The organism is Vibrio sp. RE86 (genome assembly GCF_013114545.1).
GTDB lineage: Bacteria > Pseudomonadota > Gammaproteobacteria > Enterobacterales > Vibrionaceae > Vibrio.
On record NZ_VTXI01000015.1, the window covers coordinates 1 to 112244 of the forward strand.

Below are 112244 nucleotides of genomic sequence, written 5' to 3' on the forward strand. Positions count from 1 at the left end.
AGAATGAAAACCTAAAGAGTGGCGCGCTCTGGAGGATTCGAACCTCCGACCGCCTGGTTCGTAGCCAGGTACTCTATCCAGCTGAGCTAAGAGCGCACGGGTTTTCGATATCGCTTTTGCAATATCAGGTCTGTGACCTAAAGAGTGGCGCGTCCTGGAGGATTCGAACCTCCGACCGCCTGGTTCGTAGCCAGGTACTCTATCCAGCTGAGCTAAGGACGCATGGTAACTTCTTTACGAAGCTGTGAAGTATATCACAATCAGTTTCTTAGGAAACAAAAAAACGGCCATTGGCCGCAGCAATTAATGGCGGAGAAGGAGGGATTCGAACCCTCGATGCAGCTACAAACCACATACTCCCTTAGCAGGGGAGCGCCTTCGGCCACTCGGCCACCTCTCCGTATTAATTGTCTATTCTTGCCATCTTAAAAGAGAGAAAGAATATGGCGCGTCCTGGAGGATTCGAACCTCCGACCGCCTGGTTCGTAGCCAGGTACTCTATCCAGCTGAGCTAAGGACGCGCATTTTGTTTGAGTGCTACTTCAAACTGAAGCAAGAATGGCGGTGAGGGAGGGATTCGAACCCTCGATGCGGCTACAAACCACATACTCCCTTAGCAGGGGAGCGCCTTCGGCCTCTCGGCCACCTCACCGTCTTGCGGAGGCACATATTACGATTTACCAAAAATATGTCAAACATTTTCTTGGCAAAAATAGCAAAAACCTGTCTAACCGTTGGGTATTTAATCAAAGCGATGCTAATTCGCTCTTTTTGCTATAAATATGCCTCGTTTACTACCAAAAAAGGCTGACAAAATTTGCCAGCCTTCTTCGTGTAATTAGTAGTTGCCTGATGCAACGTTACCATTACCTTTTTCTGCCTGAATGCGCATGTAAATTTCTTCACGGTGAACAGACACTTCTTTCGGAGCGTTAACGCCGATACGTACTTGGTTACCTTTAACACCCAGTACAGTTACAGTTACTTCATCACCGATCATTAGAGTTTCGCCAACGCGGCGAGTTAAAATTAGCATTCTGTGCTCCTTGAGTAATCTCTGATTTGTCTTGCTACGAGGCTATTATCCAACAAAAGTTATATTTTCGTAAACTCTATTGTGGCTCGAATCTAGCCTAAAAAGGCATGTTTTTGCTGGTAATCGACTGCCTCTGCAGAAGTTATGTAAGCATCATGCAGTATGTTCGCCGCTTTGTCGACACATTCTGGTAACAGAACCAACATGAGAGACTGAGGATTAACCGCATAATGTTTGACTTGAATACCTTGCTCACTGAGCAGCGCATTTGACCTTTCAACCAGTCCTTCGACTTGTAGGCCTACAGCGGTCAATAAACTTACCACCTCACTATTACGGATTTTGTCTTTGAAAACCAGTTCCAGTTTTGCATAAGCATCGCCTTTTATCACGACACCTACCCATTCTGCTTGTTCGATCACACTCCAGATCTCCAACCCAAGCATTTGGCACTGTTTTGTCAGTGAATCAATTGAGGCATGGTCAACATGAACAATACGCATATCACGCTGAATCGCTACGCCACACACTGAACTTTGGCACTCCTGCCCTTTCACCAGACTTCCGCTATTGATATCGAAAGTTGAGAGTACTCGCAGTGGAACATTGTGTTTCCACGCGTATTGCACTGATGGTAAATGAAGTACCTTAGCGCCTTTGCTAGCCATCTCTTCCATCGAAGGAAAATCAATCACATCTAACTTCTGAGCTGTTGGCACCACTCGTGGATCACAAGTATAAATACCATCAACATCGGTAAAGATTTGACACTCGTCGGCATCAAGTGCGCCCGCCAAGGTCACCGCTGTAGTATCTGAACCACCACGGCCTAAAGTAGTAATATCCCCATTCTCATTGATGCCCTGAAAGCCTGCGACAATCACTATCTGATCTTGCGCTAACAGCAGTTCAATCATCGATGTATCAATGTGTTGAATCGTCGCGTCATTGTGCTGATTGTCAGTCACAATATTCGCTTGTGTTCCTGTTAATGAACGCGCGGAGTAACCCATTGTGCTTAGCGTCATTGCTAATAGGGCCATCGATACTTGCTCACCAGCAGAAAGCAAAACATCAAGTTCTCGGGCATTTGGAACAGCATCGACTTGCTTTGCGAGTTCCATTAAACGATTGGTCTCTCCTGACATTGCAGAAACCACCACCACGACTTGATTACCATCATTTTTCGCCTTAATGATGTGTTTGGCTACGGTTTGAATTCTTTCAATCGAACCTACTGAAGTTCCGCCAAACTTTTGCACGATAAGGGGCTTTTTCACCAGTCTTCACCTTCCCGAGATCGTTGTCTCATTCGAACCACATGCAATATCAATCATATTACCTGCAGTAGTAATAACAAAAACCAAGTCGCCTAATTGACCACTGCGTTGTGCGCCAATTAAACCACTTGGTTAGGACAAAAAAATTACGCTCAATCAAACAAATGATTGAGCGTAATCGTTTAGAAATTACAATTTATAGACGTTCTTCTAGCCAAGGCTGAACTGTCTGCATTGCTGCCGGTAGTGCTGAAACATCAGTACCACCTGCTTGAGCCATATCAGGGCGACCGCCACCTTTACCGCCAACTTGCTCAGCAACCATCTTAACGAGGTCACCTGCTTTCACTTTGCCGATAAGATCTTTAGTAACACCAGCGATTAAGCCGATCTTGTCACCGTTGACATTCGCGATCATAACCACGCCGCTACCCATCTGGTTCTTAGCGTTATCAACCATTGTACGAAGGTTCTTAGGATCCGCCCCCTCCATACCTGCGATAAGCACTTTAACGCCATTGATCTCTTGAGCTTTGCCCATGATGTTTGCGCTTTCTGCAGCAGCCATCTTGTCTTTTAGCTTCTGGATTTCTTTCTCTAGAGCTTTCGCTTTAGATGCTGATTCCGCAAGCTTCTCTTCAGCTTTAGCTTGTTGCTCTTCAATAGCATCAAGAGCGGCTTCACCAGTTACAGCTTCGATACGACGAATACCTGCTGCGATACCACCTTCCGAAGTAATCTTGAACAGGCCAATATCACCCGTGTTTGAAGCGTGAATACCACCACAAAGCTCTGTAGAAAACTCGCCCATCGACAGAACGCGAACTTCGTCATCGTACTTTTCACCGAACAGTGCCATTGCACCTTTCTGCTTAGCCGATTCGATGTCCATGACGTTCGTTTCGATCACATGGTTGCGACGAACCTGAGCATTCACTAGGCGCTCAACTTCTTTTAGTTGCGCTGGTGTTACTGCTTCAAGGTTTGAGAAATCAAAACGTAAGTTGTCAGGCTTAACTAAAGAGCCTTTCTGAGTTACGTGCTCACCCAGTACTTGACGTAGTGCTGCGTGTAGCAAGTGTGTAGCAGAGTGATTTAGTGAAATAGCCGCACGACGCTCAGCATCTACGACAGCTTCAACCTGATCACCTTTCGCTAGTACGCCTTCAGCAAGAACACCGTGGTGCGCAATTGCATTGCCTAGCTTTTGCGTATCTTCTACTTTGAATAGACCAGAATCCGTTTTCAGTACACCTGCGTCGCCACATTGACCACCTGATTCTGCGTAGAAAGGCGTTTCACCTAAAATGATGATCGCTTTGTCACCTGCTGATAGCGACTCTGAAGCTTCACCATCAACGAAGATTTCAGCAACATTGCTCTTACCTTCAGTGCCTGTGTAGCCACAGAACTCAGAATCAACATCTGACTTGATCGTTGCGTTGTAATCAGTACCAAACTGACCCGCTTCACGAGCACGTTGACGCTGCTCTTCCATCGCTTTCTCAAAACCAGCTTCGTCGATTGTGAAATCACGCTCACGAGCAACGTCGTTAGTTAAATCAGCAGGGAAGCCGTAAGTATCGTACAGTTTAAATACTGTTTCACCGTCTAGCTCTTTGCCTTCAAGTGCATCTAGCGCTTCATTAAGAATAACCATGCCGCGCTCTAGTGTGCGACCAAAGTTTTCTTCCTCGATACGAAGTACTTTTTCAACAAGCTCTTGCTGTTTCTTCAACTCATCAGCAGCACTACCCATCACTTCAGCAAGTACACCAACCAGCTTGTGGAAGAATACGCCTTTCGCACCTAGCTTATTACCGTGACGAACTGCACGACGAATAATACGACGTAGAACGTAGCCACGACCTTCGTTTGAAGGCATAACGCCATCAGCAATTAGGAATGAACAAGAACGGATGTGGTCAGCAATAACGCGTAGAGATTGGTTTGATAGATCGTCATGACCCACAACCTCTGCTGTTGCTTTGATTAGCTTTTGGAATACATCGATTTCGTAGTTTGAGTGAACGCCCTGCATGATTGCAGAGATACGTTCGATACCCATACCTGTATCAACAGCAGGTTTAGGTAGTGGTTCCATCGTGCCATCGGCATGACGATTGAACTGCATGAATACGTTGTTCCAGATCTCGATGAAACGGTCCCCATCTTCTTCAGGTGTACCAGGACGACCGCCCCAGATGTGCTCACCGTGATCGTAGAAAATTTCAGTACATGGACCACAAGGACCAGTGTCACCCATTGTCCAGAAGTTGTCAGATTCGAACTTCTTACCGCCTTCTTTGTCGCCAATGCGAACGATCTTATCGGCAGGTACACCTACTTTCTTGTTCCAGATGTCAAATGCTTCGTCATCTGTCTCGTAAACTGTTACCAGTAGTTTTTCTTCTGGTAGACCAAGAGTCTTAGTCAGGAACTCCCAAGCAAACGCAATCGCGTCTTCTTTGAAGTAATCACCAAAGCTGAAGTTACCTAGCATTTCGAAGAAAGTGTGGTGACGGGCTGTGAAACCTACGTTCTCTAGGTCGTTATGTTTACCACCCGCACGTACACAACGCTGAGCCGTAGTTGCTCGAGTGTAGGCACGTTTTTCGGCGCCTAAGAAGCAATCTTTGAATTGGTTCATACCTGCGTTTGTGAATAGCAGGGTTGGATCGTTATGTGGAACCAACGATGAACTGTCTACGATTTGGTGTCCTTTGCTTTCAAAGAACTTAAGGAACGCGTTACGAACCTCATCAGTGCTCATGTACATGCAGCTCTTCCTGAAAATAGTCGAGTTAGAATTTTGCGCTATTGTAGATCATGGTTAACGCTACGACTAGTTTTCTCGTAGAAAAGAGCAGATTGATGTGTCAATTCATCGCAAATCATTAAATTCGCGACTCATCTTATTAAGAGTCCTCGTCATCCGAGTTTAATGCATAGCTAATTTGATCAAAGCTATAGCCGCGATACTGCAAAAATCGCACTTGTTTTGCGTACTCTTTTTGGTCTTTTGCCTTTATTCCTTTGAATTTCTTCTCTGCGGTACTTTTTGCTAACTCAAACCAATCTTGTGGCTCTTCTGCCAACGCTTTTTCAATCACTGATTCACTCACTCGTTTCTGATTGAGTTCCTGTCGGATCCGTCTTTCACCATGGCCCTTATAAACGTGCTGACGAACCTGACTTTTGGCATAACGCAGATCGTCTAGGTAGTTATGATCAAGACAAAAGTTAACCGCTTTCTGGATATCTTCGTCTTCATAACCTTTGAGGCTTAGCTTCTGGTAAAGCTCATACTCACCGTGATCTCGTCGGCTAAGCAGTTGAATCGCAGCTTCTACGGATGAAAGGGTTGGCGCTTTTCGTTGATACATAAATAAAGAATAGTGGTCTGATGGAGTCCACTCTAGAGTGGATTAAGTGAGGCATTGGATAGACAAAAGCCCCGCTTGAGCGAGGCTTTAGAACAAAAGGAAGGAGGTTTAGAACTCTTCTTCTTGTGGCATTTCACCAGTTTCTGGGGCTTCAGGCTGAGCCGGTGTTAGCAGCATTTCACGCAGTTTAGCGTCAATCTCTTTAGCCGCTTCTGTGTTCTCACGTAGGAACTTACCTGCGTTAGCTTTACCTTGACCGATCTTGTCACCGTTGTAGCTGTACCATGCGCCTGCTTTCTCAATCAGCTTGTGCTTAACGCCTAGGTCAATCAGTTCACCTTCACGGTTGAAACCTTGGCCGTAAAGAATTTGTGTTTCAGCTTGCTTAAATGGCGCTGCAATCTTGTTCTTAACAACTTTGATGCGAGTTTCGTTACCCACAACTTCGTCGCCTTCTTTGATAGAACCAGTACGACGAATGTCTAGACGAACAGATGCGTAGAACTTAAGTGCGTTACCACCTGTTGTTGTCTCTGGGTTACCGAACATAACACCAATCTTCATACGAATTTGGTTAATGAAGATACACATACAGTTAGACTGTTTTAGGTTACCTGTCAGCTTACGCATCGCTTGAGAAAGCATACGAGCTTGAAGACCCATGTGGCTGTCACCCATTTCGCCTTCAATTTCAGCTTTTGGTGTTAGTGCAGCAACCGAGTCAACAACCAATACGTCGATAGCGCCTGAACGTGCTAGTGCATCACAGATTTCTAGCGCTTGCTCACCAGTATCAGGCTGAGAAACAAGTAGCGCGTCGATATCAACACCTAGCTTCTGTGCATAGATTGGGTCTAGTGCGTGTTCCGCATCAACGAAAGCACAAGTTTTACCGACTTTTTGCGCTGCAGCGATAAGCTCAAGAGTTAGTGTTGTTTTACCTGATGATTCTGGACCGTAGATTTCTACGATACGACCCATCGGCAGGCCACCAGCACCCAATGCGATGTCTAGAGAAAGTGAACCAGTTGAAATCGTTTCTACGTCCATTGCGCGGTTATCGCCAAGGCGCATGATAGAGCCTTTACCGAATTGCTTTTCAATCTGACCTAGCGCAGCGGCGAGCGCTTTCTGTTTGTTCTCGTCCATTACTTTCTCCAAATGACTCATCTTATGCTGATGAATAACAATCTAAATTCTTCCGTTCAGCGTTTACAACTGAACAATCAATGAAAGTCATTATACTGTTGATTCATACAGTGTCCATACCTGTGTGGATTTTTTTTACTATTTCACACTATCAATATGATTTATAAGGATTTAAAAATAAAATCTTATATTTTACGTTCGACCAGACAGTTCTTCATACAGTACTTTCAATGCGCGTTCAATCGCTTGCCTGCGTACCTCTGCTCTATCCCCTTCAAAACAGTCGGTTTCAGTTTTTAGCCAGCCTTGCTCATCCGCCCAGCCAAAGCAGACGGTTCCAACGGGTTTCTCTTCTGTACCACCTCCTGGGCCCGCAATGCCACTGATTGAGACTCCAATGTTGGCGTTTGAATTACGCAATGCTCCTAACACCATCTCTTCTACCGTCGCTTCACTCACCGCACCATTTTCGTCAAGCGTTTTAGCTTTAACACCAAGCATCTCCATTTTTGCTTCATTACTGTAGGTAACAAACGCACGATCAAACCATGCCGAGCTACCCGCAATATCAGTAATCGCGGTTGAAACGCCGCCACCTGTACACGACTCAGCAGTCGTCAGAACTAATTTATTCTTTATTAATGCTTCACCCAACTTTAGGGACAATAATTGTTGTGATTCCATGTCTAAAAACCTCATTGTGACTTTTCGGCCAAAGGTGATTCACGTATCCTAAGCCGCAATAGAAATTAACGAAAGCAATTAGACCGATGCCAGCCGTGAAAGCCGATCAAAAACACACGCCAATGATGCAACAGTACCTCAAGCTCAAAGCTGAGAATCCAGATATCCTGCTGTTCTATCGCATGGGCGATTTTTATGAGCTTTTCTATGATGATGCTAAACGCGCATCGCAGCTTCTGGATATTTCCTTAACCAAACGTGGCTCATCGGGCGGTGAACCTATTCCTATGGCTGGTGTGCCGTACCATGCCGTTGAAGGTTACTTAGCGAAGCTGGTTCAACTGGGTGAGTCTGTAGCGATTTGTGAACAGATAGGCGATCCAGCAACGAGTAAAGGCCCTGTTGAGCGTGCGGTAGTCCGTATTGTCACACCGGGTACCGTCACCGATGAAGCACTGCTGTCAGAGCGTTTAGATAACCTGATCGGCGCCATTTACTACGACAACGGCAAGTTTGGTTACGCAACACTGGATGTGACATCTGGTCGTTTCCAATTAATGGAGCCAGAGACCGAAGAGGCAATGGCAGCTGAGCTGCAACGCACTTCTCCTCGCGAGCTACTCTTCCCTGAAGATTTTGAACCCGTACATTTGATGTCTTCACGCAATGGTAATCGTCGTCGCCCGGTATGGGAGTTTGAAATCGATACCGCCAAGCAGCAGCTAAACCAGCAGTTTGGCACTCGCGACTTGGTTGGTTTTGGCGTTGAACATGCCAAACACGGTCTATGCGCTGCGGGTTGTTTGATTCAATATGTCAAAGATACTCAGCGCACTGCCCTACCTCATATTCGTTCATTGACGTTTGATCGCCAAGATCATTCCGTCATTCTTGATGCAGCGACTCGTCGCAACTTAGAAATTACCCAGAACCTCGCTGGCGGGACAGACAATACCTTAGCGGAAGTAATGGATCACACGGCAACCGCGATGGGCAGCCGAATGCTGAAACGTTGGTTGCATCAGCCTATGCGTGATATCGATACGCTAAACCACCGCCTAGATGCGATCAGCGAACTCAAAGATGAAGCACTGTTTGGTGACTTACACCCTGTATTAAAACAGATTGGTGATATTGAACGTATTCTTGCTCGTCTTGCTCTGCGTAGTGCACGCCCACGTGATATGGCTCGTCTACGTTATGCGATGCAGCAACTGCCAGAACTTTCAGATTTAATGGGGTCACTGAATCACCCGTACCTTACTAAATTAGCTCAATACGCAGCTCCAATGGATGAAGTATGTGAGCTTTTAGAGCGGGCTATCAAAGAGAATCCACCTGTGGTCATTCGTGATGGTGGTGTCATTGCTGAAGGTTACAACGAAGAGCTGGATGAATGGCGTAAGCTCGCAGACGGTGCAACAGAATATCTTGAGAAGATGGAACAAGAAGAGCGTGAACGTCACGGCATTGATACGCTCAAAGTTGGTTATAACAATGTTCACGGGTTCTTCATTCAAGTTAGCCGTGGTCAAAGCCACTTAGTGCCACCTCATTATGTACGCCGTCAAACGTTGAAAAACGCAGAGCGTTACATCATTCCTGAACTGAAAGAGCATGAAGACAAAGTACTCAACTCGAAGTCAAAAGCTCTGGCGCTTGAAAAACAGCTTTGGGAAGAACTCTTCGATTTACTTCTACCTCATTTAGAGCAGCTGCAAAACTTAGCATCAGCGGTATCTCAAATCGATGTACTGCAAAACTTAGCTGAGCGAGCAGACAGCCTAGATTACTGCCGCCCAACACTCAGTAAAGAAGTAGGTATTCACATCCAATCAGGCCGACACCCTGTAGTCGAGCAAGTGATGGATGAACCGTTTATTGCCAATCCGATCGATTTAAATCCGCAGCGTAAGATGTTGATAATCACGGGTCCAAACATGGGTGGTAAATCGACCTACATGCGTCAAACCGCACTGATTGCATTAATGGCTCATATTGGCTCTTACGTACCGGCTGAATCGGCACAAATTGGCTCGGTAGATCGTATCTTCACTCGTATTGGTGCATCGGATGACTTAGCTTCAGGTCGTTCAACGTTTATGGTCGAAATGACAGAAACGGCTAACATTCTCCACAACGCGACTGAAAACAGCTTAGTGTTGATGGATGAAATTGGTCGCGGAACCAGTACCTATGATGGCCTATCTCTGGCTTGGGCAAGTGCTGAGTGGCTAGCGAAAGAGTTGGGGTCGATGACTCTGTTTGCGACTCACTACTTTGAGCTCACTGAGTTGCCAAACCAAATCCCACACCTTGCGAACGTGCACCTAGACGCCGTTGAGCATGGCGACAGCATCGCCTTTATGCACGCGGTACAAGAGGGCGCTGCGAGTAAATCTTACGGTCTTGCCGTAGCAGGTTTAGCAGGTGTACCTAAGAGTGTAATAAAGAACGCACGTGCTAAGCTGACTCAGCTTGAACAGCTAGGTAATAGCGAAGCATCTTCGACACCAAGTAGTGCTGTCGACATCGCCAATCAACTTAGCCTAATTCCTGAGCCAAGCGAAGTAGAAGAAGCGTTATCTAATATCGACCCAGATGACCTTACTCCTCGTCAGGCACTTGAAGAGCTTTATCGCTTGAAGAAGCTTCTTTAATTAATACCGTCCACAATAAAAAACGGCAGCCAATTGATGGGCTGCCGTTTTTATTTGTACTTTTTGTTGTTAGAGCTTTCTTCTCAGGAGCATTAAAGCAATCGTGAGGAAAACCAAACTCGGCATTACAGCACCAAAGACAGGCGGAATGTTGTATACCAAACTCAATGGACCAAAGAACTCACTAGAAATATAGAAGGTAAACCCTGCCACAACGCCTGACAAAATACGTGCGCCCATGGTTACGCTACGCAGTGGGCCAAAGATAAAGGAGAGAGCCATCAACATCATTACCGCGATTGAAAACGGCTGAGTCACTTTTCGCCAGAAAGCTAATTCATAGCGAGATGGGTCTTGCTCTGAGGCTTTAAGGTAAGTCACGTAATCATACAATCCACCCAACGACAGCTCTTCAGGTTTCACAGTAACTACCGCTAACTTATCCGGTGCCAGTGACGTCGTCCAACTGTATTCAGGTAACGTCTCTTTAGAGATTTCGATTTCATCAACCATCTCTGTCACTTGAACGTCTTTCATCATCCAAGTGTTGTCAGCAACGAACTCTACTTTCTTAGCATGTACCACCGACTCTAGACGTTTGTTGTCGTCGAAACGCCACATGTTCATGCCATAAATCGTTTCGTCTTCGACCTTACCGATAAAAATAAAGTCATTGGCATCACGAGCCCAAACCCCGGTTCGTACTGACATAATCGCGCCATTTGAGGTTGAAAACGCACGTAGATCACGCGCCGCTTTCTGTGCTTGTGGTGCGCCCCATTGACCAAGCAGTGTCACCATGATCATCAGTGGTACTGCTGTTTTCAGAACCGACAAGCCGATATCGAGTTTTGAGAAACCCGCCGCCTGCATAACCACTAACTCAGAGCTTGACGCCAACATACCAAGGCCGATCAGTGCACCAAGAAGCGCCGCCATTGGGAAAAACATCTCAATATCGCGAGGAATACTGAGTAGCACGTAGAATAGAGCTTGCAGTAAATCGTAGGTGCCTTGTCCAACTTTACGTAGCTGCTCCACGTACTTGATGATCGCAGACAGACCGACAAACGTTGCTAGCACCAGCGATGTTGTGGCAATGATAGTCTTGCCGATATAAAGATCGAGAATTTTAAACACGACTTACGCTGCCTTCTTATTCTGTTTTTTCTGTCTGATTTTGTCTTTAAAGCGGCGAACAGGAATACTGTCCATCGAGTTGATACCAATCGCAGTCAGTAACAATGCTGCATTGAGTGGCCACATACCGACAATCGTTGGAATCGAGCCATCTTCTAGCGCTGATTTGGTCGCACTAATAGAGAGGAAGTACGCTAAGTAGATCAAAATAGCAGGCCCCATTTTGGCAAAGCGTCCTTGTCGAGGATTCACTGCCGACAGCGGTACAACCAACATGGTTAACAATGGAATACAGACAACCAGTGAAATACGCCACTGCAATTCTGCTTTAGCACGAGGATCTGGATTCACCATCAACTCTGCTGTACTTAATGCTTCCCAGTCACGACCTTTGCGTTTCACATCTCGCTGGCCAATTAAACCTTCATACTGGTCAAACTCGGTCACCATGTAGTCAACTCGCGTAGGAACCCCTTCGTATCGAGTACCATCGTACATGCGAATTACTTGGCGACCGTCACTCAAGTCTTTTACTTCACCTGACTGAGAAAACGACACACTTGGCAAAATAGAATCACGTGGGCGCATTTGAGCAACGAATACATGTTTGAGTTGCTTGCCGTCGATGTCATCAATAAACACCACGGAAGATCCGTCAGGTGTTCCTTGGAAATGCCCTTTTTTCAGCAGGTCGACACTGTTCTCGGCCTCGACTTCTTCTTGTAGTTGCACCAACTTCTCTTGGCTGTAAGGCGCGAAGTAGAAAGAGTTAAAAGCGGCAATCAAACCAGTAATAACCGCTAAGTATAAAGCGGCACGAATCAGAAACTTATTACCGATACCTGTGGCATTCATTACGGTAATTTCACTTTCCGCGTACAGACGGCCAAAAGTCAGCAAAATACCCAAGAAAAGACTGAGCGGCAGCATCAATAATCCCATTGATGGCATGCTGAGCGCTACATAATGCATGACCAAACTTGCGGGGATATCACCGTCGGATGCATCAGCTAATACTTTGATCAATTTTTGGCTGAGAAACACTAAAAAAAGGATAAAAAATATCGCTAATTGGCTTTTGAGTGTCTCGCGGATCAAATATCTAACAATAATCACGCTGAAATTACCTATACAAAACTTGTTTTTTTAATTGAATCACTATAATTTCCCGTTGAACCTTTTATTTTTAAATTTTTTGGCTAACTGTTAATGCGCTTATTTAAGGATAGTTCCGACTAAGGAATCAACAAGTAAGACGCCATTATCTAACATTTAGTTCTATTTGTCTTCAGGATGTAGGAGTACGCATGGAGTTCAGTGTAAAAAGTGGCAGCCCAGAGAAACAGCGCAGCGCATGTATCGTTGTAGGCGTGTTCGAGCCACGTCGCCTTTCTCCAGTTGCTGAGCAGCTAGATAAAATCAGCGACGGCTATATTAGCTCATTGCTTCGCCGCGGTGATCTAGAAGGAAAACCGGGGCAGATGCTACTGCTTCATCAAGTACCAGGTGTGCTATCAGAGCGCGTTTTACTAGTAGGTTGTGGTAAAGAACGTGAACTTGGCGAACGCCAGTACAAAGAAATTATTCAAAAGACGATCAACACGCTTAACGAAACAGGTTCTATGGAAGCAGTATGTTTCCTAACTGAACTTCACGTTAAAGGCCGTGACACATACTGGAAAGTACGTCAGGCGGTAGAAGCGACAAAAGATGGTCTTTACACATTCGATCAGTTCAAGAGCGTTAAGCCAGAAACTCGTCGTCCACTTCGCAAACTGGTTTTCAACGTACCAACTCGTCGTGAACTGAACCTTGGCGAAAAAGCGATTGCACACGGTCTTGCTATCTCTTCAGGTGTAAGAGCTTCTAAAGATCTTGGCAACATGCCACCAAACATCGCAAACCCTGCTTACCTAGCTTCTCAAGCTCGTCGCCTAGCTGACGATTACGAGACAGTAACGACGAAAATCATCGGTGAGCAAGAGATGGAAAAACTGGGTATGACGTCATACCTAGCTGTTGGTCGTGGTTCTAAGAACGAATCTATGATGTCTATCATGGAGTACAAGGGCAACCCAGATCCAGATGCGAAACCAATTGTACTGGTTGGTAAAGGCCTAACGTTCGATTCAGGCGGTATTTCACTTAAACCAGGCGAAGGCATGGATGAGATGAAGTACGACATGTGTGGTGCAGCATCTGTATTCGGTACAATGAAAGCGCTAGCTAAACTGAACCTGCCAATCAACGTTGTTGCGGTTCTTGCGGGTTGTGAAAACATGCCAGGTAGCAACGCTTACCGTCCAGGTGACATCCTAACAACTATGTCAGGTCAAACGGTTGAAGTGCTGAACACGGATGCAGAAGGTCGTCTGGTTCTTTGTGACGCACTGACTTACGTTGAGCGTTTCGAACCTGAGTGTGTGATTGACGTTGCAACGCTAACAGGTGCTTGTGTTATTGCACTAGGCCACCATATCAGCGGTGTTATCTCAAACCACAACCCACTGTCTCATGAGCTAGTGAATGCATCTGAGCAAGCAAGTGACCGTGCATGGCGTCTACCTATGGCAGACGAGTACCACGAGCAGCTGAAGAGCCCATTTGCCGATATGGCAAACATCGGTGGTCGCCCAGGCGGCACAATCACTGCAGGGTGTTTCCTATCGAAATTTGCTAAGAAATACCACTGGGCACACGTCGACATCGCAGGTACTGCGTGGAAGTCAGGTGCAGCAAAAGGCTCAACAGGCCGTCCAGTCTCAATGCTTGTCCAATTCTTGCTTAACCGCAGTGGCCAAGACGCAGAGGAATAATCCTCACATTGTTTAAAAGGGCCGCAAGGCCCTTTTTTGTATCTCTTGATAAAGTAGGCTGAGGCAAGCATGGCAAACGCAACGTTTTACATCATCACCCCTGACTCACCTCAAGCGAAAGCTGAGGGGTTTGGTGAGTATGTGCTATTTCTTGCCAAACACTTCGCCAAACAGAACGCTAAAGTTTACCTCAACTGCCACGACAAAGCGCATGCCGAACAGATCGCTGAGTTATTTTGGCAAGTCGATGCCAAGGAATTTATCGCCCATAATCTTGTTGGAGAAGGGCCGAAATATGCAACCAACATTGAGATTGGTTACCAAGGAGTAAGACCTTCTTGGAACCGGCAGCTTGTAATAAATTTGGCGGAAAATGAGACAACCTTTGCGAACAAGTTTGCTGAGGTGGTAGACTTCGTCCCTTGCGAAGAAAAAGCCAAGCAACTGGCGCGAGAAAGATATAAAATCTACCGCCAAGCGGGCTATCAGCTACAAACGATTGAGATCGCACACAGCTAGCAGCAACAAAATATGCAACCGGTCAATCTTTATAGTTAAGCTCTCCACTTAGAGAGTTCACTTATAATGATTGACTACGATTACCATCAACGTATCCAGTAAATGAGTACTATGGAAAAGACATACAACCCAACTTCAATCGAACAAGCTTTATATCAAGCTTGGGAAGAGAAAGGCTACTTCAAGCCACACGGTGACACGACGAAAGAAGCTTACAGCATCATGATCCCGCCACCGAACGTCACTGGTAGCCTACACATGGGCCACGCGTTCCAAGATACGATCATGGATACTCTAATCCGTGCTGAACGTATGAAAGGTAAGAATACCCTTTGGCAGGTAGGTACAGACCACGCTGGTATCGCAACTCAGATGGTTGTAGAGCGCAAGATCGCTGCAGAAGAAGGCAAAACTAAACACGATTACGGTCGTGATGCTTTCATCGACAAAATCTGGGAATGGAAAAACGAATCTGGCGGCACTATCACTAAGCAGCTTCGTCGCCTAGGCGCATCTGTAGACTGGGACCGTGAGCGTTTCACTATGGATGATGGCCTATCTAACGCTGTTCAAGAAGTGTTTGTTCGTCTATACGAAGAAGACCTAATCTACCGTGGTAAGCGTCTAGTAAACTGGGATCCAAAACTACACACTGCAATTTCTGATCTTGAAGTTGAAAACAAAGACAAAAAAGGCCACATGTGGCACTTCCGCTACCCGCTAGCAAATGGCGTGAAAACGGCTGAAGGTAAAGACTACATTGTTGTTGCGACGACTCGTCCAGAGACAATGCTTGGTGATACTGGTGTTGCTGTAAACCCAGAAGATCCTCGTTACAAAGATCTTATCGGTAAAGAGATCCTACTTCCTATCGTTAACCGTCTGATCCCTATCGTAGGTGATGAGCACGCAGATATGGAAAAAGGCACAGGTTGTGTGAAAATCACTCCTGCACACGATTTCAATGACTACGAAGTTGGTAAACGTAACAACCTACCAATGATCAACATCCTAACTTTCAACGCAGACATCCGTGATGCGGCTGAAATCTTCACTACTAACGGTGAAGCGAGCGATGTTTACTCAACTGAACTACCTGCTAAGTACCACGGCATGGAGCGTTTTGCTGCACGTAAAGCGATCGTTGCTGAGTTTGAAGAACTAGGTCTTCTTGATGAAATCAAAGATCACGACCTAACAGTTCCTTACGGCGACCGTGGTGGCGTGGTTATCGAACCAATGCTAACTGACCAATGGTACGTGCGCGCTGCACCTCTTGCTGAGCCTGCAGTTAAAGCAGTTGAAGATGGTGAAATCCAATTCGTTCCTAAACAGTACGAAAACATGTACTTCTCTTGGATGCGTGACATTCAAGACTGGTGTATCTCTCGTCAGCTTTGGTGGGGTCACCGTATCCCTGCATGGTATGACAACGATGGCAATGTATACGTAGGCCGTACTGAAGAAGAAGTACGTGCAAACAACAACCTTGCACCAGTCGTGGTTCTTCGCCAAGACGACGACGTACTTGATACATGGTTCTCTTCTGCGCTATGGACTTTCGGTACTCAAGGCTGGCCTGAGCAAACTGAAGACCTGAAGACATTCCACCCTTCAGACGTTCTAGTAACAGGCTTCGACATCATCTTCTTCTGGGTTGCACGTATGATCATGATGACCATGCACTTCAACAAAGATGAAAACGGTAAGTCGCAAGTACCATTCAAGACAGTTTACGTAACGGGTCTAATCCGTGACGAAAACGGTGACAAGATGTCGAAGTCTAAAGGTAACGTACTTGACCCTATCGACATGATCGATGGTATCGACCTTGAGTCTCTAGTAGAGAAGCGTTGTGGCAACATGATGCAGCCTCAGCTAGCGAAGAAGATCGAGAAGAACACGCGTAAGACTTTCGAAAACGGTATCGAACCATACGGTACTGACGCACTGCGTTTCACTCTTGCTGCTATGGCTTCTACTGGCCGTGACATCAACTGGGATATGAAGCGTCTTGAAGGTTACCGTAACTTCTGTAACAAGCTATGGAACGCGAGCCGTTACGTACTGATGAATACAGAAGAGCACGACTGTGGCATGTCACTATCTGCTGAAGACCGTGCAAACATGGAATTCTCTCTAGCGGATAAGTGGATTGAATCTCAGTTTGAACTAGCTGCGAAAGAGTTTAACGCTCACCTAGACAACTTCCGTCTAGACATGGCAGCAAACACGCTTTACGAATTCATCTGGAACCAATTCTGTGACTGGTACCTAGAGCTAACTAAACCGGTTCTTTGGAAAGGTACAGAAGCTCAGCAGCAAGCAACTCGCTACATGCTGATCACTGTTCTAGAGAAGACGCTACGTCTTGCTCACCCAGTGCTTCCTTACATCACTGAATCTATCTGGCAGAGCGTTAAGCCACTAGTAGACGGTGTTGAAGGTGAAACTATCATGCTTCAAGCGCTTCCTCAGTTTAACGAAGAGAACTTCGACGCTGAGATCGTAGAAGACATCGAATGGGTTAAGACTTTCATCACGGCTATCCGTAACCTACGTGCGGAATACGACATTGCACCTAGCAAAGGTCTAGAAGTGATGATCAAAGTTGCTAATGAGAAAGACGCAGCGCGTATCGAAGCGAACAAGGTCGTTCTGAACTCTCTTGCTAAGCTAGATAGCCTAACTGTTCTTGCAGACGACGCTGAAACTCCAGCATGTGCGACTAAGCTAGTGGGTCAATCTGAGCTGATGATCCCAATGGCCGGTCTTATCGATAAAGATGCAGAACTTGCTCGTCTTGATAAAGAAGTGCAGAAAACGCACGGCGAAATCAAACGCATCGAAGGCAAGCTAGGTAACGAAGGTTTCGTTGCTAAAGCACCTGAAGCGGTTATCGCTAAAGAGCGTGAGAAGCTAGTAGGCTACCAAGAGACACTAGCGAAGCTTGAAGAACAGAAAGCAACAATTGCTGCGCTATAATCTCTAGTAGCATGTGCTAAAAATTAAAAAGGCTTGCCATTCACCGGCAAGCCTTTTTTATAGATTAAATTATGATCTAATTCTGTCTCTCAAGAGTACCATTTTCAGAGTCATAGTTGAGTACAGGGCTGTTTAAACCTTGTCTTGATGCCACATAATAAAAATCGCACTGCCCCCAACCGCTACCGTAAGCCACGACAACGTCAAAACTCTCTGCTGCCTCTATTAAGTTGGCATCAGATATCGTAATAGATGAAGTATTATATGATGGAGAGTTACTCAAAACTCCCTCCCAAATCTGCAAACAATCAGCAAAGTCACTCGTCCGCCCATCAGGAGTACCACTGGAAGCAGGGTAACAAGTACCAATCGCTGCAGCAGTCACACCCTCAATCTGAACTAATAAGTGATCACTCGCTTGGCCACCGGTGATAACACTATCACCGCCATTCATCACACAAGAAGCCTCAAACAGAGATAAACCAGACCGAAAAGCAGAAAAAATTCCATTAGCTGCCGATTCATGGGCATCTTGAGACATGTTTAAGAAACGTGGGGCCGCTACTACAGCTAAAGTGCCAAGAATCACTATAACCACGACCAGTTCAATTAATGTGAATCCTTTCTCTCTCATCTTCACCACATTCCTTATCAATACAAAAGCCAGTATAAATAAGACATTCAATATGTAAAGTTTATGTACTTAGCATGTAAAACAAACAATTAGTAAAAATCAACTCTCGCTGATGCTCTTACCTCTGTATGCTTTTTAATTGTACTCAGCTGTGACTTTCTTCTAACTTTATAAGAGAAACTGTAAACAGGAATGCCTATGCCCTCTTACTTACCTTTACTAGGATCGCTTACGATTCTGACTTCTACCCTAGCCTTTGCTGAGGAAGATCTAAAAGTCGTTAAGATCTCTGCTGGCAACTGGCCTCCTTTTATCGGGGAGCAGCTAGAGGAGTTTGGTCATGTAGGGCAAATCGTTCAACAAGTCTTTGCTAGCCAAGGATATAAGGTGGAGTTTCACTTTTACCCTTGGAAGCGAGCTTACAAGAAAGCCAGTGATGGTCATTATGTCGCGACTGCGGTGTGGATGTACGACGAAGAGCGTGAAGAGCACTTCATGTTTAGCGATCCTGTTGCCCAAGAGCAATTTGTCTTCTTTCATCTAAAAGAGACCGAGTTCAGTTGGTCTAACTTAAGTGACATTAAGGGTAAGCTACTAGGCGGTGGATTAGGTTATAGCTATGGTGAATCACTCGACGCTTTAATTGAGAGCGAACAGGTTTCGATTAATCGAGTTGAAGACCCTGAAAAAGCGTTTCAGCTTTTGAAATATCGCCGTGTTGAACTCGTACCTGAAGAAAAGCACATTGGCTTATTCTCATTGAGTAAGCTGCCGGTAGAGACTCAAGCTTTGATCACCTATCACCCTGAACCGTTTCTTTCCAACGACAGCTTTTTAATGTTCTCGAAGGCTCACCCTGACGCCAAAGCACTGCTAGAAATCTTCAATCAAGGTCTCAAACAGATAAAACTAGCTCAAAGCCAAAACGACTAAATCACGCGATTTTGATCTCGACCTTCAACAAATACCGTGATGTTATCCATCAAGATATTCGCTAAGCTTTGAATCGAGGAGTCACTTCCCCAAGCCACATGGGGCGTGAGTAATAAGTTCGGCAGATCCATGTTCGCAATAAGCACATTGCTTTCATCAGCGGGCTCCTCAGTAAACACATCGACTCCAGCTCCACTAATGACGCCTCCTTTCAGCGCATCCACCAGCGCATTTTCGTCAATCAAACCACCTCGCCCTGTATTGATAACAATGCTGCTTGGCTTCATTGCCGCAAGCTCATCGCGGCTAATCAAGTGATGAGTATTTGAATTGAGTGGGCAGTGCAAGGTTAAAACGTCTGAAACCGCTAACACGTGTTCAAAGGGAACATAACCATCTCGACACTCTTCAGCGCCTTTACGCTCAGCGAACAAGACATTCATACCCAGGGCTTTGGCTAACGTGGCTGTTGCTTGGCCTAATGCTCCGCTGCCAATCACGCCCAAAGTTGATCCGGCGGTATCACTTATTGGATGAGTGAAGAAACAGAACTGTTTGTTGCGTTGCCACTCTCCTGCAGCAATATCATTGTGGTAACCCTTGAGGTTGCGTTTTAAGGCAAACATCATCGCCACAACATGCTCTGGTACAGACTGTGTCGCGTAGCCTCGAACATTTGCAACGGCAATCCCTCGTTCACGGCATGACTCAATATCAATGTTATTAAAGCCTGTCGCAGCGACGGCAATCATTCTAAGTTGTGGTAGTTGAGCTAGAACTGCTCGATCAAGCACGACTTTATTGGTGATCACAATTTGCGCGTCTTGCAGGCGATCAATCACTTGATCGGGGGAGGTAAAGTCGTATTCGATCCATTGATGATCGAAGGGAAGATGGGGCAATTCAATGTGTGTTGGGATCGTAGCACGATCGAGGAAAACAACGGTTGGCAGCGACATAAGAACTCCTTGTGCTGCCAGCGTTTATCCATCGTGTCCTACGGGGTGGGCAGCGTTTTGTAATCCGGTAATTCTCGCACAGGATTGAAATAGTTAAAGATCATCGCTTCCGCTTCAAGATAGAAGTCACATGGAACGAACTGACTTTGTAGCTCTTCACTCGCTGGGTGGTAAAAACTCAACTCTGCCGCATGCAGTTCAAGGCGATCCGAATATTCGAAAGCATCCCCTTCTGAATAGAATTCATCACCAACAATTGGGTGTCCTAATGCCTGCATGTGAACACGCAACTGATGTGATCGACCCGTGATAGGTAACAATCGAACAATCGTCGTCTTTTCTTCACGTTTTGCCACTTGATAAAGCGTTTGAGACGGCTTGCCATCTTGGTAACACACTTTCTGCTTTGGACGATTAGGCCAATCACCAATCAAAGGCAAGTCCACCTCTCCTTCATCTTCCTCGACGACACCCCATACGCGAGCATAGTAGATCTTATGAGTAAGACGATATTGGAATTGCTTTTTAAGCGAACGTTCTGCCTGCTTATGTTTGGCAAACAGCATCAAGCCAGATGTGTCCATATCTAAACGGTGCACAACTTGAATATCAGGAAAGGTTTCAACTAGGCGAGAGCACAAACTGTCATAGTGCTCCGCTAAACGGCCTGGTACAGACAGCAACCCAGATGGCTTATTTGCAATCAAGATATCCGCATCTTCAAACACGACATCAACCCAAGGTTCTGTCGGCGGGTTATATTCCAGCATTGCCATAAGAAGCTCTCTACCATAAAAACGAAAACGTCATTCCTGATAGCGACGAAGGAGTATGGTCAGGAATCTCTAACAATTAGAGAGATTCCTGGCGTCTCGTTCCTCGATTCAGGAATGACGTGAATAACGAAAATTAGTTGTGAGAAACCACAATCATACGTAACGAATCGAGCTGATACTGAGCTTGGCTGATGTAGCCATTGAGCTCTTTAATCTGCGCATCAATTGCTTCTATCTCTTCATCACGAATGTTTGGGTTCACCGCTTTCAAAGCTTGTAAGCGCTCTAACTCTGAGTTCAAACTCGCTTGCATCCCTTGCTGTGCTTGATTGCGGATAGCTTCCACTTTCTCAACAATCAGCTTCTCACCGGCTTCAATCATTTGATGAACTTGAGCTTGAACCGATGCCACCAGCTTAGTCGCAATATGACGACCCACTGGGCTCAATTGACGGTTGAAGCTTTCAAACTCAACTTGAGCAGAGAGGTCATTGCCTTTGCCATCTAACATCATACGAATAGGTGTTGTTGGCAGGAAGCGGCTAATACCACTGCGTTTCGGAGCTTGCGCATCTACTTTGTAAACAAGCTCAAGTAGCATAGTGCCAACTGGCAGAGCTTTGTTTTTCAACAGTGAAACAGCGGTTGTACCAACACCTTCGCTCATCAGAAGATCGATACCACCTTGAATCATTGGGTGCTCCCAACTGATAAAGTTCATATCTTCACGCGAGAGTGCCGTTTCACGATCAAAAGTAATCGTCGCACCTTCATACGGTAGACCTGGGTAGCTTGGTACCAGCATGTGCTCAGATGGCGTTACGACTAGGGCATTTTCGCCTTTGTCATCTTGGTCAAGGCCGATAGTATCAAACAGGCTTAGTGCAAACGTCACTAGGTTAGTGTCACCATCGGTTGACGCGATCTTGTCAACAATCGCTTGCGCTTTCTCGCCGCCGTTTGAGTGCATCTCTAGTAGACGGTCACGGCCTTGCTCTAGCTGCGCTTTTAGCTCTTTGTTCATCGCTGCTGATTCAGCAATCACATCATCAAGATCAGTGGTATCACCTGACGCTAACATCTCAATCAAACGGTCTGCGTATTTGTCGTAAACCATACGACCCGTCGGACAAGTCTCAGCAAATGAGTTAAGACCTTCATCGAACCAACGTGCAAGAATCGCTTGAGAGGTACCTTGTAGGTAAGGCACATGAATATCGATATCTCGGTTCTGACCAATACGATCCAGACGACCAATACGCTGCTCGAGCAAATCAGGGTTGAACGGCAGGTCGAACATCACCAATTGGTTAGCGAATTGGAAGTTACGCCCTTCAGAGCCAATCTCACTACAGATAAGAACCTGTGCACCGCCCTCTTCTTGTGCAAAGTAAGCCGCAGCTTTATCGCGCTCAAGAATCGACATGCCTTCATGAAATACCGTTGCGCGAATACCTTCACGCTCACGCAGTGCTTGTTCTAATTGAAGTGCGGTACTCGCACGTGAAGCAATCACTAGAATCTTATCACTGCGCTTATCTGTGATCTTCTCTAGTAGCCAGTTCACACGGCTATCAAATTGCCACCAGCTTGAGTCTTCGCCTTCAAACTCTTGGAAGATCTCTTCTGGATAGAGGTTTTTCACCGCGCGAGCTTCTGCACTCATTTTGCCGCCAATCATGCCTGCAACACGCATTGAGGTGGTGTACTGCTGTGGAATTGGCATTGGCAGTAGATGAACATTACGCTCAGGGAAGCCTTTGATTGCCGCACGAGTATTACGGAAGAGAACGCGGCCAGTACCGTGACGATCCATTAGATTGTCGATAAGTTCTTGGCGAGCTGCCGCTTTCGCTTCTTCATCACTGTCGCTTTCGATAATACGGAACAGCGGTTCAACATCTTGCTCAGACAGAAGCTCAGTAATTTGGTTTTTCGCTTCATTTTCTAGCTTTTGACCAGAGAACAGCGCACTGACTGAGTCAGCAACTGGGGCATACTGCTCTTCTTCTTTGACGAACTCTTCATAGTCGAAGAAACGGTCAGAGTCTAACAAGCGAAGACGGGCAAAGTGGCTCTCTCGACCCAACTGTTCTGGCGTTGCCGTTAACAACAATACGCCTGGTGTTTTTTCTGCAAGGCCTTCTACCACTTGGTATTCACGGCTTGGTTTCTCTGGGCTCCACTCTAGGTGGTGCGCTTCATCGACGACCAGTAGATCCCACTCACCTTCCAATGCTTGCTCAAAGCGTTTACGGCTCTTGCGTAGGAAGTCCAGCGAACACAACACGTATTGCTGAGTATCGAATGGGTTATCAGAATCGGCGAATGCTTCGATACAACGCTCTTCATCAAAAATAGAGAAATGCAGGTTGAAGCGGCGCATCATCTCAACCAACCACTGATGCTGCAGTGTTTCTGGTACCACAATTAGGATACGTTCAGCACGACCAGCCAAGACTTGTTGGTGAATGATCATACCCGCCTCGATGGTTTTACCTAGACCTACTTCATCAGCTAGTAAAACACGAGGCGCATGACGGCGACCAACTTCGTGTGCAATGTATAACTGATGAGGAATCAAACCTGCGCGCATGCCACAAAGGCCACGCATTGGGCTCTTATGCTGCTCATATTGGTTCATTAATGCACGGTAACGAAGCACAAAGTTATCCATACGATCGATTTGACCCGCGTACAGTTTATCTTGTGGCTTATTGAAACGGATTTGGTTGCTCAGCATGATTTCACGCAGAACAACACCTTCTTCGCCGCTATCTTCGCGTGTACCTACATAACTAAATAGGCCTTGGTCTTCGACCACTTGCTCAACTTTTAGAGACCACCCTTCTTGGCTGTCAATCACGTCACCAGCATTAAAGGTTACTCGGGTTACAGGCGCATCATTTCGAGCGTATACTCGGTTTTCTTCAGAAGCTGCAAACATTAGTGTCACAGTACGAGCATCCAATGCTACAACGGTTCCTAAACCTAGATCGCTTTCCGTATCGCTGATCCAGCGCTGGCCCAAAGCAAATGTCATGAATCGACTACCTCATCTATTTAATTCGAAAATGGGTCTATAAATCTTAGCTGTTCTTACGCAACTTGAAAGGCAACTGACGAGGAAAAAGTGTGTCAGCTACTGCGCAGAAAAAGGTCGCTAATCTTACTCGAAGCTGTGACATTGGTCACGTACAAAGGCCTCAAAAAACAACAATTTTTTATTCAAGCTGAGGATGACATCAAGTTGTAAGAAATCAGTGGCACTTCTATCTAAGAGTGTTGAAAAACCGACTTATACTTATTGATGAAAACGCATCCAAATTCAGTCAACTTTATGACAGGAACGAAAGATGCATGAGTAAGAAGACAATCAACACGGGTTTGCAGTATTTGTAGAAGACTCTGATTGCCAAGCTACAAATCTGTAAGCAACCGAAGGTAGACCACTTCATGTGGAATGCATGAGGGGTAAGCAAGCCGCAACTCGGCAAGGAGACGCTTATGGGTGATACAGACCGGAAACTATTTGTCCTCGATACCAACATTCTTCTTCACGAACCACTCGCCATCTATTCCTTTAAAGAGCATGACGTTGTTATTCCAATGACTGTGCTCGAAGAGCTAGACCGAATCAAAGACAGCAAACGCGACGTAGCTCGCGATGCACGTGTTGCGATTCGAGCGCTAGAAGCAATGTTCAAAGACGCCACGCCTGACGAAATTTCTGAAGGTATTCCAATTAACAAAGATTTCGACTCAACAGGCAATATCTCGATTTTGGCTGATTTTGAGTTGCAAGAAACGGTCAAAGCGTTTGCCGATAAAGCGGGCGACAACCGAATCTTAAATGGTGTGCTCTACTTACAGAATAAACGCGCTCCACGCGAAGTCATTCTGGTCACCAAAGACATCAACATGCGCTTGCGAGCAAAAGGCGCAGGTGTTCGCTTTGTTGAAGACTACCGAACTGACCAATTGATTGATGACGTTCAATACCTAACAAAAGGCTTTCAGGAAATTGAAGGAGAGTTTTGGAATAATGTAGACAATGTTGAAACGAAGAACCATCTGGGCCGAACGTATCACACCTTAGATAGAGAGCCGTTTGAACCCACCTACATTAACCAGTACATGATTGACCAGGAGAGCGACTTTGCAGGGCGAGTGGAAGACATTACTCCAGACACCATTACCCTCCAAGACCTGAGTCGTGAACGTATGATGCACCGCCGCGTGTGGGACATCACGCCCAAAAACATTTACCAAGGAATGGCGCTTGATGCCCTACTTGATCCTAATATTGACCTAGTCATCTTAACGGGAGCAGCAGGTAGTGGTAAGACCCTACTTGCAATGGCCTCTGCCCTAGAGCAAACCATAGAAAAAGGCATCTTTGATAAGATCATTGTTACCCGCAACACGCCTGATATAGGTGAGGCGATCGGTTTCTTACCCGGCAGTGAAGAGGAAAAGATGATGCCTTGGCTTGCTGCGGTCACCGACACCCTAGAGGCGCTGCACAAGAATGATCACTGCACAGAAGGCTCACTCAAATACATTTGTGACAAAGCGAACATCCAGTTTAAATCGATCAACTTCATGCGAGGTCGTTCAATCCAAAATGCCTTTGTGTTGTTGGATGAGTGTCAGAACTTAACGGCATCACAAATCAAAACCATCATCACCCGTTGTGGTGAAGGCACCAAAATTGTCTGCTCTGGTAACTTAGCGCAGATAGACTCTCACTATCTAACCCCAGTCACCTCCGGTCTGACTTATATGGTGGAACGCTTTAAAAACTTCGAAGGTAGTGCCAATATCCACTTAAACGGTGTGGTACGTAGCCGACTTGCTGAATTTGCTGAAGAAAACCTCTAATTTAGAATTAATAATCACCAATGCCGAGATAAAATTCATATCCCGGCATTTATTTAAAATAACTATTCACAAATAACCTTCAAATATGTTTAACTATCTCCATAATATGAATGGACATTCAAGGACTGGAGCATGGCCTTTAATCTGCGTAACCGAAACTTCCTCAAGCTACTCGATTTCACTCCGAAAGAGATTCAATTTTTGCTCGATCTTTCTGCTGATCTGAAAAAAGCCAAATACTCTGGTACAGAACAGAAAAAGCTAGTGGGTAAAAACATCGCTCTAATCTTTGAAAAGGCTTCGACGCGAACACGATGTGCTTTTGAAGTGGCGGCTTTTGACCAAGGTGCTCAAGTCTCATATATCGGTCCATCAGGCTCTCAAATTGGTCACAAAGAGTCGATGAAAGATACCGCTCGCGTACTCGGTAGAATGTACGATGGCATTGAATACCGTGGCTTTGGTCAAGAGATTGTCGAAGAGCTAGGTGCACATGCGGGCGTGCCGGTTTGGAACGGTCTGACCGACGAATTTCACCCAACTCAGATCCTAGCGGACTTCTTAACCATGCTAGAGCACGGGCGTGGTAAACAGCTGCATGAGATCAAGTTCGCTTATCTCGGTGATGCGCGCAACAACATGGGTAATTCGCTGTTGGTCGGTGCCGCTAAGATGGGTATGGATGTTCGCCTTGTCGCGCCAAAAGCGTACTGGCCGGAAGAAGAGCTCGTCACTGAATGTCAGGCTATCGCTGAGCAGACTGGCGCAAAGATCACCCTAACTGAGAACGTCGAAGAAGGCGTCAAGGGTTGTGATTACCTTTACACTGACGTGTGGGTGTCAATGGGTGAGTCCGCACAAGCGTGGGATGAGCGTGTCGCTATGATGACGCCTTATCAAGTCAATATGGACACAATTAAGAAAACAGGCAACCCACTAGTGAAGTTTATGCACTGCCTACCTGCTTTCCATAATGACGAGACCACCGTTGGCAAAGAAGTCGCTGAAAAATATGGCATGAACGGGTTAGAAGTCACCGAAGAGGTGTTCGAGTCAGAGCACTCCATTGTATTTGATGAAGCAGAAAACCGCATGCACACAATCAAAGCCGTGATGGTCGCCACACTTGGTAGCTGAGAACAGTCAATATTCGACACAAAAAGCGTCGATGTAATCGCTTGCGTTAACAAATCTTCAGCGTATAATGCTCGGCAATTTGTCTGGAGGTAGTAAAACAATGCCACGTAATTCGTGCTCAACAAAGCGTATTACACTGGGTAAGCCAAAGTGCTTATCGGCGTTAGTTTTTTCTGTTTCCATCGATTTCTAAAGCCTCCCGTTATGGGGGGCTTTTTTATTGCCTAAATTTTAGTACTCAGATGGGAAGATGATTATGACCAACACGCTTTATAACAAGCACATTATCTCGATTCCTGAGCTTTCTCGTGAAGAGCTCGAATTGATTGTCAAAACAGCGGGTGAGTTAAAAGCCGATCAAAAACCTGAGTTAATCAAAAACAAAGTGATTGCGAGCTGTTTCTTTGAGCCTTCAACCCGTACTCGCCTTTCATTTGAAACGGCGATTCAACGCATCGGCGGCAGCGTGATTGGTTTTGATAACGGTGGCAATACATCACTCGCTAAGAAAGGCGAAACCTTGGCTGACTCAGTTCAAGTTATTTCTTCTTATGTCGATGCGTTTGTTATGCGTCACCCACAGGAAGGGGCAGCACGCCTTGCGTCTGAGTTTTCAAATGGTGTTCCCGTCATTAATGCAGGCGACGGTGCCAACCAACACCCGACACAGACGTTGCTCGATCTGTTCTCTATCGCTGAAACACAGGGCCGTCTAGACGACTTGAATGTTGCTTTCGTTGGTGACCTTAAATATGGTCGTACTGTCCACTCTCTGACACAAGCGCTAGCTAAGTTTAACAACGTGCGTTTCTTCTTTATCGCACCTGAAGCCCTTGCGATGCCAGATTACATCTGTGAAGAGCTAGATGAAGCGGGTATTGAATACAGCCTGCACACCGACATGGAAAGTGTTGTTCCTGAACTGGACGTCCTTTACATGACTCGCGTACAAAAAGAGCGTTTTGATGAATCTGAATACGCACACATCAAGTCAGCTTACATCCTGACAGCAGCACTACTTGAGGGTGCACGTGAAAACCTGAAAGTGCTTCACCCACTGCCACGTGTTGATGAAATCACGGTTGATGTAGATAAAACACCGCACGCTTACTACTTCCAGCAAGCTGAAAATGGGGTTTACGCCCGTGAAGCGCTACTGGCGCTTGTTCTAAACGAAACACTGTAATCGAGGGAGAAATAAAGATGTCTAAAGAAACTCAATTGCAGGTAGAAGCAATTAAAAACGGTACGGTAATCGACCATATCCCTGCTCAAATAGGTATTAAAGTCCTCAAGCTATTCTCGATGGACAAATCGAACCAGCGTGTCACGGTCGGTTTAAACTTGCCATCTTCAGCACTGGGTCATAAAGATCTGCTCAAGATTGAGAACGTATTCGTTACAGAAGAACAGGCAAGCAAACTCGCTCTGTACGCACCTCACGCAACCGTGAATCAAATCGAAAATTACGAAGTCGTGAAAAAGCTGCCACTTGAACTGCCTGAGCAAGTAAACAATGTGTTTGAATGTCCAAATACTAATTGTATTACTCACGACGAACCTGTTGAAAGTAGCTTCAGCGTTTTGGAAAAGAAAGAAGACATTCGCCTTAAGTGTAAGTACTGCGAAAAAGTATTCTCACGTGAAATTGTCACTGAGCGTTAGTCGCTAACCGTGCTATCTTGATGAGATAAAAGCGTGATCCCTACTCCAACCGAGTGGGGATTTTTTCTTTACGCAGTCTATAAATCACGGCACACTGAAGCCTCTTATTTCCCCCTAAAACAGATGGAACATAATAATGACTAAAGTACTTCATACAGAATCAGCACCAGCAGCTATCGGCCCTTACGTTCAAGGTGTAGACCTAGGTAACATGGTACTGACTTCTGGCCAAATCCCAGTAAATCCAGCAACTGGTGAAGTATCTGCAGATATCGCAGAGCAGGCTCGTCAATCACTAGACAACGTTAAAGCGGTTGTAGAAGCGTCTGGCCTATCTGTTACTGATATCGTAAAAATGACTGTATTCGTAAAAGACCTAAACGACTTCGGCACTGTAAACGAAGTTTATGGCAAGTTCTTCGACGAGCACAATGTAGCAAACTACCCAGCACGTTCATGTGTTGAAGTTGCTCGCCTACCAAAAGATGTAGGTATCGAAATCGAAGCAATCGCGGTTCGTAAATAAGCGCGATTAAAGCAGAATGAAAAAAGCGAGCCGATGAGCTCGCTTTTTTGTTTGTTGGCGCACTGAATTAATAGTACTTGTCGCAACCAGTGTGCAATTGTGGGTTATCAATCAAGTCATCCACTTCAACAGCCATTTGCTGATGCGAATCGGAATGTTCAACGAGTAGTGAGCGTGTTTGCGCGTCAACCACTAGGACTTTCCCAACCCCTTGTTGGCACTCTACCAACATCCCTTTTTTGATCTCACTAATGTCCATCATTCTCTCCTTATGTAGTAAAGAAGAGTACGGAAGAGGTGAATAACAAGATCAAAAAAGCCGACAATCATGCCGGCTTTCAAAATAGTTTAGGGCGAACTTACTTAACGAAGTCTACACCTGTTTGAATGTCACCATTCAATGTTTCTAGCATACCGTCTAGTGCTGATTTTTCGAAATCACTTAGAGGGCCGTAGCTAAGCACTTCTTCCACACCATCTTTACCTAGTTTCACAGGCTGTGCAAAGAATGGGGCGTGCTCGCCATCACCTTCAACGTAAGCGTATTCAATCACTTCTTCACCTTGCGCCGCTTTCACAAGCGCTAGGCCAAAGCGACATGCTGCTTGACCCATAGATAGAGTCGCAGAGCCGCCACCCGCTTTTGCTTCAACAACTTCCGTACCCGCGTTCTGGATACGTTTAGTCAGTGCCGCAACTTCTTGATCCGTAAACTCAACACCTTCAACCTGTGAAAGTAGAGGAAGAATCGTCACACCAGAGTGGCCGCCGATGACAGGAACACGTACTTCGCCTGGATCTTTATCTTTAAGATCAGCAACAAACGTTTCAGAACGAATCACATCCAGTGTCGTAACACCAAATAGACGACGCTTATCGTAGACGCCGGCCTGCTTTAGTACTTCTGCTGCGATTGGCACCGTTGTGTTCACTGGGTTGGTAATGATACCCACAAGAGCTTTTGGACATACATCAGCAATACGCTGAGCAAGAGACTTCACAATGCCCGCATTCACATTGAACAGGTCTGCACGATCCATACCTGGTTTACGAGCAACACCTGCTGAAATTAGTACAACATCTGCACCTTCTAACGCTGGTGATGGGTCTTCACCTGCGTAACCTTTGATCGATACTGGCGTTGGGATATGGCTTAGATCAGCGGCAACACCTGGAGTAACAGGGGCAATATCATAAAGCGCAAGATCTGAACCTGCAGGAAGGCGGTTTTTAAGTAGTAGAGCTAGGGCTTGACCGATGCCACCAGCGGCACCAATAACGGCTACTTTCATCGTAGTTCTCCTTGAGATGACTCTCTTATATGTTTTGTAGGTTGAATGTGTTTCAGTGATTTCAAACTATAGTAATCACAAGCTGATTACAAACAGTTAACGTCAGCTTTGCGACCTTGCGCAATGCATCGAAAAGAGTGCGTCACGCCTTTTGGCAATTAGCTTGTTGATCTCTTTCTATCGGGGAGAATTATACGCCTTTATGTCAATAAATCGTGCCAGTTTACAGTGATTTGTTAGACAGAATTGATGTTTATCATTGGCAGTATTTGCATATCTATGCGAGAATATTCACTTGCTTTTTATAAATAACAATAGAAAGAGAACCATGCGCCATTCAGAAAAACAAGATAACCTCGTCCGCGCTTTTAAAGCCCTGCTAAAAGAAGAGCGTTTTGGCTCCCAAGGCGATATTGTCGAAGCGCTGAAAAACGAAGGGTTTGAGAACATCAACCAGTCGAAAGTGTCTCGCATGCTGACCAAGTTCGGAGCTGTTCGTACACGTAATGCTAAAATGGAGATGGTTTACTGTCTTCCTGCAGAGCTTGGTGTTCCGACTGTTTCAAGCTCTTTACGTGAACTTGTGCTTGATATCGACCACAATAATGCACTGGTTGTGATTCACACAGGCCCTGGTGCTGCACAGTTAATTGCTCGTCTACTGGATTCCCTCGGTAAAGCTGAAGGCATTTTAGGTGTTGTCGCTGGAGACGATACTATTTTTATTACTCCGACCCTGTCTATCACAACCGAGCAGCTGTTTAACTCAGTTTGTGACCTGTTTGAGTACACGGGTTAACCAGTTAAATTCATTATTTGAATGAATATCACACTACAGTCACGCCTATATCCATGGCGTGATTGAGATCACATCTTAAAAAAATCATACATTTTGACTAGACATATCGTAAATGACTGATTTTTATACTCTTAAATTATAAACCCTCCTTATTAAGAATTATCGTACTTAGCGATTTTCACTATATCCCTTAACATTCATGTAATTATGTGCCGATTTTTTGCTATTATTCAGCCACTTTTTCAACATACGGATTGAAAAAGATGCCGTTTCCATCAATAGGAAACGCCCTTAGCAACTACAATTGCAAAGGGGTAATAATGAATAAAGGAAGGGAAATTCATGGCATTAAACAAACTTGTTAAGGTTGGCGCAATTGCTGCTGCAGTTATGGGCGCAGGCGCTGTTAACGCTCAAGAGTTCATCACAATCGGTACTGGTTCTGTAACGGGTGTTTACTACCCAACTGGCGGTGCGATCTGTAAGCTTGTTAACAAAGGCCGTAAAGACCACAACATCCGTTGTTCTGTAGAATCGACAGGTGGTTCGATTTACAACGTGAACACTATCCGTGCAGGCGAACTAGACTTCGGTATCGTTCAGTCTGACTGGCAGTACCACGGTTACAACGGTACAAGTAAGTTTGCTGAGCAAGGCCCGTACAAAGAGCTACGTGCAGTATTCTCTCTACACACAGAACCGTTCAACATCATCGCTCGTAGCGATGCTGGTATCGAAGACGTTTCTGACCTTAAAGGCAAACGCGTAAACATTGGTAACCCAGGTTCTGGTGACCGTGCAACAATGGGTGTTGTGATGGAAGCTATGGGCTGGACTAACGATGACTTCAAACTTGCTTCAGAGCTAAAAGGTTCTGAGCGTTCACAAGCACTTTGTGACAACAAGATTGACGCATTTGTTTACGTGGTTGGTCACCCGAACGGATCTATCAAAGAAGCAACAACATCATGTGATGCGAAGCTAGTTTCTGCAACTGGTGCGAAAATCGATGAAATCGTTGCGAACAACCCTTACTACGCATTCAGCTCAGTTCCAGCAGGTATGTACCGTGGCACTGACAAAGACGTAAACAGCTTCGGTGTTGCTGCAACTATGGTAACAACGACTAACGTTTCTGATGACGTTGCGTACAATGTAGCGAAATCTGTATTCGAAAACTTCGATACATTTAAGCGTCTACACCCAGCATTCGCGAACCTGAAGAAAGAAGACATGGTTCAAGCGGGTCTGTCTATCCCTCTACACCCAGGTGCAGAGAAATACTACAAAGAAATTGGTCTACTTAAGTAATCCAAATCTTTGACAACTAAGGGGGCGTATCGCCTCCTTAGTTTATGTCTTTGTGGTCAATGAAATGACTACACTCTATTTTGAGTTTCACATTCTTGAAACTCTTTCTCGTTTTATACCTAAGAAACCCACACAACTGAGCAATATTTCATCTTTTCACTACACTAAAAGATGCTAAATAAAGGTTCTCATAATCATAAATATACGGACCATTTATAATAAGGATAAAGTACATGTCGAAGACAAACACTCCGTCTCAAGATGTGCAAGAAATGGTAGCTCAATCCGACACTGGTGCACGTGCTCCTTCAGGACTACCAGGTCGCATTTTGTGGTTTGTGCCGCTATGTTGGTCTCTATTCCAACTTTGGTACGCCTCCCCTCTACCATTCATTTTTGATTTTGCCGTACTTAACGATACTGAAGCGCGTTCAATCCATTTGATGTTTGCGGTGTTCCTAGCATTTACTGCTTACCCAGCACTAAAAAACTCACCTAGGGACCGAATTCCACCAGTCGATTGGTTACTTGCGCTTGCGGGTAGTTTTTCTGCTGCTTATATCTATATTTTCTATACCGAACTCGCGAACCGTTCAGGCGCACCAACAACGTTTGATATCGTTGTTGCTGTTACGGGCATGGTTCTACTTTTAGAAGCCACTCGCCGTGCTCTTGGTCCTCCGCTAATGGTGGTTGCAGCTGTATTCTTGCTGTACACCTTTGGTGGCCCTCACATGCCTGATGTTATTGCTCACAAAGGGGCAAGCTTAAACAAAGCGATGTCTCACCTATGGCTAACCACCGAAGGTGTCTTTGGTGTTGCACTTGGCGTATCAACCTCTTTTGTTTTCTTGTTTGTACTATTTGGTGCCATGCTGGAACGTGCGGGCGCGGGCGCATACTTCATCAAGGTTGCATTCTCTCTACTTGGCCATATGAAAGGTGGTCCTGCAAAAGCTGCAGTTGTTGCATCAGGTCTATCTGGCCTAGTTTCAGGCTCATCGATTGCTAACGTCGTAACTACAGGTACATTCACGATTCCATTGATGAAACGTGTTGGTTTCCCTGGGACAAAAGCGGGTGCCGTTGAAGTTGCAGCTTCAACCAACGGTCAGCTTACTCCACCAATCATGGGTGCAGCGGCGTTCTTGATGGTTGAATATGTAGGTATCTCTTATGTAGAAGTTATCAAAGCGGCGATTCTTCCTGCTCTGATTTCATACATAGCTCTTATCTACATCGTTCACCTTGAAGCTTGTAAAGCGGGTATGACAGGTCTTCCTCGTCGTCATAACCCTACGCTACTCGCTAGCCTGCTGTCATTTACTGGCACGATTCTAGGTCTGTGTGTCATTAGTGGCGCAGTTTACTACGGTGTAGGCTGGACTAAAGATGTCTTCGGCGATGCGGCAACACCGATTGTTACAGTTGCTCTACTACTTTCTTATGTTGGGCTCGTTAAGATTTCATCTAACTACGCGAAAGAAGGTGCTATCGAGATTGATGCTGAGCTGACAGAAGTGCCTGATCCAGGTCCAACAATTAAATCAGGTCTGCACTTCTTGCTACCAATCGTTGTTTTGGTTTGGTGTTTAACGGTTGAACGCTTCTCACCTGGTCTATCTGCTTTCTGGGCAACAGTCTTTATGATCTTCATCCTACTGACTCAACGTCCATTAATCGCAATGATGTCTAAAGAGGGATCGGTAGCCGAGCAAACTAAAGAAGGTTTTGTTGATCTAGCTGAAAGTTTAGTTTCAGGCGCTCGTAATATGATTGGTATCGGTGTTGCAACGGCAGCAGCAGGTACGGTCGTAGGTGTGGTGACACTGACGGGTATTGGTCTTGTAATGACTGACTTCGTCGAGTTTATCTCGGGCGGTAACATCATCCTAATGCTGTTGTTTACTGCAGTCATCAGCTTGATTCTAGGTATGGGTCTACCAACAACCGCAAACTACATCGTTGTATCAACCCTGATGGCGCCTGTTATCGTGACACTTGGTGCACAAAGTGGCTTGATCATTCCACTGATTGCGGTTCACCTATTCGTGTTCTACTTCGGTATTTTGGCGGATGATACACCACCTGTAGGTCTTGCAGCCTTTGCAGCGGCAGCAATCGCGAAATCAGATCCGATACGAACAGGTATACAAGGTTTTACCTACGATATTCGAACTGCCATTTTGCCATTTATGTTTATCTTCAATACTCAGCTACTGTTGATGGGCATTGATAGTATTTGGCATTTGTTGATGACCATTATCTCCTCGGTTATTGCCATGTTGATATTCTCCGCGGCAACCCAAGGATGGTGGTTTACCAAGAACAAGTGGTGGGAAACAGTCGCACTGTTGGTTCTAACGTTTACTTTCTTCCGTCCAGGTTTCTGGTGGGATCAAGTTTACCCAGCGAAAGTACTACACCCTGGTACTGAGATTGTTCAGATCACTGAAAACTTGAAAGTTGGTGAGGAAATTGAACTTCTCGTTGCTGGTGAGAACCTTGAAGGTGACTACATCTCGAAAACAGTTCGCCTACCATTCGAGGATCGTGCGACAACAGCAGAAGAGCGTATTAGCTCTATGGGCCTAATGCTCAACGATGCCAACGGTCGTATGCTAGTCGATATGGTTGAATTTGGCAGCCCTGCTGAAGCGGCTGGTGTCGATTTTGATTGGGAAATCCGTTCTGTGGTTGTTGATGCAGACCGACCAATGAAAGAGTGGGTATTCGTCCCTGCTCTTATCCTTCTGATTGGTCTGGCGATGAACCAGAGACGACGAGCTCGAAAGGAACAACTGAGCGCGTAACTTAATCAGCCCCATGCGCAGTGTGGGGCTACAATTAAGCTAAGGATGCATTAACTCGACCTGTTATTTGAGGTCACTAAAAGAGAACTCTCAATGTATAAGCAAATTCTTGTTCCTGTAGATTTAAACGACAAAGGCTTCTCAGACAAAGCAGTAGAGCTCGCCGTTTGGCATGCGAAACACTCTAATGCCGAAGTACATCTATTGAATGTATTACCAGGTATTCATATGTCGATGGTCGCGAGCTACTTTCCAAAAGATGCTGCATTGAAAATGAAAGCCGATGTTGAAAATCAACTAAAAGAGTTCGCCGTTAATCACATCGATGATGATGTCGTGTACCGAGTGCACGTGGGTGAAGGTAAGCCTTACTCAACGATTTTAGATTACGCTGAAAGACTGGGCGCTGACCTTATCGTCATGCCAAGTCATAAGCGCTCAAAGATGGATAAAGTCGTTTTAGGTTCTGTCGCAAGCAAAGTGGTACAGAACTCACCAATCAATGTTTTGGTGGTTAAACCTCAGGGTTAAGACTTTGCCACAACTCTTTAAAAGGCGCTCCTTAGCGCCTTTTTTATTGTCTAAGTTCGGTTGATAGGTAATAGCTATCAATATAATCGTTTCAATCCAATTCATTTAATAAGAATAATTCTCAATAATAACCCTATCGAACATACACAACGATTAGGTTATTCCCATGAAAAAGACTCTCACCTTTGCAGCGATTCATTTCACCATTGCGTTTAGCGTTGCTTACTTGCTAACAGGTGACATTCTTATCGGCAGCCTAGTCGCAATGGTTGAGCCGACGGTTAACTCGGTCGCTTTCTACTTTCATGAAAGAGCTTGGCAACAAAGCCGGTTACTACAACGATTGGCGACTTCAGCCAGAGTAAAAACGATCAGCTTTGCAATCGTACACTTTAGCGTAGCCTTTGGTGTGGTGTATTTGATGACAGGTGATGCGTTTATTGGGGGTGTAATGGCAACCATTGAACCAACAATCAATACGGTTGCCTACTACTTCCATGAAAAGGTGTGGCTAAGAAAACAAGAAACCACACCACACTGGCACTGTGTACATGCTTAAATTGGGTAGTGAGAAACGCACATATCTTTATTCAAGCCAACGTGAAAGCGTTGGCTTTGTCCGTCAAGCGTCACTTCCAGTAGGTAAAGATCTTGCGGATTAGGAGAGACTTTATCAGCATAGATTGGGGCTTCAATCTGGAACAAAGCACTCGCATGATCACTTCTGACATCAATCGGTAAATGGTAAGTCATACCATTGAACTTCACCGATGCAGAGATAAGGCCTGGCGAGTAAGTTTTGTAATGGAGATCAACTAAAAACTCACACCCACCACCATGGTGCCAAATTTGCTCAGTTGTAATGTGTTCGAGCCGCACATTGCGAATAAACTGTAGATACGGCACTTTCCATATACCAACTCGAGTATCAATCTTTTGATAAGCCTGTTCGCCTAGAGGGCACAGTTCCACTTGATCCTCTTCGAAAAGCAGAGCTTCCTCTTCCTCTAAGAACAGAATTTCAAAACGGTTACGACCTAACTGCAAGTATGGTCGAATGTCTTTTTTATACTCAGCCTGAGAACCGTCACAGTCGAATACAGCAACACCATTGAGTCGAACTTCTGCATGGTAATCAATACCCGCAATCACTAAGTCAACCGATGGGAACGCCATCATAGACTCATCTACTTCAATGTCGTGCATCAGATGCCACTCTTGTGAAGCAATCTCAGTTTCAGTCAGACTCGTTGGTAGGACAGCACTTAAAGGCGCAGGAAAAGTAATATCATCTTGGGGGATAGATAAATCAGTCAGAGGAGAAACCTGCCAAAGGCCTGCAAGTGAAAGTTCCATATCGTTGTTTAGTCCTAGGGTCTGTTGTGGCACGATTATACTGCTAACTATGCAATAAAAGAACTATGCCAAATGAGACGGATAAAAAAATACCAGCCGGTGTTGGCTGGTATCTAAGAAATTTTAACAAGAGCAGATTACTCTTCGTCATCCTCTTCTTCTGGGTATAGCGCATCTTCGCCTTCGTAGTACGTGCCCCAGCCGTCATAGATGATGTCGTATTTTTCAGCAAGCTGAATCAGCTTCTCAACCTGCTCATCAATCGCTTCTGGATTTAGCGCAGATTCCATTGTCGCATCACAACAAAGCAGTTTGTTGCCATCTTCGTCTTCGGTTTCTTCCGCTTCTAGGACTTCGAAGCCCATTTTGAATGCTTCAACAACCGCTTTCTCTAGCGTATTGAAGTCTTCAGCAAAAAGGTGGTGCTCGATCTCGTATAAAGCGTCTGGATCACTGCCATCTTCTAGTAAGGCTTGGATAATATCGCGAGTCTCTTCCTTTTGAATCTCAATTAATTCTTCAACAGATAGATATTCATCTTCGTGAGACATAAGTCGTGCTCCAGATAGTGACAAAAAAGATCATAATTAACAGCGACGAAATATCGCATGGATCCAGTTAAATTACTACCCAGAATGTCCTTAGATCGAGATCTTTATTGCCACAAACGGACACGATCAAACAAGATCGAACTCACAAGATGAGAAAATTAACATTTTATTAGCAATAGACGAATTCAGAATCTTCTCTCATTCAGTCGAATCCATTCTCAGACCTATTTTTATGCGTTTTTATCTGAACGTGCTGCATATCGAATGAGTAGGGCAAAATGAATAAATACATGCTCTTTACCAATTAAAATCCCCATTTTTGAATAGCTATGCTTAACCTATCCTTGTTTGCTCACTAGTTAAATCAGTTGGATTCGCATAGCAACTCACCCAAGGTCATCTTTGCAACAATAATGGAATTCTATAAATCAATTGGCTAGAGTTTATTTTTAGAATAAATAACCAGACAAGCAACTAAAACTAGCTCATTTATCCACCAACTGAGCTTGCATCTTTATAACAATCTTGTCATAAATACGCTCTGGAATTGATTGTAAGGATACAAAATGAGTAAGTTGTACGTAGGCTCAGAAGTTGGTCAGCTAAGACGTGTGCTATTAAACCGCCCAGAGCGAGCACTCACCCACCTAACACCATCAAACTGCCATGAACTGTTATTTGATGACGTGCTGGCTGTAGAGGCAGCAGGTGAAGAACATGATAAGTTTGCTCAAACACTGACTGATCAAGGTGTTGAAGTTTTACTGTTACACGACTTACTGGTTGAAACTTTGGCGGTTGCTGAAGCAAAAACGTGGCTACTCAATACACAAATCTCAGATTTTCGCTACGGCCCTACCTTCGCAAGAGATTTAAGACACTACCTGTCGGATATGGACAACGAACACCTAGCGACAGTGCTACTGGGTGGTTTGGCTTATTCTGAGCTGCCAATTAAATCTTCGTCTATGCTTCCAAGCATGCATCGCCCACTCGACTTTGTCATCGAGCCACTGCCTAATCATTTGTTTACTCGCGATACCTCTTGCTGGGTCTACGGTGGTGTGTCACTCAATCCAATGATGAAACCTGCACGTCAGCGTGAAACAAACCATCTACGAGCGATCTACCGTTGGCACCCAGTGTTTGCGGGTCAAGACTTCATCAAGTACTTTGGCGATGAAGACCTACACTATGACAATGCAAATATTGAAGGTGGTGATGTACTGGTCATCGGTAACGGCGCCGTACTTGTCGGTATGTCTGAGCGTACAACAGCTCAAGGTGTTGAGAACCTAGCCGCCAAATTGTTTAAGCATGGCCAAGCAACGGAAGTCATCGCCATTGAGCTACCAAAGCATCGCTCATGCATGCATTTAGATACCGTTATGACGCACATGGATATTGATACTTTCTCGGTGTATCCAGAGATTATGCGCAAAGACCTCAATACTTGGCGCTTATCAGCGAAAGACGATGGCGAGATGAAAGTAGAGAAGGTGCCAAGTTTCATCCATGCTATCGAGCAAGCACTTGGTCTTGATTACTTGAAGATCATCACTACCGGTGGCGATAGCTACGAAGCGGAACGTGAACAGTGGAATGACGCCAACAATGTGCTGACGGTGAAGCCAGGTGTCGTCATTGGCTATGAGCGTAACGTCTACACCAATGAGAAGTATGACAAAGCGGGAATTACGGTTCTGCCTATCCCAGGCAATGAATTAGGCCGTGGTCGTGGTGGCGCTCGTTGTATGAGTTGTCCTATCGAACGTGATGGAATCTAACCCCTCACTGAACGAATCGCAGAAAGAGCAAAAGGGTTGATGTTTTTACGCATCAACCCTTTTTAGTTTTTATTCTGTACCACCTACGGTGATTGAATCGAGTTTGAGTGTAGGCTGACCCACGCCAACAGGAACACTTTGACCTGCTTTGCCACACACTCCAACACCACGGTCGATGCTAAGATCATTACCCACCATAGAGACTTGCTGCATCGCTTCAATACCTGAACCAATTAGCGTTGCACCTTTCACTGGTCGAGTAATTTTGCCATTCTCAATCAAGTAAGCTTCTGATGCTGAGAAAACGAACTTACCAGAAGTAATATCAACCTGACCACCGCCAAAGTTTGGTGCGTACAAACCTTTCTCTACCGTAGAGATAATCTCTTCTGGAGTGTGCTGGCCAGGCAGCATGTAAGTATTTGTCATACGTGGCATAGGCAGATGCGCATAAGACTCACGACGACCGTTACCCGTCGGATTGACACCCATTAGGCGCGCGTTCAGCTTGTCTTGCATGTAGCCTTTTAACACACCATTTTCGATCAATGTGTTGTATTGACCGTTCACACCTTCGTCGTCCACATTCAGGGAACCACGAAGATCTTTCAATGTGCCATCATCCACGATCGTACACAGATCAGAAGTCACCTTCTCGCCGATCTTGCCGCTAAATACCGATGACTCTTTACGGTTAAAGTCGCCTTCGAGGCCATGACCAACCGCTTCATGTAGAAGGACACCAGGCCAACCAGAACCAAGAACGACTGGCATCATACCGGCTGGTGCTGCGTCTGCCTCTAGGTTAATCAAAGCCATACGAATCGCTTCATCGGCATAGTGGTACGCGACTTTTGCGCCTTCACTATCAGTGAGGAAGAAATCGTAGCCAAATCGGCCACCGCCACCAGAACTGCCTCGTTCACGTCGCTCACCTTTTTCAGCTAGAACACTGATTGATAGACGTACAAGTGGGCGCACATCACCCGCATAAGTCCCATCAGTAGCTGCCACCAGCATTTGCTCGTGAACACCACTTAAACTGATGGATACCTCTTTAATCAAAGGCTCTTTAGTACGAATGTAAGCATCAAGTTCTTTTAAAAGCTGCGTTTTTTGCTCTTTTGCCCAGCTTTCTAAAGGGTTTACCGCTGAGTAGAAGGCTTGATTGTCACTGCGTTTAAAAGCCTGAACTTGAGCATTTTGACCTTGTTGTGCAATACCGCGAGCAGCAATCGCACTTTGCTTTAGGCCTTCTAATTGAATCTGGTCAGAATAGGCAAAGCCCGTTTTCTCACCCGTAACAGCACGGACACCGACACCACGATCAATGTTGAATGAGCCGTCTTTAATAATGCTGTCTTCTAAAACAAGTGACTCATGCCAGCTAGACTGAAAATAGATATCAGCATAATCAATTTGGCGTGTTGCAATACTTGCGAGCGTATCAGCAATATCCTGCTCGGTCAGTCCCGCAGGCTGTAGCAACGCATCTTCAACGTGGTTTATGGTCATACTTGGCTCTTAATTTTGTAACTGATTATTGAATCGAGCATGCTGGCCGACTGGCATCGCCGCTCTCAATTCTTCTACTTGGCTTAGGTCAATTTCGACCAATAAATTGCTTGGTTCATCGGCCAAACTTGCGACGACTTCCCCCCATGGGGAGATCACCATTGAATGACCCCAAGTCTCTCGCCCGCATGGGTGCACACCGGTTTGATTAACGGCAATCACCCATGACTGTGTTTCTATCGCTCTGGCTCGCAGCAATGCTTCCCAATGCGCTCGACCTGTGACTGCGGTAAACGCAGCAGGGACAATGATCATATTGGCACCAAGACGTGCCAGCTCACTATACAAAGTCGGAAAGCGCACATCATAGCAGATACTCAGACCGAGATGCGCGAATGGCGTTGGATATGTGACAATTTGAGAGCCTGGCGTAAAGGTCTCAGACTCTCGATAACGCTTGTGCCCATCGGCTACATCGACATCAAACATGTGTAATTTGTCATAGTGAGTGACGAGCTCACCCTCAGGCGAATAAAGCAAAGAGGTGGTTGTCACCACATTCCCGCGCCGAATGGGCATACTGCCAATCAGCAGCCAAACAGAAAACTCCTTTGCGATCTGAGCAAGTTCATTTTGAAAAGCACCATCGCCGATAGGCTCTGCATGTTGGTGGTAATCCTTTCTACTGCCGAACACTAGGCTATTTTCAGGAGTCACTATAAAGTTTGCTCCTTCATTCGCTAAACTGGCGATCTGCTCACGAATATAGGTTAAGTTGTGCTGAGGTTCCGGCCCCGATGTCATTTGAATTAACGCTACTCGTTCCATGAGCACTATTCCTTACTTGATTGCGTCGCGCAGTTTATCTGGCAATTTAAACTCACCTCGGCTCCGTGATAGCTCTTTAACTATAGGTGCATCCAGTGGGCCTTTCACTTCATAGTTAACTTGAGTGAAGACCTCTACCACTGGCGAAATCACCGTAGTTATGGCAAGAACATACAAGGCCGTCTGTGGGGTTACCGCAAATGCAGTCAGCACGGGAATACCCGAGGTTATATCTGGTGTGAAGTTAACTTCAGCATCGACGGTTCGTGTGTTGAGGTTCGCAAGGCCTTTGATACTCATCTCCCCTGCCACCGCATCCATTTTGATATCGTTGGTCAGGAAAATACCATTACGAATCGATCCATTTCCGGTGATCGAGTTAAAGGCCATTCCTTTATCGAACACATCGGTAAAGTCGAGCTGCATCTTACGAATAATTGAGTCTAGACTGAAAATACCAAGTAAACGGGCTGCGCCACTGACGTCAGAAATCACCCCTTTTCCCAGTTTAGTTTTAACTTCACCTTGTAAGCTAGAAACTTGACCTGACCATGGTGAACCATCCCACTCAACATCAGCGGAAAGATCAAACGGTGCGCGCTGAATCCCGGAAGAAATACCAAAACGCTCCATCACATCACTGTTGTTTTCACCCGACATGGTGACTTTAAAGCGAGTATGACTATCCGTTTCATTCAATAGCCACCAGCCACCGAAGTCGAACTTATTGCTACCGCTTTCAAATGTCAGCTTCTTCCATTCAAGTTTCTCGCCCTGTCGTTGCAAATCAAGATGGGTTTTCCCCACCTTGTAGCCTTGCAACCAAAAGTCATCAATGGTCAGCGTAATGTTAGGGACCATCTGGTGGAACGAACGTTCGAACTCACTAATGGTCGGCTTCTCATCACGCTCTAGCTGGAACATTTTTTTATCTTTGTACTCAGAGTCTAAAGCCGGAATGTAAACGTGAAGCCTCTCCAACGAGACCGATAAATCATACGGTTCGATGTAACTGGCTTCGCCTTTTGCTTCCTGACTGTCTAGATTCATGTACCAGCCAAGCCCTTTGCGTTTCGCAGTGAAATCGACGTCATTCCATTCAATGCCCGCCACAGTCAATGCTTTTGCATCTAAATCTACGCGATTAGGCAATGGAATCTCTGGCGTATTCATTTGAGCCAATACCGCCGACGATACTTTGTTGTCCATTTCTGCGGTGAACAGCTCAATCCACTGATCTAGATTAAAACTATCTAAACGAACCCTTGCCTGATGACCCGCGACGGGGCTGATCTTAAAACTGCCTTTACCCAGAACCAAATTGCTCGCCGTCAACAACGGTACTTCAGGACGAATATCAATCTCTGTTTGATACTTGAAGTTAGGCAGTTGTAGCCTAGCGGTGATGCTCTCTTGATTACCTGATGCTTGCAGGTGCGCTTTGCCTTTTTCACCGCTTGCTTTGTTAAGTGGTGCTGGATAGTGACTACTTACTAATCTCAGATCAGCAAGCGTATCTATCTGATACGTAAAACCGACATCGTTGAGTTGAATATCAACATCCATTTGCCATGGAGCATGGCCACTAACCGGTGCCAACCATTTCTCGCCGAGGTAAGGTGCTAATGGTTTGGTGTCCCAGTCGCCAAGAACGTTAATAGCCACATTGTAGCCCTGACCTGCATTCTCACCATTAAAGTCGATAGAGACAGGTTGAGTCAGAAGATCAGCGGATAACCCAGCCGCACTCACAACATCATTATCAAATTCAATACGACCAGATACCGTTTCGAGCGTCATCGGGGGCGCTTCAATGGTCACGTGGTTTTTGCTCAAATCCGCATACCCCCACGCGCGAGCCTCTCGCTCAGAATCAAACGGGATATTGAGCTGAAAACTCGACTCTACTTGGCCGTCGACCTGTATGGCTGTTAGCGCAGCGCCAACAGAATCAACCAAAGGTGAGGCCGTCATATAATCACGGACCGCGTTTCCTTGAGCTGTTGCTTGAGCTTCAATCTCGATATGACCACCAGGTGCAAGGCTTGGAATTCGACCGATGATACGCTTTGCCGTCACATCCATTAATGTTGCACTGTGGGAGTCCAAATACATCGCATCATTTTGGAACAAGAGATCGAGCTGCAAATCGGTAATTGGTGGCCAAGCGGTATCAAAACTAAACTTTGCTTGTTTAAGTCCGACCCAAGCTTGGAACATGCCATCGTTATTCTGGTACGGGAAGTCGCCTAATTCGCCATACCAAAGCAGTTTAGCGGTATTGACCTTACCACCTTGAATCGCGGTACTTAGATAATCGGTAAGATCCTGCCCTAACGCTAGCGTTGGCAAATAACGCCATGTTTCCCCGGCATTATAAAGGTCCGCTTCCGCATAAAAGGAGAGGAATGGGCTACGATCGTTGGGGAAATCTAAACGGAATGCGCCAAGCACTTGCAGGTCGGGGGTTGCAGCCGTTACTTTGTCCGCCCACAGGCTCCAGCCATGCTCACCATTTTGCCAAACGATATCCACTTGGCCTTGCCTAATGTTCAGCGGAGCTTGGAAAACATCTCCATACGGCAGGACATCATCGATCAGCGACACGCTCGCTTTGGCTTGTGCGATATCTCCAGATACCGTTGCTGAAAGTTGATGCACACCTGGCAACAGTTCCCACTGCGACATCGAACCTTGAGACAGCTCAGCAGAGTACTTCAGCGTGTCAATGCCACTGCCCATCGACACGCGTACATCTTCCACCAATCCACCAAGGGCAAAGGTGTTGAGCAGTTCACTGGTCGTTTTGGAATCTGGCGCCAATTTAACAAGAGGAGTAATGGCTGCGATATCAAGCTGTGACACATTTAAGCGCCACTGTTCCGGTTGCCATTCAAACGCAATATCGAGCTCTGGCCATTCATTTTCGTCGGTGTGTAATCGAAGTGAGTGAGCATTTACTTGCCAACCTTTATCTTGAGGCTCGAGCTCCAAAACACCTGATTCGATCCACAATTCGTGGCGGTCTCCTTCCTTCCAACTCAGCTCTGACGATTCAAGTTCTAAGTAAGCATTCACTGGCTGACTCTTCTCAAGCGTCAGCCAACTACTAAAGCTGACTTGCCCTTTTTCGATGCCCGTTTCCGTTTTGAGGTATTTGGTTAACCACGGCGTCACCAGTACATTTTGCACCGAAACATAGAACTCTCCGGAAACATCCAGCAAGGAACCATGATCGACAAAATTGGCTTTCACTTTTGCTGAATTCAGCTGCGCATTCGCAAGACTCACTTCGCCATCGGCTAAGTGTTGATTGCCATTGTTATGCCAACTAAGTTTGGATATCTCTAAGTCACGTTCTGTTCCATCAATGCCTAAGAATTGAATATGGGAATCGCTTAACGAGAAACCATCCAATTGGCGCAGCAACAACTTATCTAGCTGCTGCATCACTCCTCTCTGCTCACCTTTAGGTTGCAGCTCCGGCTTTTCTTGCTCATTGGTCGCCCATTGAACAGAGGTAATGTCGAGGTTGAGTTGATAGATGTTTAGATCAGCAACGACAGCTTCTCGCTGAAGTATCGATTGAATTAAATCTATCTCAACTTCGACCGTTTCGGCTGAGAAATGGATTCCGCTGCTTTCAGGCGTGTTTGCTTTCACCCCTTGAAGTGAAATTGAAGGATGGGTATTACGCCAAAAGCCATGAATCGAAGAGATTTCAAATTCCAGTCCCGAGCCTTGATTGACCCAGGATTGAATCTGCGGTTGGAAATGATTGAGCTTTGGTAAGGCTATACGAAGGCCCGTTACTGCAATTGCGAGCACAACTAAAACAGTAACGGTTAACCAAAGCAAAAAACGAGTTAGACGAGTTGCAGTCGAGTTCACAAATACCCTTACATCATCACTACGTCAAACTGCTCTTGAATGTACAGCGGCTCTGCCTGAATCTTCACTTGCTTGCCTATAAAGACTTCAAGTTCCGCGAGAGCATGGGATTCATCTCCCTGCAACGTTTCAGCTACCGCAGGCGAGGCATAAACAACGAATTTATCCGCATCGTAAGCACGGTTCACTCGAGTGATTTCACGCAGAATCTCATAACAAACTGATTCTACCGTCTTCACGCTGCCACGACCTTCACACGTTGGACACGTCGAACATAAAATATGCTCGATACTTTCACGCGTTCGTTTACGTGTCATCTCCACCAGACCTAACTGAGTAAAGCCATTAATATTGGTCTTAACTCGGTCTTTATCGAGCGCAATTTCTAACGAATTCAGTACTCTGCTGCGGTGTTCATCCGCCGCCATATCAATGAAATCGATAATGATGATGCCGCCAAGGTTACGTAAACGCAGTTGACGAGCGATCGCTTGGGTCGCTTCAATATTGGTGTTGAAGATAGTCTCTTCAAGGTTACGTCGCCCGACAAAAGCTCCCGTATTGATATCAACGGTGGTCATTGCTTCTGTTTGATCGATAATCAGGTAACCACCCGATTTGAGTTCAACTTTACGATCCAGAGAACGTTGAATTTCGTTCTCAGTGTCGTACATATCAAAGATCGGCTTTTCACCTTCATACAGCTCAAGCTTTTCTGTCAGTTCAGGCACATATTCAGAAGTAAACTCTTTTAAATTCTCGAACTCTTGTCTGGAATCGACGAGGATTTTATTCAGTTCAGTACCGACAAAATCACGTAGAATACGTTGTGATAACCCCAGTTCACCATAAAGCGTTGAACGCGTTTTGTATTTACTGCGGCGTTCATTCACCTTTGACCAAAGACGCTTTAGAAATGCGGCATCTTGAGAGAGTTCTTTGTCATCCGCACCTTCAGCGGCCGTACGAATAATAAAGCCGCCATCTTCATCGCAATAGTGACCAACAACTTTCTTCAGACGATGACGTTCTGACTCACTTTCGATACGTTGAGACACACCGACATGGCTTGCGCCTGGCATAAAGACAAGGTAGCGAGAAGGAAGGGTAATATCTGTGGTTAGGCGAGCTCCTTTTGTTCCCAAAGGATCTTTAACTACTTGAACAACAATATCTTGCCCTTGACGAACAAGCTCTGAAATATCACGAACTTGAAACTGTTGCTTTTCATTCTCAGCAACGCATTCAGTATGCGGAACAATATCAGACGCGTGTAGAAACGCGGCTTTTTCTAAACCGATGTCCACAAAAGCAGCCTGCATCCCCGGAAGTACACGGCTTACTTTACCTTTATATATGTTCCCTACGATTCCGCGTTTCGCTTCACGTTCAACATGGATCTCTTGTAGGCTTCCACCCTCTATCATGGCCACGCGAGTTTCACTCGGGGTCACATTGATCAGCAACTCTGCACTCATGAGCGCACCTCAAAATATAAAATTATAAAAATTTGCGCAAAAGCTGGTCAGTTTCAAACAGTGGTAGACCAACGACAGCATGATAACTGCCTTCAATACGTGTCACAAAGCGACCGCCTACCCCTTGAATTCCATAACTGCCAGCTTTATCGCATGGTTCACCCGTTTGCCAATATCGTTCTATTTCTTGCTCTGACAGGGTTTTAAACCATACGTCTGTCGATACAACGACAGTTTCTTGAATCTCGTTGGTGGCAACAGTCACTGCTGTCATCACCTGATGCTTTCTATTTGATAGCATCAATAACATCTGTTTAGCATGCGCTAAATCGTCAGGTTTCTCCAATACTTGTTCATCACACACAACAATAGTATCGGAACCAATGACCACTGATTCTGGTGCTTGGACGACTGCAGCCATCGCTTTATCTTTAGAAAGACGTGACACATAGTCTAATGCACCTTCATCCACCTGGCGGCACTCTTCAACATCCGTTTTTACAACATTAAATGTGTAGCCAAGTTGAGAGAGTAACTCTTTACGTCTAGGCGAACCTGAAGCCAAAATCAGCGGTTTATTCATTGTTTATCTTACATGCCAATGGCGTCTGACACGACGCATTAATAGGAACATCCATGGCCATAAGATGCAGTTAATCAAACCACTCCAAACGGTCACAACATTAAAGCTAACATCCTGAATAAGGTATTCACCAAAGAAGATCAGGACATCCAAAGCAATAGACATCAAACCGATAAGAATCGCTTGCTGCCACAAAGCCATGTTACGAATAACCAGAAAGTTCAACGCGACGAGATAGATAACAACCGACATCATCATGCCGCGAATACCAAGGGTTGAGCCCAGTAGCAGATCCCATAATAGGCCGAGTATTAATGCCGTCCCCACGTTTACGCGATGTGGGAGTGCTAACACCCAGTAGCAGGTAACTAACAAAAGCCAAGATGGGCGAAGTAAGTCTAAAACACCCGGCCAAGGAATCGTTTGTAAGGTCAAAGCAATTAAGAATGAGCCCGCAATGACAAACTTACCTTTTAGTACACTATTTGCCATTTTCTACGACTCCTCCTGACTCTCAGGTAGTGCTTGTTGAATTTTATCTTGACGAGAATCATTCGGCCAGATCAGCAATAAGTAACGTAAGCGTTCAAAATCAACCACAGGTTCAGCTTCAATTTGAGCAAACTCTCGCGCCGTATCTCGAACAACTTCAGAGACATGCGCCACAGGGAAACCTTCTGGATAAACACCGCCTAAACCAGACGTAACAAGTAAGTCGCCTTCAATGATATCTAAGCTGATTGGGATGTGATCGAGGTTAATACTATCCGACTGCCCTGTTCCAGACGCAATCACACGAATATCATTACGAATCACCTGCACTGGAATCGCACTCAAGCTATCAGTAAGCAGTAATACTCGGCTGTTATGCGCCGAGACAAAAGTAACCTGGCCAACAATGCCTTTCTCATTCGCAACTGGCTGACCAACATAGACACCGTCGATCTGACCTTTATCAATCACCACTTGGTGACGATACGGCGAGGTGTCCACAGCCATTACTTCAGTGACAACTTTACGCTCATCACGAATAAATGAGGAACCAAGAAGCTTGCGCAAGCGTTGGTTCTCTTCGCGATATTGATCAAGCAATAGCAGGTCATTTTTCAGGCGCAGGACTTCACGCTTAAGTGTGCGGGAACTTTCCATATAGTCTTGGCGCATGTTGAAGCGCTCATAAGCGCCATCAAACATCACTCGAGGAACATCAGCAAGATACTGAATTGGCGCAACCATACTATTGAGAAGGTAACGTACCTGAGCAAATGCGCCTAAACGACTATCAGCCAGCATGAGGCTGGCTGATAGAATAACGGCAAAAAACAGACGTAGCTGAAGTGAAGGTCCCCGGCCAAAAATAGGCTTCATGAAATATGAGATCCTTTTATCTTGCCAGCTCTAGTACACACTAGAGCGACGTAGATTATTCTTCGCTAAATAGATCGCCACCATGCATGTCGATCATTTCTAGAGCTTTACCACCACCACGAGCAACACACGTTAGTGGATCTTCAGCAATCACTACAGGGATGCCAGTCTCTTCTGTTAGAAGACGATCAAGATCTTTTAGTAGCGCACCACCACCTGTTAGAACCATACCGTTCTCAGAAATGTCTGATGCAAGCTCTGGTGGACACTGTTCTAGTGCAACCATAACTGCTGATACGATACCAGTTAGTGGCTCTTGCAATGCTTCTAGGATCTCGTTTGAGTTCAGGCAGAAACTACGAGGCACACCTTCAGCTAGGTTACGACCACGAACTTCGATCTCTTCAACTTCATCGCCTGGGTAAGCTGAACCGATCTCATGTTTGATCTTCTCTGCTGTAGCTTCACCAATCAAGCTGCCGTAGTTACGACGTACATAGTTAATGATCGCTTCATCAAAACGGTCACCACCAATACGTACAGATGAAGAGTAAACCACACCGTTTAGTGAGATTACCGCGACTTCTGTTGTACCGCCGCCGATATCAACCACCATCGAACCTGTTGGTTCAGAAACACGTAGGCCAGCACCGATCGCTGCCGCCATTGGTTCATCAATCAGGTAAACCTCTCGAGCACCTGCACCTAACGCAGATTCACGAATAGCACGACGTTCAACTTGTGTAGAGCCACAAGGCACACACACAAGCACACGTGGGCTAGGTTTTAGCACGCTGTTGTCATGCACTTGCTTAATGAAGTGCTGAAGCATTTTTTCTGTCACGTAAAAGTCAGCGATAACGCCATCTTTCATAGGACGGATTGCAGAGATATTGCCAGGTGTACGACCTAGCATCTGTTTTGCAGCATGACCGACTGCAGCAACGCTTTTCCCTGCTCGATTGCGGTCTTGGCGAATTGCGACTACTGAAGGCTCGTCAAGAACGATACCCTGTCCTTTAACGTAGATAAGTGTGTTGGCAGTACCTAAATCGATAGATAGGTCATTTGAAAATATGCCACGCAGTTTTTTGAACATATTTCTTCGCTCGTCCTGAAAGAATTTGAAGATAGAAATTGTACTAAATGTACCAATGCCTTGCCGCTACAGCAAGGCATTGAAGTACAAACATGGACTGAAACCCGCAATTTCTAACAGATTCCTTACTTAGGCGAAGAATTTACCATTTTTTATTGCCCGATTAATCCTGCTTCACCGCGGAAGATCACTCGATCATTGCCTCGGTAGATGCCAAACGTCGCAACGGTACTCGGATCTTGTTCGGTCGTTGTAGAATGATCCCAGTGGTAACGTAACCATGGGTACTCATTACTCGTTCCATCTAACTCAAGCCATATTTGAACCTGCTGACGAACATCTGAAGTATGCTCAACGGTGATTGAGTTTGACTCCCCGTTAGTGACAACACCGCCCCCCCCTAAACTGAGATTCTCGGCCGTTGCACCCGTTTCAACCCAGACAACATTGTTGTCGGATTCATTGCTTTCACCCGCAATAGAGTTCATACCAGAATCGGGGGTATTTACAATAAATCGTTCGCCATCCCAAAACTCCACTCTTAATGGGATATTCAATATCGCATTAGTCGTTGTTCCAGCGCTATCTAGTGCGACCCGGCCAAAGCGAATAGCAGGTTGCGATAATTCAGGGTTTCGATAATCAATAACGTCAGGGCCGATACCGATTATTGATATATTTGATTGCAGCGATCCAGCACCATCATTAAATGGACCATCTTCATAACCTTCCCTAATAGGAGCCACTTTTTCCCAACAAATTTCATTGCTGCATACATTCGTGCTCTGAGTCCATGCGAAATTCCCTATACTTCGTCCCGTAGTATTACTCCATCCCCCTCCTTCGGTAAGAGATGACGGGGCATGAAAACGACCTCCATAGTCAACCCCACCGGGCAAAGGTATTTCTTGGACAGTAAACGATGCTGTATGCATGTAGTTTGGGTTACCATAATTTTCTACAGGTTCTGTATTATGATTTAATGCTTCAACATCAAATGAAAGGCTATTGAAAGGCTGATTCATATAGATGAAAGGTTGATTATTAGGTATTCCCCAGGTGTTGTTCACTAGCTCAAAAAACTCAGGATAAAAGCGACCTATAAGTTGAGTATCTGTCACTTCAAGTTGCTCACCTAAATAGTTCACAGGAGTAGTAAACTCCAATGTCCCAACCTCATTCCAACTGTAGGTAGCTGTTAATGTACTTGCCCCTGGAGAAAAATTAGCAGGCTCCAATAAACTCGACAAATTACCCTCGCTACCACCGTTAGGATAATCCAAACGTTTCATCACCACTAAAGGGCCACTATCTTCAGCATAATTTGTTGCAATAGGGTAACCACATTCATCGTCTGTTGTAGCAAACACCAAAGGCCTATAGGTGACATCAAAATCTTTTGCGGATGGAAGAAAGCTCGAGGCTGGATTCGTGAACGACTCACCATCTTCTCCGGTTATGTCACAAATCGCGATTTTCCAAGGTAAGGCTTCAATAATAAACTGCCCTTGGAGTGCGCCTTGCTCTATTGGGCAGTTACCATTGATATTACTACAATCAAAGTTAGGGTCAGGGTCTTTAATATCCACCGCAAGGCGACCAGAGTTATCGAAACCTACTTCCACCTTTTGCACACTACCATTAGAAAAACTCATATCGGTGACGGTTAAACTTCCATGACCACCAACAGGAGGTGTACTGATCGTTGCATTCGTACCCGCCACATCTGAGTCATAGTTCACAGACACGCTCTGACCGTCGTCGCATGCTAAGACCCTAATATCAATAATGGATGTCCTGCCAGCAGTAAGAGGCAATATATTTTGGCCACTTTCTCCCCAAGACTTATTGCTATCTTTAATATCAAACTTATAAGGCACAAAAGACAATGTATCTGTATCAGTCACAGTTGTGCCGTCAACCGTCGCAGTTACAGAGACATCACCAAACTCACCATCAGTACGACTAACATCAAACTCAAAGCGTTTTTCAGTACTATTAAAAGTACCCATACTAAACTGAACTCCATTGGCATTAAGTGTTACCGTTTCCCCATCAACATCATCCATTGGTAGGCCGTCTTGGTCGTAAGGTGTGACATACAGTTGCGTATTATTATCGCAAGTTAGATGGTAGTTGTTGGGTTCGATTTCTATTGTGACAATCGAAGGAGTTGGAGTTGGACTGAAACACTGGCTTTGGCCAACAATGCTTGATTGAGCATTTTTCATTTCAAGCTTGTTAGTTGTTACTGCTCCATGGAGAATCAACTTGTTTTCAGCTTTAATTTCATCAGCTAAAATTCGCCCGTAAAAATCACTGTTCATCTGTTTAAAAGAGACTTTAGCTTTGGGTCCATAGATAGTGAAATCATCTGCGTTTTGCGTACTGATCAGGTCAACAGGATTTTCGAATTTAAGCTCTTTCTTTATCTTCCATACGATATTTTCTCCTAATTCAATCTCGGTGGATGAATTTGTTTTAAATTCATCAAAAGTATAGATACCTGATTGATCAAATATGGAGCGAACATTTGAGTTGGTTTCATATTTCTTGATCGTCAGTCCATATTCTCCAGATTTAGGCTCAAAGAATACATACATCTTTTTCGATTGAGATTGCCCTTGAACCTTCAGCTCCTCGAGGCGTGACTTTATAGTGACAAATATGTGGCCAGTATCGTCGTCAACTTCTGAACGGCATAAGGGTTCAGAGTCATCACTAGGGCACTTACTCGCATAGTTCCAGTGTCCTAAGTCTAACTTGTCGCCCTTATTAAATTGAGGTGATATATTCTCTGGAGTATCAATTCTTCGATTACTTGACTTACAACGGCCGTGCTCACAAGTAAAATCATTACCCGAGTCACTATCGTCACCATTATGTTCAATACTCTTAAAGCCAATTGACAGCTTGTCTTGTCGCTCCGTCGTATCTAGATAATCTGTGACATATTGATCTGACCAACCACCGATAAAGTAAGAGTATGGCGTGCTCGAAGGATAACTCTCAAATTTGAGTTCACTGCCATTCTTCCATGACTGGGCTGGCTGAGGAAAAATATCACAGTAGTCGGGAATTACCGTCTCTGAAGGCAACTCAAATGCGAAAAACGCCGTCCTCTCTGTTGCTTCATGCTCGCGGTCTAAGTTTTGCGGCTCTTCTATCGTGAAAGTAAATTCACCCATATTTCTTTCACATAGTCGAGTCCAACCTCCATCTGGGTCTCCCCCAGGGCCACCATTCCGTCGATTGTCATCAAAGTCATTTCGTTCCTGCATGCGGTGTATCACACCATAATCAGACGTTCCAAGCCCCGTTAATACCGTATTGTTTTCACAAGCATCGATTAAGTGATCTAATGTATTGGTACCAGTATTTTGATCATACGCAGTCGTGGCATTATCAAAATTAAAGGCTAGCCCTTCCCCCGTTGTCCCAGAAAATGGTACGACGGCAAGGTAGCCAATTTCCATACTCCCAGGCGGAGCGCCAAGGTCTTCACCCCGTTCTATTGCGGTCCAAAACTCATCTCTTTGACGGTCAAACCACAATGCAGCAGAGGCCCATGTATCATGACTATTAGGTTGTACTTCTGTAAAAACAATAGGCCGAGCAGAAAAGCGTCTAGGGTACTCGACGTTAAACCAATTATTTTTGGTGCGTCTCTGTCGAGTTCGTCCTTCACGATAAAAGTCTGTTGTCACTCTATCAACATAGATTCTCTGAGTAGGTTGATCTGGATCCATAGTTACCCAACCAGGCTCGGCCACTAAATAATAGATATCTTGCATCGCATGGCTGTTATCAAAACCATCCAGAACCATACGCTGCTGAAATTGAGCTTCAGTCTGCGTCACATTAGTTAGGTTAAGTATGGAAGGGTAATCGCCCATCATATTATTGGCGGTATTCCCTGATGCTAAAGAGGCCTGCAAGACATCGTAATCAATCGTCGACATCAAAAATACGACAGGCTCAACACGATAGTGGTTATTAAATGTGATGGTACAAACGTCTGACTTACAGTCGTCACTATCTACTCGACCAAATTCAAAGCGAGCATCATCGTAGGTGGTAGCATTTGCCACCAAACCAAACAAAGCTAAGAACAGTGTTAACACCAATTTCATATTAATCCCTCAGCCATACTTGTTGGCTGCGCTGAACTTCATTAATACCCGTTCCGCAACTCACTGTTGATTCCAAAATATAGAAGGTTCGAGAATCAAGGTCTCCACGGTCAGTACACTCTAATGCCATTAGTTGGCAGTTAGCTGTCGCACTTTCGATAATCTGATCTTCAATAAACGTTCGTATGTCCCCGTTCAAATTTAATCGGGTTCCAGTACAAATAGCATCGACATTGTCGGTAGTTGGCGTCGGGTACATTACCGTCAACACATATTCATTTGCCGAATGACTCAACAACCAAGCCTGAGTGCCGAGGATTCCTCGATTTGTCGAGTCTCGGCTAGACCAGCTGGTCAAGTTTAAACTCGTCGCTAAATACCCAAGTACCAAAATTACAAAGAGAACGATGAGTAACATGCTGCCATATTGTTTTGACTTACGGGACATTAATCACCTGTATATCTTGATGATAGGTGGAAGACTCACCATTGTTCTCGAATGTAACATTGACATCAACCACCCCATTGTTCTGAACAGTCATTGGTGTATAAGTTAAGGTATTTCCCGTATTAGAGAGCCTATCCGTTACCGTTACGTCATTACGTGTAATCCGCTGACCATTAATACAATATGTCGATAGTTCACCATCAAAAATGAAATGTCGCTGACTGACCGAGTTACCAACAAGTTGTTGTGCGCCACTGACAAAGCTGTAGACATTATCGCCCACTAAAGTGGCGTCGCTGAGCAGAAAGCTGTTTTCCAAATCATCCAAATCGGTCGTCATCCGCGTTGGGTTTATGACTAAACGTGCAGTGGCTGCAGCACCGCTGACAGAATTTGTATTACTGACGATAAAATTAAGGTCCGCGCCTGAAACAGCATAGAAACCTGAGTCTAGAATTGGATAGAATGAGATACAGTTATTGCCATCGTCGTCAAACATATTCGGCACTGCATGACGGATTTCTCGTGACATTTTTTCGAGCACAAAAGATGCTTCGGTTTGCAGTCGATATCGCTCTACAGACCCAAAATAGCCAGTCACCCCAAGATTGGTAAAGCTCGCAACACCTAGCAGTAAAATACCGGTAATCACGATCGCTAGCACCATTTCAATTAAAGTAAACCCTCTCTCCGTCATTCGTACTCTCCTTTAAACGCTGTAAAGGTCACAGGAGTCTGACTACTAGCAGTAATGTTTAACGTGATTTGCTCCAAGTTATTAGCACCGCTCACTGCTTGAACATCAATCGCTAGTTGATAATTGTTATAGCTCGAGTCGAGATTATTAATAATGTTGTCCGCAGCGCTCACTAGCGTCATCAGATCAGTATCAACAGAGAGCATTTCAGTCATCACACTCTGCCCTAATGCAGATGTGCGCGTAAGGTAATGATAGTCGCCCGAATCGGCTAATTGAGGGGCAAGTAAGGAGGTAAAGGTCACCATCGCAACGCCTAAAATAATCGTTACGATCACGGACTCAAGTAAAGTAAATCCCATCATACGTTTCATCACGTACACCCCGCATCGTCTGGAAATACAAAACCTTCGGTATTGATGCACACCCAGACACTGCTCATGTTGTCTGAGGTTGATATCTGAATCGCGACATTGCCGTTAGCCAAAGAAGCACTGGTAGGGTTGCCGAGTAAATTAAATTCAGCTTGAAGATTGTTCGCTACAATTCTGAACTGGTAGTTGTCTGACAATATCACATCACTTCGTTGCTGCGCTTGGTTTAAGGGCAAATCACACGCTTGAACGGAACCTAAACAATTTGTCTGTGTTCCTGTGATGGTGTCAGTTCCTAAAATAAAATTTTGATTCGTATTGATGCCATTAAACTGCATACGATTGACTTGCACTAAGCGAACCACCGAGATGGTCTGATCTTGCAATGCATAGAGCTCGTAATCTTGACGACCAGAAAAGCGCGTAGCAGCAGTCACACTGACGATGGCAAGAAGCACAATAATGACCACCAACTCAGTTAGTGTGAAGCCTTGTTGAGATTGAGTAGGCTTGACTTCCATGGCATACCTAAGTGATTAATTTTGCTACTTAACCAGTATAAAAGAGAATAAACAAGAAAGGGAAGGTTTTGCGGGTCTTTAAGAAGGATTTAGAAATTGGTTTTCAATAGATAAAGAAAAGGCCAGCGAATGCTGGCCTTTAAAATAGCTTAACCTAAACTTAGTTACAGTTTGTAGCTACCACTGCTGCTGCCGCAGGAGTAGTTGTGTTTGGTGACTCAGTGTACGTAACATAACAACCCGTTGCTGCAATTTCTGCCGCTGTCAATGTTCCGTTTTCAAATGTAGCGAATAGTTGGCGTGAACCAGCCGTTGCACCTGAAACAGATGAACTCCAGTCAGCTTCTAGACCTATTACAGCATCAACAATACCATCAGTAGATGCTGTAGGGTAACCGTGAATTGTCATAATACCTTCAGAAGTACTTACCGCAGCAGTACTAGTTTCAATACCTTCAATTGCTGACTTACCGTAAACAATACCTGCTGCACCATCAATCGCGCCTTTTAGACCTTGCAATGAAGCCTGACGAGCATCGCCTTGCAGGTTCAAGAAACGAGGTGCTGCAGTGACTGCAAGAATACCTAGAATAACAATTACCACCACTAGTTCAATTAGGGTGAAACCGCCTTGTCTTTTCATAGTTTAACTCTCTCTATGTTTTAAATGCAGGATTACTGCAACGTTACGGTCACACGACCAGTTTCAATTTCATAAACAAACTGATGATTGCTGTTACCTTCTTGTTGCACATAAGTACAGGTTGAAGCGCCATTATCAGCTTGCGCAGAATACTTAATATTAGAATCCGAATCCGCTTCAGCTACCGTGCCTACTCGCGGCGGGTTCTGCAGCAAGTTTTCCATCAAGTCGATACACGCATCGTCATTTAGACTTGTTGGAAAGCTGCTATTATCGGTATTAATCCCGTATGGATAACCATCGCGGAAATCACCACCAGTTTGGTCCGAGCTTGTCAGCCAAAAATCGACACCGTCGTAATTAACGGTGTTACGCACTGTGGTGTTAATCGTAACAGATGGTCTAGCTTCTGCTTCCCACTGAGCACGTGCGGAAAGCACGCCTGTCGCATAACCACCCGCTACGCCTTCGATGCTGGCTTTTTTAGCTTCATCGGTTACATCCAGAAAACGAGGTAGCGCTGCGACAGCCAAAAGGCCGACGACGACGATTACGACAACTAGCTCTACTAAGGAAAAACCAGACTGTTTGTTAAACATAATAATCACTACTCACTTTTTAGTACACCATATTATACGGATATTAAATAATTGTGCTACCGCATGCATCGTCAAATTTTCAATTCGCCAAAAAACCGACTTTTGTAGAAAAAACGCGTTGAGTCAAAGATATAGATATAAATCGATTTTCACCGTACAAATAACGACATTGATAATCTGACACTGACATTTCACGATGAACATCTATAGGGATTTGTCCCAGTATTCGTTGTTCAGGGTATAAAGCATTAAGCCAATAACGGCAATCTACTTCGTTATCCTCATTGATAGGCTCCAGCCAACCTTGCTTAGAAAAATGCCGTACTTTTCCACCTAATTCGATTTGCGCTTTTTGTTCAGAGAGCAACCATTGCTGCTTGTAATAGCTTGCTCTCTCAACCATGCGTTTACTGGCTACCAAAAAAGCCGTGTCATTGGCTTCATGCTCAACATTTTGCCATGCAAGCATAAAGCTCATCAGTAATACCACAACCACTAATAGCCATATGACTAACCGAGATCGTTCTAAGTTAGTCAGCACACTAGCCTTTGATGGCATCGAGCATTCCCCACATTGGTAAGAAAATACCCAGCGCGAGAATTAATACCATACCCGCAACAATCACCAGCAAGATAGGCTCAATTCGTGCCGTCAAAGTTTTTAAATCATAGTCCACTTCGCGATCGTAAAAATCTGACACTTCTAAAAGTAACTCATCAATCCGACCAGTCTCTTCGCCAACGGTAATCATCTGAATAACCAGCGAGGTGAATACGCCACTATTGATGGCGGTGGAAGAGATAGTTCCCCCAGCCTCAATCGATGATTTCATCTCTAACAATCGATTTTCTAAAAACTTGTTCCCTAGTGCTTCAGCGGAGAGAGCTAAAGATTGGTTTAGTGGAACACCAGCTTTTAGCATAAGTGCAAACGTACGCGAAAAACGCGACAGCTGAGCTCGATTGACTAACTCTCCAACAACAGGCATCCGTAAACGAAACTTGTCCCACTTTTCGCGCCCATCAGCAGTATTAATCCAAGCCTTAAATGCAAACCCAGCACCAACCATTGCGGCTGCCATAGCAAGCCAGTAGTTAACAAAGAATTCGGACGTTGCCATCAGAATTCGTGTTGGTAAAGGAAGGTCGACCCCAAAACGGGCAAACATACTCGAAAATTGAGGGATCACTTTAACGTTCAGAACAAACATCGCAACCAAAATAAAACTGATCACGAACGTGGGGTATCGCATCGCCGTTTTGATCCGTTTGCGTGTTTCAACCTCTTGCTCATAGTAGTTGGCTAATTGCATCAGGGCTTCATCTAAGCGACCTGTATTTTCACCAACATGAATCATCGACACAAAAAGCGAGCTAAACACCTTAGGGTACATCTGCATAGAGGAAGACAGGCTTCGGCCATTAGTTAACTCTTGAGTCACATCCTCAAGCGCCTCTTGTAGCTGCTTATTAGCACTGTTTTGACTCAGTCCTTTCATCGAGCGAAGTAGCGGTACACCAGCTTTAGTTAAGCTGTATAACTGACGACAAAAAATCACCAATACTTCCAACGGAACTGATGGTGAAAAGAGCGTTTTTAGATCCAGATCTAATGCACTTTTCCCACCACCCGCCTTGATGCTAACCGGAATGATGCCTTTGTTCATGAGCTGCTCAATCACCGCATCTTCACTAGGTGCATCTATCTGCCCAGAGACAGATGAACCATCAGATTGTCGACCTTGATAACGAAAACTTGGCATAATCAGACCTAAATGTAGATAGGTTGCTCAAGGCCAGATGAGTCACCCTCACCTAAGCTCATGACTTCACTGAAACTCACAATTCCCTGTAAAGCAAGTTCCATCGCAGACGCGAGAAGTGGCTTATAGTTATCCGATTGACGAGCAACACGTGAAAAGCCAACCGCATCATTAGCACGCAACATGTCCATCATATCTTGCTCTAGTTCGAGCAATTCAAAAACACCCACTCGTCCACGGTAGCCTGTCAGATTACAGTTTTGGCAACCGCGCCCCTTAACGAACTGACTGCCTGCTTGATTCGGAAATCGCTGTGCTAACCACTGTTTACGTGCGTCATCCAGTTCTTCTTCAACCTTACAGTCAGGGCAGACCTTACGAACAAGACGCTGAGCAACAACCGCTCGGACAGCACTTGCCACTAAGTACCCTGGTGCGCCCATATCCATCATCCGCAGTGCGCTATCAACCGCGTCATTGGTGTGAAGCGTACTTAATACAAGGTGACCCGTAAGGGCTGCTCGCAGACCAATTTCTACAGTTTCTTGGTCACGCATCTCACCAACAAGAATGATATCGGGATCCTGACGTAAGAAAGTTCGTAGTACTGTTGAGAAATCAAGGTCAATCTTAGGGTTCACTTGCACCTGACTGATCCTCGGTAAGCGATACTCGACCGGATCTTCCGCGGTGATGATCTTTTTACCTGGCTCATTAAGTTCACTGAGTGCACCATACAAGGTCGTCGTTTTACCTGAACCTGTCGGCCCAGTAACCAAGATCATCCCATGTGGTCGACGCAGTTGACGGCGAAGACGTTCAAGAAGGTGGCTCGGAATACCCGATTCGTCTAGCTTTCTTACGCCAGAAGACTGGTTAAGCAGACGCATTACGACAGCCTCACCATGCTGGACTGGTAACGTCGACATACGAATATCAACAGACTGACCTTTCGCACGAATGTTGAAACGGCCATCTTGAGGTAAACGTTTCTCAGAAATATCTAAGTTTGCCATCAGCTTTAAGCGCAACACGAGAGCAGAAGCGATATTCACCTCGTTCAGCAGGGTCTCGTGAAGTACCCCATCAATACGTTGACGCAGTCGCAATACATTCGCATCTGGTTCGATGTGAATATCCGACGCTCCAACTTGGATCGCATCTTCAAACAGTGAGTTGATCAGTTTTACAACCGTCACCTCTTCACTGTCATCTCCTTCAATACTGAAATCGAAGGCCTCTGTCACTTGGTGCTCAGCTTGCAACTGCTCAGCAAACGAAGCGATCTCTTTAGTACGGCGGTAATAACGGTCGAAACCTTCCACCAATTGTTTTTCTGGTGCGATAACAAATTCAATGCCGTACTGACCAAGTTGAGCCAATAACGCTTCTTGAGCAAACAAGTCTGCTGGGTCGCTCATAGCAACACGTAAGGTGTCCATCTGACGACCAATCACCAAAGCACGCAAGCGACGAGCATGCACTTCAGGTAGCAACTGAACTGCATCTACATCGACATCTGCGCGACTTAAATCAATCAGTGGGATATCAAGTTGCTGAGACAAGAACGTCAGCATCTGGTGTTCACTTAGAAAGCCAAGATCGATCAACGCAGCGCCAAGTTTTAAACCTGTCGTTTTTTGTGAATTAAGAGCTTGCTCAACTTGCTGCTCAGTAATGATGCCTTCTTCAACTAACAAGTCACCAAGACGTTTTCTTAGCTTAATTTTCACTTGACTGTTCCTCTAAACTGCTGATAAGGGCTAATCGATCGCGAATAAACTGTTGAGATTGGCTTGATAAGCCTAACTTAGTGATCGCTTGTTGGTATGAGTTTTTTGCCGCACTTAAATCAAAAGCACGCTCTTGTTGAATAGCTAAGCCAAGCCACCAACGGCCACTCTCTGGTTCTTGCTCCACCAGAGCAGAGTAGCTTTGCAGAGCAAGATCGTCTTGTTTTGCTTTTTGCGCTAATGCAGCGCGCAGAGATAAATACTCTATCGATGCTGATTCGGGCATCGCACTCAGTACCGTTAGCGCCACTTCATTCTGCTTCTCTTTCATCAGCATTTTAGCGAGAGATACACGCAGTTCTGAATCATTTGAATTCAGCACAATCCCTTTTTGCAATGTATCTGCCGCTTTACGCACCTCACCTTTACCATAGTAAAGTGCAGATAATCTTTTTCGCACGTCGGTATTTGAAGGAGTGTAGCGCAGCGCTTCATTATAGCTGCTAAGTGCATCAGCCAGATTGTTACTATCGAGTGCTTTTCTAGCACGCTCTTGTGCTTTAAGTGATAACTGCTCAGGCGTAAGCTCCACTTGCTCAATAACGACCTCACCTTGTTTTGCTGCTACCTCTGGTGACTTAGGTGATGCTTTATGTGGTGTCTCAACTTTTGCCACAAGGACCGGCTTAGAAATATTAGGCGTAGATTGGACAACAGCAGGTTTTACCGCTTTCGCAGGTTCAATCGTTTGAGATACTTTTCGCAGAGTATTTGCTTGAAAGACTTGAGGCTCACTCGACAGGGTTTTACTTGTTGGAGACGTAACATCCACTTCATCGATAGCACTAATCTCAGGCGCTATTGGAGCCACAACGAGTGATGTTTCCGTCTGCGGCGCTTGTTGTGAAATCGCCCAACCGCCTACTGCAAGGCTTAATCCAAAGCTACCGACAACCCAAGGCAGAATCGCCCTCTGCTTTAACGGTTTTACGTCTGCTTTTACGAGCTCTTGCGCATTCATTGATTTGTCTTTCGCAAGTTGGGAAAGCGCACTGTTAATCGCACTCATTGCTTAACTCCACCCCCACAATTGCGGGCTCTTAAATTTGGGTTTACAGCTATCGTATGTGTCGTGAATGGCATCGAACAAGTGTGCGTTGGCCACTTTATTCACCTTCTGGCTGCACGCTAACACCAAGGCTTTGTGACAGATTTGGTTGATAAGCCTAGGATAACCTTTACTCGCTCGCCATATCGCTTTTTTCTGATGAAGCGAGAATAGACCTGCAAGAGAACCTGACCTTTCCAATCGATTATCGATGTAGGCAACCGCTTCATCTAACCTTAGCCCTCTCAGCTTCGCACTGAAGGTAATCCGTTGTCGAAACTGACGTAAATGGTGTTGTGCCAACCGTTCATCCAATTCTGGTTGTCCAAATAGCACTATTTGTAACAGCTTGGATTGCTCTGTCTCTAGATTACCGAACAGTCTGAGTACTTCTAATGCATCATCACTTAACGCTTGTGCTTCATCAACCAAAACAACGACTTGTTTACCTTGCTTAGTCAAATCAATGAGTTGCTGCTGTATATCGTCGACAAGCGAAGTCGGATCAATCGTTTCAATTCCAAGCTCTTTAGCAACGGCTACTCGTAACTGGTCACCATCTAATGCCGGGTTGGGCAGAAAAACCAATTGGATATGCGGCTTAAACAGCGTCACCATCACGCGACAAATCATGGTTTTCCCTGTGCCTACTTCACCCGTCACTTTGATCAAGCCTTCTCCCATTTCAAGGGCAGAGTTCACCGTTTGAATCGCTTCATAGTGAGGCGCTAACCCCAAAAACATGTCAGTGTTTGGGGTCAAATGAAATGGCAGCGCCTCTAATCCGAAGTGATCGAGATACATAACCGTTATTGCTCTTCTGGGAACCACTCTTGGAGGAGGTCACGTGAACGTTCTAACTCTTTTTGCCAAGTATTCACACCAACAACAGAAGGCTTAAGCAGAATAACTAGTTCTGTTTTTTGAGTCAGTTGCGTCGTATTTCGGAACAAATGTCCTAACGCAGGTACATCGCCTAAAAATGGAACTTTCGAGATCTGATCAATTGTATTGGATTTCATCAATCCACCAATCACAACCACATCACCATCTTGTGCGCGGATCACTGAATCCGACTCACGAATAGAACTGCGCGCTAAAGGCAGAGTAATGCTAGTCGCACCAAAACCGATCTCTTTAACTTGCTCATCGACATCAATGACGGCAGGGTGAACATGGAGTAATACATTACCTTGATCGTCAATCTGCGGTGTCACATCTAGAGAGATACCCGAGAAGAATGGCGTAAGTTCAACTTCAGGTGAAGGCTCAGAGTTGTCTCCGCTGCCAACCACACTGGATAGATCTGTAACGTAATATTCGTCCGTACCGACCTTAATCACCGCTTTTTGGTTGTTTGATGCCGTGACTCTTGGGCTAGACAGAACGTTTAGATCACCTTGAGTCGCCATAAAGCTCAATACTGCTTCAAAACTTCCATCAGAAATTGTCACGTTGGTTTGTCCACCAAGTAAATTCCCGATTTGATCTAGTCCCGGTAGACCTGTCGCCGCAGAGCCCAGTCTCTCGATCACAACATCGCCATTGCCAAAAGACATATTTGACCAGTTGATGCCCTGTTGGTAGCCATCACTCAGTGTCACTTCCAATATCTTTGCTTCTAAGATGACCTGACGATGCATACGTTCTTGAGAAGTGCCTAAGAAGTCACGTACTTCTCGTATTTCATCAGGGAACGCTCGAACCGTGATAACACCAGCTTGTGCGGTAGCAACAACACTTTGACCGTTACCAGAACCAATTAACTGAGAAATAGCGGTTTCCAGCTGCGGCCAAAAATCACTTTCACTTGTCGTTTCAATTTCAGTACCACCTTTGGCTGTACTGCTAGAGCTCGATGAAGAACTTGATGAAGATGAATCAGATGACGAGCTTGATGACCCGCTGTCTGTGTTTGTAATTGTCCCAGTTGAAATAGAAGTTAGAGAGCGCCCAACACGCTTAAATTGGAGGTAATCAACAGGGATCGTCACTGTACGAAGACCAGCAGGGTAAACCTGAATCACATTGCCTGTTTTGGTGATGTCATAGCCGTACATATCTTGTACAACCGATAGCACTTCATCTAGCGATACGTCCGTTAGGTTAACAGTAATCTCACCACCGACATTAGGATGAATCGCCGCGCTAAATTCTGTTCCCTTGACCAAGCTAGCAAAGAAAGCCTTAGCATCAACCTTGTTGGCTTTAATCCTGAATCGTTTGATGGTTTGGTTCGACGATAAATCTGTCCCATCAAGTTCTGGCATCAGATCCGCTTCAACAGACGCAGGCAATGTTTCTAAACTACGGCTATTGCTCTCATTAATCGCTTGATTAAGTGCACTTTTCGCTTCAACAGGATCTCTATGCCCCATTGAACAGCCTGCTAATAATGATGTAATCGTGATTGCTATTGCGAGTTTACGCATATGATTCCACTGACCTTAATTCTTTATATCCAGAGAGAAGAGCTCTAATTTCCACTGTTTGCCACCTCTTGTTAAGGTGACAACTTCTGGCTCAATTCTACTTACTCGATAACCGCTGACACTTTCGCCTGCGACAACAACTTTTCCACTCAAAATGGCGCGACACTGATTAGCATCAACGCAGACGATACTTTGTAAACTAGGAACAGAATATCTCACCACTTTAGGTGCAGTCTGACTCTGTTTTGGCTTTTGCCAACCTAACGGTGCAGTAGGATCTTGAGAAGCCCATGCACTGACAGATAAACAAGCCAAAAGCGTAACTAATCCAAATTTAGCCACCAATAAACTCCCGTCTTGTACCTAATGTATACACTTCCAATACCAAACGCGCTTTAGGGTGCTCTTCTACTGCGTATTGAAAATTTCGCCAGTAGTATTTCACAGGCAAACTTTCTAGTGTTTCTAAATACTTAACGATATCAAAGTAGTTTCCAGTTACTTCGAGTCGAACTGGATGTACGTAATAGCTAGAGAGAGACTTATTATCTTTATCACCCACAATTGGCTCTGCAGGTTTCGATACAAGTGACACTAAATGAAGCCCTCTCGAGCCTGCTAATACTTCTTCAAGCAATTGTGCCATCTGACTAGGTGCAATTAAGTTTTCGACAATTTCAGCCAATTGTTGAGAAAGATCCTGACTTTCCGTCATTAACCGCTTGTACTCTAAATTCAGCTCCTGATCAGGATCTTTCTTAAGCTTAGCGGTCATTACCAGAATGTCGGACTCTAGACGCTGTGCACCTAACTTGGTATTCGTAATTTGACTTGAAAGTGATTGAGTACTTTTCATGGCAGGTTCAACGGCTAAAGTAAACAGACCAAGTATTACCAACACGAACCCACAAAGCGTAATCATCCACTTTTCACGAGCGCTCATTTGAGTGAATTTATCGCTCCACTGCTGCCAATGGTTTTGCATCATTCTCCCTCTCGTTTTGTTTTGAGTTCGAACGTAATAACATCGTCATCGTTACGGCCGATTTGTAGCGTTTCAAAACTGCGCCCTACAAGGTTAATTTCGTTCTTAAACTGATTTACCCAATTTGGAATTGACTTAGCTTCCCTTGCCAATCCCTTGAGGTCAAGGGTCGTTGCATTGATTGAAATTGCGCTCAGTGATATGTCATTACGCCCTAGTTCAGCAAGCGAACGCATGATGCCTGAATAACCCATTTGCTGAGAGTCATCGAATTCACCAACTGCATTGAGTGAATTTTTCTTGGCTTCTATCTCAAGTTTAAGCCTTGCGACAGCAGCAACTTTCGCTGGGGTTTGCTTATGCTTACCTAGCCTCTCTGATAGGCTTGCGACTTGCTGCTTAAACTCCGCTTCTTGCGCTTTAAGCAACTGAAGCTGCTGTTCCAATTGGTTTTGCTGATAATGAAAATAGCCAGCGCTCACCAATAATAGCGCCGTCACTGCGCCCCACCCTGCCACGACATTTTTTAGAACAAAATAATCAGCTTTAGGCTTAAGGTCTGCAGGAAAAAGGTTAATTTGAGGATTGTCTAATTCCCCAACACTCCTTGCCAGTACCGCACCAGACTCTTCACTACTTTGAGATAATGCAGCGACTTTAACACTGAGTCTTTCACCCAATGCTTGGACAATTTCTTGCTGCTCTTCTTCATCACAACAGATCTGCATTTGATGAAGTGACGCCCCGCGTAACTGAGAAGATAAATAGTCAATAGAACGCTGCAGCTCTAAGGCAATACCGTCCAGTTGAAGAACACTACTTGCAACCCCAGTCAATGGTGGAGTCACGCCACGAATCATACGTTGGAAAGCACACTGTTTTTGAACAAAAGCACAAATTCTAAATTGGCCCTGCTTACTGCGCTGCAATAATAAAAAGCTCTCAGCTTCAGCACTTTGTCCCCAAACCTCATCCTCAACGAGTACTCGACCCAACTCCACATTGATCTTATTCAATGCGTCATACAGTCCAGTTATCAATGCGCGCGAAACCACATAAACCTGACGCTTACTGCCCATTGGTAATGGTGAGGAGTCGGCAATGATGTCTGTCACTCGTTCGCTAATTATGTCTTTGATGAGGAATGGCAATGCGCTAGCAAGTTCTTCATCAGGGATATTCGGCTGTTCTATTTGATAGGTCTGATAAAGGTTTGAAGGTAAAACCACATCCAACTTAATATCAGCAACACTATTGTCACGTAGCGCCTTGATGAGTACCTCTTGCCAGGCCACATTTTCAAACTGAATTTTTTGCGGCAGCTCAATACCCGGCAACGATGAAAAAAACAACGCAGTCGGCTGCACAACCACACATACCTGCGTGGCCGTCTGCTTACTGTGTTTAAATTTACCGATCAGTGATTGAATATTCATGTCATTCTTTTAATTTTTGCGCCATCGATTTCTACGACCAACCTGAACTTTATTAGGTATTTTTACCTCAACGTTCGCCTTAATCGTCTCTGGCGTTGGTATCAACTGCTTTTCTGCTTCTAGGTAACGGCCTTGAACGCCGTGCACCCCTAATTCAATGCTAGTTTTGTATTCTTGCTTTGTTCCAACGCCCACAGCAATAACTTGTGTGTCAGTGTCAGCACATGCGCCAATTAAACTCCGAACAAATAGTTGGTTTTCATGACGCTGCTCGATTTTTTTCACTAAGCTGCGATGAAGCTTTAAATAGTGAATGGGTAGCTCTTTCAAATAGTGGGTACTTACAATAGAGCGTCCAGCTTGACCCACTGCGACTTGTCCACCTAAGCCAACAATCATTTTGATCACTGGCCGCATGTAATCTAGGTGTTTTACGACTCTTGCCTCCGAAAACTCGAAAATTAACCGAGCACGTAACTCTGAAGGCAACTGAAGCAGTTCATCCCTAAACCATTTGAAATATTCTCGATCTGCAAAAGGTATCACATGCAGATTAATAGAGTAACTCTTTGAGCTATCAAGATCTTTTAAATAACGACCAATCGCCGTAATTGAGGATTTATCAAGCACCGATTCATAACCAACCGACTCAATGGCCGAATGAAAACGAGAGGCTTTTATGACCCCTTTTTCCGGATCATTAATTCGAGCAAATAGTTCATAATGATCAAACTGCTTACTATGTTGCTTGTCTAGTAGATAGCAAGACTGAGAGAAGATGTAGAGTTGGTCCGGCTTTAAAGCCATATCAAACAATGTACGCCAACGAACACTGCCTCTCTCATCGTCATTAGTATGATGCTTTTGAAAACGGCTCCAAGTATTATTTCGCTGTAGTTGCGCGCTTTTCAGGGCAGTTTCAGCTTCATCGATAATACGAGTAGCACTCTCACCCTCGTGATACATACTGACACCAATATGTACCCAATCATCATAAGAGAGAGGCTGAGGTGGTGATAATTTAGTGAGCTGTTTCAAACACTGATTAGCAATGTTTGAAATCTCTTTGCTTGATAAATGCGGTGCAAAGATCGCAAAGTCAGAACTATAGTAACGCGACAAAATAACATCAGGGTAACGTTGAATAACGTTGGTCAATCCTTCACCAACTTCAATCAAAAACTCATTCGCGACTTGCTTGCCTTGCTCTTCTTCTACATGATCCCAGTCATCGATGCGCAATAGCATCACCCCGCCACGAGAACCATGTTCTGATAAAGCCGATTCGAGCTTACTATCAAACAAAACACGATTAGCGGTTCCGGTCAGTTTGTCCATGAATGTCTGGGTTCGAATGAAGGTATCAAAACGACTGCGCTCTTGACGAGCGTCTTGCAACTCTTCAATTAAGCGATCAAGCGCTTCACTGGCCGTATAAGGCCATTCTCGAAGATCGCCTTTGGCATGCTCTTCAACTCGACCAGCCAAAATCATTCGTCCACGCTCTTCAAGCAGTTCAGAACCATAGAGTTGCTCTTTTAGCCACTTAAGCCCTTGCATTAAACAAAAGACAATTAACCCTACCGCTAGAGTAATCGACCACAGTGCCTGCATCGAGTAGCCATAACCAATGTATGGGGGGACGGCTTTGAAGCGAATACGATACCCATCGTTGCGTTCAAGGGTGTATTCAGCATCATGTAAAAGAGCTTCATCTATTTTGGACGAAGTATCTTTAAAACGATAAATCACCCCATAAGACGATAATAATTCCATCTCCACAATGTTAGATGCTTGCAACATTTTAGGCATCCAGCGCTGAAGAGAATAAGCAGCGTCAGGATCTTCCATCTCTCTATCCACGACATCGACAATGCCTTTTAGAGAGTGGTCTAAGTACTCTTGTCCTAAACGTTTGAACGATAATGTGCCTCCTAAGAACAAGATAAACATAGCGCTAATGACGATGACAGTCACAAACGCTACTAATCGAGTACTTAGTTTTAAGGTAGGGGTATACCTCATCAGTGAAAAATCCTTTTTCAATAAAAGACATCATTCTTATCGGGATGGTAACCCATATATAATGAGTTTACTATCGTTTAACAATGGACTTACGTAAGAAGTACATTGCTTCACTTCATAATATAAAAAAGCCGCGACATGCGCGGCTTTTTTCCAATAACAGACACTTAGAATGGGATGTCGTCATCAAAATCCATCGGTGGCTCATTGTATTGAGGCTGAGCTTGCTGAGGTTGAGACTGAGGCTTCTGCTGCGCTGGTTGATGTTGCATCGGCTGTTGAGGCTGACCCCAACCACCTTGCTGAGGCTGAGATTGACCCATACCTTGTGCTGGAGCACCACCTTGGGCACGGCCACCTAGCATTTGCATAACACCGTTAAAGCCTTGAACAACCACTTCTGTTGTGTAGCGATCTTGACCGTTTTGGTCTTGCCATTTACGAGTTTGTAGTTGGCCTTCAACATACACTTGAGAACCTTTACGTAGGTACTCACCCGCAACTTCTGCAAGCTTGCCAAACAGAGCAACACGGTGCCACTCAGTTTTTTCACGCTGCTCACCCGTTGCTTTATCACGCCATGATTCAGACGTTGCGATAGTGATATTTGCCACAGCACCGCCATTTGGCATGTAACGTATCTCAGGGTCAGAACCCAGATTTCCGACTAAAATAACTTTGTTAACTCCACGGCTAGCCATGTTTCACTCCGTCCAAAATTGATGTTGATGTAGAAATAGCGCGCTAGGATAACACGCTTTGCGCTTGGTACAAATGTCTCTACCAACAATGTCCTTTCATCACAACTTTCAATATTATACAAAATGTAATTTTGGAGACTACTCAACTGATAACCAATCTGAGTAATAGGTTAATTACCGTTTGCTATGAAATAAAACGCAAACACCACACCTAGATTCGCACTTAAAACCCTTATGCTTCATTGTGCATAAACACAACAAAACGTCAGATAGCAAAAGGAATTGAAAATGGCTAAAAACAGTTATAGCAGAACCATTTACTTTTTATGTGAAGATGTCAGCGCAGACTATCCAACTATCAACCAACTTGAGCAACAGATAGGCCAACCTATCCCACGCATTATTCCTCAAGACTTACTGCTCGCACTGCAGCAGCATAAACATCGTATTTTAATGATAGACCATCAAGATTATCTCAACATTAAAAGCCAAATTCGTGAATTGCCGCTGGCTGATAAGTCGTTTGAAACTATCATTTTCAATCTCTCTCACCGCTTAACAACCGATGAAGTCCTCTCCTTTGGTCACTTAAAGGGGCTGTTTTATCAAGAAGAGACCATCGATGTGATAGCCAAAGGGTGCGAAGCGATCATCAATGGAGAAAACTGGTTACCAAGAAAAGTGGTTGCTCAGCTGCTATTCCACTATCGAAACATGGTTGAAACTCAAACGACACCCGCGACTGTCGACCTCACCACTCGTGAGATTCAGATCTTGCGTTTTTTAATGACAGGGGCATCCAACATACAAATAGCAGATGATATGTTTATCAGTGAGTTTACGGTCAAGTCCCATTTGCAGAAGATATTCAAAAAGCTATGTGTAAAGAACCGCGTGCAAGCCGCCGCATGGGCCAAGCAACACATGCAGCCATTGTCTTAATTGTTTAACACACCTTAACTTTTTAAACGGAATATTGGCGTATTCATTATCTATTCACACAAACCATGATATTGTTGCGCCAATTCTATGAGAAATAAAAATTTAAAGGGTTTAACTATGATCAAGAAGTGTCTGTTCCCTGCCGCTGGCTACGGTACACGTTTTCTACCTGCAACTAAATCGATGCCAAAAGAGATGATGCCAGTGGTAAACAAACCACTGATCGAATATGGCGTTGAAGAAGCGATCCATGCAGGTATGACCGGTATGTGTATTGTGACTGGCCGTGGCAAACACTCAATCATGGACCACTTTGATAAAAACTACGAACTAGAACATCAAATCAGCGGAACCAATAAAGAAGATCTGTTGGTTGATATCCGTGACATCATTGACTCAGCAAACTTTACCTATATCCGCCAACGTGAAATGAAAGGTTTAGGTCATGCCATTCTAACCGGTAAAGAGCTGATCGGTGACGAACCTTTCGCTGTTGTGCTTGCCGACGACCTTTGTGTCAATGAGCAAGAAGGCGTTCTCGAACAGATGGTGGCGCTATTTAAGCAATTCCGCTGTTCAATTGTTGCGGTACAAGAAGTACCCGAAGATGAAACACACAAATACGGCGTTATCTCAGGAGAGATGATCAAAGACGATATTTTCCGTGTTGATGATATGGTAGAGAAACCAGAACCGGGCACAGCGCCAAGCAACCTTGCAATCATCGGTCGCTACATTCTGACTCCAGACATTTTCGAGTTAATCGAAAATACCGAACCTGGTAAAGGTGGTGAAATCCAGATTACCGATGCGCTACTAAAACAAGCCAAAGCGGGCTGTGTATTAGCTTATAAATTTAAAGGTCAACGTTTTGACTGCGGTAGCGTTGAAGGCTATATCGAAGCAACTAACTACTGCTTTGAGAACCTCTACTTAAAAGACACTAAGAAATCTGAACTGGGTAAACAAAAAACAACCAAAGAGAACGCATAACGCGAACTGATTTAACCGTATATCCCCAAGGCGACTTATTCTAGTCGCCTTTTTTGTTACTGTTTTTTTATCCAGTATTTATTTGCACATTTCTCACACTATGTAATACTTAGCCAACTTATTTTTGCATAGAGTGATAAGAATGGATCAGATCGAAGTTCGTGGTGCTCGCACCCATAACCTGAAGAATATCAACCTAACCATCCCTAGGGATAAGCTGATTGTAATCACTGGTTTATCGGGTTCAGGTAAATCTTCTCTCGCCTTTGATACACTCTACGCGGAAGGCCAGCGTCGATATGTAGAATCGCTGTCTGCCTACGCACGCCAATTCTTATCCTTAATGGAAAAGCCAGATGTCGACCATATTGAAGGCCTCTCTCCTGCTATCTCTATCGAGCAAAAATCGACCTCTCATAACCCACGTTCAACTGTCGGTACCATCACTGAAGTCTACGATTACTTACGACTGCTGTATGCGCGTGTCGGTGAGCCTCGTTGTCCAGATCATCATGTCCCATTAGCTGCTCAGACTATATCTCAGATGGTCGACAAGGTACTTGAACTTCCCGAAGGCTCAAAAATGATGCTGTTGGCACCTATTGTAAAAGAACGCAAAGGTGAACATGTTAAAACACTTGAGAATCTTGCAGCACAAGGGTTTATTCGCGCACGAATCGATGGCGAAACCTGTGATCTTTCCGATCCACCGACGTTAGAGCTTCACAAAAAGCACACTATTGAGGTCGTCGTTGATCGCTTTAAAGTACGCAGCGATCTTCAACAACGTTTAGCCGAATCCTTTGAAACGGTGCTTGAACTCTCCGGTGGTATTGCCGTAGTCGCTCCAATGAATGGAGATGGTGAAGAGATCATTTTCTCAGCTAACTTTGCTTGCCCTCAATGTGGATACAGCATGCAGGAGTTGGAACCTCGTCTATTTTCATTCAACAATCCAGCAGGAGCTTGCCACACTTGTGATGGGCTAGGCGTTCAACAATATTTTGATCCAGATAGAGTCATCGTTGATGATTCATTAAGCCTAGCGGAAGGGGCAATTCGAGGATGGGATCAAAAGAACTACTACTACTTTCAGATGCTTTCTTCACTGGCCGAGCATTATGGTTTTGATCTACATGCGCCATTTAACTCGTTACCTAAGAAAACGCGCGATATCATTCTAACCGGTTCAGGTCGCACAGAAGTCGAGTTTAAATACATCAATGACCGCGGTGATATCCGTGTTAAGCGCCACCCATTTGAAGGAATACTTAACACCCTTGAACGTCGCTACCGCGATACCGAATCTAACTCCGTTCGTGAAGATCTCGCCAAGTATATATCGACCAAGACCTGTTCGAGCTGTGATGGTAGCCGCTTACGCTTGGAGGCCAGAAATGTATTTATTGGCGATACCACGCTGCCCGAAATTGTTGAGCTTAGCATCGCCGATGCACTGAGCTTCTTCGAGTCACTGAACCTTGAAGGGCAACGCGGGCAGATTGCTGAGAAGGTGATGAAGGAGATCAACGACCGATTACAGTTCCTCGTCAACGTTGGTCTCAACTACTTAAATCTTTCACGCAGTGCTGAAACACTGTCAGGTGGTGAAGCGCAGCGTATTCGCCTAGCTAGTCAAATCGGAGCAGGCTTAGTGGGTGTAATGTACGTCCTTGATGAACCTTCCATTGGTTTGCACCAGCGAGACAACGAACGCCTGTTAAAAACACTGACTCACCTGCGAGATCTAGGCAATACAGTACTGGTTGTAGAACATGATGAAGATGCGATTCGCATAGCTGACCATGTGATTGATATCGGCCCTGGCGCTGGCGTGCATGGCGGTAATGTTGTCGCAGAAGGGACAATGGAAGAGATCGTCGCCAATCCAAACTCTCTGACTGGTCAGTACCTCAGCGGTAAAAAAGAAATCGCGATACCAGAGAATCGTACACCAATCGACAAGAAAAAGGTCGTTGAGCTTATTGGGGCTACCGGCAACAACTTGAAAGATGTGTCATTGAAAATTCCAGTCGGCTTATTTAGCTGTATTACTGGTGTGTCGGGTTCAGGTAAATCAACACTAATCAATGATACGTTCTTCAAAATTGCTCACACGCAACTCAACGGCGCCACAACCGCAACCCCTGCACCCTATAAAAAAATCAACGGTCTAGAGCACTTTGATAAAGTCATTGATATCGACCAGAGCCCTATTGGTCGTACTCCACGCTCAAACCCTGCTACTTACACAGGAATATTCACGCCAATTCGTGAACTGTTTGCAGGCACACAAGAGTCTCGCTCTCGAGGTTACAAACCAGGGCGCTTTAGCTTCAACGTACGCGGTGGACGCTGTGAAGCGTGTCAGGGAGATGGTGTTATCAAAGTAGAGATGCACTTCCTGCCAGACGTCTATGTTCCTTGTGATGTGTGTAAAGGTAAACGCTACAACCGTGAAACGTTAGAAGTTCATTACAAAGGGAAAACCATTGATGAAGTGCTCGAGTTAACCGTAGAAGATGCTCGCGAGTTCTTTGACCCAGTACCTGTTATTGCGCGTAAACTTCAGACGTTGATGGATGTGGGTCTCTCTTATATCCGACTTGGTCAAGCAGCAACAACGCTTTCCGGCGGCGAGGCTCAACGCGTGAAACTTGCTCGTGAACTGTCAAAACGTGATACAGGGAAAACGCTCTATATTCTCGATGAGCCCACAACCGGTCTTCACTTCCATGATATTCAACAACTGTTAACCGTGCTTCATCGCCTACGCGACCATGGTAATACTGTTGTTGTGATAGAGCACAACCTAGATGTCATTAAGACGGCCGACTGGATTGTCGATTTAGGGCCAGAAGGAGGACAAGGTGGCGGTGAAATTATTGCAACAGGTACACCTGAAGATGTGGCTCTAGTCGAAGGCTCACATACTGCTCGGTTCCTCAAGCCTATGTTAAAATAGCAATTAATTGTAAGATAAACAGACCAGAGAAGCGTATCTCTGGTCTGTTTTTTTAAGGGTGTTGTATTTATGGCGACTACGCATGTAACAGGGACAGAGCTTGAGACTAAGGCGCCGAAGCTTCCTTTGATCAAACCTTTCTTGGCTTCTATTGGAGTAGTCTACCTACTCGCAATGCACTTTTTTATGCCTAATCCAGGTGGATCTGGGCTTGCGCTTGCATTCAACCCAGCCACATGGCTCGGAGTTGCATTTGCATTAGCCATTGGCCTTTATCAAGTCGGCACCAATGGTACTTTTAAATACAACAAGCTGACGATCGGCTTGTTCCTTTGCTGCGTCATGCTCACTCTTCCAGCGCTGTACACCAATTCAAACCTATCACTTTCTATTGGTCGCTTAGTCGGTTTATGGGTTGGCTTGTTACTCTTTGTCACCCTTCAACAATTTCGTTTCAGCAATAAACAGAAGCAACGCTTGCTTTGGTTTATCACCATAGCAGTCTTCATAGAGGCCCTGTTTGGATGGATTCAGTTTTTTCTACTCGAACCAGGAAACCTCTTCGGCTACAACACCGTAAAAAATCGCCCTTACGGCATATTTCAGCAGCCCAATGTCATGGCAAGTTTCCTAGCAACCGGACTGGCTTTATCGGGTTACCTGCTTACCCGCCACCCGTGTAAGTACGGGAGAAAAGTGAGTGAGGTAGCACTACTCTATTTGATGCCAATTGCGACCATTCCTCTGCTGATATTTTTAGCATCTCGAACTGGCTGGCTTGCGGCTCTCCTCTCGATAGCCTTTTTATTACCTTACCTCTATAGATTCGCAACAAGAAAACGATTTTTGGGTTGGTCACTCGCCATTATTGCCGGCCTTGGAGTCGGGGTTGCCCATAATATGCTTGCAGAAGAAGGGTCACTGGCTGCAAAGAGGGCTCACATTGAGAGCCCAAGGCAGTACACCTTCCCTCAAGCGCTCGATATGCTGATCGAAAAGCCATTTACTGGTTACGGTTATGGTCGCTTTGAACCTGAATATATTGTCTACACTGCGCGTCAGCATCAGCTCAACCCTAACTACAAACCTGGGTTAGCCTCAATGGATCACCCTCATAATGAGTTACTGTATTGGGGGGTAGAAGGTGGGCTATTGCCGATTATGGGGATTTTACTCGCGGCTATTTTGGTTCTATCACGGATAGCACAAGGCACTAAAGGCAGTCGTCTGGCGCTTTTCGCTCTATTTGTTCCAATAGTCCTACACAGTCAGCTTGAGTACCCATTTTATCACTCAGCCATTCACTGGATTACCTTTGTCATTCTGCTCTATTGGGTTGATCAGAGAACAGCCTCGTACCGACAAAACTCCTTAAGCTTTGTGTCTCAGACCATACTTAGGGTATTGAGTTTAGTCGTGCCCATCATCACCAGTTTCTATATGCTGAGTACACTGCATACCAACTATGTACTGACCAACTTTGAGCGATCCCACCCTAAAAATCCTGAGATCCTCGAGCTAGTTTCTAACCCTGTGGTTTGGAAAGACCGTTACGATTGGGACATTTTCAGTACCTACCTCAATATTGGTCTATATCAACAAGATCCTAAGTTTATTCAACCTTATATCGATTGGTCATTAGAGATCATTGAAAATAAACCGCGTCCTGCGTTTTACAACAATCTTATTCTTGCTTACCAAGGGTTGGGGGACAGCGTTAAAGCAGAGCAGATTCGGCGCGAAGCTCAATTCCTATTCCCTAACCGCGACTTCTCAGATGTTCAATATATTCCACCGAACATCGATGCCCTCAAAGCAGACGCAGAGCAGCAAGAGTAACGAAACGAATAAAGGCGACCAAATGGCCGCCTTTATTTGTTTCCCACTCTACTGTGCGAGCGACTCTTCTAATGCTCGCAAGCATAAAGCGACATTTTCTGCTCGCGCACCATACCCCATCAAGCCGATACGCCATGCTTTGCCAGCCAAAGCACCCAAACCAGCGCCAATCTCAAGGTTATAGGTGTTGAGTAGATGCGTGCGTACTTTCGCATCATCGATACCTTCAGGAATATAAATTGCGTTAAGCTGAGGAAGACGTAAGCCTTCTTCTACGACAAACTCGAAACCGAGCTTTTCAAGCCCTTGCTTTAGTTTTTCATGCATATCACGATGACGTTGCCAGGCGTTCTCTAGACCCTCATTTTTCAAAATTAGCAGCGATTCATGCAGCGCGTATAGACTGTTTACTGGAGCAGTGTGGTGGTAACTACGCTTACCTTCACCACTCCAATAACCAAGCACTAAACTTTGGTCTAAAAACCAACTTTGGACAGGAGTGGTACGTGACTGGATTTTTTCAATGGCGACGGGTGAAAGTGTGACAGGCGATAAACCCGGTACACACGAAAGGCACTTTTGGCTGCCGGAGTAAACGGCATCCAGCTGCCATTCATCGACTTTAAGAGGCACGCCACCTAACGACGTTACGGCATCAACAATGGTCAAGACACTATGTTGCTTCGCCAGTTTACCGAGCGCTTGCGCATCACTGCATGCGCCCGTTGAAGTTTCAGCATGAACAAACGCTAGGATCTTCGCGTCAGGATGTGCGATTAACGCTTGCTCGACTTTATCGACCGAGACAGGTGTTCCCCACTCGTCATCGACGATGATGGCCTCCCCACCGGCACGAATAACGTTTTCACGCATACGATCGCCGAACACCCCATTGCGACAAACAATGACTTTATCGCCTTGCTCAATCAGGTTAACAAAACAAGTTTCCATACCCGCGCTACCAGGTGCAGATACGGCGATCGTAAACTCATTCTCGGTTTGAAACGCATACTTCAATAGCGATTTAAGCTCATCCATCATACCGACAAACAATGGGTCTAAATGTCCAACCGTTGGTCGACTCAAAGCCTGTAATACTTGAGGTGAAATATCTGAAGGCCCCGGTCCCATCAGGATACGGTGCGGGGGGATAAAACTTTGAATCGTCATTGGCAGCTCCTTGATCTTCTATTTATCGTTATTGCTCTTGTTTCTACTCCACATTAATTCAAATTTAGAGCCGCAGCAATTAGGCCAAAGTATCGAGGTCAAACCAGTGTCACAAGTTTGTTAATTTATAAATGACATAAAGTTACAAATTATCGTTGACATAGTTCACATAAAAACGTTCAATGCTGATTGTGTGGTGAATATTTATCCCATACAGCAAATTATTTTGCAGAAGAGGAGCACTGCCCAGGTAGATATGTTGTGGAGCCGCAATTCCGATACAACCTATTGAGGGGGAGTAGTGCCGAGGTAGATAAAAGTTGCAGGCTTGCATCTATCGGTTGCTAGGGTTGAATCCCTACGACTGTCATCAGCTCAGACTGATGATGAGCTTCTGAGGTATACATTTCAAAAAGAACACCTCTCTTTCGCTCAACTCTCTTCATCAAAGCAAAAACATTGGATGTTGGTATAGCTACCAAAATTTTATTTTAGGAAGTCGTGGGAGATACGCTGTGAGCAGTTTTAATGTAGCTAAATTTGGTGGAACTAGTGTTGCTAACTTTGAAGCAATGAGCCGCTGTGCTGCAATTATTGAAAATAATCCAAACACTAAGCTTGTCGTCAGTAGCGCATGCTCAGGTGTTACCAATCTTTTGGTCGAGCTAGCCAATGGTGTCCAAGATCAAACGCGCCGTAGTGAGGTGTTAACCAAACTCGCTGAAATTCACCAAGCTGTTTTAAATCAACTTGAAGACGCTTCTCAAGCGGCAAGTGACGTGTCAGCAATTCTAGATACAGTGACGAGCCTTGCCGAAGCCGCATCGATTCAATCAAGCCACAAGCTTACTGACCACCTAGTCGCGTGCGGTGAATTGATGTCAACTCACCTACTAACCCAGCTAATGAAAGAGCGCGGTATCAATGCAGTTCGCTTTGATATTCGTGATGTTCTGCGTACTGACAGTAATTTTGGCAAAGCTGAACCTGAGTTGGAACGTATCAGCCAGCTAGCACAAGAATCTCTTATTCCACTTTGCCAAGATTTCGTGGTTGTGACTCAAGGCTTTATTGGTTCCGATGAAGAAGGCAATACCACGACACTGGGTCGCGGTGGCAGTGATTACAGTGCTGCACTTATTGCAGAGGCCGTGGAAGCTTCTGGTCTAGAAATTTGGACAGACGTTCCGGGCATCTACACGACAGATCCACGTATCGCGCCAAAAGCGTCACCTATTGCTGAAATCAGCTTTAGTGAAGCATCTGAAATGGCAAACTTTGGTGCAAAGATCCTCCACCCATCAACCTTAGTGCCTGCACTGCGTCATGATATTCCAGTCTTTGTTGGGTCATCAAAAGAGCCAGAAAAAGGCGGCACTTGGATTCGTCATCAAGTAGAAAGCTCGCCACTATTTCGCGCGTTGGCTCTACGCTGCAACCAAACCATGGTCACACTACGCAGTGCGAAAATGTTCCACGCTTACGGCTTTTTAGCCAAGGTGTTTGAAATCCTTGCTAAACATAAAATCTCTGTCGATTTGATTACCACATCAGAGATCAGTGTGTCGTTAACCCTCGACCAAACAGACACATCGGGCGGCGCACCACAACTGCCAGAAGCGGCTCGATTAGAGCTTGAAGAGCTGTGTACGGTTGAAGTTGAACACAACCTTTGTTTAGTTGCCCTAATCGGTAACAACATGAGTGAGAGCAAAGGCTATGCTAAACAAGTCTTTGGCACACTAGAAGACTTCAACTTGCGTATGATCTGCTATGGAGCAAGCCCACACAACTTGTGTTTCCTTGTTCACGAATCGGTGTCCAAGCAAGCGATTCAAAAGCTGCACACCGAACTTTTCGAAGGCTAAAAACAAGAAAGGTTGATGCAAAAACATCAACCTTTTCTTTTTGTCACTCCCGAAATGGAGTGACCGATATTGAATACAAGAAAGCGACTACTCGCCCGCGACCTTCATCGACTCAAGTAAGATTGAACCAGTCTGAATTTGAGAGCGTGTCTCGACATCACTGCCAACCGCAACAATCTGGTTGAACATCTCTTTCAAGTTGCCTGCAATGGTAATTTCAGACACAGGGTATTGGATTTCACCATTTTCAACCCAGAAGCCCGCTGCGCCGCGTGAATAGTCACCCGTCACGATATTAACGCCCTGACCCATGGTCTCCGTGACAAGCAGACCTGTGCCTAGCTCTTTCAGCATCTGCTCAAAGTTTTGTCCCGTCGAGTTCACAAACCAGTTGTGGATACCACCAGCGTGTCCAGTTGGCGTCATATTCATCTTACGTGCGGCATAACTAGTCAATAAATAAGTGGCGAGTTTACCATCGGTAATAATTTCGCGATCTTGTGTGAAAACACCTTCACTATCAAATGGGCTCGACGCGAGTCCACGCTGCACATGCGGGCGCTCTGACACATTAAACCATTCAGGAAGAACCTGTTTACCTAGATGATCCAATAAGAATGACGACTTACGGTATAAGTTACCGCCACTGATGGCCATCACTAAGTGGCCAAGAAGCCCTGTTGCTACATCTGCAGCAAACATCACTGGGTACTGACCCGTTGTTAGTTTTTGCGCATCTAAACGACTGATGGTCTTTTCTGCCGCTTGTTGGCCGACACTTTCTGGAGTCCAAAGCTCATCTTTATGGCGTGCAACGGTGTAGCTGTAGTCACGCTCCATCTCACCGTTATTACCTTGACCGATCACACAGCAACTAGTGCTGTGACGACTTGATGCATAGCTAGCCAGAAGACCATGACTGTTACCATACACTTTTAGGCCATAGTGGCTGTCGTAACTCGCGCCATCGCTTTGCTTGATCTTATCACTGTAAGAGAGCGCTTGTTGCTCTGCAGCAATCGCGATTTGAGCGGCGTAATCAGGATCTGGCGTATCAGGGTGGAAGAGATCAAGGTCTGGAATGTCTTGTACCATCAGCTCTTTCGGAGCAGGACCTGCAAAAGGATCTTCTGAAGTGTATTGAGCGATATCGAGCGCAGCAAGTACCGTCTGTTGAATCGCTTTTTCGCTCAAGTCTGAGGTTGAAGCACTGCCTTTGCGCTGATTGCGATAGACTGTGATACCTAAAGCACCGTCACTGTTAAACTCAACATTTTCAACTTCGCACATACGAGTGGAGACACTCAAGCCTGTACTCTTGCTGATGGCAACTTCAGCCGCATCGGATTTCTCGGCGGCCATCTCTAGCGCCTTCGCAACTGCCGCTTCTAACTCAACGCGCTGTTGAGCAACTTGCTGTTTTACGTCCATATCTACTTCAATTTTTAAGATCAATTGCCTTTAGAATAACAAGAATTTCGCTTTCTCCCCACGATTCTTGTTAAAATAGAGAAATAGATTGTTCAAATGAAGGCAGAGAGATGGCACGTAAGAATCAAAAGGCGCCATGGGAAGAGGAAGAAGAGATCATTTGGGTTAGTAAAACCGAATTGAAACGTGACATGGAAGAGTTACAGAAGTTAGGTGAAGAGCTCGCATCGCTGAAGCCTTCTGTGCTTGAAAAGTTTCCACTGAGCGAAGACTTAGCGGAAGCGATCAAAGACGCTCAGCGCTTCAAAAACGAAGCTCGTCGTCGTCAGCTTCAGTACATTGGTAAGTTGATGCGTTTTGAAGAGACTGAACCACTGCAAGCTGCACTGGACAAAGTACGTAACAAGCACTCACAAGCAACGGCTGAACTGCACAAGCTTGAGCAATTGCGTGACCGTGTTGTAGAAGAAGGTGATAGTGCGATTGGCGATGTGATGGACCTTTATCCTGCAGCTGATCGTCAACGTCTGCGCCAACTTGCGCGTCAGGCCGCTAAAGAGAAGAAAGCCGGTAAGCCAGCGAAAGCGTACCGTGAAATCTTCCAAGTGCTTAAAGCATTGCACGAAGATGAAGCTTAATCTTGTAAGCATTTTAGTTTGAAATAGTAAGAGGGCTGACGCCAAACGTTAGCCCTCTTTATTTTCAATCAATTCTAGCGTCATCCTCAAGAGCGAAGAATAAGTGAGTTGGGGATCTATTCTAGCAAGTCGATTTCTTGATGAGGTTCCCTACTCCTTCCTTCGTCAGTCTAGGGAATGACTAAACTCATAGCGCGTCCTTTACGCTGGTCATTCACCCGCTCTGACGAATTCACTCAACGTAGGGTTCGAGTGAGCAGAAGAGAGCTGATTAATACCACCTGCCACTTCGACATGACCATTAGCGACAAAAATAAAATCCGAACTGATCGCTTTGGCATCATTAATGTGGTGCGTCACCATCAGCACCGTAATATTGCGCTCTTTAGCTAACTTATAAACCAAAGTTAGCATCTCTTCTCGCAAGATCGGATCAAGCGCTGAAAATGGCTCATCCAACAACCACATTGCATGAGGCTGAACGAAACAGCGCGCCAAAGCCACGCGTTGACGCTGACCTCCAGAAAGCTGCTCAGGTAAACGATCCAAATACTCCGCAACACCGACTTGTTTAGCGGCCAATTCAACTTGCTGCTGTTGTTCATGTGTCAACTTTAAGCCTGGGTGTAACCCTAAACCAATATTTTGTCTGACCGTAAGGTGTGCAAACAGATTATGCTCTTGAAATAGCATGGCGAACGGACGTTGGTGAGGTTCTTTGCCGACAATGTTATTGCCATTCACTTCAATGCGCCCTTTTTCTGGCTCAATGAACCCCGCAACCAAAGCCAGTAGAGTCGACTTACCCGCTCCACTTGGTCCCATTAGCGCCACAATTGCCCCCTGCTCGACCTTAACATCAAAATGAAACAGTTCGTTATGGTAGTAATAATCAACGTTATGTAGAGCTAGCATGACTCACCTTAGTGTTTACTTTAAATAGGGTCTCAATCAGCGTGAAACAGCCGACACTGAGCAGCAACAAAGTCACTGATACCACTGCGGCGGCTTCCATTTGATAACTGCCTAACAACTGAAATAGATACAACGGCAACGTTCTAAATTCTTGACTACCAAAGAGCGCAACGGCACTAAGATCGCCAATGGAAAACATAAAACTGATCGCAAACGCATGAGCCAGTGGCTTCTTGAGCGCTTTCCATTCAACCACTCTAAAGCGTTGCCACCCTCTCATGCCAAGGCTGGCACACACGTATTGATATTGCTGCTCAATATGCAGCATAGGTTGAGATAGCGTCTTAATCACGTACGGAAGCCCCATTAAGGCATTCACCGCCACAACCACGACAAACGCCAGACTGAACACATCCGTGAAAGAGCGCAGTAACAAGAACAGGCCTGTCGATATCACTAGCCCAGGCGTCACCAAGATAATCGTACCGATCAACTCAATGTGGTCTGCACGTTTTGAGTGTCGGTTCAAACGTAAGCGACGGCTGGTCAGCAAGATGGCAATGCCTGCAATTAAGGCAATCAAACTCGCGAGCGTAGCGACTTTTATCGATGCCCAAAACGCTAACCAAAAACGGCTATCGGACAGCACCTCGAAAACTTGGCTGTTCAAGCCGCTCAAAATCACCATCAGCAAAGGCGGGAGTACCAACAGCATCGCGCCAATAATCCACGCCCAGTCCCAGCTTTTCGACCAGAGATTGTCGTTAGATAAATAGATCTGTCCTGACTGAGAACCCGCACTGACCGACATAGGTTTAGCTAAACGCTGAATCGTTAGCGCCATCACGCCACAGAGTGTCATTTGCCAGATTGCCAGTAATGCCCCTGCTTGAAGATCAAAATCAAACTTAATGGCTTGATAGATAGCCAGTTCAATCGTGGTTGATTTTGGCCCACCACCTAATGCCATTACGGTCGCGAAGCTGGTGAAACAGAGCATAAACACCAAACCACTGACATGGGGTAATTGCTGCCTGAGCCTAGGCCATTCAATCCAACGAAATTTATCCCAGTGTCCCATACCCAAATGCGCACAAAGCTTATGTTGTTCGGCAGGAATAGAGTCTAATGCTTGCAGTAGCAATCGCGTCGCATAAGGCAGATTGAAAAAGACATGAGCAAGCAAAATGCCATTTAAGCCATAGATTGAGAACGGTAGTTTACTGTCTAGCGCCTTGAACAATTGGGCCACTAAACCACTGTTTCCGTAAATGGCCAGTAAGCCAAATACGCCAACCAACACTGGCAGTACTAAGGTGGTGGCAAACAACTTTAGTAGCAGAGACTTACCGATAAAATTCCGGCGTGACAACGCATGTGCGACAGGTACAGCTAAACCCACACTCAATAAAGTAGAGAGAAAGGATTGGTAGAAACTGAACTTAGTGACGTGACGATAGTAGGGGTCATGCCAGACTTGGCTAATATCAAGACTAGGCGCATTCACTAAGAGTGCACCTAATGCTGAGATCACAAAGGTCGCGATCAATGCCGCGACCCAAAGACCTATAAGAGGTGTTTTACGCAAAAGAGAGCCTTAGAAGGTTAGAGCGCTTTGCCATTCACGGATCCAAGACTTGCGATTTTCTGCCACTTCATCAGCACTAAAGCTTAATGCTTGACTTGGTACTGTCAGAGTTTCAAACCCTTTCGGCAACTCTACATTTGTCACTGGGTACATCCAGTTGCCAGTCGGCATCGCAGATTGGAATTCATTGCTTAAAATAAAGCTCATAAATTCATCCGCTAGCTTCTCGTTGCTCGAACCCTTCACTTTCGCTGCCACTTCAACTTGTGTGTAGTGACCTTCAGCAAAATCAGCGGCAGCATACTTAGCATCACCTTCGGCAATCAAGTGATACGCTGGAGAGGTCGTGTAAGAGAGAACCAGATCCGATTCCCCTTCAAGGAACATTGAGTAAGCCTCAGACCAACCTTTAGTTACCGTAACGGTTTTCTTAGACAGCTGCTGCCATGCTTGCGTAGACTCATCGCCATAGACCGACTTCATCCATAACATTAAGCCTTGACCTGGTGTTGATGTGCGAGGGTCTTGGTAGATCACTTTCAGATCATCACGCGACTCAACCAGCTCTTTAAGGCTCTTTGGTGGGTTTGTCAGTGTCTCTGTATTGTAAACAAAGGCAAAGTAACCAAAGTCGTAAGGAACGAATGTCTTATCATTCCAGCCACTTGGCAAAGTCACACTGCTGGTATCTACGTTATGCTCAGCCAGTAAGCCTGTTTTCTTAGCTTCTGCCATTAGGTTGTTATCTAAACCTAATACGATGTCCGCTTTGCTGTTGTCGCCTTCTAGACGTAAGCGGTTAAGGATCGAGACACCATCATCCAATGCCACGAAGTTAACATCACAACCACACTGGGCTTCAAATGCTTTCTCTACTTTCGGGCCTGGGCCCCAGTCAGCAGCAAATGAATCGTAGGTGTAAACGGTTAGAGTGTTGTCTGCAGCCATGGCAGAAAAAGAGGTTAGAGTAGCAACTGCTAGAGTGCTGATTTTAAGTGTGCTTAGAGTGGATTTCACTGCTCGCTCTCTCCTTGTGTGAGCGGCACAGGCTTGAGGGACAGTTGATAGGCAAGTCCAAACTCAATTCCTACGCCAGCATTATCTGGTTCAGGTACACGGGTCCCAAGTTTACCTACTAAGAAGCAACACTCGATCTCAGCCATCCCAATATAACTTGGGTCAATAGCTCCCCGATGAGTAACGGCCAAATTGTAATAGTATTGATCGCCAATAGCCATCCCCTAAATAGTTGGAGTGGCAGCTAGGCGACAATAAAATTCATCCCAATGAGCATAGAAGCTCTATGTGATTTGGGTGAATTTGGGCAGTCAACAACGCTGCAGCTTCAAATATGACGGGGATCGTAGCCCCAGCGAGGCACCAATCCTTGTTCTACGCCTAAATGATCGAGAATACGAGCCACCATGAAATCGACTAAATCTTCAATCGACTTAGGTTGATGATAAAAACCCGGTGCGGCTGGCATGATGGTTACTCCCATCTGAGACAGCTTATGCATGTTCTCTAGGTGCAAGGTTGAGAATGGCGTTTCTCGTACAACGAGCAGCAGTTGACCGCGCTCTTTCATCACAACATCAGCAGCACGCTCAATTAGATTATCAGACATGCCATGTGCGATCGCCGCCACGCTGCCAGCCGAACAAGGGCAAACCACCATCTGCTTAGGTGCTGCAGAGCCAGACGCAACGGGTGAGAACCAATCATCTTTGCCACACACCACCAGCTTCTCAGCATCACAGTTCAAATGCTCGACTAGAGTTGTATGCGCTTTATCTGGGCTTGCTGGGAGTTTGAGCCCATGCTCAGTAGCCAGAACCACTCGAGCCGCAGAAGAAATCAACAGATAAACTTGATAGTCTGCGGCCAATAAGCATTCTAAAAGTCGCAATCCATAAGGCGCCCCAGAAGCTCCGGTAAACGCTAACGTGATCGCTTTTTGCTGTGTACTCATTATATTGTTTATTTCTCAGCTAATTTATCTAGCAATTTGCCATGGATGCCCTCAAAGCCACCATTGCTCATCACTAAAATGTGGCTGCCACTCTCTGCTTGATTAACAATATTGTCAACTAACTGATTAATGTCACTCGATGCCTGCGCTGCCTGAGTGCATTGATTAACGATATCGTCTACCGACCAATCGATATTATCTGGTTGGTAAAGAAAAACCTCATCAGCTTGGTTCAGAGAAGCTGCCAACGTGTCTTTATGTACACCACGCTTCATTGTTGCACTGCGAGGCTCCAGTACAGCGATGATTTTGTCGCTGCCGACCTTATTACGCAAGCCACCTAAAGTCAGTTCAATCGCGGTTGGATGGTGAGCAAAATCGTCGTAGACCGTCACACCATTCACTTCACCCTTTAACTCTAGTCGACGCTTGGTGTTGATGAACTTGGCCAATGATTCACATGCTAAATCAGGAGTAACACCAACATGACGCGCCGATGCGATGGCCATTAAAGCATTGTCGACATTATGGTCACCGACGAGGTCCCATTTCACAATGCCAACTTTTTCACCTTGGAACAGCACATCAAATTCCGAACCATCTGCGACTCGCTTCTCTGCCTGCCATTCGCCTTGATCGCCGCTAAATTCCGTTTCGCTCCAGCAACCCCGCTCGAGTACATCTTGAATCTCATCACTCTGCTTCGGAGCAAGAATTCGACCATTCCCTGGTACAGTGCGCACTAGGTGGTGGAACTGACGCTTTATCGCTTCAAGATCGTCAAAGATGTCCGCATGATCGAACTCTAGATTATTCATAACTAAAGTGCGTGGATGGTAGTGAACAAACTTAGAACGCTTGTCAAAAAAAGCACTGTCGTATTCATCCGCTTCAACGACAAAAAACATGCTTTCGCCAAGTCGAGCTGAGACGCCGAAGTTACCTAACACGCCGCCAACAAGAAAACCTGGCTGGTAACCACAGTCTTCAAGGATCCAAGCAAGCATACTGGATGTGGTTGTTTTACCGTGTGTCCCCGAGACAGCCAACACCCAACGATCGTGCAGCAAAAACTCTTGCAACCACTGCGGGCCTGACGTGTACCTAAGGTTAGTATTCAACACATGTTCTACACACGGGTTGCCTCGGCTCATCGCATTACCGATGACGACCAGATCCGGAGCAGGATCAAGCTGAGAAGGGTCAAAGCCTTCTATGATATCAATACCTTGCGATTCAAGCAGAGTACTCATTGGTGGATAAACATTGGCATCACTGCCTGTCACCTTGTGTCCAAGTTGGCGTGCTAAAACTGCCGCGCCTCCCATGAATGTGCCGCAAATCCCTAAGATATGAATATGCATAAACTGACCTTGTCCTAGGCAAAAATAGTGTTGTCATTATGGCGATAAAACGGTCAAAAGCGAATACCTTTCCCGTTTCGATCGCCCTATTCGCGGGTTGGTTGCTCACTCTTCACTCACATTCTGACAGGCTGCAAACAAAATGTAAGTTGACTCAGTAGTCGACAAATAAATTGAGATCTCAAGCAGTTAGTTCATTACCAATAAAAAGATCTAACTTTTACACTTATCTACGGGTCACAATAAAAGATCCGCAAGAGATCGAAGTACCCACCAAGCCCCTATTTTCGAGTGACTTTAAGGAATAACCATGTCTGGAATGCGCACCCTTGGCGAGTTCATTGTTGAGAAACAAGCGGACTTCCCCCACGCTAGCGGTGATCTATCATCCCTTCTATCTTCTATTCGCCTTGCTGCTAAGATTGTAAACCGTGAAATTAACGCGGCTGGTCTTGGTGACATTACCGGTGCCGTAGGTACTGAGAACGTTCAAGGTGAAGACCAACAAAAACTTGATGTTTATGCGAACGACAAGTTTAAAGCTGCACTAGAAGCACGCGATCAAGTGTGTGGTGTCGCGAGTGAAGAAGAAGATGAAGCAGTAGCGTTTAACAAAGAGCTCAACAAAAACGCGAAATACGTTGTGTTAATGGATCCTCTCGATGGTTCTTCTAATATCGATGTAAACGTCTCTGTTGGTACGATCTTCTCTATTTATCGCCGTGTCTCACCGATCGGCACGCCACCGACAGAAGAAGATTTTCTACAACCAGGCCATAAGCAAGTCGCTGCTGGTTACGTGATTTACGGATCTTCAACCATGCTTGTTTACACAACAGGTAACGGTGTGAATGGCTTTACTTACGACCCATCGTTGGGCACCTTCTGCCTGTCTCATGAGAACATGATGATTCCTGAAGATGGCAGCATCTACTCAATCAACGAAGGTAACTACATTCGTTTCCCTATGGGTGTGAAGAAGTACATCAAGTACTGTCAGGAGAGTGAGCCTAGTGAGAAACGTCCATACACCTCTCGCTATATCGGTTCTTTGGTTGCCGACTTCCATCGCAACCTGCTAAAAGGCGGTATCTACCTCTACCCAAGCACACAGAGCCACCCAGATGGCAAGCTTCGTTTGCTATACGAATGTAACCCAATGGCTTACATCATAGAGCAAGCAGGTGGTGTCGCGTCAGACGGTGTACAACGTATTATGGACATCAAACCAACAGAACTGCATCAACGTGTGCCTTTCTTCGTTGGTTCAAAGAATATGGTGAAAAAAGTCAAAGAGTTCTTAGAACTCAACCGCGACGAAGAATAATTTACCGTTTCAAAACTAAAAAGAGTCGACCTGTGTCGACTCTTTTTATTAGTTTTTAGAATGCAGAACCTGCGGTGGAGTTTTTACCTGATACATAGTCCTGATAGAAGAATGGGTCAATTCTTTCACAAAGGCCTCGGTACGGTTTCCCCATAACACCTAACATATAGGCACTCTGAGAACAGTAAGTCTGCCGTCCTTCTTCGTAGCCGTTGTCGTAGGCAAGGTACAGCTCATTTGAAAACGCGCCTGTCGTATCTAACTTAGCCAGCTTCGCTTCTGACTGCTTCATTAATCCTTGTTCTGCGCGGCCTTTACCATACTCTGACCAATCACTTTCAACGGTCGTCAATGGCGTTGGCTGAGCACTACAACCGACCAGTATCAAGGTTATTAAAGCTAATACATATTTCATAGATTGCTCCTTATTCACAATTAAAGCGCAAACCAAATGAAGATTGGTGACTTAACTACACTTTCTGACACCAGTCTCCTGAAGAGATCATCACATCTAGTTGCCCGACATCTTGATATAAGTAGATCCAAGCTTGGCCAAACGGAGTTTCGATCTGCTCCCGACGATACGTCACTGGCACATCCTCTAGCCGATCAAGTTGTTCAAGAGTCGCATCATCAACCAGATACACTTCACCAGTAATTGCGCTATGCCCCTCTACTACGGCTGGATAAGCACCGAGATCATATAAAGAGTATAGTGGTAAGGTAGTATGGTTACCTAACCACTGAGCGCTAGACAAAAGGTGATGATTACTCTCGCCATGACGTAACGTGCCATAAACAAAAACCAGATTCTGCATATTCGCTCTCCCTAGCTCTAGTTAAATTCGAATTGATAGAGAAGATCAACAGCGCTATCGACACCAGACATCGCCTCAACGTAGAGATCTTGCATCAAACGGTATCTCACGGTGAACTCGCCAACCGAGTCAAAAATCCCGACTCCGTATTTCACCTGCAGACCAGGCAGGATATAACCACTTACGGTTACTTGCGAATCATTACCCGATCCCGCTGTATCTAATTGTAGGTCCTGAACACCAAACGCTTCACCAAGTTCACCGACCACCCGACCACTTTTCGCTAAGCTCAGACCAATCAGTGTGGTTGTCATTGAGTTACCACCCGCTTCCCCGTCGATATCCTGACCACGCAGAAGATACGAAAGGGCATTTGCTTGTGGCATTGCAGGATCAGAGAAGATCGTCACGGTTGGCTCACTAGCAGGTCCTGTCACTTTCACACCAGCGGTCACATCATCTTGTGTATTATCAGGGTTTCGAATCGCGGTAATCTGCACGTATGGCTGGTCAACCGGACCATTCATTAAGATCTTACCTTCATTGATGAGTAGGTCCTGCCCGAAAGAAGAATAGGAGCCATCGGTGATATTGATCTCACCGGTAATAAATGGCCCTTTGTCTTTCTGAGCCACATTTAGATTACCGACTAACCCACCTTCAAGTCCAAATGCAGAGAGCTTAAAGTCATCGCCAATCTTAATATTGATATTGGTTTCAAGCGCAAATGGAACGCTACTTTGCTCATCGACTGGCTCTAGTTGGTCATTCAGAATCACCTGATCTTTTGAGATACCTACGGCACTTGCGGGCAACTCTTCAACCACAATCCGTCCCCAAGGCAGCGCGATATTACCGTCGACTCTTGCTAACTTCGGAGATGCTGAAATCGTCATATCTGGTTGAACTTTAATCTTCACCATTGGAGGCACATCGACATAGAGCTCTTCCGCAAAGACACGTAAATTGGTGCGCCAATCTTTCAGATCTTGCCAATCGGCATCCCCTGACATTTCAAGCTTGCCATCTGGCGTGTGAATGGCTGCGGCAAGCACAGCTTCATAGCCAGTAAAGTTGATCGCTAAACGGCCAGAATCGACTTCTACTGGAGAGATATCCCCTTTTAGTAAGATGTCGTCAACCACAAACTGACCATTTACTTTTGGCTGCATAACAGGACCACTGAGCGCTAAATCGGTAGAAATATTCGATTTAAGCTCACTGTAATCCCCCACTATTGGTGCTAAGAAATCGAGGTTGAACGTGGTCAATTTAAGTTGACCATCAATTTGCTTATCTTCTATCACCACATCTGGGATAGTGACTTGCCCCGATACATCACCGTTGTCAGTGATGTCGAACATCCAGTCGGCTTGCAGTCTGTTTTCAGCCAGCTGAGCATTAAGAATAACGCTCTCCCAACCCACTTGAATCGGTTGTTCTAACTGCTGGACCACTTGCCCTTTTGGCAACTCAACGCTCGCTTTAAGTTGCGGCGGCGCATCAGGAGCCCACTTTGCCCATACTTGAGCGTCAGTTTGCCCCGTCAGCTTGGTCGCTTCTGGCACGAATGCTTTGATCTGTTCAAAATCAAACTGTTTGAGGGTCAGTGCAGCTTCGCCACTTTCACCGACCTTAATATCTTGATCCAAACATAATGATGAGCCCGCTTGCAGCCAACAGTGCGCTGCAACCGAAACCTGTTGAGTGGCCATTTCAAAGCCGAGCGCGGTAGCTTGGTTTAATCGCCACTCACCTTGCTTTGAGCTCAAAAGCACTCTTTCAAGCTCACCCTGCCAGCTGATTTCAGGCTTATCAATCAACGCACCATTGAGTGCCAAGCTGGTTGATGCCAAGTTTGAATTCACATCAAGCGTAAGACGGTGTGCTTGCTGTGAGCCTGCGAAATCTAAGCGTACGTCATCGACAATGTAATCTTGGTATTGTGCTTGTTTGACCGTGACATTTAGGCTGCCTGTCGGCGCTGGGAGCGGCGTCACATCCCCTTTAATTGAAAAACGTTGAACGTTAGCTTCACCTTGCCAATCTACCTCGGCCACATCCAGAGATAGACCTACTTTCGGCTCTTTCAATGCCCCTCTCAGCTGAACATCACCATTAGCACGCCCCTTTAAATCAGGAACAGACTTGGCAAGTTCTGGGAAATCAAGCGCGAGGTCCATATTCCACTCTTTATCTAAAGAGCCTTGAGCTTGGATTCGGTTCGGGCCATGTGAGAGCACTAACCTTGGCGTCTCTAGACTTAGATTCCCTTTTCCAGTTGTGTCTGAAGCTGAAAGAGCACCTTCAATGTTAAGTGGGTAATCACGTAATATCCCATCAATATCAAGTTTAGGCAGTTCAACTTGCCAGCCGCCTTGTTGGGTTAAGTTACCACTGGTGGCCAAGACACCGCTAATATCACCTTCCGCTTCAGGCCATTGAAGTCCAGGTTGAATATGAGATAACGTCAAGTTTGCCGCCCAATTGATCGGCGCTTTCCAGTTGGCCATCACATCACCCGTGATATGACCACCTAATGTCTCGACATCAATCGTATCTAACTGAATATGCTCTAAATCACCATTGCCTTTAAGAACAACGTTAAGATCGGGGAGATCTTTCCCTTTAATCGCTGTCGTTAGTCCTAGCGAATAGCCATTCAATGAACCTTGTGTCGTGAGCTCTTCAATCTGAACAAAGTAATCCCCTTTGCCCACTAGCGGCCACTGCACATCACCGTTGCTCAAGGTAACATCAAACGGCAGCTCTGGTTTTAAAGGTTCAAGCTTGGCATTAAGTTCGGCTTTCGCTAAACCACCTAGCGATGCTGAAAGCGACAAGTCCGCAACACTACCATCCGCTTTGAGTTGCAGTGTTTGCCCTGCAGCAACCTCTTCCTTAACTGTCGCATCAAGGTTGAGGGTGAGTGGGTAGCCCTCTTTAAGTGTGACCTTGGTTTCTAACTGAGCTTCGACTTGGGGCATATCTAGCTCTAAAGTTTTTACATCAACCTGATAGCCCTTTGCCGTAGCGCTCAGGCCAAGGTGATGCACTTCAATTGGTGCCTCCTGAACCAACTTAAAGTCATGAATATCAAGTCGTGTCAGTTCTATTTGAAGCGGCAACTCAACAGCGGGAAGCTCAATGGCTTTCGGCTTTGTATCTGCGTTGGCTGGTTGTGGCTCTTGCTCTTGGTTTGTTTGAGGATCGGTTGGTGCCAACTCAACCACAGGGGTTGTCAGTTTAGTTTTGCTCAAACGAAGGCGGTTGCCTTGGAACATTAAGCCTGATGTGAAGCTATCCCATGAGATTTGATTGTGCAGAACATCCAAATCGATATTCGTCAGCGCAATACGGCTCACTTTAATTGGAATTGGCGACGTAATTTTGCCACTTGAAGGCGCAGGTTCTTCTGCCGGAGCAGAACTAGGAGGTAACTCGGGCATTGAGAACACTAAACCATCGATCGCGACTTCATCGATACAAACTCGAGGTTCAGTAAAACAGCTAGGGGTGACCGCAAGCGTCAAAGCCCCTACTTTGGCATCAACGTTGAGTGACTCATCTTTAAAAGAGACACCGTTGAGGGTAAAGCGTGGGAACACCGCGCCTTTCGTCGATTCAACTTTAAGCTGAGGGACAAACTTTTCTGCCCCCCAAAGCGCGAGGTTCAAGCCCGTATTGGTAAACAGCAGCACACAGATTGCCACCAAGAGAGCAACAAGCAAAGCAACCAATGTCAGTGATAACCATTTTGACCACTTGAGTACTACACGGGTCATAATTCAGGTCCTAACGTAAAGTGAACTTGGAACTCATCACCCGGTGTCGCATCGAGTCCCCAAGCAAAATCAAGTCTAACCGGTCCAACAGGAGACGCCCAGCGAACGCCAAAACCCGTGCCTCGTTTTAGCTCGATTGTGTCATTAAAGGCATCACCCACATCGTAGAAAATAGCGCCCCACCAGTTACCATAAACTCGATACTGATACTCAAGTGAACTGGTCGCAATGTACTTGGCACCCGTTAACGCACCACTGGCATCTCGAGGAGAGATCGACTCATAACCATAACCACGCAGATTATTGTCACCACCCGCAAAGAAACGCAGCGATGGAGAGAGCTTGTTAAATTCATCGGCAAAGTTAGCGCCGCCATCAATACGGAAAATACCGCGATGATTGTCACCCACACCGCGAATCCAAGTCATACCGCCAAGCAGGCGCACGACGCTGGTCTCAGAGAGTACGCTTGAATCACCAAACTCCATCGTCAAACTTTGGCGATCGCCCCACATAGGCATGGAACCACCACGAATTCGGCTACGAGAAAAAGAGATACCCGGCAATAAGAACTGAGCCGTGTCATCTTGTAAGCCCTGCTCATAGTTTTCAAGCAAGTAACGAATAAAGACCGTGCGATGCCAACCATTATCCAGTACCCAGTGACGCTCCAAAGCAAGGTTCGATTCCAAACTCTTAGTGTCACGGTTATCGAGGTTTTTCATCCCATATTGAATGCGATAGTACTCATGAAGCACGTCTTCCAAAGGAATACGATAGCCCGCCGTGATAGTTTGCTCAGGCGCAGAAAGAGAAAAGCTGCTGTCAAAACTATGGCCACGACTGTTTACCCAAGGCTTCTTCCACTTTAACGAGCCTCTGACGCCAACGTCGGTTGAGTAACCAATACCTGTCTCGAGTTGGTTACGAGCTTGAGGCGCTAAGGAGACCTTCATCGGCAGTTCTCGCCCTTCTCCCAACATGCTAAGGTCAGGTTCTACGAATACCGATGAAAACCAATCTGTGTTTGATAGGTTTTGGTTGTATTCACCAACCTTCGCGACTAAGTAAGGATCTCCAGATTGGTACGGAGAGAGTGACTCCACCCGATCTTGCTCAATTTGACTGCCCGTGATGGTGCTTTCGCCGAAGTGGTAACGGATACCGCTTTTATAGTGAAGGCGAACAAACGCTTCATTTAAGTCTGGCGCCACTTCTAGTCGATTCACTAAGAAGTCACCTTCAAAGTAACCCTTTTGCAACGCTAAATTACGGATACCCGACTTTAAACTGTCGTAAACACTGTGATTAAGATTATCCCCTTCTTTGAGGCCACTTTTTTCTATCAATGCAGCAAAGTCAGGATCGCTTTGAGCTTCTCCTGTAATTTGCACATCTACTTGTTTGATAATAATTGGAAGACCGGGCTGAACTTTTACCAACAGCTCAGAATTATCGTCCGCAATCGTAAAATCAAAGGTCGGATGGTAATAGCCGAGGGCATTGAGCGCCTCAGTAATGTTACGTTCTATACGAGCTTGAAAACGCAGGCTAGTGGCATATTCTTCTGGAGGAATAGATGACAGGTAGACATCAACATTATCTTGTAGCGCACCATCCAACCCTTCAACGGAAAGATCCACTTCTTGAGCCCATGCTGAAGGGGTAATTGCGAGAAGTGTTAATAGCGCTGGTAAAGACTTTCTGATCATGCTTAATTATCTATCTACATCCATGTTAGGGAATAATACCGTCTGAAAAAAAATAAGTCTGTACAAAAACAGCCAATTAGACGGTCTAAATACAAAATAGTCACAGCAAGGAAATGACAATGCTCAACAAACAAACCTTGGTTTCAGCTCAAAATGCTTTACCTGGCCGAGAGACACCGCTCGCCATTGATGACACACACTTTGTTAACCAATCCAGTTTGACTGCAGAACCCGCGAATGGGTTCCAAAAGATCCTATTTGGTATGGGATGCTTTTGGGGTGCTGAACGACTATTTTGGCAACTTGAAGGCGTAGTGAGCACTTCTGTTGGTTATTCGGGTGGATATACCCCAAACCCAACTTATGAAGAAGTGTGTAGTGGACAAACAGGTCATACGGAAGTCGTTCGAGTTGTGTTCGATCCAAGCGTGATCAGCCTAGAGCAACTGCTTCAAGCATTTTGGGAAAAACATAACCCGACTCAGGGCATGCGCCAAGGTAACGACTTAGGAACTCAATATCGATCTGCTATTTATGTGTACAGTGATGAACAACAACAAGCAGCCGTTACTTCCAAACAAGCATATCAATCCCTGCTAGGTGTTGAAGGTGATATCACGACTGAAATTTTACCTGCCGGAAAGTACTTTTTTGCAGAAACCTACCACCAGCAGTATCTTGCAAAAAATCCCAATGGCTATTGCGGGTTAGGTGGCACCGGGGTGTGTTTTCCTCCACAGTAGAAACGAAAAAGTCGCCATTTGGCGACTTTCTTCTATTTGCAGTGGAGCAATATAAATATGGGCAAGAAATTACACTGGCAAAGCTGCGATAGCCTGATTAATCTCTTTAAAAGTGGACAGTTTTTGGCGGTCTTTCAGATCAGGTACTAACACCTTTCCATTGTCAAAGTTGAACTCACCAACACCTGAGATAACAAATTGACCTTTAAATAGGGTCTTAACAAAACGCGCCACTTGACGTGGGCGGTACGTTGAAAATTCACGTAGCATAACAACTCCAATATCCTTTTGTGATTCAGCCAACTTGGGCTTTAAGCTCTGATCCTTAGAACTTGTTAACTATTATAGCCAAATCAACTTTAATGTATAGCGTATTGTTAATAAAAATGTGCATTTAACACTTATGGGTAGAATGTTCCCCTAGTTTTCCATTTAGGTATATACTTTTTTCGCACATTCAAAAGGAATAACATAATGAAAAACAAGACCCTTCTTGCCTTAGCAATGGCCTGCTCTCCAACATTTGTTCTTGCGCACAACATTTCGCTTGGTCAATCGCTACCTGAGGTGACCATCGCAAATCATGGTGAAATCGTCCTAAAAGGTGAAGATACCGCATTTCAACAGTGGTCAACGCAAGACATGCTCGGCAAAGTACGTGTCATTCAAGCAATTGCCGGACGCAGCAGCTCAAAAGAGATGAACGCGCCATTAATGGCAGCGATCACAGCGGCAAAGTTCCCAGAGCAAAGCTACCAAACAACCTCCATTATCAACCAAGATGATGCGATTTGGGGTACAGGCTCCTTCGTGAAGTCATCCGCTCAAGACAGTAAAAAAGAGTTCCCTTGGTCATCAATGGTGCTTGATGAGGAAGGTAAAGTCGCAAGCCAGTGGGATCTCGCCGAAGAGTCATCAGCGATTGTCGTTCAAGACAAACAAGGTAAGGTACTGTTTGTAAAAGAAGGTTCGCTTACTGAAGATGAGATCAACCAAGTTCTGGCATTGATCAAAGAGAATATCTAAAAGTAACGCTTTAGTTTCGTCTTTTAAGGGGAGTTGTTATAGTATAACAACTCCTTTTTTATTTATTCTGTGCTGTTTTGACTGATTCTCGTATCGCTTTTTCACGCTCTGCAGCCGTTACCGCTGCTTGCGCCATCGCTTTAATGCTATGGCTCAACTTTGCGTACATAGAACATCAATACGACACGTATCATTCAGATCATTCACAACACCAATGTGAGCTCTTTGCCTGTGCACAACATGGAGCGATTCCGTTCGTTTTCACTCCATCTCTCTTTCCTGCTCTAAACGTAAATTCCCTACTCGAGATTACCTTTACTTACGATTCGGTTTTCATCGCCTACTTGGCGCGTTCCCCACCGATAATTTAGGTCTTTTTGGATAAACACTTTTCGTTTTACTTAACGTGATAATTTCACGACTTACCAATATCTCAGGAAAAACAATGAATAAAATCACCCCAATCGCACTTGGTATTACTCTAGCAGTCAGCAGCTTAGCTCAAGCAGAAGAAGGTTTCCGTCAGCATGACGCTCATGTTCATGGTGTCGTAGAGTTCAACATTGCCCAAGATGGCAATGAGCTTCTAATGGAAATCACTGCACCAGGCGCTGACGTGGTTGGCTTTGAGCACGCACCTAAAACTGACAAACAAAAACATAAGATTGAAGATGCAGTCGCACAACTAAAAGATGCAAACAACATCTTCACTCTTGCATCCAATGCAGGTTGTAAAATCGAGCACCAATCTGTGACTCACACTTTAGGCAAAGATAGCCATGAAGGTCATGACCATCACGATCATGAGGGACACGAACATCATGACGATCACAATGGCCATGAGCACCATGATGATCACGAACATCATGACGACCACAAAGGCCATGACCACCACGATGATCACGAACATCATGACGACCACAAAGGCCATGACCACCATGATGATCACGAACATCATGACGACCACAAAGGCCATGACCACCATGATGATCACGAGCATCATGACGACCACGAAGAACATGATGATCATGGTTCACACGGCGAGTTCACTGTCGAGTATCACTTCGAATGTAACGACATTTCAAAGCTGACTGACATAAAAACAACGTGGTTCTCACAATTCCCAACCACTGAGTCTATTAATATCAATGTATTAACAGACACTAAGCAAGCAGCACTTGAGCTACACAAAGGGGAAGATAAAATCTCTCTTTAGTACGATTAGGTGGCCTGTGTGATTACAGGTCACCGCTTCTTCAATCTGGATTCTATTTATGACTCAGTCTAGCCCAGCATCGGTTGTCGAACTCAGCCAGGTTACCTACACATGGTCAGGCAACGATACTCCTACCCTCAATATTGATTCATTGTCCATTACCCGTGGTGAGCACCTATTTATCAAAGGCCCCAGTGGATGCGGAAAATCAACCTTACTCGGACTCTTAACAGGCATAAATACGCCGACGACCGGAAGCGTTGCAGTATTGGGAGAAGATCTTTCAAATATGTCAGGAAGCCAGAGGGATAAGTTCCGCGCAAATAACATTGGCTATATTTTTCAGCAATTTAACTTATTGCCCTATTTGAGCGTGATTGAGAACGTAACCCTTCCATGCCAATTTTCGAGCAAAAGAAAGCAACAGGTTGAAGGCGAGATCAATGTAAAGGCAATTGAACTACTAGAAAAACTGCATCTCCCTAAAGAGCTATTGAACAAGCCAGTGACTGAACTGAGTATTGGTCAGCAACAGCGTGTCGCGGCAGCTCGAGCTCTGATCGGTAACCCAGACATTGTCATTGCTGACGAGCCAACGTCTTCTCTCGACTATGACAATCGTACCGCTTTTATTCAGCTACTTTTGGAACAGGTCAATCAAGCAAACTCAACGTTGCTATTTGTTAGTCATGATCCAACGCTAGAACCTCTTTTTAGTCGCACGATCAATTTACAGCAGCTCAATCGCGCCGGAGTGCCACTATGACGCCAACACTCACTCTCGCATGGAAAAGTGTGCGAAACCGCAAAGTCACCGCCATTCTGACGATACTAACGGTCGCGATCTCCGTAATACTTCTGCTCGGAGTTGAACGAATTCGAACTCAAGCGAAAAGCAGCTTTGCTAACACTATTTCAGGTACCGACCTTATTGTTGGTGGACGTTCAGGCCAAGTAAACTTGTTACTTTACTCAGTGTTTCGCATTGGTAATGCCACCAATAACATCGATTGGAAAAGCTACGAAGAGTTCAGTCAGCACAGTGCAGTTGATTGGGCGATTCCAATCTCATTAGGGGACTCACACAAGGGGTTCCGCGTGATGGGCACCAATCATAGCTATTTCGAGCACTACCGTTACGGGCAAAAGCAAAACCTGTCCTTTAATAAAGGTAAAGAGTTCAACGGTCTATTTGAAGCGGTGATTGGCGCAGACGTTGCTCGCAAGCTCAATTACCAGCTAGGCAGTGAAATGGTCATTGCTCACGGAATTAGTGACGTAGGGTTTAGCCGACATGAAAATACACCATTCAAAGTCGTCGGTATTCTTGCACCAACAGGAACGCCCGTTGATAAAACTGTTCATGTTTCATTGGAAGCAATTGAAGCGATTCACGTCGGTTGGGAGTCTGGGGCGAATCTAGGTAATAACCCAAGTGCTGAACAGCTACTCAAAATGGACTTTCAACCTAAACAGATCACCGCCATGATGCTGGGGTTAAAGTCGAGAATTCAAACCTTTGCCTTACAGAGACAAATCAACACCTATCCGCTTGAGCCACTCAGTGCCATATTGCCTGGAGTTGCACTGCATGAGCTATGGGGCATGATGTCTGTTGCAGAGCAGGCTTTGATGGCCGTCTCCGTCTTTGTAGTCATCGCAGGTTTACTCGGCATGCTCTCTAGCCTATTAACCAGCTTGCAAGAGCGCCGTAGGGAAATGGCGATCCTCAGAGCAATGGGCGCACGACCAAGACATGTCTTTAGCTTGTTGATCTTAGAAGCCAGTGTATTGACCTTTATTGGCTTAATCGTCGGTACGGCCGGGCTGTACGCAATACTTGCTATAGCGGCACCAATCATTCAACAAGCCTATGGAATAAACTTACAGTTGCTCGCGCTGTCTCAATATGAGCTGATGCTATTAGCAGCCGTACAATTAGCTGGTACTATTATCGGCTTTATTCCCGCACTGCGAGCATACCAGCAGTCACTCAGCGACGGTATGACGATTCGAGTATAATCCATGAAAAAACTAGCAATACTATTTCTAACTCTGATTACGTTTAGCTTTTCAACTCAAGCAGACGACACTCTTCAACTGGAGTGGCTTGATCTGATCCCAGAAAATGAACGCAATCAATTTGATGCTATTGGCATGCCTGCCATTGATCACTCAGGGGGCTCAATGGAGCAGTCGATGGTTGGCGGTGTTCGACCAGAGTTGAATGGCAGCAAGGTGAAAATACCGGGGTTTGTGATTCCACTCGAGGGTGATGAGAACATGGTGACCGAGTTTCTACTCGTGCCGTACTTTGGGGCATGCATTCATGTGCCGCCACCGCCACCAAACCAGATCATCTATGTGAAATTCCCTGAAGGTGCACCAATTCAGCAATTGTGGGATGTGATTTATCTCGTCGGTACGTTAAAGACTGAAACCATCAGCCATGAACTAGCACAAACCGCATACGTGATCGAAGGTACCGAAATTCTCGAGTACGATGACATGTAAATGTTAACGACGAAAGCAGCCTGTTAATTACCTATATTAGGCAAGGTAGCTAGATAAATACGCTAGCACTCCTAGGTAGACGAGTAACAATAGGGCAATTGACAGGTGCTTTTTCAGTTTATTTTCATTGAAATACTTCATAAGCCCCTCAAAACTAACGGTAACAATTTTAACAACTTGTTATCATTTATGGTAGTGATATTTTTTATAGAATCACTGACATTGTTTTTCTGGCGACCTTCGTTGTTCCGAGGTACATTTAGTAATCAATACTAAGCACCTGATGGCTAAGGAAATAGCATGGCAGAGAACAGCAAACCCATCGTTATAGACCAAGAACCTGAGTCCAACTCTCGTCAGGAAAAGAAGTCCAGCTATATCAAAGACAGTGCAAGTCGTGTGCTGAACATCGCACAAACCTATGGTCTCGATGCTCTCCTGCAAGCTGAATCCCCACAAAAAACCACCATAGAACGCGCTTTAGTTCGAGAGAAAAAACGCAAAGAGCTCAGACAAAAGAATCTCGAGCAAATCCTTAAACTCGCGCATGTTTCCTGCAAAGATGAAACCGCAGGCGATCCAGACCAAGATTGGCTCTACCGTTTCTTCGATATGGCTCAGGAAGTTCACAACCAATCCATGCAACGTTTGTGGGCTCAGGTCTTAAAGCGTGAAGTGACCAACCCAGGTTCGACGTCGATGAAGGCGTTAAAAGTCCTGCAAGATATGACGCCTAAAGAAGCTCAAATCTTGCAGCGCGCATCATCACTGGCGTGCAGTTTTGGCGGAGACAACAGCCGTAAGTTATTGGTAGGTTACCGAGCTCAAGGCAGCATCTTTAGTTTTGGCAAACGAAACACCACCAGCAATATCAACGTAGGTAATTTCCAACTGCCCTACTCGAGTTTACTGGTTCTGTTTGAACTCGGGCTAATGCATGGTACCGAATTAGAGTCGGGAGAGATTGATCTCGAGTCACCACTACCACTCACCTATCAAGGCAAACAGCTATCACTTCAAGCGCACAGTAAAGGGGTAAGGCTGCTCTACTACCGATTTAGCCCAACGGGTAACGAGCTGTGCAAGCTACTCGGCAACAAACCGAATATGCAGTACTACGATCAAATGGTCGCGATGCTTGGCCAGAAGTTCACGGCAAGTACAGAGGTGAAATCCAGCGTCGATAAGATGGCATAGAGATTCCCTATTCCCTCCTCCGCCAGTCTATGGAATGACGACCATTCACTTTGCCATAAAAACAAAAACGCCAGCATCTCTGCTGGCGTTTGAATATCAATTACAACGGAAATTTAAGCTTTGAACGCTTTAAATGCGTTAATCAGACCATTCGTCGAGCTATCGTGAGAGCTAATAGCAGCGTCGTCAGCGAGCTCTGGTAGGATTTGGTTTGCTAGTTGTTTACCTAGCTCTACACCCCACTGGTCAAAGCTGAAGATGTTCCAGATAACACCCTGTACGAAAATCTTATGTTCGTACATAGCGATTAGGTTACCTAGAGTACGTGGATTAATCTGCTTCACTAGGATAGAGTTCGTTGGGCGATTACCTTCAAACACTTTGAATGGTGCTAGTGTCGCCGCTTCTTCTTCGCTCTTACCTGCTTTTGCAAATTCCGCTTTCACTGTCGCTTCATCTTTACCAAATGCTAGCGCTTCTGTTTGTGCAAAGAAGTTAGACATCAGTTTTTGATGGTGGTCGCTTGCAGGGTTGTGGCTGATTGCTGGAGCAATAAAGTCACATGGGATCAGCTTAGTACCTTGGTGAATAAGCTGGTAGAACGCGTGCTGACCGTTTGTTCCTGGCTCACCCCAAATGATAGGGCCAGTTTGGTAAGTCACTGCGTTACCATCACGGTCAACGTACTTACCGTTAGATTCCATGTTACCTTGCTGGAAGTATGCCGCGAAACGATGCATGTACTGATCGTATGGCAGAATCGCTTCTGACTCAGCACCGTGGAAGTTGTTGTACCAAAGGCCAACAAGCGCAAGAATCACTGGGATGTTGCTTTCTAGACCCGTTGACGCAAAGTGGTTATCCATTTCGTGAGCACCTTCTAGTAGCTCAACGAAGTTGTCGAAGCCGACTGCTAGTGCAATAGATAGACCGATTGCTGACCATAGAGAGTAACGACCACCAACCCAGTCCCAGAACTCAAACATGTTATCAGTATCGATACCGAATTCAGAAACCGCACCTGCGTTTGTTGAAAGCGCAGCAAAGTGCTTAGCAACATGCGCTTCATCACCCGCTGATTCTAGGAACCAGTCACGCGCAGAGTGCGCGTTAGTCATTGTTTCTTGAGTTGTAAACGTCTTAGAAGCCACTAGGAATAGCGTTGTTTCTGGGTTTACTTTCTTCAGTGTTTCAACGATGTGAGTACCATCAACGTTTGACACGAAGTGTAGGTTTAGATGATTTGTGTATGGCGCTAGTGCTTCAGTCACCATGTAAGGACCAAGGTCAGAGCCACCGATACCAATGTTAACTACGTCAGTAATTGCTTTACCTGTGTAGCCTTTCCATTCACCGCCGATAACACGCTCAGTGAATGATTTCATTTTTTCTAATACGGCATTAACCGCAGGCATTACATCTTCACCACCAACCATTACCGGCTTGTTGCTGCGGTTACGAAGAGCAGTGTGAAGTACTGCGCGACCTTCTGTTTGGTTGATCGCTTCACCACTGAACATCGCTTCGATTGCTGATTTAAGCTCAGTCTCGCTAGCTAGCGCGAACAGGTGCTTCATTGTCTCTTCATTGATTAAGTTTTTAGAGTAATCAACAAGAATATCGCTGCCGAAGCGAGTAGAGAATTTGTCAAAACGTGCTGCATCAGTTGCGAACAGATCTTTAAGATCCATATCTTGTGCAGACTCGAAGTGCGCCGTTAGCGCGTTCCAAGCTTGTGTTTGCGTTGGATTGATATTTTTCAACATGGTGATTATCCCGATGTTACAGTAGGTTTTATTCCATACAGCCTAGCGAAAACTGGTGGAATCCCCGATTATGCAAAATAGTAATATTAGGTATGTTTGGGCTAAATGCCACAAAACAAGACTTTGTAATTTTTTTTCAAGTATACATTATGACGCAGGGCGTTCTCACTCACATTGAGTTAGGTCACGTTACCTGATTCAAAACTAAACAATCAAAAGCTAGCGCAAATCTAACCTTGCTGTATATGACTTAGCAAGTAGCGTTTACTGGAACGAATAGATTCAATAGGCCCAACGATGTGGACACAAAAAACCTTATACCTCGATGCCCGTAAGCGAGGCTTTCATCTGATTACTGATGAAATTGAACAACAATTACCACAGATTAGCCAATACTCTGTCGGATTATTACAGCTATTTATCCAACATACCTCAGCCAGTCTGACGATCAATGAAAATGCCGATCCAACCGTGAGACACGATATGGAAAAGCACTTTAATCACTTTGTACCTGAACGAGCACCTTATTATAAGCATACCTATGAAGGGGATGATGATATGCCAGCTCATATCAAAGCCTCAACGCTTGGGTGCAGCATCATGGTTCCAATCAGTAACGGTCGTTTAGCACTTGGAACTTGGCAAGGAATCTATTTGGGAGAGCACCGTGATTACGGAGGCGAGCGCCGAATTATTGCGACGCTTCAAGGTGAGCTGAGATAAAACAATATAGAGCAACGCTGCTCCATATCATCTGAACTGAGTTAGAAAGGCTGATTGATCATGACGCGAAACGTACCTTCGTCAGCCCCTTTCGCCATTTCAGTACGCACGACAATGCCTTCAACTTGGAAACGAATCGCACCACCGATGTTCCACTTCATATCGGTATGAAGCTCTTTGGCATCGTATTCATCTGCGACGCGTCCTGCTTCAGCAAATACAACCCACTGCCACCATGGGAGATCGTAGTAGTTGAGCACAGGTATGCCATCCAGTGGCTGCCAATCAGGGAGCACTCTGTATTCTGCAGAATAGTGGACTGCTGAACGCCCATGAAAGCGACCACTGGTATAGCCGCGTAACCGGTACAAACCACCTAACCTAACTTGGTTTTGCTCTGGCGGCTTAGTGCTGTCCCAAGTCGGTGTGTCTGCGATGTAAAAATCGAAAGCAATAACTTGCTGGTCAAACAGGTTTCCCAAAGGGCCTAATGCGTAGTATTGGCTATTTTGGAACTCCCACTTGCTCCAAATATCTTCGCTTTGCCAACTTTCAGCACCAAAGGTGACATCAAACGAGGTATGTGAACCGCGTGTCGGGTTACGCACGCTATCGCGATTATCCCAATCCAGTGACAACTCAAAACCGGTCGCTTTTTCTGACTGGCTGTAAATATCCAACTCACGAGATGAATAGAAAGGTGTCAGTACAATTGAGCTCACTCCAGACTCGAGAGGAGAGGCAAAACTCACGTCGCGGACTGGTTGAAAAGCGCCCATCAGGCCAAGTTTGTCAACATTGCCCCATGGCAGTAAATACTTAAACTCAAATTGGTAGTTTTGCTCAAATCCATTGGTGAGGGTTTTGTCCCCAGCATGAGAGTCGTTGTTTCCCTGATCACCAAGATAATACGGGTTCTCATTGAACTGAGCTTGATACATTTGTGTGCTAAACAGGAGCTGCTCAGACAAGGCATAATTAAACGCTGATACAAAACCCACATAGCTATCTTTCTCAGAATAGAGTGCCATGCCAAACAAAGCCGCTTGAGGTTGCCCGACACCTTTAGCGACCCCAGCAATGCCCACCGTGTTGCCTAGCGTTTCGGTACTAAAAAAGAATGGCAGAAAAGCTGAATCTTTCTCTTCACTTAGCGCAGGGCTAGAAATAAAAAGGCTGGCACATAGAGCCAGCACTTGTTGAATTCGAGAAGGTTTCATCTTATTTGGAGTACTCCATCTCAACACGAGATGTCAGTTTAGTCACCAATTCGTAAGCTATGGTGCCAATGTGGTTAGCAACTTCTTCAACAGGAAGCGAGCTCCCCCACAAAATCGCTTCATCACCCACAAGGTCTTGCGCGTCAGGCCCAAGATCAACCGTCAACATATCCATAGAGACACGGCCAGCCATAGGGACTTTACGACCATTGACCAGCACTGGCGTACCATTCGGTGCCATACGCGGATAACCGTCACCATAGCCGATTGCGATAACGCCTACTTTCGTATCACGTTCACTGGTCCAGGTACCGCCGTAGCCTACGCTCTCACCCGCTTTCACTTCACGTACTGCAATTAAATGAGATTTAAGGGTCATCACCGCTTGATAACCCATATCTTGTGCCGTTCTATCGTTGAAAGGAGAAACACCGTACATAATGATACCGGGGCGAACCCAATCAAGATGACTATCCTGCCAAGCCAGCAGCCCAGCAGAAGCGGCAAGAGAACGCTCCCCTTCACACCCTTCTGTGAGCTCTAAAAAGAGTTTGGTTTGCTCGTTGGTGGTGCCTTTATCCAGCTCATCAGCACAGCCAAAATGGCTCATGTAACGCAGCGGCTTGGCAACATTTCGGCACGCTTTTAGACGATTTACAAAATCACGATATTGCTCAGGGCGCACGCCTAAACGGTGCATGCCACTGTCGACTTTCAGCCAAACGACTACTGGAGTTTCTAGATCAGCCTGTTCGAGATCCGTCAGTTGCTCTTCACAGTGCACCACGGTTTGAATGTTATTGGTGACCAGTACTGGCAAATCACCAGAAGAGTAAAAACCTTCTAGCAGCAGAATCGGTTTAACGACACCACATGCGCGCAACTGCAGTGCCTCTTCAATACGAGCAACACCAAAGGCATCAGCGCCTTGTGCTTTTTTGGCAATGTGTCGTAAACCATGGCCATAGCTGTTGGCTTTTACAACCGCCATGACCTTACTGTTTGGCGCTTGCTGTTTAATCTGCTGTAGGTTGTGTTGCAGAGCATCTAAATCGATGTAGGCCGTCGCGGCTTTCATATGGCTCATGGGCTTACTCATCATCCATATCGAAGGCTGGACCTGCGTAGTTATCAAATCTAGACCATTGACCTTGGAAGGTCAGACGTACCGAACCGATAGGACCATTACGCTGTTTACCAAGAATAATTTCCGCCGTGCCTTTCATTGAGCTGTCAGGGTTATAAACCTCATCTCGATAGATGAACATGATCAAGTCGGCATCCTGCTCGATAGAGCCCGATTCACGCAAGTCCGAGTTAACAGGACGTTTATCAGCGCGTTGCTCTAGGGAACGGTTAAGCTGAGATAGAGCCACTACAGGAACATTTAGCTCTTTCGCCAACGCTTTAAGCGAGCGCGAGATCTCAGCAATTTCTAGGGTACGGTTATCAGACAGCGCAGGTACACGCATCAGCTGAAGGTAGTCGACCATGATCATCGATAAGCCACCATGGTCACGAGCAATACGACGTGCACGAGAGCGCACTTCGGTTGGAGTCAGGCCTGAACTGTCATCGATGTACATGTTCTTCTTCTCCATAAGAATACCCATGGTCGAAGAGATACGTGCCCAATCTTCATCATCAAGCTGACCGGTACGAATCTTGGTTTGGTCTACACGAGAAAGGGACGCAAGCATACGCATCATGATCTGTTCTGCCGGCATCTCTAGTGAGAAGATTAGAACCGGTTTTTCTTGCGACATAGCTGCGTTTTCACACAAGTTCATCGCAAAGGTCGTTTTACCCATCGATGGACGCGCCGCGACAATCACCAAGTCAGAACCTTGCAGACCCGCAGTCTTCTTATTCAGATCGGTAAAGCCTGTATCAACCCCCGTCACACCATCTTGCGGTGTTTTGTAGAGGATCTCGATACGCTCTAACGTCTTTTCTAAGATGTTGTCTACGTTTTGAGGCCCTTCACTTTCACTGGTACGAGATTCAGCAATAGCGAATACTTTACTTTCCGCGAGATCAAGTAAGTCTTCAGAATTACGCCCTTGAGGATCGTAGCCCGCATCAGCGATTTCATTCGCGACACCGATCAGGTCACGTACCAGCGCACGTTCTGCAACAATGTCTGCATACGCATTGATGTTGGCTGCACTTGGCGTGTTCTTAACTAAGTCAGCAAGATAAGCGAAACCACCGACATCATCGAGCTGTTCACGAAGCTCTAAGAACTCTGATAGTGTGATTAAGTCGAGTGGCTGGTTGTCTTCAAGCAGAGTTTGGACTGCTTCAAAGACCAAGCGATGAGGACGGCTGTAGAAATCTTTGGCAACCACTCGCTCTGAAACCGTATCCCAGCGCTCATTATCAAGCAGAAGGCCACCAATAACAGATTGCTCCGCCTCTAATGAATGAGGGGGAACTTTGATTGCATCGACTTGTGCATCGTTAAATTTACTATTTCGATTATCTACTTTCGCTTCAGCCATGGTTCTGCTCAACAACTTGCTATAGATCGCTAATTATAACGAGAATCAAGATATTGTCTGTACCAATCCAATACTTTGTCGAGTTCTAATGTAGAATTAACTTGTTACTGACGGTATTACGGCAATTTAACTCTACTATTGCGCCATTCGTTCCATCAATATTGAGGTAGTTAGTGTCTAAACTTTGGCTTATGAGTGCTGGCTTGATGAGCTCTATGCTTGCCTACGCTGATGATACAGAACAAAGCAAAACGGATATTGACGTCCCTTCACCATGGAATACAGAAGTTGAGTTCGGTTATCAGGCCCATACGGGTAACTCTGACTCACGTTCATTGAACTCTCGTCTAAATGCGGAATACACAGAAGGTAGGCACCGTACTAGTGGTGAGTGGAAATACTACCTCTTATATAAAGATGGCGAAGAAGATAAACGCCAGTCAACCTACACGGCGCAAAGCGACTATAAGCTTGGTGCAAAAACCTACCTTTATGGCAGCTTTAAGGGTGTCGACTCACGCTACAGCGCATACTTCAAAGACTACACACTTTCTGGTGGTCTTGGTTATCAGTTCTCAAACACTGACGTGCTGACACTTGAGATCGAAGTGGGTCCAGGTTTCCGATATCAAGAGCCTAACTTAGATGAGATCGATGACGATGACATTATCTTCCCTGAGACCGTTCAGGAGGGGATATTTCGTGGCAACTTGAATACCACTTGGCAGGCGCTCGATAATTTGAGCGTTTCAGCGGACCTTACCGTTGTCTCGGGTAAAAGTAATACCCGAACCGACACTGATATCAGCGTGACAAACAACATCACTGAAGATATCGCATTAAAACTCTCTCACTCTCGTCAATACCATGACAAGGTGCCAGATGGGCTAGAAAAAGCAGATAGCATTTTCTCCATTAATCTACTGTTTCTGTTCTAGCAAGCCGCTCCCAATAGACAAATTATACCAATCGAGATAAATAGGTGATTAGATAATTGCGCAGGAAAAATCGCTTAGAGCAAGGCATAGATTGCTGCTAGCTAGTTGACCTACCTACAAAATCTATAACGAAGCTATCAGTGATTTTAACAAGCAAGAATGACCAGATATTTATTTTGGTTGGTATTTTAGACATAAAAAAAGCACCTCTAGGAGGTGCTTTTAGAATACGTCTTGATACTGAATTACTCAGCAGCAACAACTTGTAGGTTAACTGTAGCGAAAACTTCAGAGTGAAGTTGAACGCTGATCTCGAACTCACCAGTGTTACGTAGTGCGCCTTCAGGAAGACGAACTTCGCTCTTAACAACTTCAACGCCAGCTGCAGTGATTGCATCAGCGATGTCGCGAGTACCGATAGAACCGAATAGTTTACCTTCGTCACCAGCTTTAGATGCTAGAACAACTGCTTCTAGAGCACCGATCTTTTCAGCACGAGCTTCAGCAGAAGCAACTTGCTCAGCAGCTTTTGCTTCTAGTTCAGCACGACGTGCTTCGAACATTTCAACGTTAGCTTTAGTAGCCATAACTGCTTTACCTTGAGGGATAAGGAAGTTACGAGCGTAGCCAGACTTAACGTTTACAGTTTCGCCTAGAGAACCTAGTTTGCCGATTTTATCAAGTAGAATAACTTGCATTGTTTAATTCCTCTTTTTAAAAACGAACCGATTACTGATGCTTGTCAGTGTACGGTAGTAGAGCTAGGTAGCGAGAACGCTTGATCGCGCGAGCTAGTTGACGTTGGTATTTAGCACTTGTACCAGTGATACGGCTAGGTACGATTTTACCAGCTTCAGTGATGTAGTTTTTAAGAGTTGCTACGTCTTTGTAATCAATCTCTTGTACGCCTTCTGCAGTGAAACGGCAGAATTTACGACGACGGAAGAAACGAGCCATGGGCTATCTCCTGATCTTAAATTTGAATAAGTTGTCAGTCTTTATATAAGTTAAAAGCGAACTCTCAACCCGATATGCAGACTTAGTACTAAATCTGAGTGTTTAATTACTCAGCAGCTGCTTCTGGCTTAGCTTCAGCACGCTCTTCGCGACGAGGAGCACGCTCTTCTTTCTGCTTAAGCATGATAGATTGCTCAGTGATCGCTGTCTTAGTACGCATGATCATGTTACGTAGAACTGCATCGTTGAAACGGAAAGCAGTTTCTAGCTCGTCAATCACTTCTTGACCAGCTTCAACGTTCATTAGAACGTAGTGAGCTTTGTGAAGCTTGTTGATTGGGTAAGCCAGTTGACGACGGCCCCAGTCTTCTAGACGGTGGATAGTACCGCCAGCTTCAGTGATTGAACCAGTGTAACGCTCGATCATGCCAGCAACTTGCTCGCTTTGATCAGGGTGCACCATGAATACGATTTCGTAATGACGCATTGGTTGCTCCTTACGGATTATTCAGCTTCCACAAATGGCCCGGTCGTCCAGAGGAAGCAAGGAACTAAAGATAATTGACCGAGTTTTAAGGAGCACGAATAGTACAGAAAGAAAGCAGTTTAGGCAAGAGAAATGTGATGACCAACAAAAACAGCTGCCAATGTATTGCAGCTGCTTTTTGATCGGTAGTTACTTAGGTGAAGCTGTTAGTCTTCATCTTCGTCAACATATTGAGCTTGTAGGTAATTTTGAATGCCTGTCATGTCGATCAAACCGAGTTGAGTCTCAAGCCAATCAACATGCTCTTCTTCGTCTTCTAGGATATCTTGGAACAGATCACGAGACACATAGTCATGAACATCTTCAGCGTAAGCAATGGCGTCTTTTAGATCAGGAATTGCTGCCATCTCGAGTTTTAAATCACACTCAAGCATTTCTTTGGTGTCTTCACCAATCATTAACTTGCCGAGATCTTGTAAGTTAGGAAGCCCTTCTAAAAAGAGAATACGTTCAATGAGATGATCAGCGTGCTTCATTTCATCGATCGACTCATGGTATTCCTTATCTGCCAGATGCTTTAAACCCCAATCTTTGTACATTCGGGCGTGGAGAAAATACTGATTAATGGCAACAAGTTCATTGCCGAGTATTTTGTTGAGATGTTGGATGATGATTGGATCGCCTTTCATTATGCAGCCCTCCTCTTTGGCTACTATAACTCTAGTTCCAATTAGAAGAGTGTCAAAAGGCTCAAGTGAGCGTTTAGCTCGCTTGTTTCAGTATTAAGTGATCGGTTTCCGCTAAAATTTCTTTGGCTTGCTTAATACACTTACCACATTGGCTGCCTAACGCAGTGCATTTCTTAATTCCTCGAATATCGGTAATGCCTTCATCGATCGCTAACTTCCTAATTTTCTTATCCGAAATCCCATGACAAAGGCAAACATACATACAATATTGATCCATTTACAACTTACGACAAGAAATATAAACAAGAATTGTTATCGTTACCAGTTGTATTAAGCCCAGTTTCAGAACATTTTGTTATATCGATTTGAGAGCAGAGACAAAGCTTCAAGGAGTTAGAACAGGTGAATAATGAGGAGAAAAAATCTAGTCTAATTTTCAGTAAGTTATAACAATCAACTGCGTCATTTTCTTATAACCAAAAATGCAAAAAGGGAAGCCTAAGCTTCCCTTTTCAGATGCATGCTCTTCTTACGAAGAATGTGCAAGATTCAACTAAATATTAGTCAAAGATCTTAGCAACAACACCAGCACCTACAGTACGGCCACCTTCGCGGATTGCGAAACGTAGACCTTCGTCCATAGCGATTGGAGCGATTAGCTCAACAGTCATTTGAACGTTGTCACCTGGCATTACCATTTCTACGCCTTCTGGTAGAGTGATGTCGCCTGTTACGTCAGTTGTACGGAAGTAGAACTGTGGACGGTAACCTTTGAAGAAAGGAGTGTGACGGCCGCCTTCGTCTTTAGAAAGTACGTATACTTCAGACTCAAACTTAGTGTGTGGGTTGATTGACTTAGGAGCCGCTAGTACTTGACCACGCTCAACTTCGTCACGCTTAGTACCACGTAGAAGTGCACCAACGTTCTCACCAGCACGACCTTCGTCTAGAAGCTTACGGAACATTTC

General features: G+C 45.3%; 96 protein-coding genes, 5 tRNA genes, 1 pseudogene and 2 riboswitches. Of the genes and pseudogenes, 33 read left to right on the forward strand and 69 right to left on the reverse strand.

The annotated features are described in order from the left end of the window. Positions 1 to 19: 19 nt before the first annotated feature. The 11 genes from F0231_RS14220 to pncC all read right to left on the reverse strand — a co-directional run bounded on the left by F0231_RS14220 (position 20) and on the right by pncC (position 7535). Positions 20 to 96: transfer RNA gene (locus F0231_RS14220), tRNA-Arg, on the reverse strand. A gap of 49 nt (positions 97 to 145) precedes the next feature. Beyond that, positions 146 to 222 (reverse strand) — tRNA-Arg (locus tag F0231_RS14225). An 85-nt stretch (positions 223 to 307) separates the two neighbouring features. Next, a tRNA-Ser gene (locus F0231_RS14230) sits at positions 308 to 400 on the reverse strand. A 44-nt stretch (positions 401 to 444) separates the two neighbouring features. Then, positions 445 to 521, reverse strand: a tRNA-Arg gene (locus tag F0231_RS14235). Positions 522 to 559: 38 nt separating this feature from the next. Then, positions 560 to 652: transfer RNA gene (locus F0231_RS14240), tRNA-Ser, on the reverse strand. A gap of 186 nt (positions 653 to 838) precedes the next feature. After that, a complete protein-coding gene (gene csrA / locus F0231_RS14245) occupies positions 839 to 1036 on the reverse strand; it encodes a carbon storage regulator CsrA (protein ID WP_004415691.1) in 198 nt (65 codons plus the stop codon). Positions 1037 to 1128: 92 nt separating this feature from the next. Further along, positions 1129 to 2316 (reverse strand): aspartate kinase, encoded by a 1188-nt coding sequence (locus tag F0231_RS14250; protein ID WP_171760367.1) that lies wholly within the window; start codon positions 2314 to 2316, stop codon positions 1129 to 1131. A gap of 196 nt (positions 2317 to 2512) precedes the next feature. Then, positions 2513 to 5095: an alanine--tRNA ligase gene (alaS, locus tag F0231_RS14255; RefSeq protein WP_171760368.1), complete on the reverse strand. Its 2583-nt coding sequence runs from the start codon at positions 5093 to 5095 to the stop codon at positions 2513 to 2515. A 139-nt stretch (positions 5096 to 5234) separates the two neighbouring features. Next, on the reverse strand, positions 5235 to 5702 hold the full coding sequence (gene recX, locus F0231_RS14260) for a recombination regulator RecX (RefSeq protein WP_171760369.1): 468 nt from the start codon (positions 5700 to 5702) through the stop codon (positions 5235 to 5237). 108 nt (positions 5703 to 5810) lie between these two features. Beyond that, complete coding sequence (recA, locus tag F0231_RS14265; RefSeq protein WP_171760370.1) at positions 5811 to 6851, reverse strand: recombinase RecA; 1041 nt, start codon at positions 6849 to 6851, stop codon at positions 5811 to 5813. Between the two features lie 192 nt (positions 6852 to 7043). Next, positions 7044 to 7535, reverse strand: coding sequence for a nicotinamide-nucleotide amidase (gene pncC, locus F0231_RS14270; protein WP_171760371.1), 492 nt, complete (start codon positions 7533 to 7535; stop codon positions 7044 to 7046). A 95-nt stretch (positions 7536 to 7630) separates the two neighbouring features. On the opposite strand from pncC, the gene mutS reads away from it, so the two are divergent. Then, positions 7631 to 10195 carry a DNA mismatch repair protein MutS gene (gene mutS / locus F0231_RS14275; protein WP_171760454.1) on the forward strand — a complete coding sequence of 855 codons (2565 nt, stop codon included), beginning with the start codon at positions 7631 to 7633 and terminating at the stop codon, positions 10193 to 10195. Positions 10196 to 10264: 69 nt separating this feature from the next. Here the strand turns inward: mutS and lptG are convergent, their stop codons facing one another. After that, the gene (gene lptG / locus F0231_RS14280) at positions 10265 to 11335 is read right to left on the reverse strand and encodes an LPS export ABC transporter permease LptG (RefSeq protein ID WP_171760372.1); all 1071 of its coding nucleotides are present in this window, start codon (positions 11333 to 11335) and stop codon (positions 10265 to 10267) included. A 3-nt stretch (positions 11336 to 11338) separates the two neighbouring features. Next, positions 11339 to 12451, reverse strand: a complete 1113-nt coding sequence (gene lptF, locus F0231_RS14285; RefSeq protein ID WP_171760373.1) for an LPS export ABC transporter permease LptF — start codon at positions 12449 to 12451, stop codon at positions 11339 to 11341. A 191-nt stretch (positions 12452 to 12642) separates the two neighbouring features. On the opposite strand from lptF, the gene pepA reads away from it, so the two are divergent. The 3 genes from pepA (at position 12643) to F0231_RS14300 (ending at position 17655) form a co-directional block, all read left to right on the forward strand. Further along, entirely contained in the window at positions 12643 to 14151 is a 1509-nt protein-coding gene (pepA, locus tag F0231_RS14290) for a leucyl aminopeptidase (protein ID WP_171760374.1), read from the forward strand. A 69-nt stretch (positions 14152 to 14220) separates the two neighbouring features. Next, positions 14221 to 14670 (forward strand): DNA polymerase III subunit chi, encoded by a 450-nt coding sequence (locus F0231_RS14295; protein ID WP_171760375.1) that lies wholly within the window; start codon positions 14221 to 14223, stop codon positions 14668 to 14670. Positions 14671 to 14781: 111 nt separating this feature from the next. Further along, positions 14782 to 17655: a valine--tRNA ligase gene (locus F0231_RS14300; RefSeq protein ID WP_171760376.1), complete on the forward strand. Its 2874-nt coding sequence runs from the start codon at positions 14782 to 14784 to the stop codon at positions 17653 to 17655. 76 nt (positions 17656 to 17731) lie between these two features. Here F0231_RS14300 and F0231_RS21160 read toward each other — a convergent pair whose 3' ends face one another. Beyond that, positions 17732 to 18289 (reverse strand): prepilin-type N-terminal cleavage/methylation domain-containing protein, encoded by a 558-nt coding sequence (locus F0231_RS21160; protein WP_171760377.1) that lies wholly within the window; start codon positions 18287 to 18289, stop codon positions 17732 to 17734. Between the two features lie 198 nt (positions 18290 to 18487). On the opposite strand from F0231_RS21160, the gene F0231_RS14310 reads away from it, so the two are divergent. Further along, positions 18488 to 19222, forward strand: a complete 735-nt coding sequence (locus F0231_RS14310) for an ABC transporter substrate-binding protein (protein WP_171760378.1) — start codon at positions 18488 to 18490, stop codon at positions 19220 to 19222. Here F0231_RS14310 and F0231_RS14315 read toward each other — a convergent pair. The 3 genes from F0231_RS14315 to rapA form a co-directional block, all read right to left on the reverse strand. Beyond that, complete coding sequence (locus F0231_RS14315) at positions 19219 to 20181, reverse strand: D-2-hydroxyacid dehydrogenase (RefSeq protein ID WP_171760379.1); 963 nt, start codon at positions 20179 to 20181, stop codon at positions 19219 to 19221. The genes F0231_RS14310 and F0231_RS14315 overlap by 4 nt on opposite strands. Positions 20182 to 20219: 38 nt before the next feature. Then, positions 20220 to 20957: an RluA family pseudouridine synthase gene (locus tag F0231_RS14320; RefSeq protein ID WP_171760380.1), complete on the reverse strand. Its 738-nt coding sequence runs from the start codon at positions 20955 to 20957 to the stop codon at positions 20220 to 20222. 133 nt (positions 20958 to 21090) lie between these two features. Then, the gene (gene rapA / locus F0231_RS14325) at positions 21091 to 24000 is read right to left on the reverse strand and encodes an RNA polymerase-associated protein RapA (protein WP_171760381.1); all 2910 of its coding nucleotides are present in this window, start codon (positions 23998 to 24000) and stop codon (positions 21091 to 21093) included. 464 nt (positions 24001 to 24464) lie between these two features. Between rapA and F0231_RS14330 the strand changes: the two genes are divergently transcribed. From F0231_RS14330 to F0231_RS14350, 5 genes are all read left to right on the forward strand, one after another. Then, the gene (locus tag F0231_RS14330; protein WP_171760382.1) at positions 24465 to 25841 is read left to right on the forward strand and encodes a PhoH family protein; all 1377 of its coding nucleotides are present in this window, start codon (positions 24465 to 24467) and stop codon (positions 25839 to 25841) included. 132 nt (positions 25842 to 25973) lie between these two features. Further along, complete coding sequence (locus F0231_RS14335; RefSeq protein WP_171760383.1) at positions 25974 to 26978, forward strand: ornithine carbamoyltransferase; 1005 nt, start codon at positions 25974 to 25976, stop codon at positions 26976 to 26978. Between the two features lie 256 nt (positions 26979 to 27234). Then, positions 27235 to 28164: an aspartate carbamoyltransferase gene (gene pyrB / locus F0231_RS14340; RefSeq protein WP_171760384.1), complete on the forward strand. Its 930-nt coding sequence runs from the start codon at positions 27235 to 27237 to the stop codon at positions 28162 to 28164. Between the two features lie 17 nt (positions 28165 to 28181). Then, positions 28182 to 28643 carry an aspartate carbamoyltransferase regulatory subunit gene (gene pyrI / locus F0231_RS14345; RefSeq protein WP_171760385.1) on the forward strand — a complete coding sequence of 154 codons (462 nt, stop codon included), beginning with the start codon at positions 28182 to 28184 and terminating at the stop codon, positions 28641 to 28643. 136 nt (positions 28644 to 28779) lie between these two features. Then, the gene (locus F0231_RS14350; protein ID WP_004747250.1) at positions 28780 to 29169 is read left to right on the forward strand and encodes a RidA family protein; all 390 of its coding nucleotides are present in this window, start codon (positions 28780 to 28782) and stop codon (positions 29167 to 29169) included. Between the two features lie 67 nt (positions 29170 to 29236). Here the strand turns inward: F0231_RS14350 and F0231_RS14355 are convergent, their stop codons facing one another. Next, positions 29237 to 29428, reverse strand: a complete 192-nt coding sequence (locus F0231_RS14355; protein WP_171760455.1) for a hypothetical protein — start codon at positions 29426 to 29428, stop codon at positions 29237 to 29239. Between the two features lie 100 nt (positions 29429 to 29528). Beyond that, positions 29529 to 30461, reverse strand: a complete 933-nt coding sequence (gene mdh / locus F0231_RS14360; protein WP_171760386.1) for a malate dehydrogenase — start codon at positions 30459 to 30461, stop codon at positions 29529 to 29531. Positions 30462 to 30789: 328 nt separating this feature from the next. Between mdh and argR the strand changes: the two genes are divergently transcribed. The 5 genes from argR (at position 30790) to F0231_RS14385 (ending at position 36474) form a co-directional block, all read left to right on the forward strand. Next, positions 30790 to 31260, forward strand: a complete 471-nt coding sequence (gene argR / locus F0231_RS14365) for a transcriptional regulator ArgR (protein ID WP_171760387.1) — start codon at positions 30790 to 30792, stop codon at positions 31258 to 31260. Between the two features lie 342 nt (positions 31261 to 31602). Beyond that, positions 31603 to 32571 (forward strand): TAXI family TRAP transporter solute-binding subunit, encoded by a 969-nt coding sequence (locus F0231_RS14370; protein ID WP_171760388.1) that lies wholly within the window; start codon positions 31603 to 31605, stop codon positions 32569 to 32571. A 233-nt stretch (positions 32572 to 32804) separates the two neighbouring features. Then, positions 32805 to 35384, forward strand: coding sequence for a TRAP transporter permease (locus tag F0231_RS14375; RefSeq protein ID WP_171760389.1), 2580 nt, complete (start codon positions 32805 to 32807; stop codon positions 35382 to 35384). 93 nt (positions 35385 to 35477) lie between these two features. Then, the gene (locus F0231_RS14380; protein ID WP_171760390.1) at positions 35478 to 35915 is read left to right on the forward strand and encodes a universal stress protein; all 438 of its coding nucleotides are present in this window, start codon (positions 35478 to 35480) and stop codon (positions 35913 to 35915) included. Positions 35916 to 36081: 166 nt separating this feature from the next. Further along, a complete protein-coding gene (locus F0231_RS14385) occupies positions 36082 to 36474 on the forward strand; it encodes a DUF2061 domain-containing protein (protein WP_171760391.1) in 393 nt (130 codons plus the stop codon). Here F0231_RS14385 and F0231_RS14390 read toward each other — a convergent pair. Both F0231_RS14390 and rraB read right to left on the reverse strand, forming a co-directional pair. Continuing rightward, on the reverse strand, positions 36471 to 37271 hold the full coding sequence (locus F0231_RS14390) for a hypothetical protein (RefSeq protein WP_171760392.1): 801 nt from the start codon (positions 37269 to 37271) through the stop codon (positions 36471 to 36473). The genes F0231_RS14385 and F0231_RS14390 overlap by 4 nt on opposite strands. 137 nt (positions 37272 to 37408) lie before the next feature. After that, positions 37409 to 37822: a ribonuclease E inhibitor RraB gene (gene rraB / locus F0231_RS14395; protein WP_171760393.1), complete on the reverse strand. Its 414-nt coding sequence runs from the start codon at positions 37820 to 37822 to the stop codon at positions 37409 to 37411. 566 nt (positions 37823 to 38388) lie between these two features. Here rraB and arcA point away from each other — a divergent pair. Next, positions 38389 to 39609 (forward strand): arginine deiminase, encoded by a 1221-nt coding sequence (gene arcA, locus F0231_RS14400; protein WP_171760394.1) that lies wholly within the window; start codon positions 38389 to 38391, stop codon positions 39607 to 39609. Between the two features lie 69 nt (positions 39610 to 39678). On the opposite strand, the gene tldD is transcribed toward arcA, so the two are convergent. The 26 genes from tldD to F0231_RS14530 all read right to left on the reverse strand — a co-directional run bounded on the left by tldD (position 39679) and on the right by F0231_RS14530 (position 69969). Next, the gene (gene tldD, locus F0231_RS14405; protein ID WP_171760395.1) at positions 39679 to 41124 is read right to left on the reverse strand and encodes a metalloprotease TldD; all 1446 of its coding nucleotides are present in this window, start codon (positions 41122 to 41124) and stop codon (positions 39679 to 39681) included. A 9-nt stretch (positions 41125 to 41133) separates the two neighbouring features. Continuing rightward, entirely contained in the window at positions 41134 to 41952 is an 819-nt protein-coding gene (locus F0231_RS14410) for a carbon-nitrogen hydrolase family protein (protein ID WP_171760396.1), read from the reverse strand. 12 nt (positions 41953 to 41964) lie between these two features. Next, a complete protein-coding gene (locus tag F0231_RS14415) occupies positions 41965 to 45843 on the reverse strand; it encodes a YhdP family protein (RefSeq protein WP_171760397.1) in 3879 nt (1292 codons plus the stop codon). An 8-nt stretch (positions 45844 to 45851) separates the two neighbouring features. Then, positions 45852 to 47321, reverse strand: coding sequence for a ribonuclease G (rng, locus tag F0231_RS14420; protein ID WP_171760398.1), 1470 nt, complete (start codon positions 47319 to 47321; stop codon positions 45852 to 45854). A gap of 22 nt (positions 47322 to 47343) precedes the next feature. Further along, positions 47344 to 47904, reverse strand: a complete 561-nt coding sequence (locus F0231_RS14425; protein ID WP_171760399.1) for a nucleoside triphosphate pyrophosphatase — start codon at positions 47902 to 47904, stop codon at positions 47344 to 47346. Positions 47905 to 47907: 3 nt separating this feature from the next. After that, positions 47908 to 48396, reverse strand: coding sequence for a rod shape-determining protein MreD (gene mreD, locus F0231_RS14430; RefSeq protein WP_171760400.1), 489 nt, complete (start codon positions 48394 to 48396; stop codon positions 47908 to 47910). 3 nt (positions 48397 to 48399) lie between these two features. Next, the gene (gene mreC, locus F0231_RS14435; protein ID WP_171760401.1) at positions 48400 to 49272 is read right to left on the reverse strand and encodes a rod shape-determining protein MreC; all 873 of its coding nucleotides are present in this window, start codon (positions 49270 to 49272) and stop codon (positions 48400 to 48402) included. 55 nt (positions 49273 to 49327) lie between these two features. Further along, positions 49328 to 50371 (reverse strand): rod shape-determining protein, encoded by a 1044-nt coding sequence (locus F0231_RS14440; protein WP_126575502.1) that lies wholly within the window; start codon positions 50369 to 50371, stop codon positions 49328 to 49330. Positions 50372 to 50523: 152 nt separating this feature from the next. After that, entirely contained in the window at positions 50524 to 54504 is a 3981-nt protein-coding gene (locus F0231_RS14445; RefSeq protein ID WP_171760402.1) for a DUF6701 domain-containing protein, read from the reverse strand. A 1-nt stretch (position 54505) separates the two neighbouring features. Then, positions 54506 to 54952 carry an MSHA biogenesis protein MshP gene (locus F0231_RS14450; protein WP_171760403.1) on the reverse strand — a complete coding sequence of 149 codons (447 nt, stop codon included), beginning with the start codon at positions 54950 to 54952 and terminating at the stop codon, positions 54506 to 54508. Next, positions 54942 to 55649, reverse strand: coding sequence for a prepilin-type N-terminal cleavage/methylation domain-containing protein (locus F0231_RS14455; protein ID WP_171760404.1), 708 nt, complete (start codon positions 55647 to 55649; stop codon positions 54942 to 54944). Before F0231_RS14455 ends, F0231_RS14450 begins: the two co-directional genes overlap by 11 nt. Further along, positions 55646 to 56023, reverse strand: a complete 378-nt coding sequence (locus F0231_RS14460) for a type II secretion system protein (protein WP_171760405.1) — start codon at positions 56021 to 56023, stop codon at positions 55646 to 55648. Before F0231_RS14460 ends, F0231_RS14455 begins: the two co-directional genes overlap by 4 nt. Continuing rightward, positions 56023 to 56544 carry a Tfp pilus assembly protein FimT/FimU gene (locus F0231_RS14465; RefSeq protein ID WP_171760406.1) on the reverse strand — a complete coding sequence of 174 codons (522 nt, stop codon included), beginning with the start codon at positions 56542 to 56544 and terminating at the stop codon, positions 56023 to 56025. The genes F0231_RS14460 and F0231_RS14465 overlap by 1 nt, the downstream gene beginning before the upstream one ends. A gap of 160 nt (positions 56545 to 56704) precedes the next feature. Further along, positions 56705 to 57187, reverse strand: coding sequence for a prepilin-type N-terminal cleavage/methylation domain-containing protein (locus tag F0231_RS14470; RefSeq protein ID WP_171760407.1), 483 nt, complete (start codon positions 57185 to 57187; stop codon positions 56705 to 56707). 32 nt (positions 57188 to 57219) lie between these two features. Further along, positions 57220 to 57786 (reverse strand): prepilin-type N-terminal cleavage/methylation domain-containing protein, encoded by a 567-nt coding sequence (locus F0231_RS14475; RefSeq protein WP_171760408.1) that lies wholly within the window; start codon positions 57784 to 57786, stop codon positions 57220 to 57222. Between the two features lie 79 nt (positions 57787 to 57865). After that, the gene (locus F0231_RS14480) at positions 57866 to 58255 is read right to left on the reverse strand and encodes an MSHA biogenesis protein MshF (protein ID WP_253825805.1); all 390 of its coding nucleotides are present in this window, start codon (positions 58253 to 58255) and stop codon (positions 57866 to 57868) included. 73 nt (positions 58256 to 58328) lie between these two features. Beyond that, positions 58329 to 59549 (reverse strand): type II secretion system F family protein, encoded by a 1221-nt coding sequence (locus F0231_RS14485; RefSeq protein WP_171760410.1) that lies wholly within the window; start codon positions 59547 to 59549, stop codon positions 58329 to 58331. Positions 59550 to 59557: 8 nt separating this feature from the next. Beyond that, positions 59558 to 61282: an ATPase, T2SS/T4P/T4SS family gene (locus tag F0231_RS14490; RefSeq protein WP_171760411.1), complete on the reverse strand. Its 1725-nt coding sequence runs from the start codon at positions 61280 to 61282 to the stop codon at positions 59558 to 59560. Then, entirely contained in the window at positions 61272 to 62351 is a 1080-nt protein-coding gene (locus F0231_RS14495; protein WP_171760412.1) for a lipopolysaccharide assembly protein LapB, read from the reverse strand. Before F0231_RS14495 ends, F0231_RS14490 begins: the two co-directional genes overlap by 11 nt. A 3-nt stretch (positions 62352 to 62354) precedes the next feature. Next, the gene (locus F0231_RS14500; protein WP_171760413.1) at positions 62355 to 63194 is read right to left on the reverse strand and encodes an ExeA family protein; all 840 of its coding nucleotides are present in this window, start codon (positions 63192 to 63194) and stop codon (positions 62355 to 62357) included. Positions 63195 to 63199: 5 nt separating this feature from the next. Then, positions 63200 to 64822: a pilus (MSHA type) biogenesis protein MshL gene (gene mshL / locus F0231_RS14505; RefSeq protein WP_171760414.1), complete on the reverse strand. Its 1623-nt coding sequence runs from the start codon at positions 64820 to 64822 to the stop codon at positions 63200 to 63202. Between the two features lie 15 nt (positions 64823 to 64837). After that, the gene (locus F0231_RS14510) at positions 64838 to 65164 is read right to left on the reverse strand and encodes an MSHA biogenesis protein MshK (RefSeq protein WP_171760415.1); all 327 of its coding nucleotides are present in this window, start codon (positions 65162 to 65164) and stop codon (positions 64838 to 64840) included. Beyond that, on the reverse strand, positions 65157 to 65807 hold the full coding sequence (gene gspM, locus F0231_RS14515) for a type II secretion system protein GspM (protein WP_171760456.1): 651 nt from the start codon (positions 65805 to 65807) through the stop codon (positions 65157 to 65159). Before gspM ends, F0231_RS14510 begins: the two co-directional genes overlap by 8 nt. Next, on the reverse strand, positions 65807 to 67243 hold the full coding sequence (locus tag F0231_RS14520) for an MSHA biogenesis protein MshI (protein ID WP_171760416.1): 1437 nt from the start codon (positions 67241 to 67243) through the stop codon (positions 65807 to 65809). Before F0231_RS14520 ends, gspM begins: the two co-directional genes overlap by 1 nt. A gap of 9 nt (positions 67244 to 67252) precedes the next feature. Further along, positions 67253 to 69268 carry an RNase E specificity factor CsrD gene (gene csrD / locus F0231_RS14525; RefSeq protein ID WP_171760417.1) on the reverse strand — a complete coding sequence of 672 codons (2016 nt, stop codon included), beginning with the start codon at positions 69266 to 69268 and terminating at the stop codon, positions 67253 to 67255. Between the two features lie 167 nt (positions 69269 to 69435). Next, positions 69436 to 69969: a single-stranded DNA-binding protein gene (locus F0231_RS14530; RefSeq protein WP_171760418.1), complete on the reverse strand. Its 534-nt coding sequence runs from the start codon at positions 69967 to 69969 to the stop codon at positions 69436 to 69438. Positions 69970 to 70257: 288 nt separating this feature from the next. Between F0231_RS14530 and F0231_RS14535 the strand changes: the two genes are divergently transcribed. The 4 genes from F0231_RS14535 (at position 70258) to F0231_RS14550 (ending at position 76708) form a co-directional block, all read left to right on the forward strand. Further along, positions 70258 to 70911, forward strand: a complete 654-nt coding sequence (locus F0231_RS14535; protein ID WP_171760419.1) for a response regulator transcription factor — start codon at positions 70258 to 70260, stop codon at positions 70909 to 70911. A 117-nt stretch (positions 70912 to 71028) separates the two neighbouring features. After that, a complete protein-coding gene (galU, locus tag F0231_RS14540) occupies positions 71029 to 71904 on the forward strand; it encodes a UTP--glucose-1-phosphate uridylyltransferase GalU (RefSeq protein WP_171760420.1) in 876 nt (291 codons plus the stop codon). A 142-nt stretch (positions 71905 to 72046) separates the two neighbouring features. Further along, positions 72047 to 74869: an excinuclease ABC subunit UvrA gene (uvrA, locus tag F0231_RS14545; protein WP_171760421.1), complete on the forward strand. Its 2823-nt coding sequence runs from the start codon at positions 72047 to 72049 to the stop codon at positions 74867 to 74869. 69 nt (positions 74870 to 74938) lie between these two features. Continuing rightward, the gene (locus F0231_RS14550; protein ID WP_171760422.1) at positions 74939 to 76708 is read left to right on the forward strand and encodes a PglL family O-oligosaccharyltransferase; all 1770 of its coding nucleotides are present in this window, start codon (positions 74939 to 74941) and stop codon (positions 76706 to 76708) included. A gap of 48 nt (positions 76709 to 76756) precedes the next feature. Here the strand turns inward: F0231_RS14550 and F0231_RS14555 are convergent, their stop codons facing one another. Beyond that, the gene (locus F0231_RS14555) at positions 76757 to 77878 is read right to left on the reverse strand and encodes an alanine--glyoxylate aminotransferase family protein (protein ID WP_171760423.1); all 1122 of its coding nucleotides are present in this window, start codon (positions 77876 to 77878) and stop codon (positions 76757 to 76759) included. A 224-nt stretch (positions 77879 to 78102) separates the two neighbouring features. After that, positions 78103 to 78280, forward strand: a riboswitch (Lysine riboswitch). A gap of 113 nt (positions 78281 to 78393) precedes the next feature. Between F0231_RS14555 and lysC the strand changes: the two genes are divergently transcribed. Then, positions 78394 to 79746 carry a lysine-sensitive aspartokinase 3 gene (gene lysC, locus F0231_RS14560; RefSeq protein WP_171760424.1) on the forward strand — a complete coding sequence of 451 codons (1353 nt, stop codon included), beginning with the start codon at positions 78394 to 78396 and terminating at the stop codon, positions 79744 to 79746. A gap of 87 nt (positions 79747 to 79833) precedes the next feature. Here lysC and pmbA read toward each other — a convergent pair whose 3' ends face one another. Further along, positions 79834 to 81177 carry a metalloprotease PmbA gene (gene pmbA / locus F0231_RS14565; protein WP_171760425.1) on the reverse strand — a complete coding sequence of 448 codons (1344 nt, stop codon included), beginning with the start codon at positions 81175 to 81177 and terminating at the stop codon, positions 79834 to 79836. Positions 81178 to 81287: 110 nt separating this feature from the next. Here pmbA and yjgA point away from each other — a divergent pair, with 110 nt between their 5' ends. Then, positions 81288 to 81815, forward strand: coding sequence for a ribosome biogenesis factor YjgA (gene yjgA, locus F0231_RS14570; RefSeq protein ID WP_171760426.1), 528 nt, complete (start codon positions 81288 to 81290; stop codon positions 81813 to 81815). 210 nt (positions 81816 to 82025) lie between these two features. Here yjgA and thiQ read toward each other — a convergent pair whose 3' ends face one another. From thiQ to mpl, 5 genes are all read right to left on the reverse strand, one after another. After that, the gene (gene thiQ, locus F0231_RS14575; RefSeq protein WP_171760427.1) at positions 82026 to 82730 is read right to left on the reverse strand and encodes a thiamine ABC transporter ATP-binding protein; all 705 of its coding nucleotides are present in this window, start codon (positions 82728 to 82730) and stop codon (positions 82026 to 82028) included. Then, entirely contained in the window at positions 82714 to 84318 is a 1605-nt protein-coding gene (gene thiP, locus F0231_RS14580; RefSeq protein ID WP_171760428.1) for a thiamine/thiamine pyrophosphate ABC transporter permease ThiP, read from the reverse strand. The genes thiQ and thiP overlap by 17 nt, the downstream gene beginning before the upstream one ends. A 9-nt stretch (positions 84319 to 84327) precedes the next feature. Then, positions 84328 to 85335 carry a thiamine ABC transporter substrate binding subunit gene (gene thiB, locus F0231_RS14585; RefSeq protein WP_171760429.1) on the reverse strand — a complete coding sequence of 336 codons (1008 nt, stop codon included), beginning with the start codon at positions 85333 to 85335 and terminating at the stop codon, positions 84328 to 84330. Between the two features lie 50 nt (positions 85336 to 85385). After that, a riboswitch (TPP riboswitch) is annotated at positions 85386 to 85521 on the reverse strand. Between the two features lie 142 nt (positions 85522 to 85663). Next, on the reverse strand, positions 85664 to 86290 hold the full coding sequence (locus F0231_RS14590; RefSeq protein ID WP_171760430.1) for a flavin prenyltransferase UbiX: 627 nt from the start codon (positions 86288 to 86290) through the stop codon (positions 85664 to 85666). A gap of 8 nt (positions 86291 to 86298) precedes the next feature. Further along, the gene (gene mpl / locus F0231_RS14595; protein ID WP_171760431.1) at positions 86299 to 87654 is read right to left on the reverse strand and encodes a UDP-N-acetylmuramate:L-alanyl-gamma-D-glutamyl-meso-diaminopimelate ligase; all 1356 of its coding nucleotides are present in this window, start codon (positions 87652 to 87654) and stop codon (positions 86299 to 86301) included. Between the two features lie 310 nt (positions 87655 to 87964). Here mpl and fbp point away from each other — a divergent pair, with 310 nt between their 5' ends. Next, positions 87965 to 88981 carry a class 1 fructose-bisphosphatase gene (gene fbp / locus F0231_RS14600; protein ID WP_171760432.1) on the forward strand — a complete coding sequence of 339 codons (1017 nt, stop codon included), beginning with the start codon at positions 87965 to 87967 and terminating at the stop codon, positions 88979 to 88981. A gap of 55 nt (positions 88982 to 89036) precedes the next feature. On the opposite strand, the gene F0231_RS14605 is transcribed toward fbp, so the two are convergent. The 4 genes from F0231_RS14605 to F0231_RS14620 are packed head-to-tail and all read right to left on the reverse strand — an operon-like array spanning position 89037 to position 95296. Further along, the gene (locus tag F0231_RS14605) at positions 89037 to 89396 is read right to left on the reverse strand and encodes a DUF2799 domain-containing protein (RefSeq protein ID WP_171760433.1); all 360 of its coding nucleotides are present in this window, start codon (positions 89394 to 89396) and stop codon (positions 89037 to 89039) included. A 55-nt stretch (positions 89397 to 89451) separates the two neighbouring features. Next, complete coding sequence (locus F0231_RS14610) at positions 89452 to 89799, reverse strand: gamma-glutamylcyclotransferase (protein WP_171760434.1); 348 nt, start codon at positions 89797 to 89799, stop codon at positions 89452 to 89454. Between the two features lie 17 nt (positions 89800 to 89816). After that, complete coding sequence (locus F0231_RS14615) at positions 89817 to 93584, reverse strand: translocation/assembly module TamB domain-containing protein (protein ID WP_171760435.1); 3768 nt, start codon at positions 93582 to 93584, stop codon at positions 89817 to 89819. Next, on the reverse strand, positions 93581 to 95296 hold the full coding sequence (locus F0231_RS14620; RefSeq protein ID WP_171760436.1) for an autotransporter assembly complex family protein: 1716 nt from the start codon (positions 95294 to 95296) through the stop codon (positions 93581 to 93583). Before F0231_RS14620 ends, F0231_RS14615 begins: the two co-directional genes overlap by 4 nt. Before the next feature lie 119 nt (positions 95297 to 95415). On the opposite strand from F0231_RS14620, the gene msrA reads away from it, so the two are divergent. Beyond that, entirely contained in the window at positions 95416 to 96039 is a 624-nt protein-coding gene (gene msrA, locus F0231_RS14625) for a peptide-methionine (S)-S-oxide reductase MsrA (protein ID WP_171760437.1), read from the forward strand. Between the two features lie 69 nt (positions 96040 to 96108). Here the strand turns inward: msrA and F0231_RS14630 are convergent, their stop codons facing one another. Continuing rightward, on the reverse strand, positions 96109 to 96309 hold the full coding sequence (locus F0231_RS14630; RefSeq protein WP_171760438.1) for a DUF1107 domain-containing protein: 201 nt from the start codon (positions 96307 to 96309) through the stop codon (positions 96109 to 96111). 204 nt (positions 96310 to 96513) lie between these two features. Between F0231_RS14630 and F0231_RS14635 the strand changes: the two genes are divergently transcribed. The 7 genes from F0231_RS14635 to F0231_RS14665 all read left to right on the forward strand — a co-directional run bounded on the left by F0231_RS14635 (position 96514) and on the right by F0231_RS14665 (position 101992). Continuing rightward, positions 96514 to 97065 carry a YtfJ family protein gene (locus tag F0231_RS14635; protein WP_171760439.1) on the forward strand — a complete coding sequence of 184 codons (552 nt, stop codon included), beginning with the start codon at positions 96514 to 96516 and terminating at the stop codon, positions 97063 to 97065. A 143-nt stretch (positions 97066 to 97208) separates the two neighbouring features. After that, on the forward strand, positions 97209 to 97436 hold the full coding sequence (locus tag F0231_RS14640; RefSeq protein ID WP_216612239.1) for a DUF2607 family protein: 228 nt from the start codon (positions 97209 to 97211) through the stop codon (positions 97434 to 97436). Positions 97437 to 97510: 74 nt separating this feature from the next. Then, a complete protein-coding gene (locus F0231_RS14645) occupies positions 97511 to 98281 on the forward strand; it encodes a DUF2796 domain-containing protein (protein WP_171760440.1) in 771 nt (256 codons plus the stop codon). 58 nt (positions 98282 to 98339) lie between these two features. Next, positions 98340 to 99047 (forward strand): ABC transporter ATP-binding protein, encoded by a 708-nt coding sequence (locus F0231_RS14650; RefSeq protein WP_171760441.1) that lies wholly within the window; start codon positions 98340 to 98342, stop codon positions 99045 to 99047. After that, the gene (locus F0231_RS14655; RefSeq protein ID WP_171760442.1) at positions 99044 to 100303 is read left to right on the forward strand and encodes an ABC transporter permease; all 1260 of its coding nucleotides are present in this window, start codon (positions 99044 to 99046) and stop codon (positions 100301 to 100303) included. Before F0231_RS14650 ends, F0231_RS14655 begins: the two co-directional genes overlap by 4 nt. A gap of 3 nt (positions 100304 to 100306) precedes the next feature. Beyond that, the gene (locus tag F0231_RS14660; protein ID WP_171760443.1) at positions 100307 to 100795 is read left to right on the forward strand and encodes a DUF3299 domain-containing protein; all 489 of its coding nucleotides are present in this window, start codon (positions 100307 to 100309) and stop codon (positions 100793 to 100795) included. 300 nt (positions 100796 to 101095) lie between these two features. Beyond that, positions 101096 to 101992, forward strand: a complete 897-nt coding sequence (locus F0231_RS14665; protein ID WP_171760444.1) for a TIGR03899 family protein — start codon at positions 101096 to 101098, stop codon at positions 101990 to 101992. A 113-nt stretch (positions 101993 to 102105) separates the two neighbouring features. Here F0231_RS14665 and pgi read toward each other — a convergent pair whose 3' ends face one another. Next, complete coding sequence (gene pgi / locus F0231_RS14670) at positions 102106 to 103758, reverse strand: glucose-6-phosphate isomerase (RefSeq protein WP_171760445.1); 1653 nt, start codon at positions 103756 to 103758, stop codon at positions 102106 to 102108. A 297-nt stretch (positions 103759 to 104055) separates the two neighbouring features. On the opposite strand from pgi, the gene F0231_RS14675 reads away from it, so the two are divergent. Continuing rightward, complete coding sequence (locus F0231_RS14675) at positions 104056 to 104481, forward strand: secondary thiamine-phosphate synthase enzyme YjbQ (RefSeq protein WP_171760446.1); 426 nt, start codon at positions 104056 to 104058, stop codon at positions 104479 to 104481. A 41-nt stretch (positions 104482 to 104522) separates the two neighbouring features. Here the strand turns inward: F0231_RS14675 and F0231_RS14680 are convergent, their stop codons facing one another. Genes F0231_RS14680 through F0231_RS14690 form a run of 3 tightly spaced genes read right to left on the reverse strand, consistent with a single transcriptional unit; the run spans position 104523 to position 108205 of the window. Further along, on the reverse strand, positions 104523 to 105701 hold the full coding sequence (locus F0231_RS14680) for a BamA/TamA family outer membrane protein (RefSeq protein WP_171760447.1): 1179 nt from the start codon (positions 105699 to 105701) through the stop codon (positions 104523 to 104525). 1 nt (position 105702) lies between these two features. Then, positions 105703 to 106779, reverse strand: coding sequence for an alanine racemase (gene alr, locus F0231_RS14685; protein WP_171760458.1), 1077 nt, complete (start codon positions 106777 to 106779; stop codon positions 105703 to 105705). A 13-nt stretch (positions 106780 to 106792) separates the two neighbouring features. Then, entirely contained in the window at positions 106793 to 108205 is a 1413-nt protein-coding gene (locus F0231_RS14690; RefSeq protein ID WP_171760448.1) for a replicative DNA helicase, read from the reverse strand. A 173-nt stretch (positions 108206 to 108378) separates the two neighbouring features. On the opposite strand from F0231_RS14690, the gene F0231_RS14695 reads away from it, so the two are divergent. Beyond that, positions 108379 to 109143, forward strand: a complete 765-nt coding sequence (locus F0231_RS14695; RefSeq protein WP_171760449.1) for a DUF481 domain-containing protein — start codon at positions 108379 to 108381, stop codon at positions 109141 to 109143. Between the two features lie 245 nt (positions 109144 to 109388). Here F0231_RS14695 and rplI read toward each other — a convergent pair whose 3' ends face one another. The 6 genes and pseudogenes from rplI to tuf all read right to left on the reverse strand — a co-directional run. Next, the gene (gene rplI / locus F0231_RS14700) at positions 109389 to 109841 is read right to left on the reverse strand and encodes a 50S ribosomal protein L9 (RefSeq protein ID WP_171760450.1); all 453 of its coding nucleotides are present in this window, start codon (positions 109839 to 109841) and stop codon (positions 109389 to 109391) included. Positions 109842 to 109872: 31 nt separating this feature from the next. After that, the gene (rpsR, locus tag F0231_RS14705; RefSeq protein WP_000090472.1) at positions 109873 to 110100 is read right to left on the reverse strand and encodes a 30S ribosomal protein S18; all 228 of its coding nucleotides are present in this window, start codon (positions 110098 to 110100) and stop codon (positions 109873 to 109875) included. A 106-nt stretch (positions 110101 to 110206) separates the two neighbouring features. After that, complete coding sequence (gene rpsF, locus F0231_RS14710) at positions 110207 to 110587, reverse strand: 30S ribosomal protein S6 (RefSeq protein ID WP_171760451.1); 381 nt, start codon at positions 110585 to 110587, stop codon at positions 110207 to 110209. A gap of 206 nt (positions 110588 to 110793) precedes the next feature. Continuing rightward, positions 110794 to 111276 carry a bacterioferritin gene (bfr, locus tag F0231_RS14715; RefSeq protein ID WP_171760452.1) on the reverse strand — a complete coding sequence of 161 codons (483 nt, stop codon included), beginning with the start codon at positions 111274 to 111276 and terminating at the stop codon, positions 110794 to 110796. Between the two features lie 73 nt (positions 111277 to 111349). Continuing rightward, positions 111350 to 111538, reverse strand: coding sequence for a (2Fe-2S)-binding protein (locus tag F0231_RS14720; RefSeq protein WP_171760453.1), 189 nt, complete (start codon positions 111536 to 111538; stop codon positions 111350 to 111352). Between the two features lie 298 nt (positions 111539 to 111836). Further along, positions 111837 to 112244: pseudogene (gene tuf / locus F0231_RS14725) on the reverse strand (elongation factor Tu); the annotation flags it as partial.

Excerpts from the sequence above, each read along its gene's own strand:
- csrA (WP_004415691.1), bottom strand. The coding sequence starts at position 1,036 with ATGCTAATTTTAACTCGCCGCGTTGGCGAAACTCTAATGATCGGTGAT.
- alaS (WP_171760368.1), bottom strand. The coding sequence starts at position 5,095 with ATGTACATGAGCACTGATGAGGTTCGTAACGCGTTCCTTAAGTTCTTT.
- recX (WP_171760369.1), bottom strand. The coding sequence starts at position 5,702 with ATGTATCAACGAAAAGCGCCAACCCTTTCATCCGTAGAAGCTGCGATT.
- recA (WP_171760370.1), bottom strand. The coding sequence starts at position 6,851 with ATGGACGAGAACAAACAGAAAGCGCTCGCCGCTGCGCTAGGTCAGATT.
- pncC (WP_171760371.1), bottom strand. The coding sequence starts at position 7,535 with ATGGAATCACAACAATTATTGTCCCTAAAGTTGGGTGAAGCATTAATA.
- pepA (WP_171760374.1), top strand. The coding sequence starts at position 12,643 with ATGGAGTTCAGTGTAAAAAGTGGCAGCCCAGAGAAACAGCGCAGCGCA.
- F0231_RS14295 (WP_171760375.1), top strand. The coding sequence starts at position 14,221 with ATGGCAAACGCAACGTTTTACATCATCACCCCTGACTCACCTCAAGCG.
- F0231_RS14300 (WP_171760376.1), top strand. The coding sequence starts at position 14,782 with ATGGAAAAGACATACAACCCAACTTCAATCGAACAAGCTTTATATCAA.
- F0231_RS21160 (WP_171760377.1), bottom strand. The coding sequence starts at position 18,289 with ATGAGAGAGAAAGGATTCACATTAATTGAACTGGTCGTGGTTATAGTG.
- F0231_RS14310 (WP_171760378.1), top strand. The coding sequence starts at position 18,488 with ATGCCCTCTTACTTACCTTTACTAGGATCGCTTACGATTCTGACTTCT.
- F0231_RS14315 (WP_171760379.1), bottom strand. The coding sequence starts at position 20,181 with ATGTCGCTGCCAACCGTTGTTTTCCTCGATCGTGCTACGATCCCAACA.
- F0231_RS14320 (WP_171760380.1), bottom strand. The coding sequence starts at position 20,957 with ATGGCAATGCTGGAATATAACCCGCCGACAGAACCTTGGGTTGATGTC.
- rapA (WP_171760381.1), bottom strand. The coding sequence starts at position 24,000 with ATGACATTTGCTTTGGGCCAGCGCTGGATCAGCGATACGGAAAGCGAT.
- F0231_RS14330 (WP_171760382.1), top strand. The coding sequence starts at position 24,465 with ATGGGTGATACAGACCGGAAACTATTTGTCCTCGATACCAACATTCTT.
- F0231_RS14335 (WP_171760383.1), top strand. The coding sequence starts at position 25,974 with ATGGCCTTTAATCTGCGTAACCGAAACTTCCTCAAGCTACTCGATTTC.
- pyrB (WP_171760384.1), top strand. The coding sequence starts at position 27,235 with ATGACCAACACGCTTTATAACAAGCACATTATCTCGATTCCTGAGCTT.
- pyrI (WP_171760385.1), top strand. The coding sequence starts at position 28,182 with ATGTCTAAAGAAACTCAATTGCAGGTAGAAGCAATTAAAAACGGTACG.
- F0231_RS14350 (WP_004747250.1), top strand. The coding sequence starts at position 28,780 with ATGACTAAAGTACTTCATACAGAATCAGCACCAGCAGCTATCGGCCCT.
- F0231_RS14355 (WP_171760455.1), bottom strand. The coding sequence starts at position 29,428 with ATGGACATTAGTGAGATCAAAAAAGGGATGTTGGTAGAGTGCCAACAA.
- mdh (WP_171760386.1), bottom strand. The coding sequence starts at position 30,461 with ATGAAAGTAGCCGTTATTGGTGCCGCTGGTGGCATCGGTCAAGCCCTA.
- argR (WP_171760387.1), top strand. The coding sequence starts at position 30,790 with ATGCGCCATTCAGAAAAACAAGATAACCTCGTCCGCGCTTTTAAAGCC.
- F0231_RS14370 (WP_171760388.1), top strand. The coding sequence starts at position 31,603 with ATGGCATTAAACAAACTTGTTAAGGTTGGCGCAATTGCTGCTGCAGTT.
- F0231_RS14375 (WP_171760389.1), top strand. The coding sequence starts at position 32,805 with ATGTCGAAGACAAACACTCCGTCTCAAGATGTGCAAGAAATGGTAGCT.
- F0231_RS14380 (WP_171760390.1), top strand. The coding sequence starts at position 35,478 with ATGTATAAGCAAATTCTTGTTCCTGTAGATTTAAACGACAAAGGCTTC.
- F0231_RS14385 (WP_171760391.1), top strand. The coding sequence starts at position 36,082 with ATGAAAAAGACTCTCACCTTTGCAGCGATTCATTTCACCATTGCGTTT.
- F0231_RS14390 (WP_171760392.1), bottom strand. The coding sequence starts at position 37,271 with ATGGAACTTTCACTTGCAGGCCTTTGGCAGGTTTCTCCTCTGACTGAT.
- rraB (WP_171760393.1), bottom strand. The coding sequence starts at position 37,822 with ATGTCTCACGAAGATGAATATCTATCTGTTGAAGAATTAATTGAGATT.
- arcA (WP_171760394.1), top strand. The coding sequence starts at position 38,389 with ATGAGTAAGTTGTACGTAGGCTCAGAAGTTGGTCAGCTAAGACGTGTG.
- tldD (WP_171760395.1), bottom strand. The coding sequence starts at position 41,124 with ATGACCATAAACCACGTTGAAGATGCGTTGCTACAGCCTGCGGGACTG.
- F0231_RS14410 (WP_171760396.1), bottom strand. The coding sequence starts at position 41,952 with ATGGAACGAGTAGCGTTAATTCAAATGACATCGGGGCCGGAACCTCAG.
- rng (WP_171760398.1), bottom strand. The coding sequence starts at position 47,321 with ATGAGTGCAGAGTTGCTGATCAATGTGACCCCGAGTGAAACTCGCGTG.
- F0231_RS14425 (WP_171760399.1), bottom strand. The coding sequence starts at position 47,904 with ATGAATAAACCGCTGATTTTGGCTTCAGGTTCGCCTAGACGTAAAGAG.
- mreD (WP_171760400.1), bottom strand. The coding sequence starts at position 48,396 with ATGGCAAATAGTGTACTAAAAGGTAAGTTTGTCATTGCGGGCTCATTC.
- mreC (WP_171760401.1), bottom strand. The coding sequence starts at position 49,272 with ATGAAGCCTATTTTTGGCCGGGGACCTTCACTTCAGCTACGTCTGTTT.
- F0231_RS14440 (WP_126575502.1), bottom strand. The coding sequence starts at position 50,371 with ATGTTCAAAAAACTGCGTGGCATATTTTCAAATGACCTATCTATCGAT.
- F0231_RS14445 (WP_171760402.1), bottom strand. The coding sequence starts at position 54,504 with ATGAAATTGGTGTTAACACTGTTCTTAGCTTTGTTTGGTTTGGTGGCA.
- F0231_RS14450 (WP_171760403.1), bottom strand. The coding sequence starts at position 54,952 with ATGTCCCGTAAGTCAAAACAATATGGCAGCATGTTACTCATCGTTCTC.
- F0231_RS14455 (WP_171760404.1), bottom strand. The coding sequence starts at position 55,649 with ATGACGGAGAGAGGGTTTACTTTAATTGAAATGGTGCTAGCGATCGTG.
- F0231_RS14460 (WP_171760405.1), bottom strand. The coding sequence starts at position 56,023 with ATGAAACGTATGATGGGATTTACTTTACTTGAGTCCGTGATCGTAACG.
- F0231_RS14465 (WP_171760406.1), bottom strand. The coding sequence starts at position 56,544 with ATGGAAGTCAAGCCTACTCAATCTCAACAAGGCTTCACACTAACTGAG.
- F0231_RS14470 (WP_171760407.1), bottom strand. The coding sequence starts at position 57,187 with ATGAAAAGACAAGGCGGTTTCACCCTAATTGAACTAGTGGTGGTAATT.
- F0231_RS14475 (WP_171760408.1), bottom strand. The coding sequence starts at position 57,786 with ATGTTTAACAAACAGTCTGGTTTTTCCTTAGTAGAGCTAGTTGTCGTA.
- F0231_RS14480 (WP_253825805.1), bottom strand. The coding sequence starts at position 58,255 with ATGCTTGCATGGCAAAATGTTGAGCATGAAGCCAATGACACGGCTTTT.
- F0231_RS14485 (WP_171760410.1), bottom strand. The coding sequence starts at position 59,549 with ATGCCAAGTTTTCGTTATCAAGGTCGACAATCTGATGGTTCATCTGTC.
- F0231_RS14495 (WP_171760412.1), bottom strand. The coding sequence starts at position 62,351 with ATGAGTGCGATTAACAGTGCGCTTTCCCAACTTGCGAAAGACAAATCA.
- F0231_RS14500 (WP_171760413.1), bottom strand. The coding sequence starts at position 63,194 with ATGTATCTCGATCACTTCGGATTAGAGGCGCTGCCATTTCATTTGACC.
- mshL (WP_171760414.1), bottom strand. The coding sequence starts at position 64,822 with ATGCGTAAACTCGCAATAGCAATCACGATTACATCATTATTAGCAGGC.
- gspM (WP_171760456.1), bottom strand. The coding sequence starts at position 65,807 with ATGCAAAACCATTGGCAGCAGTGGAGCGATAAATTCACTCAAATGAGC.
- F0231_RS14520 (WP_171760416.1), bottom strand. The coding sequence starts at position 67,243 with ATGAATATTCAATCACTGATCGGTAAATTTAAACACAGTAAGCAGACG.
- csrD (WP_171760417.1), bottom strand. The coding sequence starts at position 69,268 with ATGAGGTATACCCCTACCTTAAAACTAAGTACTCGATTAGTAGCGTTT.
- F0231_RS14530 (WP_171760418.1), bottom strand. The coding sequence starts at position 69,969 with ATGGCTAGCCGTGGAGTTAACAAAGTTATTTTAGTCGGAAATCTGGGT.
- F0231_RS14535 (WP_171760419.1), top strand. The coding sequence starts at position 70,258 with ATGGCTAAAAACAGTTATAGCAGAACCATTTACTTTTTATGTGAAGAT.
- galU (WP_171760420.1), top strand. The coding sequence starts at position 71,029 with ATGATCAAGAAGTGTCTGTTCCCTGCCGCTGGCTACGGTACACGTTTT.
- uvrA (WP_171760421.1), top strand. The coding sequence starts at position 72,047 with ATGGATCAGATCGAAGTTCGTGGTGCTCGCACCCATAACCTGAAGAAT.
- F0231_RS14550 (WP_171760422.1), top strand. The coding sequence starts at position 74,939 with ATGGCGACTACGCATGTAACAGGGACAGAGCTTGAGACTAAGGCGCCG.
- F0231_RS14555 (WP_171760423.1), bottom strand. The coding sequence starts at position 77,878 with ATGACGATTCAAAGTTTTATCCCCCCGCACCGTATCCTGATGGGACCG.
- pmbA (WP_171760425.1), bottom strand. The coding sequence starts at position 81,177 with ATGGACGTAAAACAGCAAGTTGCTCAACAGCGCGTTGAGTTAGAAGCG.
- yjgA (WP_171760426.1), top strand. The coding sequence starts at position 81,288 with ATGGCACGTAAGAATCAAAAGGCGCCATGGGAAGAGGAAGAAGAGATC.
- thiQ (WP_171760427.1), bottom strand. The coding sequence starts at position 82,730 with ATGCTAGCTCTACATAACGTTGATTATTACTACCATAACGAACTGTTT.
- F0231_RS14590 (WP_171760430.1), bottom strand. The coding sequence starts at position 86,290 with ATGAGTACACAGCAAAAAGCGATCACGTTAGCGTTTACCGGAGCTTCT.
- mpl (WP_171760431.1), bottom strand. The coding sequence starts at position 87,654 with ATGCATATTCATATCTTAGGGATTTGCGGCACATTCATGGGAGGCGCG.
- fbp (WP_171760432.1), top strand. The coding sequence starts at position 87,965 with ATGTCTGGAATGCGCACCCTTGGCGAGTTCATTGTTGAGAAACAAGCG.
- F0231_RS14605 (WP_171760433.1), bottom strand. The coding sequence starts at position 89,396 with ATGAAATATGTATTAGCTTTAATAACCTTGATACTGGTCGGTTGTAGT.
- F0231_RS14610 (WP_171760434.1), bottom strand. The coding sequence starts at position 89,799 with ATGCAGAATCTGGTTTTTGTTTATGGCACGTTACGTCATGGCGAGAGT.
- F0231_RS14615 (WP_171760435.1), bottom strand. The coding sequence starts at position 93,584 with ATGACCCGTGTAGTACTCAAGTGGTCAAAATGGTTATCACTGACATTG.
- F0231_RS14620 (WP_171760436.1), bottom strand. The coding sequence starts at position 95,296 with ATGATCAGAAAGTCTTTACCAGCGCTATTAACACTTCTCGCAATTACC.
- msrA (WP_171760437.1), top strand. The coding sequence starts at position 95,416 with ATGCTCAACAAACAAACCTTGGTTTCAGCTCAAAATGCTTTACCTGGC.
- F0231_RS14630 (WP_171760438.1), bottom strand. The coding sequence starts at position 96,309 with ATGCTACGTGAATTTTCAACGTACCGCCCACGTCAAGTGGCGCGTTTT.
- F0231_RS14635 (WP_171760439.1), top strand. The coding sequence starts at position 96,514 with ATGAAAAACAAGACCCTTCTTGCCTTAGCAATGGCCTGCTCTCCAACA.
- F0231_RS14640 (WP_216612239.1), top strand. The coding sequence starts at position 97,209 with ATGCTATGGCTCAACTTTGCGTACATAGAACATCAATACGACACGTAT.
- F0231_RS14645 (WP_171760440.1), top strand. The coding sequence starts at position 97,511 with ATGAATAAAATCACCCCAATCGCACTTGGTATTACTCTAGCAGTCAGC.
- F0231_RS14650 (WP_171760441.1), top strand. The coding sequence starts at position 98,340 with ATGACTCAGTCTAGCCCAGCATCGGTTGTCGAACTCAGCCAGGTTACC.
- F0231_RS14655 (WP_171760442.1), top strand. The coding sequence starts at position 99,044 with ATGACGCCAACACTCACTCTCGCATGGAAAAGTGTGCGAAACCGCAAA.
- F0231_RS14660 (WP_171760443.1), top strand. The coding sequence starts at position 100,307 with ATGAAAAAACTAGCAATACTATTTCTAACTCTGATTACGTTTAGCTTT.
- F0231_RS14665 (WP_171760444.1), top strand. The coding sequence starts at position 101,096 with ATGGCAGAGAACAGCAAACCCATCGTTATAGACCAAGAACCTGAGTCC.
- pgi (WP_171760445.1), bottom strand. The coding sequence starts at position 103,758 with ATGTTGAAAAATATCAATCCAACGCAAACACAAGCTTGGAACGCGCTA.
- F0231_RS14675 (WP_171760446.1), top strand. The coding sequence starts at position 104,056 with ATGTGGACACAAAAAACCTTATACCTCGATGCCCGTAAGCGAGGCTTT.
- F0231_RS14680 (WP_171760447.1), bottom strand. The coding sequence starts at position 105,701 with ATGAAACCTTCTCGAATTCAACAAGTGCTGGCTCTATGTGCCAGCCTT.
- alr (WP_171760458.1), bottom strand. The coding sequence starts at position 106,779 with ATGAAAGCCGCGACGGCCTACATCGATTTAGATGCTCTGCAACACAAC.
- F0231_RS14690 (WP_171760448.1), bottom strand. The coding sequence starts at position 108,205 with ATGGCTGAAGCGAAAGTAGATAATCGAAATAGTAAATTTAACGATGCA.
- rplI (WP_171760450.1), bottom strand. The coding sequence starts at position 109,841 with ATGCAAGTTATTCTACTTGATAAAATCGGCAAACTAGGTTCTCTAGGC.
- rpsR (WP_000090472.1), bottom strand. The coding sequence starts at position 110,100 with ATGGCTCGTTTCTTCCGTCGTCGTAAATTCTGCCGTTTCACTGCAGAA.
- rpsF (WP_171760451.1), bottom strand. The coding sequence starts at position 110,587 with ATGCGTCATTACGAAATCGTATTCATGGTGCACCCTGATCAAAGCGAG.
- bfr (WP_171760452.1), bottom strand. The coding sequence starts at position 111,276 with ATGAAAGGCGATCCAATCATCATCCAACATCTCAACAAAATACTCGGC.
- F0231_RS14720 (WP_171760453.1), bottom strand. The coding sequence starts at position 111,538 with ATGTATGTTTGCCTTTGTCATGGGATTTCGGATAAGAAAATTAGGAAG.